We start from the raw sequence: 114074 nt of genomic DNA, 5'->3' as shown, positions 1-114074 counted from the left end.
AAAAAAATCAATTAGGACCAAAGCGGTTAATTAAGAGCGAATTAGGCAGTGTGAAATTATTATTGGTAATGATTTAGTAATGGTGCTTACTGCATTCATTTATATTCAAATTCCTTGTAACTCAATTACAAAAGTACAAAAAATAAAGCAATGAATCACTGGAAAAGCAATTACTTGGTACAGCATGCTTCAGTGATAATTATCAGATAATTCAACGGGTTATGATTGGTCAAATAATTTATTAGCTGTCATAATCTATATCCAAATTATGTCTGTATAAAAGACCTACAAGGTTAAGTGCCGAAAACTTCGCTTTTTTCATCTTGTTAACGTCTGGGTCTATAGCAAAATTTACTGCTGTCCTGAAATCTGTTTTTTCTAGAATAGAATTAGAGAATATAGCAGAGGAAAGGTCACATCCTAAAAATTCAGAGGCCGTCAGATCAGCCTCACCAAATTCAACGTCTTTTAATGTACAGTTCTTGAAAGTAGTTTTTCGAAGCTTTGTTCCAAAAAAATTACTGTAGTCTAAATGACATTCCGTAAACGAAAACGAAAACGCAAACTTGCTACATCTTGCAAAGTCTACCCCCAGCATTTTGCACCCAATAAATACAGCATTCCTGAATCCGGTTCCGTCAACGTCCACCATTGAAAAGTTACATTGTTTAAAAGTGCAATCTTCAAAATTATTGTCCTTTAGATCACTCTTGTTAAAATCACAACTGACAAATTCACACTTTATGAATTCTCTGTTTCTCAGTTTCTTTTCAGAGTAATTTATACCGGAAAATATTTTGTCTTGATGAATTACGGTTTCTTCCATTTTATATATTTTATATCCAAACAAGTTTAATTTTAAATATCAACAGTTTTAAGTAAGCACTTGAGAATCATTTTATTTGTTTTGTGATTCAATATATTATCCATTAATTGGTGTTAATACCTAATAAAGAATCGGTTACTTTAATTGCTGTAAAAAATTTAAAACCTTGGGTTTATCTTTTTCAGTAAGGTGTATACTACCCATATTTTCTGAGTACCAGATAGCATCTGCCACCAGAAAAACAATAGTACTATGTATGCTCAACTCCTCTCCATCGGTTGGCAAAATGTGAAGATTGTACCAATCTTCCCATTGTAGGCGATACTTGGAGTTAATCATGATTGCTTGGAGAATGATTCGCATTGTTTTAGCGTATTTTTCATCATTTTTCTTTTCTAAGATAAATTTCAGATAAGCAAAAGCACCATCCTTATCGACATTTTGATCTCTGTATTTTTTTACTTTATCCGTAAGGTTAATCAGGCTTTGATTTACTAGCTCATCCAGTAATTCTTCCTTATTCCTAAAATGATGGATAATCCCTCCTTTACTCAAACCTGTCCAATCAGCAATAGATTGAAAAGTTACGTGGTGCCAGTCTGATTCTGATCCAATGTGAATAGCCGCGTCGATAATCAACTGCTTACTTAATTCCGGTTCCTTTTTTCGGGTATATGAGCTATTTTCCAAATTATATCTTTATAGTTTATAACAAGCAACATTTGCAAAGATACCGAACGTTTGGTTTGTTTTGACATCGAATCATTAATTATTTTAAATACTTTTTCATTAACAGTTATGTCCTTTAATAAGACATGTCCTCATGGTGTTTTTCTGATTAAAACATAAAAATATTGCTACTAGAAATGGATAAAAATTTCCCAAGTTGGTTAGTACTTGGGAAATTTTCTCGTTTATAATAACAAATTTTGTAAAATATGGAAGAGACTATCTAATTTCTAAATATGTCACTTATGAGAATATCCCTGCCAAATATTATTGCTGAAATAAACAGTAAAGAGAGTAGATTATCCTCAGAGTTATCTCTGATTGTAGAAGAAGCCTACCAAATGACGATTTTTTTGCAAGATTTACTTCTCTCTGTGAAAGATTATGTAATCTCAAACGGATTTAAAAACAACGAAGAAGAAATTGATTTCTTCCGAAACATCAAACCATATATTTTAGGAAAATTAATCTACTACAATAAGCTGTTTAGAATAGAAACCGTTTGTCCAGTCAATGAAGGTGAGATCTATCATAAGTACTTTTCTAAGCATCTTGAAAAATTGAAGATAGATTACAGTGAGCACATCTGTAATTCTGATTTTTATAGATACTATCGTTCAGGCAGGGTTGACAGAGATGATTTATACTTCAGGTTAGGTAATGTTAATTGTTATGATGGATTAAATAGTATTGCTTTTGAAATCGATTTACAATTCTCAACTTACTATGACTACAAAATTGCCAAAATCATTTCAAATGATTTGCTATATTCTTATTTAATAAATAAGATAGCCCCTGATGATAATACAGGTATAAAACTGGATCATATAGATTCTATAAAAGAATTAACATGGACAAACTCAAAAAATGCACTTATTGAACTAATTTATGCAATACATGCGTCAGGAACAATTTGTCATGGCAAAATTGGGATTAGAAAGCTCGGCTTGATCTGTCAGATACTTTTTAAAATTCCTCTTAACGATGTACATCATGCATTTCATAGAATGAAAACTAGGAGTGGTTCGCGAACTACATTTTTAGATCAGCTTAAAATATCTCTTGAAGAATATATGGATAAAGATCTATAGTTACTTCGATACACCAATCTTAAAAGCAGTACCCTAAACGTACTGCTTTTTTCTTTACCCATATTTGCCAATTGGCAAATGTTCACAAACCGTTATTGCTGATGCTTTCATGTATTCTTAATGCCTAACAACTAGGTGTTTATATGATTCAAGAAAATTTAAAAAAAACTCCAAACCAATTGGCAGAGCTTGGCAGACAATACCAGCCAGACAATCCAACTTTGTATCGTAATTAATAAATACGTGTACAATGAAAATTATAACAATCGAAGAAGAAGCGTGGAAACAGCTCAATGAGCGGTTAAAGGCAATTAATGATTTTATCCTGAAATCAGAAGATACCAGCTATGATAGCCTCTGGCTGAACAACCATGAAGTATGTCAGTATCTCCATATTAGTGAAAAAACACTTTGGCGAATACGTACAAAAGGAGAAATAGCTTATTCCAAAATGTATGGACAGTATTTCTATACCATTGGAGCTATAAAAGATATGCTTAATGCCAATGCCGTACAGACCAGCGATGAATATGTACAGGAGCTTATGGCTAAAGGCAAGAGTTACATTGAGAAAGGTAGAAAACTAAAGAATTCTTAAAGGACTACATTATGAATATAGATAGAATAGAATTTATATCGTGGATGGAACGCATTATGGATCGTTTCGATATGCTAAAAGATAGCTTAACAGATATTGAAAAAAAGAAAAACACCATAGATGGTGAAGTATTATTAGATAATCAGGATTTACTTCAGATGCTTAAAATCAGTAGTCGTTCTTTACAACGTTATCGTTCTTCTGGCAAGTTACCATACTATACAATCAGCGGTAAATTATATTACAAATTAACTGACGTACATCAGTTTGTAAGAGAAAGCTTCAATACTCCATTGCACCGTACTAAAGACAGCAAGTGACAAATAATGCCCCTAAAGGACGCTTTGGTCATACCTTTTTGTGTATAGGTTATTTTCGAAAAGATAACAGTTTTAAAACAATAAAATTATGAGTGAAGAAACAATAGATAGTCCGCAATTACCGGATCAATTATCGGAAACACTTTTGGTATTGGACAAAGAAAAAAACAGGATTCAGGTTGTCAAAGGAATTGATAAAGACGGCAATCTCAAAACTGTAGAGCCAAATGAGAAAAACCAAAATCAGTTTATGCGTGTGGATAAACACGGAGATATGTTTTCTAACTTCTTTTCCAATTTTTTCCGTCAACTGAAGAATCCTACCCATTTTAAATTTTTTAAAGTACCAGCTGATGAAGCAATTGATACGGCAAAAAAAATGCAGCAACAGATTGATACACCTACTAAAGAAGGGGAATCAGTAATGGCAAAGCATGAGGTAAAAGAACCAGAGTTAAAACAAGAAAATCATAAAAATATGGAAACAACACAAAAAACTCCGGAAACAGGCGAATACCGTTTCAAGCCGGAACAGATTGATTGGGAAATGATGAACAATCTTGGATTGAGCAAAGAATATCTGGAAAAGAGAAACTTGCTTGATCCTCTTTTAAAAGGATATAAAACCAATGAATTGGTAACAGTTACGCTAAACCTCGGAACTGCTGTTTCCCGTCCTGAAGGCAGGTTGTCTTTACAGCCCGGCGAAGATGGCAAAGCTGTTATGCTTATCCATAGCGTAAGAAAAGAACCTCAATTAAACTTCCCTTTCTTTGGGCATGAATTCAGCAAAGAGGATAAAGAGAATCTGATTAAAACAGGCAATATGGGGCGAACTGTTGATCTTAAAAACCCTAAAACAGGTGAAACAATACCTTCCATTATAAGTGTAGATAGACTAACCAATGAGCTTATTGCTCTGCGGACAGATAAGATTAAAGTACCTGATGAACTAAAAGGCGTACAATTGAATGAGCAGCAGAAACAAACTCTTATGGAGGGTAAGCCACTATTGATTGAGGGAATGATCTCAAAAAAAGGTACTTCATTCGATGCTACAGTTCAATTCAATGCCGACAAACGTTATGTAGAGTTTTTATTTGATAGAACCACCAACAATAAGCAGACACAAAATCAGCAGCAAACACAATTACAAGGTACTTCTCAGGAAGCTCCGCGAAATTTCCGAGGAAAAGAACTGGATGACAAACAGTACGAGAAATTCAAAGAAGGTCAAACTGTATATGTAGATGGATTACTGGATAAAAAAGGCCAGAAATATCAGGGTTATATAACTTTTGACAAGGAAACAGGCAAAACAGGCTTTTCGTTTAACAACCCTGATAGGTTGAAAGAAAAAATCCAACCTGTTGAAGCACATAAAACTCAGACAGCTGTTAATTCTCAGGGAAAAACTAATGAGGCTACAAAAAATTTAAAAGAGCCTTTAAAGACAGGGCAGAAAAACCCTGACAGTAAGACGCAACAAGAGCAACAGGAAAAGCCAAAAGCTCCCGCTAAATCCAAAGGCAAAAAAATGTAAATCTCCAAAATAGCAAAATATGAAAGTAGTAATAGCAGAAAAGCCAAGTGTTGCAAGAGAGATTGCCACAATATTGGGTGCAACAGAAAAGAAAGAAGGATTCTTGACAGGTAATGGGTTTTACGTTACCTGGGCATTTGGGCATTTGGTTGCTTTGGGAATGCCTGAAGATTATGGTATCTCAGGTTTTCAAAGAGAATCCTTACCAATGCTTCCTAATCCCTTTTTATTGACAGTAAGGAAAATCAAAAAAGGCAAATCGTACGTACCTGATAACGGAGCTTTAAAACAGTTAAAAATTATTGAGCAGGTTATCAGTAAAAGCGAAAGTATCATTGTAGCTACTGATGCCGGACGTGAAGGGGAATTGATATTTCGTTATATATACGATTACTTTAAATGCAATAAACCTTTTGAGCGTCTTTGGATAAGTTCTTTGACCGAAAAAGCCATTAAACACGGTTTAGAAAACCTAAAACCTGGTAGTGACTTTGATGGACTTTACCATGCCGGACAAGGCAGAAGTCGTGCCGACTGGTTAGTGGGCATCAATGCTTCACAAGCATTGAGTATTGCCGCTGGGCATGGTGTATATTCGCTTGGACGAGTGCAAACACCCACATTAGCCCTCATCTGTAAAAGGTATCTGGAAAATAGAAACTTCTCAATAAAAACTTATTGGCAGATAAATCTGGAACATCATAAGGAATCAATAGATTTCAAAAGTCTTTCAAAAACTAAATGGGACGATAAAAAGCTAGCTGAAGACATACTGAAATCGTTACAGCGTATTGGAATAGCTAGAGTGATTGAAGCAGAGAGTAAAAAGATAGCAGAGCAACCGCCTCTATTGTTCGATCTGACAGGATTACAAAAAGAAGCTAATAAAAAACTTGGACTCTCTGCGGATGAAACGCTTAACATTGCTCAAAGCCTTTACGAAAAGAAACTGATTACCTATCCGCGTACAGGTAGTAAATATATTCCTGAAGATCTATGGGCTGAAATCCCTGGTCTAGTAAGACTACTAGAAAACAGAGAATCGTGTAAGGAAGCCAGCAAAAAAGTGAAATGGGGACGTTTCAATAAACGTATGGTGAACGATGTCAAAGTAACGGATCATCATGGTTTACTCATTACTGAAAAAATACCCGCTGAATTACCTGCCAAAGAAAATGCAATTTATGATATGATAGCTTTCAGATTATTGGAAGCCATCTCACATCCATGCTCCAAAGAAATAACAGATATTACCTTACAAGTAATACATTATGATTTTATTTTGAAAGGTTGTAAAATTCTTGAACCGGGTTGGCGTGCTATTCGTGGAAATTTTAGTGAGGATGACAGTGAGCCTATACAAGATATCCCCGAACTGAAAGTTGGTGAAGAAGTTAATATCAAAAGTATGCAGGTAATAGAAAAGAAAACTAAACCTCCTGTATTGTACACCGAAGCCGGATTGTTATCAGCAATGGAAAGTGCTGGGAGGGAAATTGAGAGTGAAGAGGAACGTAAAATTTTACAGGGGATTGGTATTGGCACCCCAGCTACAAGAGCAGCTATAATAGAAACTCTTTTTAAGCGTGACTATATTCGTCGCGAAAAGAAATCACTCATCCCAACAGAAAAAGGTTTGCAGGTTTATGATTTAGTTAAAGACAAAAAGATTGCTGATGTTGCTATGACCGCAGAATGGGAGTTAACATTACAGCAAATTGAAAATGATCAAGAAGATGCCACCATATTTCTTAAAGAAATGGAGTTATATGCAGATTTTATTACAAAGGAACTATTAGAATCTACTATTGTAAAACAGAAACAACCTGAACTGGAATGTCCAAAATGTAAACAACAGCAACTCCTCATTTGGAATAAGGTGATAAAATGTCCCGATGAAGTTTGTAATTGGATACAGTTTCGTAATGTTTGCGGAGTATTATTGAGTACCAATGATATTGAAAGTCTTTTAAAAACACGAAGAACAAAACTCATAAAAGGAATGCAAAGTAAATCAGGCAAAAAATTCGATGCATACATTGTGTTGGATACAACCGGAAAAAGCTCTTTCGAATTTCCACCCAATAAACAAAAAAAGAAATGAGTAATATAATCCTGTCCAAAAAAGAAATAGAAAAACTGATTTTCACCATTCGAGATAAACACGTAATGCTGGATAGCGATCTGGCTTCCTTATATCAGGTAGAAACTAAGAACCTAAATAAAGCCGTGAAAAGGAACATCGAAAGATTTCCACAATCGTTTTGTTTTCAGTTAACCGAAGAGGAAGCTGAAAACTTGAGGTTCCAGATTGGAACCTCAAGTTTAAACTATGGTGGAAGACGTTATTTACCCTATGCTTTTACCGAGCAAGGTGTGGCAATGGCTTCCGCCATTCTTCGTTCGTCTACAGCGATTAAGGTCAGTGTTGAGATTATGGAAGCCTTTGTAGAAATGCGTAGAATACTCATCAGTAATGCTTCTTTGTTTCATCGTTTGGATAAAATGGAACTGAAACAGTTGGAAACCGATCAAAAATTTGAAGAGATATTCAAAGCTCTGGAAAGTGACAAGCTACACATTGAAAAAGGGATTTTCTATAGTGGACAGGTTTTCGATGCCTACGCCTTTGTATCAGATATTATTCGAAGTGCTAAAGAGTCCATTATCTTGCTTGACAATTATGTGGATGATACTGTACTTACGCTACTAGGTAAACGAGAACAATCTGTAACCGCAACAATCTATACCAAAAGCATCAGCAATCAGCTTCGGTTGGATTTACAAAGGTACAACAGTCAATATCCCCGTATTGAAGTTGAAGTTTTTGCCGATAGCCACGACCGCTTATTAATTATTGACAGTACGGAACTTTACCACATTGGGGCTTCGCTTAAAGACCTGGGCAAAAAATGGTTCGCATTTTCACGAATGAATATAGAAGTGAGCAAAATTCTTCAGGTACTTAACAAATAACAAACCCTCCGAATATGGAGGGTTTTGTCATTATTATGCCTTAGAAGCATCTAAAGATGCTTTTCTAAATTCTTTTAGCAGTTTTTCAAGTTCTAAAGAGGTTTTACGAGCTCTTGTTCCTGCTGCTTTGTTTCCTTTGTCTGCCTGTAATTCAGCATCTACTTTTAACGCTTCAAATGAAGCATTGATTTTTTCGATTAGTTCTTTCATTATGATAATGGATTAAATTGTGATGCAAAAATAAAAAAATATGCTTAAAGCATTTTCATAGAGATTTCCCTACTTTGTAATTTAGTAAATGTATTTTTTTAAGATTAAAGCTCCACAATGTCCCCCAAACCCAAAGCTGTTGCTCAAGGCATAATTCACCGTTTTTGAAAACGCCTTACTACCTAAGGACAGATTTAATTCTTTTGGTATATTTTCATCAATTTCGGTCGTATTTATAGTTGGTGGAATTAAATCGGTTTTTACGCTTAAACAAGTTGAAATGGCTTCAATAGCACCTGTACCTCCCAATAAATGCCCAGTCATAGATTTTGAAGCACTTACCTGAATTTTATCAAGGTTTGATGAAAATAATTTCTCAATCGCTTTAATTTCTGATAAATCACCAAGTCCAGTCGATGTCGCATGTGCATTAACATAATCAATATTATTTGGATTTAAGTTGGCTTCTTTTATACCTTCCCTCATGGCCAAAAATGCCCCAGTTCCTTCGGGATGCGTTCCCGTAATGTGATAGGCATCTGAACTTTCTCCACCACCTACAATTTCCGCGTAAATTTTAGCTCCTCTTTTTATTGCCGAGCCTAAGCTTTCGACAATCAAAGCCCCGGCTCCTTCACCGACCACAAATCCATCACGGCTTGTATCAAAAGGCCTTGAAGCAGTACCGAAATTTTCATTATTGGTCGACATGGCCTTCATCGCGTTGAACCCGCCAATGGAAGATGCTGTTATGGGAGCTTCAGAACCGCCCGTAATAACGATATCCGCTTTGCCTAAACGGATGTAATTAAATGCCTGAATAATGCTTTGTGTAGAAGAAGCACAAGCGGTAACAGGGCAATAATTAACTCCCCTTAATCCGTAATTGATAGAAATTATACCAGACAAGCCATTAGAAATGATCTTGGTAATAAAAAATGGATTAAACTTTGGTTGAAAATTACCTTTTGCATAATCGATGACTTCATGCTCGAACGTTTCAAAGCCACCAATTCCACTGGAAAAAATGACACCTATCCGGTTTACATTCAATTTCGAAAAATCTAATTCTGCATCTTTTACAGCTTCATCTACGCAAATAAGTCCGTACTGCGTAAATCTGTCCATTTTTCTTGCTTCTTTCCGATCGAAGTAATCTAAAGCCTCATAATTCTTGATTTCACATGCAAATTTTGTCTTGAAATTTGTTGTGTCAAAACGCGTTATTTTGTCGGCACCAGAGTCTCCGTTAAGCAAGTTGTTCCAATATTCCATTGTGTTTTTTCCAATAGGAGTAATTGCTCCTAATCCTGTGATAACTACTCTTTCCATTTTTTTAATATTTACGCATATACCTACCGGTATATGCTTGTTCAAATTTTTTTATTTAAATTTTCAGACTATTAATTTCAGACTGTAAAAAATCGATGCTTTCCATCAATATTTCTGGTTTTTCAAGTGTTTTTGCTAGCAAAATACTTCCTTCAATCAGAGCAATTAACCGATATGCAAAAACACTCGCATCCAAATTTTTTATTTCATTTTTATTGGCACCATCTTCCAGTATGGAGACAATGGTCTTGTGCCAACTTTGGATTGATTTAGTGACCTCCATTTTTAGCAAATCATTTCCATCATCTGCGTCAACGGATGTATTCAAGATGGCACAACCTCCGTTTTGGAATATTGGCTTAAATTCCGTTTTGTAATGACCTAAGAATGCAATCATTTTTTCGGCTGAATGCTCTATTTGATTTATTTTGCCGAGTATTTTTTCAGATTGGAATTTGTAATTGTATCTAAAAGCTTCTACAGCAACCTCATTTTTGTCTTTGAAGTTTCCATAAATACTACCTTTTGTCAAGCCTGTTGCATCAGTCAAATCGGATAAATACGTCCCTGTATATCCCTTTTTGTTGAAAATTGAAGCTGTTTTTTCAATAATGTATTGTCGTGTTTTTTCTGATCTTACCATATTGCAAATATACCGTACGGTATTTGATTGTGCAAATTCATTATAATTTTTTTAATAGACTATTTGTCTCTTAAAATCTGGAACCTCTCAGATGATTGAAATTCTCGTTGCATATTACGCCAAATCCTACCTCTCAAAGCCAAATCCTACCACTTCTATAAAAACTTTGCCTTACTGCTCTAATTTTAGGATTTACGCAAAAATTCTAAATAAAATTTACCATGAGTACACTGCAAAAAGACTTGTCGTATTTCAGACTACGACTGCAAGAACACCTTAACAGCAGCTTCCCCGAAAAAGCAAGCGACCAGAAATTTATTGACCAACGATCTTCATGGGCAGCAAATGCTTATGAAGGAGCATTTCTTTCGGGCAACGCTATAGAGCAATGTAGTGAAATTGCCAATTACATATTATTTGAAGGCTTACATTTCTCCCGTTTCGACACCATTTTTCAAGTGGTTTGCAATGAGTTTGATGCTTTAATGGCAGATGAAGAATTGAAACCATTTGCCCTAAAAATGTTTCCCGTCTGTGAATCTGTTTTCTTGAAATATGAATTAACCGATGATTTCGCATACTGTCATGAGTTTGATGAGCTCTACACAGAAATAACCGGTACCATTTCAATCTGGATAGAGGAAAATGGGCTTCAGTAAACGTCTTCATCTCCAACAGAATATTGAAGCCTTACGTACTGCTTTTAAATTGGAGAAGGAACAGCGGCAAGCTACCGCAGGCGAAAGACTGCTAATGATGCATTATAGCGGATTTGGTGGTCTAAAGTTCGTATTGAACCCTATCTCCAGTGAAGTAGATATCAATCATTGGCGAAAAAACGAACATGATCTTTTTCCAATTACACAGGAATTACACCAACTATTAATGGAGAATTCCGTTGATGATAAACAGTACAGAAAATATGTGGACAGTATGAAAAGCTCTGTCCTAACAGCATTTTACACACCACCACAGGTTATAGATGCTATCTCATTTGCTCTGAAAGATAGTGGACTTAAAATACAGAATTTTCTGGAACCATCAGCAGGTATTGGTGCATTCATACAATCTTTTGCAGATAACGAAGAGACTAGGGTTACTGCCTATGAAAAAGATGTATTAACCGGGAAGATACTAAAACACCTCTATCCAGAAAGTAATATCCGTGTAAGTGGCTTTGAGGAAATTTCCGAAAAAGAACAGAACAGCTATGATGTAATCGCAAGTAATATTCCGTTTGGAGATACTGCTGTATTTGATTTATCCTATTCCCGAAGTAAAGATTATGCAAAAGTACAAGCAGCCAGAAGTATTCATAACTATTTCTTTTTGAAAGGGAATGATATGCTTCGGGAAGGAGGTTTACAGTTTTTCATTACCTCGCAAGGAGTATTAAATAGTCCTAAGAATGAGCCGATACGTAGAGCATTAATGGAAAACAACAATTTGGTGTCAGCTATCCGATTGCCAAATAACTTATTTACAGAGTATGCAGGCACAGAAGTAGGCTCTGATTTGATAATCCTACAAAAGAATACAATTAAGCAAAGCTTATCTGAAGCAGAAGAACTGTTTTGCCAAAGTCAACAGACTGTATACAATACACCAGGGAATGCATTATTTTATAATAACAGCAGGATTGTACATACTGAAAGTAAATTAGATACTGACCCTTACGGACAGCCCGCTTTGATCTATAAACACAATGATGGTGTAAATGGAATTGCTAAAGACCTAACACAAATGCTTTCTAAAGACTTTGGTAGGAATTTAAACTTAGCTTTATACAAAGGTGAACGAAATGAGGAGCCGGCAATAGAAATTCCCGTTACACCAATTTTTACACCTCCTATAATTGAATCAGCAATTACCCAACAGGAACAACAAAGAATTTCACCGCCACAAGAACTAAAACAGCTGAGTATTTTTGACTTATTTGGCAATGATGATGAGTCTATAACAGTAATTGCACCACCAAAGAAAACAGCCCAAAGTCAAAAGAAAAAGTTTAACAGAAACCGTACTCCGATTGGAAAGCAAACCAATCTTTTCAGTGGTGGTATGCAACAACCCTATGTACAGCCTGTTAACAATGAATCTATAAGTAAACCTAAAAACAATGAGCCAAGAGAGCTAATCGGAGATTTATTTTCGCAGGTAAACGAAAAAGATACTGTTGATAAGCTAGTTCTAAAAAACACACTTCCAGAGCCTGCTTTGTATAGTCAGGAAATACAAGCATTTCACCGTAATGACTGCCTTGTGGTAAACAATGGCTGGGTTGGTCATTTACAAAATGTTGACAAAGTTGACAAAACAGGTATATTCCATCCTTTGCAATTGACTTCTTCACAGAAAGCAAGAGCTGAAGCCTATATTGCTATAAGGGATACCTACATAGATCTTTATCAAAAGGAAGCAGAGAAACAAACCGAACATAACTCAGAAAGAGAAACCCTTAACTATTTGTATGATGCTTTTGTAAGAAAGTATGGTAACCTGAATAGTGCTGATAATATTAAGCTTATTAAAACGGATAGTGCGGGGAAAGAAGTACCGTATCTGGAACGTACAATTGGTGGAGTGATACATAAAGCCGATGTATTTAGTCATCCTGTTAGTTTTTCCATCTCTACACTGGCAACGGACAATCCAGAAGAAGCATTAGCAGCTTCATTAAACAAATACGGAACTGTAGATCTGGAATACATGTCTGAAATCAGCAGTATGTCTGCCGATGCTCTTAAAGAAGCCTTGAATGACCGTATTTATTACAATCCGTTAGCTAATGAATACGAAATAGCGGAACGTTGGATTGCAGGAAATGTGGTTGAAAAGGCACACGAACTTAGAAGCCATGTTGAAAATAATCCTGAGGATAAAGAAGCTGCACGAAGCTTAACTATATTGGAAGAATCCCGACCAAGAAGAATAGAGTTTGAAGAACTTGATTTTAATTTAGGTGAGCGATGGATACCGTCCGGAATCTACGCACGCTTTGCCTCACATCTTTTCGACACAGAAGTAAGAATACACTATTCAGATAGTTCAGATGATTTTTCCGTAACCTCTAAACAGGGCAATCAACATATTTGGGAAAAATATGCCGTAAAATCGGAAAGCAGAACATTTGATGGAATTGCGTTACTGAAACACGCTTTAGTAAACACGACACCCGATATTACTAAAAAAGTTACGATTGGAGATCAAGAGGTTAAAGTAAGGGATATGGAAGCCATACAAATGGCAAACAGTAAAATTGATGAAATAAGAACAGCCTTTACTGAATGGCTCCATGCTCAAAACGATGAGTTCAAAACACGACTTACAGATCAATATAATGATAAGTTCAATTGTTTTGTCCGCCCCAATTATGATGGAAGCCATCAGGATTTTCCTGGTCTGGATCGCAAGGCTTTGGGCATAAATGATCTTTATGGAAGTCAAAAGGATACCGTTTGGATGATTAAGCTGAATAACGGAGCCATCTGCGACCATGAAGTCGGTGCAGGAAAAACTTTAGTAATGTGTACAGCGGCACAGGAAATGAAACGACTGGGTTTGGCTCATAAGCCAATGATCATTGGTTTGAAAAGCAATGTTCATGAGATTGCAGAAGCCTATCGTACTGCATATCCGCATGCTAAAATCCTGTTTCCAGGGAAAGATGATTTTACACCTCAAAAACGCTTGCGAATCTTTGGCGATATAAAAAACAATGATTGGGATTGCGTGATATTGACGCATGATCAGTTTGGAATGATACCGCAATCGCCCGAAGTACAAAAGGAAATTCTTGAAATTGAACTGGATAATGTAGAACGAAATCTTGATGCTATGCAATCGCAAGGTGCTGAAGTAACAAGAGGTATGCTTGCAGGAGCTATCAAAAGGAAAGAAAACCTCGAAGTAAAACTTAAAACGCTGCAACACGATATTGAGAATAGAAAAGATGATATTGTAGATTTTAAAATGATGGGTATAGATCATCTGTTTATCGACGAAAGCCACCAGTTTAAGAACTTGATGTTTAATACCCGACATAGTCGTGTAGCAGGATTGGGAAATGTAGATGGTAGTCAGAAAGCCCTGAACTTATTGTTTGCTATACGTACTATTCAGGATCGTACCAATGCCGACATGGGAGCTACCTTTCTTTCGGGAACCACCATCAGTAACTCTTTAACGGAGTTGTATCTGTTATTCAAATATCTTAGACCAAGGGCATTAGAAAAACAAGGTATAAACTGTTTTGATGCATGGGCGGCTATTTATGCAAGAAAAACTACGGATTATGAATTTTCTGTAGCCAATAATATTGTGGCAAAGGAACGATTTCGTTATTTTATTAAAGTACCGGAGCTAGCTCAGTTCTATTCTGAAATTACAGATTATCGCACAGCAAAGGATATAGGGATTGACCGACCGGAGAAAAAGGAAATACTGTACAATATTCCACCTACACCAGACCAGGCAAAATTTATACAAAACCTGATGCAGTTTGCAAAATCCGGGGATGCTACCTTGCTTGGAAGACCGCCATTATCTAAAACGGAAGAAAAAGCAAAAATGCTCATTGCAACAGACTACGCACGTAAAATGTCGCTGGATATGCGTATGGTGAGTGGTGCTTATTATGATCATCCTGATAACAAGGCTTCGCACTGTGCCGATAATATCGCCAAATATTACCAAAAGTTTAATGCACAAAAAGGAACACAATTCGTTTTTTCTGATTTGGGGACCTACAAGTCCGGAGAGTGGAACGTGTATTCTGAAATCAAGAAAAAACTGGTAGAAACACATGGTATTCCTGCTCACGAAGTCCGTTTCATACAGGAAGCTAAAACAGATAATCAACGTAAGGAGCTGATTAAGGGAATGAATGAAGGTAAAATTCGGGTACTATTTGGCTCTACAAGTATGCTTGGAACAGGAGTCAACGCACAGAAGAGAGCTGTAGCTATACATCATTTAGATACACCCTGGAGACCTAGTGATCTTGCCCAAAGAGATGGTCGGGCAATTCGTAAAGGCAATGAAATAGCCAAGCATTTTGCCGATAATAAAGTGGATGTGGTCATCTATGCCGTAGAAAAATCACTGGACAGTTATAAGTTTAATCTATTGTTCAACAAACAACTATTCATAGACCAGCTAAAATCAAATAATCTCGGTAAGAGAACTATTGATGAAGGAAGTATGGATGAAAAGTCAGGAATGAATTTTTCTGAATACGTAGCAATTCTATCAGGAAATACTGACCTTTTAGACAAGGCGAAAGTAGAAAAGCAAATTGCAGGCTTGGAAAGTGAGAAACAGGCATTTAATAGGTCAAAATATAGTGCTAAATATAAACTTGAAGATTTCACAGCAGAGCTTAACAAAGCTCAGTCGCGACATGATCGTATGAGTCTTGATTGGAGTAATCTGCAACAACGTATTCAAAAGAACCAGGATGGTACGATTGTAAACGCTATTCAGCTCACAGGTCTTCCTGCTACTGCTACCATCAAGCAAATAGGTACTAACCTTAATGAATTAACAGATAAATCCCGAACAGGTGGAGATTATGAAGAAATCGGAAGTTTATATGGTTTTCAATTATTGGTAAAAACCGAAATGTCAGAAAAAGATGGAGTCGATATTCGAGTGAACCGTTTTTTTGTACAAGGCGAAGGAAATATAAAATATACATTCAATAATGGAATAATGGCGAAAGAGCCGGAAACTGCCTCAATGAATTTTTTGCGGGCACTGGAAAAACTACCATCCTATATCGCTAAAGAGCAAGAAAATATAACTGATTTTCAAAAAGATATTCCAATACTTCAGGGAGTAGTGGATGGTATATGGACAAAAGAATGTCGACTGAGCGAGCTTAAAACCGAACTTGCCGCAATCGACCGTAAGATTCAACTATCCATTACACCCCAATCAAATAAACAGGAAGATACTCAAAATGAGGCTAAGCTACCAGAATTAACTGCTTCAATGACAAAAAATATAAGTACTAAAAATACATTTTAGCGTAAATATAAATAAACTCTCACTTATCGTCCTGTTCATCCATTTTTTTGCTTAAAACATCTCTAAGAGAGTCTAGAAACTTGGTTTTGTTGATTTTCCTATTACGTAGTTCTAAATAAGTATGATAAAAATCACCGATATCTACATTAAACATTCTTGAAAACACTCTTGAGATCTGTTTGATATCAGCATGACCATAATCCAATACCCCCTGAGCTTGCAAGGCATAAATAAGTTCAACTAATGCAGCTTTACTTCCTGTCCAGTTCAAAGAATAGTGTGGACTTTTTGCACTTGAAATGTTTGAAAGCCCAAAAATTCTGTCTTCAATATATAGTTGGATAAGATCATTTGCTAAAATTTTTGCAACTTTATAATCATGGCTAGTACAGAATCTATGATCTGTCTCAAAATAATAACTATCTAAGCTTAGTTTGATATCATATTTCCCTCGCAAAAAATATTTATCATCTAGGTAAGTACTATTTGTTCTGTAATATTTGTAAAACTCAAGATTATTATCAAAATATAGCTTCAATTTTGTAATCTCATTTTTTAGATACTTTTTCGTTACCTTATCTCCACCATAAGGGATTTTAGCCTCAATCTTATAAATACCGTTGTAATAAATCAACTTAGCAACAAACTGCGGTTTTATCTTCTTAAAAAAGCAGATTTCTTCATTAGCATCTTTAAAACCCTTTTCAATGATAAACTCCTTTACCTCGTTGAGTTTTTTTTGTGCAATTTCAATTGCGTCTTCTGCAAGCAACATTGTTTTATCACATGATAAATCATTTAGGTGGTCATTTAGCTGCTGTAATTTTTCATAACAGTATTTTTTCATCTATTAAATTGTTGCGATTTTTGAGTTATGAAACTTAATATGATATTTATCCAATAGGCAATAGTCTACTAATGTTTTATACTCAACAGTTATTATCCTGTCTTAAAGACAGCAAATCATCTTCAAATTTTTTAGCATGTTCATATCCTATTTGATATATTTCATCCATATGTTTTGTGTCGAAAGTTGAAAACTTTCGAAGTTCTCCCGGCTGTATAAAGACGTCGCAGTAATTTGCTCCTTCTTTATCTATTTTTGAAGTAATTATTCGGATAATGCGGTCCATGATTTCACCATATCCCATATGTCCCCTTGCAATCTCAATAGAATTTACATCCACTCCAACACTCTTTCCGCATGTTGCATTTATGTGTTCAACAGGAAAATTATTTAGTATACCTCCATCGCATAATATAGTATCATTATGATAATTGACGGGGACAAAGACCATAGGGAAACAACATGAAGATTTAATTGCCAAACTTAGGCAGCCCTGATTGAACACCAACGACCGAGCATTACTCAAATCAGTAACAGAAACATATAATGGGACTTTGAGCTGCTCAAAACTGTTATGAGGGATATATTTGGTAATAATCCTTTCAAATATATCTGGACTGAACATTCCTCCATTACCTCGAAATAAATCTGTGTAATTGAAAAACTTTTCTGTTTTTGCAAATTTGAAAATCTCTGCAGGACTGTAGCCTTCCGCAATAAAGGCACCAATAAGTGCACCTGCGCTTGCACCTGAAATAGCATCAAATGAGATTCCTAACTCTTCCATACATTGGAGAACACCAAGGTGAGCTATTCCTCTAAACCCACCTCCTGAAAGTGTAATCCCAATTTTATTATTTACTATCATTATTCAATTCCCCTTCCTACTTATAGATTATAATTATTCGACATTATTAGTGTCTCTAGTCCGTAATTTTTGAGACTTTATCTGACTTAGGAATTACATTATAAATACCTTATACTCCCTGCTAGGTGTCGGTGGAACTAACATTGTTTTAACCCACGAGGGATCTAGCGCTTTGCCTTCACTGTCTAGGAAAGAGTTCGTAATTATTCTTGCCAAGTCTTCAGGATTGCCACCGATTAACGGCTTACCCTCAAAATAGAGCTCGTTATGTAGCTGAAAAAAAATATCTACAACCTGCTCCACAGAACAGTTGATCTTTATTTTTTTAGAATTTACTTTATCCATAATCTTTTATTTTTTGTTACTAAGAGCTTTTACTGACGTTCCGTCATCTTTTTTGATTGCTCAAATTCGTTCGAAAACCTAAAGCGATATTGGTACCACCAAGCTTACTGTCAAAGACATGAGAACGCCGTAGAGCATTGAAATGCTGTAATTCGATATACAATGCAAATTTTTTATTAACACGATATGATGCAAAACCACCCAATCTATAAGTCTCGTAAGCTTTTGTTTCCGAGCGCGTATTGATACTGGCAACACTTCCCTGAACCTCGGTAAAAGGGCTTGTGAGCCATAATAAACCAAACCCAGTAAAACCCCCAATTTCAATTCTGTCACCAATAACTGTATTTGATCCGATATCTACGAACGCACCGATTAAAGAGCGATTCCCCTTGTTTATAACGGAAAATCCATCGACTGATCTACTATTTGTAAAACTGTAAAGTGATATCTCATATACGGCTCTGAAGAATATACTCTTGTTGTACCGATATTGGAAGCCAGTCATCGTTCTTATACCAATATTACTATGCTTCATAAAATCTGAACGCGGGATGCTGAGTCCAAATGAAGTAGTAATCTCTATTTTATCTCTATAGCTGTTACTTATGGTGTCTTGAGAAAATACGTAGTTGCTAAAAAAAAACAAAAAAGCAATTATTATACAACACCTATTATTAGATGGGATCATTTTCCCAATGATTTAAATTATTACATACAATCATTTGACATTTAAAATTTATATTACTAAGTCTATAATTTCGTCCAAATTTCACTATGCCAAATAAATCCCCATTTAAGCTTAAATGTCAAACTCTTTCCATCACCATCACTGATAATCCACATACTTTGATATTCTTTATCGTCGTTTAGGTCAATTGAAGTTCCTTTATATTCACCTTTTGATGTTTCAAGTATGTTCTTAGCCACTACTTTTCCATTATTTAACTTTTCTTTCTGTTTGGGAGCTTCTAATTGTTTGATATTAAAACCTTTTCCTACTTTGTAGACTTCGACTATCATTTTATCTTTTGAAAGCCACTTTCCTGTAAATTTATCTTCCTTATTCTGCCCATAAGCTGAGCAGATAAGAAATAGAAATGCTGTCAAAAATATTACTGTAAAATTTACGCTCTTTTGCATGTTTTCATTTTTATTGATTAGTGAACCATTTAAAATTTATTAATATACCTAGTTTTCTTTGGTGTTCTTACTGAATAAGTTCTTGAACCACTGCTTGATTTTACCCCAATATTCTTTTCCAAGAAGTGCAATAGCTGATACAAAAAATACCTCGCCGACAATAACCACCGTTGTTGTCACAATTGCCTTATTAGGGATATCAGTAAATGGTATTATGGGTGCACCAACCCAGCATATGAGCGTGATGCCAAAGAATATAAAACCAAGTGTCTTTTTAAAATTGCTTTTATCCATTGTTGTATAATTTATCTTCCGGTTTCTCTAAGATAGAGGTATCTAGCAACTAGAAATCCCGTGTATGCTTCTGTGTACTGATCTCTGCTCTGTTGTAATAGTGACTGGGCATCAATAAGATCGCTTAATATGCTTAGCCCATTCTGATATTGGTCTTTATTTATTCGCACATTTTCCTCAGCTGTCTCAATGGCCTGTTTGGCCAATAGTAACTTATTGTAATTTTCATTTAATTTGTTCCAATAACTTTGGAACATCACAAATAGCTTTTGATCAGTATCTTTTTTCTCGTATTCTGCCCTGTCTATCTGAGTTTGCTTTTTACGGAGATTGTAAGAACCGCCCCACCAGTCTGAAATGGGAAGGGTTAAAGTTGCATGAACCATAGTAGACGGATTTCTATTTTTAAAAATATCATTGTATTGGTAATATCCAGCTCCAACACCAAAGTATGGAAGCAATTTACCACGTTCTATTTTCTTTTCCAGTTGTTTAGCTTCAATGTTTTTACTTAGGAGCTTGTGCATATTCGTATTTGTTACGGCCTGGTTATGATCCACAAGGAGAGTAACGGGATTGGAAATATACTCTTGATCCTTGGTTTCTATTTCGAATTGACCACCATCTACATTCATTAACTGTGCAAGCTGAATTTTTAATAAACTGATACCGTTTTCTAGTTCTACACTAGCTGTCTTTATCTCGTTCTGTTTCAACTGTACCTGCAATAAATCGTTTCTATTTGTAACGCCTGCATCTACAGCAACTTTAACGTCGCTGAAAAGATTATCAGCTAGATTTTTCATTACATCAATAGTTTTGCGTTTCTCATATAGGGATACTAATGTCCAATAGTATTGTTCTACGTTTACTAGTAAATTCTTTTCAGCTTCCTGAGTCTGATATTTACTGACATCTTCGCCTAACTCTGCTAATTTATTTCCATAATAAATCTGTCCTCCTGTAAAAACGGGCTGTTCTAAAGATATACCTAGCATATAGCCATTTTTCCTGTCCCTTACATTGGGCATTCCCGGAAAACTTGAACCAAGCATGTTTATCATTTCTGCGGATTCTTTGCCAATCATTCCTTCTTTAAGATGATAACCTAATCCGAAGGCACTTACTTTTGGAAAATAATTGGTAAAAGCTTCCTTTTTAGTTAAAGATGCTTCCTCCATAGACAAACGATCAGCTTTTAGCGCATTGTTATTCTTTAACGTGAGTTCTTTGCACTGTTCCAGCGTATATGTAGTCTGTGCTGAAGCAGCACTTGTAGCCAAAAAAAGAAGGGCAAAAAATATATAGTGAAGAGATTTCATTATTTTACGATTTTAGTATCCTGTTTTCTGTAAACGAGCCAATAAGAAACAGGCAGGATTGTTAATATAAAGACCATGGAGAATAGTGCTCCGAAACAGATGATAGCTGCCATTGGTCCCCAGAGAGGGCTTCCAACAACCAACATCGTAATTACACCAACTGAAGCGGCTACCGAAGTCAATACAATTGGCCTCATCCTTCTTTTTCCAGCTTCCAATGCAGCTTCTTTTACTGTCATTTTCTCGTTTTTTCTAAGCTTATCAGCATAGTCAAAAAGGATAATACCATTCCTCATTACAATACCGATTAGACATACGAATCCCAGAACTGAAGTCATTCCGAATTCAAATCCGGTTACCCATATTCCAAATGCGGCACCGAAAAAACAGAGTACGGTTGATGCCAGCGTCAGGTTGGCCAGACTGATTTTCTTGTAGTGAAAAACAAGTACAAAATAGATGATGAATATGGCTATCAACAGAGCAATAAGCGTTTGCGGAACTGACTCTTCATTTGATTCTGAAACACCACCATATTTAACTTCAACATTCTTATAGTCATCTTTTTTAAGAAGGGAATCTACCAAGGTACTTACCTTAGGAAATATATCATTTGGATTTACATTTCGCTTAAGATCGGCAAGTACAGACATCGTATAAATGCCATTGCGTGTGTTTATCTGTCCATCTCTCCAAGCAGGCGAAACTTCGGCAACTTGATTCAACGGTACAGATACACCAGCCATGTTTGGCACATATATATCACCTAAACGATTAAGTTGCCTTAGGCTGTCTACTTCACCTCTCAACGTGATATTCATCTTGTAGTCATCCTCCCAAACATTTGTTATATCAAAGCCTTTATTAATCACACCAAGTTCCTGTGCCACAGAATTGTTAGAGATTCCCTGACGATTAGCAAGTTGTTGGTCTATATTTATCTGTACCGACGACGATGGATTTTCTGCATCGTTATGTACCCAAAGGAATTCATCCATTTTAGATAAATCACGGATCAGCTCTTTAGACATGGATTTCAATGTGGTTTCATCGGCACCTGTCAATCTTACTTCTATAGGATAGCGTACTACCTCATTATCTAGCTGCTTAAAGAAAACATAAGCTCTCGGGAAATGAAAGGCATATTTGTCTGCATATTCATTCAGTATTTCTTCTGTAGCTTTATTTGATTTGGTGTTAACAATAAATTGAGCGTAGTTTTTCGAAGGCATATTGGGTGAATAACCTGAATGGAAACGAGGGGAGCTTGCTCCGATAAAAGAAGTAATGGATAGTACCCTATCATCTTTTTTCAAGACTTTTTCCAGACTGTCAGCCACTTTTTCGGTTTGAACCAAAGAATTGCCCTGTGGAAGATAAATTTCTACTGCAAATAGATCACGTTCAGCAATAGGCATCATTCTCATCTTGGCATTTCCCAGCATTAACATAGCCAACACCACAGAAGTAATTAAGATAGATAGGGTTAATACCGGACGTTTAAAGAATACCGGAAGAAGCTTATCATAACCTGACTGAATTCGGTCAAGAAAACTTTTCTTGGTGTCTTCCTTATCTTTATGCAAACCTTTTTTTATCAGGATATACTGCATAAAAGGAATGATAAACAAGGCTACTGCAAGAGAAACAAAGAGTGTGATTGTAAGCGTCCACGGGTAAGAAAACATAAAGTCTTTATTCGGTCCTTTCAGTGTGATAAGAAAGGGGAAGAACGTAACGCTAATGATAAGTGTTGCAGAAACCAGAGATTTGAAATACTCTCCCGCACCTGCAATTGATGCATGCCAGCGGGACATGCCCTCATCAAGATGCTCAATGTAGCTATCTACTATAACGATACAGTCATCTACGATAAGACCGAGTACAACTATGAGTGCTGCAAACGTAACAACATTTAATTCGAAACCTGCTGCATACATAATTCCCAATGAGATAAAAATCGTAATGGGAATAGAAGTAGCTGCTACTGCTGCAACACGTACGGGCATAAAAAATACAGTAACAAGTACAACCGAGATTATGGCTATAAGCATCTCGATCAGAAACTCATCGACTGATTTTTGTACAACTTTTGATTGATCGACAATGGTACTGATTTTAACATCGGAAGGAAGTTTGGCTCCTTCCTCTAAAAGGATGGAGTTTAATTCCTTTCCGAAACGGGTAATATCATTCCCTGTCTGCATTTCGACAGACATCAACAAGCACTTTTTTCCGTTATTCTTGATAAAATTATCTGGTGTAGGATATTCTCTCACAATATTCGCTACATCCTTTAACCGAAGTATATCCGTTTGTCCATCACCCCTGATAATTTGATTGGCAATGTTCTGTTCGGTCTGATTCGCAGTATTTAGATAGATTGGGACTGACATATCTCCGTTATCTATATCACCTGCATACCCTTTCAGTCCTTGTGTATAGAGTACTTCTCCGATTTCCTGAACCTGAATGCCATTTTTTGCCATTTTTCCTTTATCTAGATAGATGGCTATCCTTTCTTTCTGCTCTCCTGATTTTGTCAACTTTGAAACTTCGGGTACCTGTCTTAGTCTCGATTCTATTTTCTCCAAATAGCCTTCAAGCTGTCGGTAAGTTTTACTTTCGGACTCGACTGAAAACAGTAAAGCTGAAGTTTCACCGAACTCTGAATCTACTACCAGCGCCAATACCTCGGGAGGCAGTTCCTGTTTAAGTTCATTTAAGCCGTGTCTTATTTTTGCCCATACCTCATCCTTGTTTTTTACATAATCATTCAAGGTAATGTAAACGTAAACAATACCGTCTTTAGACTGTGAATAGGTAGCCTTTCTTTTTACTTCTTTATATTTGAAAAGATGTTCTTCCAAAGGTTTGGTCAGTTGTTTTGCGACCTGTTCTGAATTAGCTCCGGGGTATATTCCCGCAATAATCCCCTGATTTATATTTACAGTTGGATATTCCTGTTTGGGCATATAGAGAAGCCCACCAATTCCCGCTAGTAGAAGTAACGCCGTTACTAAAAAGACAACTTTATGGTAACGCATAGCCCATGCTACTGCTTTAATATTATTTGCCATTTCTTATAGTTCAAGTTTTTAGTTAACGATAACTTTAGATCCTTCAAAGATTTTTTGAAAACCTTCGGTAACAATCCGGTCTCCTTCTCCAATACCTTCTAAGACAACCACGCCATCTGAAGTCAGTTCTCCTATTTTCACTGTTTGTTTTGACACAGTATTGTCTTTACTGACCTTCCACACATACCGTTCATTCCTTGCAGAAATTTGAATTACAGAAATTGGAAGTGAATAGCCTGTCAAGTTATCCGATTTAAATGTAATGTTACAGTCCATCCCCGGAAGCAGTTCGTCGCTGCCATTTAGAATATCTACCTTAACCGTATATGCTCTGGAATATGGATTGGCCACAACTCCCTTCTCGATAATTTTTCCGGTATAAGTCTTATCCAGTGTCTTTAAGTAGATATTTGCATCATCACCGATTTTCAACTCTTTTATATCATTCTCGGGAACAGAAACTTTAACCCGTATTTTTTCTACTTTAAGTACTGTAAAAACCGGCATACCAGCAGCTACATTTGCACCCAGATCAATACCCTTGGTCCCGATTACTCCACTGTAAGGGGCATAGAGGTTACAGTCTTCTACATCCTTTAGAGCAAGAGACTCTGCAGCTTCTGCCTGTTCAAGAATAGATTGAGCTTCAATAATCTTGATCTCAGGTAAACTCTTGTTATCATAAATAATCTTAAGTCTCTGATAGGCATCCTTAGCTTGCTTTTTCTGGGACTTTGCTACCTCATAAGCCTTTTGGTAACGGCCTTTATCCAAAGTTGCTAAGAGTTGACCTGCATTGACCTTACTTCCTTCGGAAACAAGTATCTGCTTTACATTTCCAGCAACCTGAAAACTTAGCTGGGTCTGCGCAGACTCTTCGACGGAACCGATATACTTTCTCTGTCCGTCAATATCATTCAGTGCAATCAATACTGCCTTTACTGGAATCTGCTGTTCATTTTGGATTTCCTTTTCTTTGTTCTTACAGCTTGTAATGAGAAAAAGGATAAAAGAGGCGATTGCTAAATAGTTTCTAATTTTCATACCGATTAATTCAATATTTTAACATTGCAAAGTTCCGTTCTACAGCATATATTAAAAAGGTCACACATTCCTAATTTATAGTCAGATGGTACTATTTTTGGAATAATAGACGGATAAATTGAAAAAAATGGTTTATTTGTCTTAAAAGATAATGTGATGATGAAACAAAAAACTATTTACACCTTGGAAGTTTCACACCTGAATTTGGCGGATGATAATCTGAGGAACGATTTTGCGATATCAGATACAAGTGAAGATATTATTGGAATAACGCTCGAACATCCGGTAAAGATTAATTCCTTACTTGTTGGTATATGTATAAAAGGGAACGGTAATATGAAAGTCAACTTAAAATCTGTTCCGCTATCTGAAAGAGACGTCATAGCACTCTCTCCCGGCACTATCATCCAATATGTGCCAGAAGAAATAAGCAGTGATTTTATGATGAAATATATGTCAATATCTCTTGAGTTCGTCGCTGCTTTCGATGCTTCATATCTCTATCCCGATGCAAGACAGACGTCTTATTTTAAAGCCGATATTGAAGAATATAATATATTATTAAAGCTTTATGATAATCTGCTTGAAAAATATAATCGGAAAGATAATTTGTTCAGAAGACAGATCATACAGCATTCATTATTGTCAGGCATGTACGAGTTTGCGCTGATTGAAAAAAACCATACATATTTAAATACCGAAGGCCTGACAAAAAAGGAAAAACTAGTTTGGGAGTTCTATCAGCTCTTATTTAAACACTACAAGAATGAAAAAGACACATTGTTCTATGCCGAAAAGCTATTATTATCGACCAAATACTTATCGACGATCATAAAACAACAGACAGGAAAGACGGTCAACGAATGGGTCTTTGAATATATTATAGCGGAAGCAAAGGCTCTTATTAAATCTTCAAAAATTACCATTAAAGAATTGGCAGAACATTTTAACTATGCTGATGCCACATCATTTGGTAAATTCTTCAAAAAACAAGTAGGTATGACACCAAATGAATACAGAAAAAATTAATAAGGCTAATAGAAGGATATTAATAAAATGATAGTTGCCCCCCCAAATTGTGTTTTTAGTGGTCTATTACTATAGATAACCTAATTAAAAGAAAATGGAAAAAAAATGTATGATTATCGTGACAATTTTGCTTTTAGTAGTAATGGCTACTCCAATAAAAGCAATTGGGCAAATTGTTGTTGAGGAACAGTCAACTACTTACCTCTATAATGCAATAAAATCTGAAACAGATCCAATTAGCATTGAAAAAATGCTTGTTCAAATGGAAAAGCAGTCTGCATCGGAACCAAGAGATGCCATGATATTAGATGCTGGCCGATACATAGCCGCTAAAGCTTATGCCCACGCAGGAGATGCTCAGAAGGCAAACTACTGGATGAATAAGATTAATAATAAAAGTTGGAAGACAAGCAGTTTATCTACAGTTACTCGAGCTCTTATCGAAGCTGGGATGCTGAATGATGCTGAAGAACTTGTAAAGCCTTTTTTGGGTCAAACTGGATCAAACAACTTTCACTACGGTTTGATTCTCTATAAACGTAAGGAGTTTAAAGCTGCATTGGAGTATCTAAAGCCTAATAATGAAGACAAGTCTGATTTTTTAAGTGCAGATGCTGAAATTTATCCTTTCGCACTGATCGAAGCTGATAAACAGCTGGATGCTTTCAATGAAGTTAATAGATTACTGAAAATTTCGGCAAATAGAAGTGATAGATTCAAAGATGCTTCAAGAAAGTTATTTCAAAATAAATATGGTGACGAGATACGCTATGAATTTCTGCTCGATTCTATGGAAACTGTGGACCATAATAGCACATTGACAAAAATAGCAAAAATGGAGACTAACCAATTGGCTCCAGATTTTGAACTTAAAGATTTAAACGGAAAAAGCGTTTCGTTAAAAAGTCTAAAGGGTAAAATCGTTATCTTAGACTTTTGGGCTACTTGGTGCCAGCCTTGCATAGCCTCTTTCCCGGGTATGCAGAAGGCCGTAGATTACTACAAAAACGATGATAGCGTTGTTTTTATGTTTATTCATACCCAAGAAAAAAGCCCAAATGCTGCTGATGATGCTAAAAAGATGCTAATTGCAAGGGGAAACCGATTTGATGTTTACATGGATTTAAAGGACGAGGTTCTTGGAAAAAGCCCTGTTTCAGCTGCCTATAAAATTTCTGGACTTCCTGCTAAATTCTTTATTGACAAGAATGGTTTTATACGTTACAAAAACGTTGGTTATATAGGTGTGGATGAAGCTATACCTGAAATCAAAACCATTGTGGATAAATTAAAAGCGGAATAAGCAACACACAATTCACGCTGATATAGCGAAGTTAATGGGATTGAAATCGACAAAGATGTTCAATTGTTATTAGCATGTACGTATGACACCAAATTAATGTAAGTATTTCTAGTGATCAAATGTGTATAGGGTCTTGTATGCAATGTCTTTAAGTCAGAATCATTTTTAATAGGTCCTATTTAATTTTCAATAATACCAATAGAATTTTCACTTAATTAATCACCACTATCTATAAACAGTATGAGAATTTTAATTATAGAAGATGAAGACTTAAATGCTCGTCGCCTAAAAAGATTGTTAGAAGAATTGGAACCTAACTGTGAAATTTTGCAAATAATTGATACAGTTAAGGATGCAGTTTCCTGGTTAAATTTAAACAATTCACCAGATTTAATTACAATGGATATATGTTTGGCTGATGGGGTTAGTTTTTCCATATTCGATCAGTCAATTATTAAATGCCCGATAATATTTACAACTGCCTATGATGAATATACTTTTAGAGCATTTAGTAATAATAGTGTAAGTATAGAATACTTAATGAAACCCATTCAGAAGGACGAACTTGCTGCTAGCTTAAATAAAATTAAACTATACCTCGGAAAGGAGGATTTATTCCCTGTTTTTAATTCGAGAAATCTAAGAGGGGATTATAAATAATCACTTTGTGTATCGTAATTTTTTGCCTGATTGAAGTTGTTAAATATTTTAAAATATACCTCTTTTGTGTTCAGTATAAAAAAGTTTCTATTTTTTACAGATTTTGTATTTCCATCAGTCATAAAAATGAGGAATCACAAAAGAAATAGATTCGTCTAATGTCAAACCGTTTTCTATTAAAAAGGGAAAGAACAAAGTCATATAATAAAAATTTAAAAGCTACAGTAAATACCTCTATTTACTGTAGCTTGTTCTAAACAGAATAGTGCATCAATGATTCTAATAATTATTTATTCAGTATTATTAAAAGGTTGAAAAAAAGCTTAGTGAGCATTAACACTACTAAGAGAAGTGTAGTTTATCTATAGGTCTTTAAGTAAGTGCGTTAAATTAGAATCATTCTTGATTCGATCTATTTCATTTGCAATAATACCTATAACATCTTTCTTTACCTGCTTGTAATTAGCTTCAATTTGTTCTTTCATATTATCAGCTCCATGTGAATCGTTAAAAGATAAAATCTCTGGTATTTTTTTAAAAGCTTTGGTTTCGGCAGCAACTTTGTCGTTATCTACTACAATTTCAGAATGAAAAATCTTCTGTTCAATACGTTCGTCAAAATTGTCGGAAACAGCTCCCACGAACATTCCTTGTGTAAGTGTAGAAATCTTAGATGCAGGTATTAAGCTATCTAACTGTGTGGATATTGAAGTAGATTTATCATTCCTGTTAATTGTCAAGCTTTGACGTTTTTGCAACACTTTCCCGAAACGTTCCGAAAGATTTTTAGCAGTTTCTCCCACTACCTGACCACTAAAAATGTTACCGACAGTGTTCTGAATTACTTTAGCTTCTTTATCTCCATAATCACGGATTAATTGAGAATAGTCTTGAAAGCCTAAACATACTGCCACTTTATTACTTCTGGCCGTTGCAATCAGGTTATCCAATCCTCGAAAATAAATTGTCGGTAACTCATCGATGATGACAGAACTCTTTAACTGTCCTTTTTTATTAATGAGTTTCACAATTCTTGAATTATATAAACCCAATGCCGCTGAGTAAATATTTTGACGGTCTGGATTATTACCTACACATAAAATCTTAGGCTCCTTCGGATTGTTGATATCCAGAGAAAAGTCGTCACCGGTCATTACCCAATATAATTGTGGAGAAATCATTCTTGATAATGGGATTTTAGCAGAAGCAATCTGTCCTTGCAGTTGGTCTTGTGCTCCGCCCTGCCAAGCATCCATAAAGGGCGATAAATAATTTTCCAAATCAGGATAAGACGTCAGAATAGTGAATACATCAGAGTATTTTTTATTCAGTAATTCAATAGCGTGTGGAAAAGTGCAGTATTTGCCGCTGTCATAGATTTTCAGAAACCAGATGATTGCTGCCAGCAAAATAATTGGTGATTCAACGAAAAAATCCCCTTGCTTCTGGATCCAGCTTCTATTAAGATTCAACATAATCGTGTAAGCAGCTTCATAAGCATCAGAGATATCCGTCATAAAAACCGGGTTAAGTGGATTGCAACGATGACTTTTACGAGGATCATCAAAATTAATAACATAAAATTGAGGCTGTACCTTGTATTTATCTCGGTGTTTTAGTAAATGGTTATATGCAATAGTAGAAAGGTCGTCAAATTTAAAATCATAGATATACATTGAAAACCCTTTTTCTATATGCTGTCTAATATAATTATTTACAACTGCGTATGATTTGCCTGAACCTGGCGTGCCTAATACAATTGTTGCCCTGAAAGGATTCACTACGTTAATCCAGCCTTCATTCCACTTTCCCTTGTAATAAAATTTAGTAGGTAAGTTTACAGAATATTCGTTTTTCATCAGTTTGGTTTCTTGCTGAAAACTCTCATTCTCATTATTAAATACATCATCCATTAAATTCGTGCGGAGCAATCTGGTAATCCAGACACCCGCCTTCATCAAAGAAATGTAACCTAATGCTGTAGTAAAAATGTAGAGAGATGTACCTATAAAGGGAGACAGTTTTAGTAAAGGTGTATTGAGAAAAAACAGAATAAAACCAATTACCAAGGCGGTGTTTATTTTTGTCCATGTTATTTTTTCGTTCTTTACACCTTTGGTTCCAAGACAGCTTAATGCCAGCAATACCAATGCGAAAATTTTGGTGTAAAGGTTGTGAGCAAAAAGCCCCGCCGTTCGGTTAAAGTTGGCTAATATTTTGCCTATTATTTCTAATGTCCAGCCACGCTCCAAAAAGAAACCAAAGCAGAACCAGTAAAAGTGCATCAGTACAATGATGATACTGACCGCACGCATGAAAGCCATAATCTTGGCTAAACCTCTTAAATCGTCTTCTCCTTGCATAATTTGTAATGATTAAAATGACAGAGAGTGAATTTAGAGTCTGTTCGGGTTGGTTTTGGATAAACGGTAACCGATGGCGTTCGGTGGCATTGTTTGGTTTGATGTTTCTATTTACCTCTTTTTCGTTTCCTTTTCTTCTTCATTCTATTGGCAAATTCTTGTTCCTCGTAATCTTCGTCCTGTACATCGGGAAGCAGACTGCCCAACCCCTCTATCAGATCAGGCTCATTATAGGCAGGTTGTTCCTTGTTCAGAAAATCAAAAAGCTCGTGTGGTGTTTCGGACTCTTCCTTAGTATTATTCTGGGATGAGCGGCTTGAATGTGTTGTATTGTCATTTGTGGTTTGCTTCCTATTTTCTATTGCCTGTTCATCCCACCATTTATTAAATACATTAGCAGATAGATTTTTACCCAATTGCGAGCCGTTCCATACGGTACGGCTTTCGTGGTCTATAAAAGTCATTCCATAAATACGACCTTCATCATTCCTGCGGACAACGGTATTAATGCCCTGCTCCAATAGCTGCTTCTTAAAATCTGTTTCATTATTGGATGTATGCATACCAGCTTCAATAGTATTTTTAAGCACCTCTTTTGCAGGGTTGGTTTTCATATTTTCCTTTGATTTTTCAAAGTGTTTTTCAAGCTGGGTCATTCCTGCTTCTTTGCCAAACAGTGAAGACTTGAACGGATTACTTGCCTTTTGTCCATACTCATTTAAAGCAAAATACACTAAACCCTGTTTTGGTTGACCGTGTAATTCACCTTTAACTTCTTCGGAAGTTATATTAAAAAGAGAAAGTAAAGCGTTGTAAGCTCCTAGACTTTGGTACTGATAATATTTGGGCAAGTGGCGGGTAACGGATGCTATTTGGCTTTTTATATCTCCTTTGGTATAATCCACGGATTTAAAAATTCGGTCACTATTTGACTGGTATTGCTCTGTAGCGGGCTTCAAATCATATTGCTGTTCCAATTTCCTGCATACAGCCATTGAACGTGGATGATCATAACTGTCCGGTATTTTTGCACCGTTGAGTTGCACGCAGGTGGTTACGATATGTATATGGGTGCGTTCAATATCGGTATGCTTGAATACCACATACGGCTGATTGCCATAACCCATTTCTTGCATGTATTGCTCCGCTATATTTCTGAACTGCTCATCACTAACCTTATCCGCAGGGTCAGGATTCAGCGAAATGTGACGAACAGGCTTTTCTGTTTTGTTATTTGCCAGCAAATAAGGCTCGAAATAGCGGTTGAGAAAAGCGGTAGTGTAGTTGTCGTTCAGCACTTCGGGTATCTTATTCGTGAGCAAAACATGTCCATTTTCCTCGTGCACTTTAAGCAGATTGTAAGAAATTGCTCCGATCATGTTCGCACCTTTTCCAATTTTTGCTATCATTTTTCTTCGCTTTTGTATAGGTATTTTGTTTCAAACTCCTGCGTTAATTGGATAACTTGTTGACATAATGTCGCCATTTCTGCGGTTTGCTTTTCCAATTTAAAGAGATAAGCAGCGGCTTTCTTCTCTGAAAAATTGCGATAAAGTATCTTCACTATCTGGTTATAATTTATACCAACTGCTCTAAACTGGCTGTATAATTTGGTCAGTTGTGCATGGTAATCCATAGCAGCTACATCAATTTTAACCGTCTTAATCTCCCGTTGTAGTAAAAGAGAAATAATAAATTTTGCTTTGTTGCTTATACCTGACGCTTCAAAAAGCGACAGGAGTTTCGCATTCTCTTCGTCATTCAGACGAAAAACATGGCGGTGCGTGCTTGGGTTTAGCTTTGGCTTACGTCCGCCTTTGTTCTGTTTGTTGTTACTGTTCTCATTCATCACAAATCCATTTTAAAATTTTATAAAACCCCGACTTTGGAGGGTGTTTTTCGGCTCCCGGCAGGGCAAGTTGTTTTGGGGCACGAAATACGTTTCGAGTGCCTCAAAACATAACTTGCTCTATTCTGGTGAATAGAAAATCCGCCCTGCGGGACGGATTCTATTTAGTGGAAAAAGCAGCTTCATGCTGCTTCTTATTTTACCTTTCTTGATGGAATAGCATTCTATCAAACCGTCAGAAAAACCCCCTTTGCAAAGTAAAGGTTGATTTTATAAACTATTGATATATAGAATACTGCCAAAGTATTCCGTTAAAAGCCAAAGTGTACAACGCTTTAAAAACCACCTCTATTAATCGCTTTCTTTGTTTCAAGGTTCTACAGAAAGCTTTGAAAAAAACAGTAAAGAAAAAAGTAAAAAAAGAGATATGTATCTGTGCAAATCCTGTAAAAAATAAAAGCATAAAGTTTTAAAAATATAAAAACGCTAAAACGTAAAAGCGGTAAATAAGAAAAGCAGAAAAGAAAGTTTAACTGAAGTAAAGCATATTTCTACCTGCAAAACTTCACGGATTGAAATTTTACAATCAGGTTTCATGTGAATGAAAAAGGGAAAAACGACAAGCAATTACGCAAAAGGTAAAAAAGAAATATTAGAACAAAGAAAGGTACAAATGAAGGTTTTTGTTTGCCTGTACCGATTTAAAGAAAAGCATCAATAAATTTTTAAATAATGGAAACGACAAAGAAAACTTTAAAAATCAGCTTCTACACACAAAAGGGAGGTGTAGGCAAATCAACGATCACTACGCTGTTGGCTAGTGTGCTGCACTACCGTTTAGGTTACAACGTACTAGTAATGGATTGCGACTTTCCGCAACACAGTTTAACCAATATGCGTGCGAGGGATTTAAAAACGGTCATGGAAAATGACTATCACAAGAAAGCTGCTATGAAGCAGTTTCAGACTATCAATAAGAAGGCCTACACCATCGTCAAGAGCAAAGCGGAAAACGCATTGGAAAACGCATTTGAGCAGACAGAAAAATCGAAGGTAGAGCCGGATATTATCTTTTTCGACCTTCCTGGAACTGCAAATACAAAGGGAGTATTATCGACTTTAAAAACGATGGATTTTGTGTTTTCACCGATTACGGCAGATCGACTGGTGGTAGAAAGTACATTGGGCTTTACCAAGGCCTTTCTTCACTTACCAGAAACAGAAACCGGAAACAAAGATCTGGCAATATGGTTGTTTTGGAATCAAGTAGATGGTAGGGAAAAAACAGGTTTGTACGACGCATATCAAAATGTCATAGAGGAGTTGGGATTGCCAATTATGGAAACTCGCATTATGGACAGCAAGCGTTTCCGAAAAGAAACAGACGATACAGGAAATTATGTATTCCGTTCCAGTCTGCTCCCTGCCGAACCGCAATTGCTGAAAACCACCCGCATGGATGCTTTTGTGCAGGAATTTTTAAAAATTATTCACCTGTAAAACCGATGATGTATGGCAACAGATAACAAACGAAAAGACTTTGAGAAACCGGATGTTGATGAGGAATACCTGATGAACATCATGAGCGGTGACCAGCCTGTCCCTGACAAACCAATTCCCAAATCACAAGAGGAAATAAAAGAAAGCAAACCACGTGAGCGATCTCGTTCGACTTCTACCAAAAAAGTAGATTATGAAGAAACCTTTTTAGTCAATCGCTTTCCGTCAGGGCGTAACGGTAAAGTAGTCTATATCCGTCCTGAATATCATGAAAGATTAATCCGCATTGTTCAACTCACACGGGAAGATAAAACTACTCTTTATTCATATATAGATAGTATTCTTGAACATCATTTCAAGGAATTTGGTGATGATATTACCGACTATTTCAATGAAAGATATAAACCTATTATATAATAGTTTCATTATGAAAAATACAAAACAAAAAAAGAAAGCAACATTAAGAATAGATCAGTACAAAACTGAATTTCTTCAGTCGAAAGGCGTTAAGGCAAGAGATAGCAAAACAGCCTATATCAGTACAGAGTTTCACGAAAAGTTATCGCTTATCGTCTTTATGATGGGTGGAGGTAAACTGACTATTACTGATTACCTACACAATGTGCTGAAATACCATTTTGAGGATTTCGGAGAGGAACTCACAGCCATTTATAACGCAATCGACAAACCTAAATTATAGCTATGGAAACAGCAATTCTTATATCCCTATTAATTGTCATTGTCCTGCTGTTGCAGGACAAGGTGGTTATCAAAAGAAATCCAAAACAGGAGAAGCAAATTCCTAGTCAAAAGCGAGAATTTTTAGATATTATGGGAAAACCCAAGCCGATTGAACGCCTTTCTCCGCCAAAGAATACCACTAAAGGACAACTTGAAGATAAAGAGGAAAAACCTGATAATTTTGAAGAAGAAAGATCCCTAAAAGGGTTTGCTAAAGAAATTCCGCAGGAAGAGCTAGATGAAGTTTTTAATACCGAACCTGATTTGGAGGAAGAGGAAGAAGAATGGAACGGGTATGGAACTTATGAGGAAGAAAACGGTTTTGCCACAGGGGTTACCTTTGAAGAACTAAGTACCGTGGGGATGTTGCTCCAAAAAGAGAAATTGGAAACAGCTCAGAAGGAAACAGCGGTGGGAATAGTTCAGAAAATACAGGGAACCGATCTTTTTAGTCTACTGGAAAACTCAATGGAGGGTGCTGCACAGAAAATTGCAGCGTTGTTGGACAGTGGTGTTCCCGGTAAAGAAATGGACTCTGGTTCTTCCAATTTGCGGAAAAATAATATTAATGATTTTGACATTGGGGAGTTTGTATAGACTCTCCTTTGTGTTTTAAAACGTTAAGGTATGGAAAAAGAACTGAAAGAATTTGATATCCACGGAACAGTGTTTCTTGTGGATGTGAATAAATTAGAACTGAGAGAAAAAGAAGATGAAACGAATATTATTCGGTTTGATGAAATGGAATATTTAGGAAATGGATATCGTTTTGATTACGACGTTGAAAAGAATAGACTTTCATCGGGATGGGGAAATCACGAAGTAACCGTCACTATTCCCGAATTCTCCGTATTAGATCCTATTGGGATGGGGAATAAATATAAGCTATCATTAGATGTCATAAAGAAAAGGAACGACTATGATATCATGGTTGACCCCGTTGCTTATGACCTGCGTGTGAACAAAGGAATGCTGCCCACCATTGATATTGAAGGACACACTTTCTATGTAGATATAAGAATGGATAAACTTAGACCAAAAGATGACTTCCTCTCTAATGGAATTGCTTTTTCACACATAGAAGACTATTTTAATGATAGCTCTGGAACATATCTTATTCCCTACAATCCTAAGACAAGAGAAATGGGCGAAATTGACTATGAAAATATTACAGAAATTCCAAAAAATCTTGTTGTAATAGAATTTCCAAACGAGTTAAAACTGGATCCTATCGGATGGAATAGGCAACACGGATTTGATCTGAAAGATGGGTTAATGGAAGTAGGATTGCAAATGAGTTTTACAGCAAAAAAAGGAAAATGGGAAGACATTTATGTGCCTCAAAAAATCAAAGAGAATTTAGATAAAATTAAAAAAGAAAATAAGAACTCGAATACTCCTTATAATTCAGAAAGGAAAAAGGGTAGAAAAATGTGAGAATATTGTAAAAAGAACGAAACGTCAGCCATCAAAAGGCTGGCGTTTTTTTATACTCAATTTTCATACGAAAAGCCTTTGAAAGCCAAGTTATTCCACTGAACGACACTTTTTAAGAGTGCTTTGTTTTACGTCGCACATTTGTTCCGAAAGCCTGCAAGGTGCAGGAAATCGTAACAAATTAATTCGTTTTAAAGATGAAAAAACAAAGAAAAAAAGTGCTGCTGACAGGTGCGGCTTTGCTGTCAGCATTTGGGGTATTTGCACAGGGAAACGGTTCTGCGGGAATCAACGAAGCCACGCAAATGGTAACCTCTTATTTCGATCCCGCCACACAACTTATTTACGCCATTGGTGCCGTGGTCGGGTTAATCGGAGGTGTTAAAGTGTACAATAAATTCAGTAGTGGTGATCCTGATACAAGCAAGACTGCGGCATCATGGTTTGGAGCTTGTATCTTTTTGATCGTTGCTGCAACTATTCTTCGTTCATTCTTCCTTTAATCCTTTGCCTTATGAGTAAATACAATATTAATAAAGGCATTGGACGTACAGTCGAGTTCAAAGGATTGAAAGCACAGTATCTGTTCATTTTTGCAGGTGGCTTACTGGGTATGCTTGTTCTGGTGATGATACTGTATATGGCAGGCGTAAGTTCTTATGTGTGTCTATTTATTGGAGTTGGAGGAGGCTCTCTTATTGTCTGGCAGACATTCTCTCTGAACCAGAAGTATGGTGAATACGGATTAATGAAAGTGGGTGCCAATAAGAGGCATCCACGTTATATCATCTGCCGGAAACCCGTACATCGCTATTTAAAATTCACCTCTAAATCTGTCGGCTTATGAGAAATGTAGCAAAAGCCACTACGTTGGAAAGCAAGTTCCCATTATTGGCTGTGGAAAACAACTGCATCATCTCTAAAGATGCAGACATTACGGCTTGCTTTCGGGTACATTTGCCCGAACTGTTTACGGTTGCTTCCGTAGAATACGAAGCTATACATTCCGCATGGCACAAGGCGATCAAAACTTTACCGGATTTTACAGTCGTTCACAAACAAGATTGGTATATCAAAGAAAATTACGCTCCTGATATTGCAAAAGAAGATCAAAGCTTTTTAGCAAAATCGTATCAACAGCATTTTAACGAGCGTCCTTTTCTGAATCATTATTGTTACTTGTTTCTTACCAAGACCACTAAAGAACGTATGCGTATGCAAAGCAACTTTAGTTCACTTTGCAAGGGTGTGCTTATCCCTAAAGAAATAAGGGATAAGGAAATCATTCATCGCTTTATGGAAGCTGTGGCACAGTTTGAAAGGATAGTGAATGATAGCGATTTTGTAAAACTGGAACGTCTGAGCGAAGAGGATATCGTCGGAACGAGTGGCAAGCAAGGATTGCTGGAACAGTACCTCACCTTGTCAAGAGATGAGGGAAGGCCTTTACAGGACATTGCTTTGGGGTCTGAAGAAGTTCGTATAGGGAACAAAAGATTATGTTTACATACCTTATCTGATACGGATGATCTACCGGGAACAGTATCTGCTGATACGCGTTACGAAAAATTATCTACAGACCGAAGTGACTGTTTGTTGTCGTTCGCTTCTCCCGTTGGACTACTGTTAAGTTGTAATCACATCTATAATCAATACCTTTTCTTAGATAACAGCGAAGCAAACCTCCAAAAGTTCGAAAAGTCTGCAAGGAATATGCATTCACTGGCAAGGTATAGCCGTGCCAACCAGATTAACAAAGAATGGATAGAACGCTATCTCAATGAGGCTCATTCACATGGTCTGTCTTCCATTCGTGCACATTTCAATGTACTGGCATGGTCTGAGGATCCGATCGAACTAAAACAGATTAAGAATGATACCGGTAGTGCTCTGGCTTTGATGGAATGCAAACCAAGACACAATACTACTGATGTAGCAACTTTGTACTGGGCAGGAATGCCGGGCAATGCCGGGGATTTTCCTTCTGAAGAAAGTTTCTACACCTTCATAGAACCCGCGTTGTGTTTCTTCACAGAAGAAACAAATTACCAAAGTTCACCATCACCGTTCGGTATCAAGATGGCAGACAGGTTAACGGGAAAGCCAATCCATTTGGATATATCGGACTTGCCTATGAAAAAAGGTATCGTCACGAACAGAAACAAATTCATTTTGGGACCTTCAGGTTCGGGAAAATCTTTTTTTACAAACCACATGGTTCGTCAATACTATGAACAGGGGGCACATGTGCTGTTGGTTGACACAGGTAATTCCTATCAGGGATTATGTGAGCTGATCTATGGAAAAACCAAAGGTGAAGACGGTGTTTATTTCACTTATACCGAAGATAATCCTATTTCATTCAATCCATTCTTTACAGACGATGGCATATTCGATATTGAGAAGAGAGAAAGTATCAAAACCCTGATACTAACCTTATGGAAACGAGATGATGAGCCACCGACAAGAGCAGAAGAAGTAGCCTTGTCTAATGCGGTAAGCGGTTATATAGAGCGTATTAAGATCAATGATGAATATCCATCCTTTAATGGTTTTTACGAATATGTACAGAGAGACTACCGCAAAGTATTAGAAGAAAAGCAGGTTCGGGAAAAAGACTTTGACATAGCCAATTTCCTAAATGTTCTGGAACCTTACTACAAGGGAGGTGAATATGATTATCTGCTTAACTCAGACAAACAACTTGACTTGCTGACTAAACGCTTTATCGTATTTGAGATTGATGCTATAAAGGATCACAAAATTCTCTTTCCTATTGTCACGATTATCATCATGGAGGTTTTCATCAATAAGATGAGAAGGTTGAAAGGTATCCGTAAGCTCATCTTAATTGAAGAAGCTTGGAAGGCAATTGCAAAGGAAGGTATGGCTGAGTACATAAAGTATTTGTTTAAAACAGTCAGAAAGTTCTTTGGAGAGGCAATTGTAGTAACGCAGGAAGTGGACGACATCATCCAATCACCTATTGTGAAAGAATCCATTATCAATAATAGTGATTGTAAAATACTGCTCGATCAGCGAAAGTATATGAATAAATTTCATGACATCCAGGCGATGCTCGGGCTCACTGAAAAAGAAAAATCTCAGATCCTTTCTATCAATATGAACAACGACCCCAAACGCTTGTACAAAGAAGTCTGGATTGGATTGGGCGGAACGCACTCCGCCGTTTATGCTACAGAAGTAAGCATGCAGGAATATCTCGCATACACTACGGAAGAAACCGAAAAAATGGAGGTTATGCAGCTTGCTAAGGAACTCGACGGTAATGTAGAACTCGCTATAAAACGAATTGCTGAAGAGCGAAAATAGAAATCAGGTAATTATTAATCAATTAAAAATCAATAAAATGAAAAAAATCATGTTAATGGTGTTCACGGTAATTATACTGGCTGTTACACCTTCTGCCAAGGCACAATTTGTTGTCACTGACCCAGCTAACCTGGCTTCCGGCATTCTTAACAGTGCTAATGAAATCATACAAACATCTTCCACAGTTTCCAATGTGGTCAAAAATTTTAAGGAAGTAGAAAAGGTGTATAAACAAGGTAAGGAATATTACGACAAGTTGAAAGCGGTCAGTAATCTGGTAAAAGATGCGAGAAAGGTACAGCAAACTGTCTTACTTGTTGGAGACGTATCTGAAATGTATGTACAGAATTTCGGCAAGATGATGAACGATCCGAATTTCTCACAACAAGAATTGGCTGCTATCGCCAATGGTTATTCTGCACTATTGAATGAAAGCACGGAGCTACTGAAAGAATTGAAGCAGATTGTTTCCTCATCCAGTCTTTCATTAAACGATAAAGAACGTATGGATATCATCGACCGTGTTTATAAAGAAGTTAAAGAGTACCACAGCCTTGTACGGTACTATACCAGTAAAAATATTTCGGTCAGTTTTCTAAGAGCTAAAAAGAAAAATAATAGCAAAAGAGTACTTGAACTTTACGGAAATCCTGAACAAAAATACTGGTAAACTATGGAATTTAATAATCTTCATGAAGTTCTACGCTCATTGTATGATGAGATGGTACCTCTGTCCGCCGATATGGCGGCTGTAGCAAAAGGACTCGCCGGATTGGGGGCTCTGTTTTATGTAGCTCTCAAAGTATGGCAGGCACTCAGCCGTGCAGAGCCTATAGATGTATTCCCCTTACTACGTCCGTTTGCTTTGGGATTGTGCATTATGTTTTTTCCAACTATGGTTTTGGGAACTATCAATGCGGTACTCAGTCCCATAGTAAAGGGCACTCATGCTATACTGGAAAACCAGGTGCTTGACCTTAATGAGTTGCAAGCTCAGAAAGACCAATTGGAATACGAAGCTATGGTACGAAATCCCGAAACCGCCTATTTAGTTTCCAATGAGGAATTTGACAGGAAGCTTGAAGAATTGGGATGGTCACCCTCTGACATTGCTACGATGTCGGGAATGTATATGGAACGTGGTATGTATCAAATGAAAAAATGGATAAGGGATGCTTTTCGGGAATTTCTGGAAGTACTCTTTCAGGCAGCCGCTCTGGTCATAGATACCATACGGACGTTCTTTCTGATTGTCTTGTCCATTCTGGGACCAATAGCCTTTGCTATTTCTGTGTGGGATGGGTTTCAGAGTACGCTCACACAATGGCTCACACGGTATATCAGTGTGTATTTATGGTTACCTGTGGCTGATTTGTTCAGTTCTATGCTTGCCAAAATACAATCATTGATTCTTGAAAGAGATATAGAGATGCTTGCCGACCCAACCTATATCCCTGACACTTCAAATACGGTTTATATCATTTTTATGATTATCGGTATCGTAGGATACTTTACCGTTCCTACAGCCGCAGGCTGGATCATTCAGGCAGGAGGTGCCGGAAACTTTATGCGTAACGTGAACCAGACTGCTATGAAAACTGGAAATATTGCCGGTGCCGGTGCTGGTTCTACCGCAGGTAATATCGGAGGAAAATTAATGGGTAAATAATAAAATTTAAATCATTTGAAATGGAATTTAAAACATTAAGAAATATCGAAAACAGCTTTAAGCAGATAAGGCTGTATGCTATTGTCTTTGCGGTACTCTGCATTGGAGTTGTAGGATATGCCGTTTGGCAGTCCTACCGCTTTGCGGAGGAGCAACGACAAAAAGTCTATGTGTTGGATAACGGCAAATCACTCATGTTGGCACTCTCTCAGGACGCTTCTATAAACCGTCCGGTTGAAGCTCGTGAGCATATCCGTCGTTTTCACGAATTGTTCTTCACGCTCGCACCTGAAAAGAATGCTATTGAAAGCAATATGAAAAGAGCATTTAATCTTGCCGACAAATCGGCATTTGATTATTACAAGGATTTGTCCGAAAAAGGATATTACAACCGTATCATATCCGGTAACGTACAACAACGTACTGAAGTGGACAGCGTAATCTGCAACTTTGATACCTATCCGTATGCTGTTAAAACTTATGCAAAACAGTTCATTATCAGGTCAAGCAATGTGACAAGGCGTAACCTGGTTACATCCTGCTACTTGGTTAACTCCGTTCGCTCTGACAATAACCCACAAGGCTTTACAATAGAAAAATTTGCGGTGTTAGAAAACAAGGATATTGAAGTTATAGAACGCTGAAGATTAAGCACATGAAACACTTACTTGATTTAGACACGTTCGTGAAAACCCTTATTGATAAAGGATACTCTGGTTTTTTTCATACTGAAAGTTCTTATGCAGGCAAATTAAAGGATAGCATCAGTGAATTTTTGGAGGCTTGGGGCAAAGGCAAAGAAGCACCATTAGTAGCAAGCCATTTGCATCTATCTACATATCTCGAATGGAATGGTGAAAACAAGCCAAAGATTGAATGTGATATGTGGGTAAAATACGAGAATGGGAAATTTGATTTACAGGAAACGGAAATGTATGTAAGAAGAATAGATCCTTATGGACAACTATTGAAGCAATCTAAGCTAACCAACTTTACAACAAGCTCGTTTCCCATGATAAAAGAAGCCATTTCCCAGGTGACTGAAAAACCTAAAGAACATATCTCTTCCTGCAAAAGAGGGTTCAGAATGTAATAACCTCAAATAATTAAAGTATGAAAAAACTAAGGGAAAGATTGGATAATTGGTTTAACAAACTTGATGAACGTTGGCGGTCGTTGCCTGTAAAGAGACAACATAAATATACGCTGCTTTTTTTTATGGGCTATCTGCTTTTAACGGTTATCGTCATCGCAAAAGTTTGGTTCGACACCTCTAAGCCTAATCCCACTATAGAGATCAGACATATCGAAAATCCAGTTATACAGAAAAAGAAATCCGAGACGGGAGGATTGGATTCATTGTCAAACATTTTAAAAGAAAAGTTTTATGAAAGAAAATGGAAATAAAAAATTGGGAGTTCGGGTTACGGAAGGTACCCCGAATGAAAACCCTGATGTATTGCAGGACAATGCACAGAATAAGACTGAAAAGTTGAAGAAACCAATCATATTTGGTTTGATGGGAATCGTGTTTGTTGGCTGTATGTGGCTCATATTTAAACCATCAGAAGATAAAAACAAGATAGAGGATATTGGTTTAAACGATGCTGTACCACAGGCTACGGATGCAGGTTTACAGTCGGACAAACAGAAAGCTTATGAGCTGGAAATGTTGGAGCAGAAAAATCAGGAAAAGCGTAATGGGTTGACCACATTAGCTGATTATTGGAATACAGATTCAGCAAACTCCATGGAACCAGATCTTTCTGAAGAGGCACAGGGAAATACGGGTTTATTCAGTGGTAATCAACGTAGAGGAAGTAATCCTGCACTAAATAGTTATCAAAATGCTCAAAGCGTTCTCGGTTCGTTCTATAATGAACCCAACTATGAAACACAGGAACTTCGCAAACAATTAGACGAACTGAAACAGCAATTAGCAGAAAAAGACGTGGTGGCACCCGATCCGGTCGAAACCCAATTGGCACTTATGGAAAAGTCCTACCAGATGGCTGCGAAGTATCTACCGACCAATACTCCCTCTCAGCCTACAACTGTCGTTCCCGGTTCTGAACTTCCGACAACAATACCTGCATCATCATCTACTACTCAAAAAGAACATTTTGTAGCATTTACACCTGTCAAAAAAAGTGCTGTGTCAGCATTGTACAGAGAGCCAACAGATAGTGCATTTCTGGCAAATTGGAGTGAAACCCGAAATCGAGGATTTTACACCGCAGGTGTTTCAGAGCAGGTAATACAGCCAAAAAACAGTATTCGTGCTGTAGTACAGGAAACACAGGTAGTAACCGGAGAAACTGGTGTTCGTGTTCGCATATTAGAAGATGCGAAAACTCCGAACCGTACCATTCCAAAAGGAACGGTGTTAACGGCTACTGCAAAATTCCTAAATGGAAGATTGCAATTAAAGGTGACTTCAGTAGAACTGGAAGGAAACATTATCCCTGTAGATATCACCATATACGATATTGATGGTCAACAGGGACTATATGTACCTTATTCTCCTGAAATGAATGCCCTGACGGAAATAGCAGCTAACATGAGCCAGACTTCAGGTACGAGTATTATGATGACACGTTCGGCAGGTCAGCAGGTAGCAGGCGATTTGAGTCGTGGTGTGGTACAAGGAGTTTCCGGTTATTTCTCTAAGAAAGTCAGGACGCCTAAAGTAACGTTGAAGGCTGGACATCAGGTGTTTCTTGTGTCTAAAAGCTAATAAATCAAAAAATATAAAGATTAAAATATGAAAACGATAATTAAAAGTATGCTGATGTTAACCTGTTTGGTTGGACTGATCGGCAAAAGCCAGGCACAAAATGCCAATAACACATCCAAATTAGCAATGGGTAAAGTAGAACCTTATCAAATGGAAGTAACCTATACTAAAACCTCGCATTTGATATTTCCAGCGGCTATTCGTTACGTGGATTTGGGAAGCGAGTATCTGATAGCGGGTAAAGCAGAAGATGCCGAAAATGTATTGCGTATAAAGGCTACCGTACGTGATTTTGAAGAAGAAACGAATTTTTCGGTGATTACCGAAGACGGCCGTTTCTACAACTTCAATGTCTTTTATAGTTCATACCCATCGTCATTAAATTATGACTTGTTGACCATGCAGAAACAACTTAGCCGGGAAAATGAAAATGATGTATTATTTGAAGAGTTGGGTAAGAACTCTCCATCATTGGCGGGGTTGCTGTTGGAAACTATTTACAATAAGGACAAGAGGATCATCAAACATATCGGGTCAAAAAGCTACGGCATACAGTTTTTGTTGAAAGGGGTTTATATCCATAATGGTAAGTTTTATTTCCATACTGAACTACGAAATAAGAGTAATGTTCCGTTTCAGATTGATTTTGTGAATTTCAAAATTGTGGATAAGAAGATTGCAAAACGTACCGTAATACAAGAAAAACCAATGAAGCCACTACGCATATACAAGCCTCTTGACGAAATTATTGGTAATACTACGGAGCAAAACGTATTCCTATTGGATCAGTTTACAATTACGGATGATAAAGTGCTATTGATTGAGATTTTCGAGAAAAACGGAGGCAGACATCAGGTTTTGCAAATAGAAAATTCCGATCTGGTAAATGCAAGACTTATCAATACGATGCATCTCAAAATTAACTAATCAAAAAAATAAGGCAATGAAATATTATATATATACAGTGATATTGATACTTATCGGTATCACATCGGCAAACGCACAGCGGATGGTACCCAAACAAAAAGCACTTGAAGTAAGTGCTGGAATATTATCAGATGATAAAATTGGAAATGACTACTATATAAATCTGGCAATGACAGTAAACGGTAAAAACGGAAATTACTGGCTATGGGCACTGGAATATAACCATGAATATTCTAATTACAAAGAGCTTGAAATACCTGTTGAGACCTATATGGCCGAAGGAGGATACAGTCTTCGGCTGTTGGGAAACTTCCGAAAAAGTATCAACCTAAACGCAACACTCAACGGAGTTATTGGCTACGAAACATTTAACCGTGGAAAGGAAATGCTTTTTGATGGAGCCGAAATACTGAACGAAGAAAGTTTTGTCTATGGAGCCGGAGGACGTTTGTCTTTGGAAACCTATTTGTCCGATCGCTTTGTATTACTGATACAAGGTCGTACTAAAGTGCTTTGGAATACATCAAGGGACCAGTTCCGACCATCAGCGGGAATTGGATTAAGGTTTAACTTTTAAAACATAAAACTATGATAGTAATTTTCAATAAATTCAGAATAGGATTGTTTCCACTTCATATTTTGCTGGCAATCCTGATAGGATCAATAACTTTGAGCTCCTGCGATAAAGAAGAGCTGGAAATACAACAAGATTATCCATTTGACGTAAATGTAATGCCAGTTCCTTCTGAAGTAGCGAATGGTCAAACTGTGGAAATCCGTGTTACAATACAGCGTACAGGAAATTACAGAAATAACGCTTACTACATTCGGTATTTTCAGTTTGACGGACAGGGGGCACTTCGTTACTACAATGAACCGCCTTATATGCCTAATGATTTGTACCAATTACCACAAACGCAGTTTCGGTTGTATTATACTTCAGCCTCGACGGTATCCCAATCTTTCGATATATGGATATCTGACAGCTTTGGAAACGAAAAACAGATAAGTTTTCAGTTTAATAGTAGTGATTAAAGGGTTTGTTAACTATTCAATTTACAACGACTTACCTTTCGGTAGGTCGTTTTTTATTTACTGTTAATTTGTATATGGTTTCATCAATATTTGCTAAATTTATCTTCATGATATTGAAATAGATTGATTATGGAAACATTGGTTTTAGGTATAATAGCATTGGTCTTTGGGCTTGGTCTTCGTTACTGGATCAATCGTCGCAAATTTTATAGAAGAAGCTCTACAGGAGCAGAGGGATTCTCAAGTTATGAAAAGTCTGTTGTAATTTCTTTTATTGAACGTATAGGAAAACTAGCAAGCATCGTACTTATCATATTCGGCATTTTATTTCTGTTTACATACTACGGGTCAAAAAAAGATAAAGATAAATCTGAAAGATTAAAATCTAATACTTCTATACAACAGCGATAAGCCAAAATCTACCTCTCATAGCCAAACAAACCTTCCAAAAGTATAAGAGTAATTATCCTTATTAAATTCACTGTTCACAGCAAAATGAAGAACAGTTATGGAAGTAATCGCGATACAAAAATCGGCTTTTAAAAGTCTAACTCAAGAGTTAGATGATATGCTTGAACTTACTCAGACGGTAAGTCAGGCATATGCATCCATTTTCAAAGAAGAAAAGTGGCTGGATAATCAGGAAGTATGTTTGATGCTAAATATCACTAAAAGGTCATTGCAAACTTATAAGGATAAAGGTTTATTACCTTATTCCAAACTCAACAGAAAGAACTATTTCAAGCTGTCAGATGTAAAGGCTTTGCTGGAATTTAATAAAAGCATTAAAGAGGAAAGACATGGAACTACTGACTGATGATGCTATGGAACTGGCATCCCACAGAAAAAAACTGGAAGAGCTTAGGGAAAATATAGAGTTGATACTGCAAAATTTCCGGCCAGTAATGAACGGTGAAATATACCTGTCAGGACAGGACGTGTGTAAGTTACTGCATATAAGTAAACGCACTTTACAACAGTACCGGGACGATAAAATTTTGCCCTTCGTTCAGATTGGGGGCAAAATCATTTTTAAGCAATCGGATATTGCGAACGTATTGGAACAAAACTATGTGATGAATAAATAATAATCTGTAAGCTGAATAAGCATTTTGATAGTTGTATAACATTGTGAACATTATTATCTTTGCTTAGTAAAATATAAAAATCTTAAAGTGTTTTTGCTTTAAGTCTTGGTACTGAAAACTGGTAATTTTTAAGACGACAAGACAATAAGTAGGAACGCTCACGCTATAGGTGTGGGCGCTCGCTTATTCGTTGTCGGGTATACCAGTGCCTCAGTATCGATAAGTTGTAGTGGCCTGCACTTTCTTTTTTTTGCAGTACTCTACTTAATCGAATAAATAATTTGATATGGATACTGACACAAAACAAGACAAAGTTTCGATTGCATTTATCAATGACAAAAGTCCGATAATAGATAAAATATGTACTGATTTATTAAGTGCAAAATTTGAAATTTTATTCCAAACTGAAAACATTGAAAACGCAATATCTGAATTAGAAGTGATCAAAAAATTACCAGAGATCTGTATTATTGATCTTGATTTTTATGATAAGAGTATATTAAAGCAACTTCAAAAATTAAGAAACCTTTATCCAACTATTCAACTGATCGCACATAGTGATATTGATGATGAAAAAATCGCAAAAGATATAATTGATATTGGTTTTTTAAGCTATTTCTTACTTGGTACTGATATAGATGATTTAAAAAAGGCTCTTATTGATTCTGTGTAGACGGTAAAAATGTTTTCAATTCCTTTAAATTAATCGAAAATCTTGGGAACTATCATAATAAAACATCTCAATTTCAGTAGGTTGCACATTAATAGATTGGTAACCGTCCTGATCTAATCTACATGCTTTTGGATTACATAGTGCATGGAATGTAGATACAGCTATTTTGCCCCATGGATATTCATAGAATGTATTTATCTTATTTGGGTTTAGTGTGCATTTAAGAATCATGGGAATTCCTAAATTATTTATTTTAGCAGAAATAGAATCCATCTCGAAAATTGGCATATAAATTTGTTCTCCTCCAAAATTCACCAGCAATGGTTCTGCACCGCCATTGTAAAGAGCAGAAGTTGTGAAATTAAAGAATAAATAATTATCTCTTGACTCTTTTTGTCTATAATCAAAGTGCTTGTTCCAAGCTTGTAGTACAGTTTCCAGTTCATTACTTGAAAGTAAGTTGCCGTGATTATTGATAAAGCATTGTCTTATCTCCTCGCCGGTTCTACACCTAAGCCCCTGTTCAATAATATGCTCTGGAATTGCTCTCGTGTAATGAAAACCATAAATACTCGCTTTAAGGCAAACTTCATTGATTTCCTTTACCAGCTGATTGATCTCTTTACCTTCTAAGATATGCTCCAAGAACTCGTTGTCTAAAAAGGTTTTTTTATGTTTTTCAAGCTTATCTATATAAATCTTAGGAATGCCTATTAGATTATTGAGATTTATATTTTTTTTCATAAACGGAACTTATTATTAAAACGTCAACCAGTTCAATTTCCATAAAAAAGAAAATAATTCTACCTGCAAATAGTCTTTAGTTTCTCGATAGTTTTCAACATCATATTGGTAGATGAAATCATCAAGTAATTCATTTTCATATGCAAATTGTGTTGCGAGAAAACTACCAGATTGAATTTCGGCCACATTCCTAACAGCACGTGACAATTTACTCAGATTAGACAAAGCTCCTTCAGAAACAAATTGTCCCTTCTGTATTCTCATATCTTCAATTTGTGATAAAAGATCCTCCTGATCAAAGCTTTCATACTCAGGATTTGCTACACCTTTTATACCACCTCTGTCAAAGTACCATTTTTTATGACCTCTAAGTAAGGATACTTTTGGAAATGTAGAATTTGCTACAATAGTCTGCCCAGAAGTATGATTGTAAAGATCTTGCTGTTTGTGGAATACTGGAGCTGCATATATAACTAAGGCATCCGTACCAAGTTCCTTCTCTAACAATTCTAGAGCAGTCTGTTGGTGAGGTGTAATTTCAAAATACCAGTGTGCTCCTTTAATGTGCGGTTTAAGACCTTTTTTTGATCTCGATGAATAATCGGAACGCTTTGCTTGTATGAAGAGATTTAGATTGAAATCAGGTAATATTTTTTTAGGTTTTGATGTATTCCAAATATATCTAAACTTTCTTCTGTGAAGTGATAAACCACCTAGGGGAGAGCTAAATCCATGTAAGTTCCATAAATAATCGTTAATACATAGCGAGGCTCTATCAATGCCTACTATTTTTTCAAAGACCTGTCCTGGTTCCCATAATAGATTACTACCTTTTTCAAGCTGGTTGAATAATGGGCCTCTAAATTCGCCCTCTTCAAATTCTGTCATATATTGTATGTAGATTATAACTGATTTAACTCTTCTTCTTTTATTATCCTGATTTCGTTGCCGAACTTCTGTTTGAGTTCATTATCTGTTACTGAATGTGGGAAAGCCATTGCTAATAGATGTCTTGGTCGAGATAATGCCACATATATTAATCTTTTGGTTTCATCAGGAAAGCCATTGTCAATATTTGATATGTTATCAAATGTGATATTATCTTTATGTTTCCTTTCGTTGAAAAAAACAAGAATAGAATCCAAAGTTTGTCCCTTTACTTGGTGTATCGTAGTGATGGGGATATTGAACGTAGAAAAAGATTTTTTAAAATGTTGGCTTACAGTTTCAGCAAGCGTAGATTTTTCTAAATATTTCGATTTTCGACTCCGTAGATTAAAATCTACTTCATGGCTAAGGCCTAATTTACTTTTTAAAAACTGCTGAGTAGCAGCTGTCCAATCTTGAATTGTTTTACTAAAAGCTGGTAATTCATCTAAAATAGTAATCATCAATGAATTAAAGTAAGGATCTATACTTTTTTCTTTCTCAATCTCTTTCAATAAATGATAATCAGCCTCATCAGAATGCATTAGGGGTATACAAATGGTTCTGATTTCTTTTATTGCATTTTTAATATCACCACTTGTGTAAAGATTTTTAGCATATATAATTTGTTTTGGCAAGTCTATACCCCAAGGTCTCTGTTCTGTTTTTGCTCCTAACAATGCGTCTTTCAACGAATTTCCTCGAACAACAATACAGCTACTGATGTATTTTTTCATTGAACAAGAGTCATCATAATGTTTAATAATTAATTGATGATTCACGTTTGAATATTTATAAATTACAATCGAATCCGTTATATTTTCACAATCTACGCTATTGATTTTTAAATCATCTGATCGACGAACTTTTGAAAATATATCAATTATACTTTGAGGTGATCGTCGGTTATCAGTTAAGTCGTAAGAGTTCCATGTTGCGTCATTTTCGTACTTTCTTAAAAATTCAGAAGGCTTTGCATCTCGCCACTCATATAAGCTTTGGTAAGGATCTCCTATCAGTTCAATATTGTTAAGGCCTTGCTTCACTAATTCTTCAAATATGGCATGCTGCATTAGTGAATTGTCCTGAGCCTCGTCTATAATAATAAAAGGAAATCTTAAACTAAGCCATCTGCAAATTTTAGGATTATTTTTCAGTAGGTGAAGGGCTATAAATGCTGAATCTCCAGTTGAAATTAATCCTTTTCGAAATTGAGCATTCTTGATGAGTTTACAGTAGTTGTCAAAATTAACTTTTTCAACTTTATCAGATGATGGTTGATTTCCATTAATAGAAAAAGATCCATTTGGCTCAATTCTAATTTCACTGGGAGGATATAGATGATAAATACTTCGATTATTCTTTGCCTTGTATTCTGGATTATTAAGTGGTCTTAGTAAGCCTTCAAGTGTTTTGCCATTTTTAACATAAGTGGTCTTCCACATATCATCTAAGATCGTTGTGTGGTCGAGTATTTTTGGTCTATTAAAGTCTCGATTAAGTAGGTTATAAAATGGAAGAGTAATATACTTATTTATAAAACTATCAATAGTTGATACATGATTAGGGAATTGAAGTGATTTACCCGCCAGTTTCCTATAGGCTTCATTGATTTCATCTTTAGCAGAGTTAGTAAATGATAAACAAGCTACTCCCGAATGCCCTCCAACTTCTTTTAAATTCTCTAAATTTAATATCTTCTTTGCGATAGTAGTTGTTTTTCCGCTTCCAGGACAGGCATTTAAAATAACTTTTCCTCTAGCTTGTAAGTAAGCCAGTCTTTCTTCATTTTCATAATACATTACAATCCATTTTTTAAATGAGTTAACGCGTTCAATATATATACCGGAACTATAAATGAGGCTTTTGCCTCTTCCAAATTATCAATTAAATGAATTGAGAAATCCTGTGCAAATTCAGCTTTGTCAGGGAACGTTTTCCATAAGAGAATCGCAACTTTTCTTTTTTCCTGTTCAGACATCAAATCTGCTGGAAACGTTGACATGTATGTGACTATATTGCTGATTTTATCACTTACTATCATGTCAAGATACTTCACTAAAAAGTTGTCCTTAAAAGCACTTCTGTCATTGTTTACGTTATGCGATGCTATTTCATATTCCAAAGTTTTAAATGACTCAAAAATCTTTATATTTTCAGCCTTGTTTTTAACAGAGTTTAAATTCCTAATTCTTGATACAGCGTTACCTTTTTGGATACAATCATCTAAAAGATCTAGCACGGTGGTATCATTTATCAAATTCTTAAAGCTATAATCAGATTTTTTTGAGTCAGTAAACCTGTCATCGTCTGTAATGATGGAAATAGGCTTGTTTATTCGTTTCAGTACATCTGAGTGATTAAAAAGGTAAAGGAAGGGATAAAATGAAGTTCCTTTTACGTTTACAATTTCCGTCCGGTAATCTTCAAGTTTATAGTCCTCTAAAAGAGTAAATGCTGATATCAAAAGTTCCTCTGATATTCCCTCAATGAATAAAATGGATTTTGCGAATAGAAGCTGAGATTTGGTTACGTCAATGTACCTCTGAAGTTTCTTCATTCTATTCTCAAAATCTGTATCCAACAATTCTTTGCTTTTAGTAGTATCTTCAATTATTTTTTCAGATTCTCTATTTTGAAATTGTTTATCCAGTTTTGTTGCTTTACCACAATCTAATAAAATAAGATTTTTAAGGGGTACTTTTGAAGTCAACGTTGGTGAATGGGTAGTTATAAATAGCTGGCTGTTTTCAGTCGCATTTGCATTATTTAAAAAGTTATAAAGGCTTAGCTGTAATTGTGGGTGAAGGTGAGATTCGGGTTCTTCGATTAGAAGTGCAAAATGAGGTAGGCCATTATCCTTAATCTGTTCTTTTATATCACCTAGAACAACTGCTATATAGATTAGATTGTTCAATCCTAAACTATTTTGCCATAAATGAAACCCCTCATCCATCAAAGTAGCTCTATTATGTGGAAGATAAGGTTTGATTGCATTAACTATATATTCTGTTTTTGCTTCCTCAATTCTGACGCCGATTTTATTGTCAATAACTCTCTTAAAAATACTTTCGAGATTCGTGTTAACACCATCTCGCGTATTTTTAACTTCATCACGTTCTAACAGCTGAGAATTTGCATCTTTTATTATCTGTTCTATTTGCAATTCCGACTTTTCTCTCTTTACAAATCGTCTTATAACTTTGCCCAAAATATTATTTCTAGTACTCAACAGATCCTTGGTACTATCCCTTAAAGCTCCTAAATAATAATGCTGAAAAAGTTCGAAGGTTTTATAGTCTGCTTTTTGACCATCAATATTTCCGGTATTATAAGTGAAATATGGATATTTTCCGTCTTTTTCTTCATAAGAGATGGATATTTTAGCATAATCTTCCTCAATATTATTGGGATCAATTACCATATATTCATAAAACCCTCCTTTTTGAGCGGTAGATAATCCTTTAAAAATATAAGTAATGGTTATTAGGGTAGATTTATTAAGTGTTTTATGACCATCATTGTCGATTGCTTTTTGATGGAAATCATCGGATGAAACTGATAACTCCCTTATAGGTTCTCCAATATTGTATAGTAAACGTATGGCATCAATAACAGCTGATTTACCGCATCCATTTTCACCAATAATAATATTTAGTTTTGGATCAAATTCGGTTTCAATTACCTCAATTCCTTTGTAGTTTTCAATCTTTATATAAGCTAAATGCATTTTTTACGTTAATTTGGTTTAATCTAATAAAAGATCGACAAGCTATTAACGCATCAATTTAACTGAAACATAGATAGCATTTTAATGCCTTAGGCTAATTTAAAAAAAAACAATAAGGAATAATGCATTAAGTAGAAAAATTGAACAAGATTTTAAATTCCCACAGTAGATTACTGAATTTACTTCTTTCCACATCTGGACTAGCACCGATGTATTCTTGGGATATGCTCTTATTATCTCTGTAATATATTCTTAATAATTAGTTGGATGAGAAAAATGTTGAAGTGTTAATGTTTCTGTACTATTACATATCTCACAATTATTTTTAATGAATTCAATTCTTCTTTCTCTCCAATCTTTAGAATGCCACAATCGCTGTCCACCTTTGAAATCAATCCAGTATTGTGATTTTGCAATTTCTAATGTGATTTCATTATTTTCCAACTTGTCTTTTAATTGGATAATTTCGTTATATGTCAGCATGATATTTTGGATTTATTACTCGACGAATATAACTAATACTAAAGCCCGTACTGTGAGAATTGGTGGTTAAAAAAGCACTGTTATCTGTATTACTTACGCAAAATTAAATAACACTAACTCAACCAATATTTTCTTATTTGGATCATCCGGATTTTTAAACGAGAAAGTGAAATTTGTTTGTGCTCTTTGATTAACCAAACCTTCACACAGTTCATGTGCTAATATTGCGTTTCTCGATTTTTCTATTACATCGGTAAAATTCTTAGTATCACGATTGAAAATTACCAAAGCAACTTTTTCATCTCTCCAATTCACATAATTTGATAGTAACTGATTTAACCCATCAATTAGGTACTTTTCACCTTTCCATAATTTACACTCTGCAATAAAAAGATTATTCCCATTATTGTCGAACATTAAAATATCTGTTTTTCCGTTTCTATTAAAAACTTCACCTTTAGCAGAATGATTCTTTGAAATAGAGTTTAAGAAAGGAATAAAGTAATCTCTGTATCTTTCTTCATCAAAACGAACATTAAGAGATTTGAAACCTTCTAAATTTTTACCGAGAATATTCATATAATCAATAACTTGGTAAAATGCTTTTTCACTGACGCCAGTAACGGTTTGGTCAACGAATTGCGGATCAACAGGAGAACCATTAAAATAGTTTTCAAGTGTTAGAGCGACTTCATCTTGTGTTTCTTCTATTTCGTATAATTTTGATGGATATATTGTTAAGTCAATATTACCACTTTTTTGCTTCGTAACATTTGACTTATGTACTGAGGCTAATTGTTGTAAATGATTAGCAATATTTTCAGGATCAATTCCATCTTTTAGAAATACTTTTAAATATTTCTTTCCAAAAGTTTCTCTAATTTCAAATGTATAATTTTTGGGCATATCGTTAAAAATAGTATTGAAGGGAACTAGCCATAGCCTTGCAAAAGAGTGAACTTTATAAGATCGAACGTTCAATTTTGCACTTGCGTTAGCAGAACCATTTTTCGTTTTTGCTAAAATACAAAAAAGAGGAACCGAAAATGGTTTTTACGGATAAAAATCATGAATCATGATTCATGAATCTTGAATTAAAAAAAGAAAAACAAAAAGCAAGTGGTTTTTTCGAAATAGGGAGCCGAATCGTTTAAATTGCTCTTAACTTTGCTCTTTTGCCAAATTGCATGTTAGTAGCTGGAATGCTTATAATCTTCGTCTACGCTTTCTATATCCAATAATTGGAATTCCTCTCCATGAATATATTCCTCTATTTGATGAGTACAATGTTTGTCGATTTTCTCTTTCTTTTATTTGGTCTTGCTTTCTAAATTCATTTATGAATTCCTGAACTCTCAAAGTCCATTCACCATTTGTGGTTGTATTCAAAAAAGCTTTACGTGAGATTTCTGCAACTTTTGCATGTCTACCAACCTGTGGAAATAAACAGTAAAGATTATTTCGTAAATCTTCTGTATCATCTATTGAACTGTTTCCTCGAAAATCAAAGATTACAGGTACAGAACTTTTAAGCCAAGCTTCTGGAAAACAAAACTCTGGAAAACAAACCTCAAAAATCCCCGACTTTTCAGTTTGATGCACTTCACTAATTCCGTCTCTTTTCCATTCCTTTAAAAAACGAGGATAATCTCTTTTTAGTCGCGTGCCATCCACTATCCAAACCATGTTTTTATAAAACTGTTCTCGTGCAGTTCGCTCTTGAGGATTAATGTTCGAATGTTGAAACTCTATTACGAGGCTATGAGCGGTACGAACATCAGCAATATGTTTTTCTTTTGTTCCATTATCAAACAAAGATATTTCTTGCCAATCGGATGGATAATTGTTTTTCCAAGTTCGGTGCCACTCTGTTTCTGGTTCCCACCAATTGTCACAATCCGTTTTGCTTTTATGTGCCCAATGCCATATTTTTCGTGTACCACATTTTGCAATAACTGGCTTCGAACAACAACAACACAATCCGTTAAGTTTCGGTTGAGCTTCTGTCCGATTATTATCTATTAAAGCAAAGCGCATTTTTTATAGTCAGCTATCAATACATTGTTTTCACTTGCAAATTTACTCAAATAAAAATATCCTTAGGAATCGTTAAGGTAAAAACCAATAATAGCCAAGCGACTTTCTTTTGCTTCTTTTCTTTGGTCGCAGATGTGGAAAGAAAAAAAGTATTTACAAGGCAAAAGAAAATTTGATTTGCATCTTTATCAAACAAAATATAGTAATTATAATTTATTTAATACTTGCAGTCGGTGTATTAAATGCTCAAATAATTCTTTTGTAATGTCAAACTTTGACACATGTGGCAAATATTTATTTCTTATTAAGACTTCTGTAAATCCATCATTATTAGATTTAGTATCATCATTAATATTTCTAATACAGGCGTCTAAACAGTCAACAGCTTTAGCAAATTCAGCTTCTCGTGTGGCTCTTTTTTCATATTCACTGACAATTTTTTCAAATCTTAATTTATTAGGAATAAGTGTTTTGATTTTTTCTAATGCTTGTTCTTCTTTTTGATGTTTGAGTTTCATTTCCTCTGGATTATTGAATTTGGCATCTCCTGCATAAACTTCAACAATATCATGGTAAATTAAATACTCAATAACTTTTAATCTGTTTAATGGTTCTTCAACATAATCGATTAGAATATCCGCAATCAGCAAACAACTCCAAGAGTGTTCTGCTGTACTTTCTTTTCTTCCCTTTACATTGGTACCACGTTCAACATATTTTAACTTTTCTAATTCGGTTAATGCTATAATCAATTTTTCCATTCAATGTAAATTATCTATTAAATATCCTTTTATTACAAAAATATAAATTAAAGTTGCCTAACAGACACTGCTTAAACTAAACTGTAAAAATAACAAAAGGGATATTGTCGTCCATTTTTCTAACGGTTCAGATTGGTACGGTCACTGTTAAGATTATGCTTAACTCTAAAGCGAACGCAATGAGCATTCTTTATAGCCAGTTATTCATACATTGTATTTACTAGCAAATTTACTCAAATAAAAATATCACTAGGAATCGTTAAGGTAAAAACCAATAATAACCAAGCGGCGTTCTTTTGCTTCTTTTCTTTGGTCGCAGATGTGGAAAGAAAAGAAGTTCGCTAAAACAACGAAAGGGATACTGGAATATCCCTTCAAAAACAGATCGCAACCTGTTTGATAAAATGTGAAGTGAGGACGGTGCGTAGCCTTACATTTTGGCAAAGGGGTTGTACCGCTTAAATGCAAAAAGACTGCCCCGACCATCGGAGGGAGTGTCTTTTTGCGGCCCGATTTTGGCTATCGGGCGACTGGAATAGGCTGTGACCTAAAATCTTTCAGATTGAGAAAAAAACCTCTGTATTCGGTCAATCCATTACGAAATAAACCCCATAACAAAGAACTACCCATTTGAGCCAATGACGAATTGATATATAAATCCTGTTTTTCCAATGCTTCAGCTAAACTGCAACTTGGTGTATCGTCTTGCTGTTCGGACTGCTTTAACAAAGCACCAAATTCATCTGTAACCATTGGCAGATTAGCTACCGTTTCATATATATCGGAATTGGGTTGTTTTATATCTCCAATAGTTGATAACAATACTTGTCCTGTATATTGGCTGTTACCATAATCCAACCAGTATTTTGGTTTATGATGATAATATTTTCCGTTATCCAGTGCTTTTAATATTTCAGCAATACCAAATCTTGCCTTTACACTATCTACACAGGTAATAAAGATAGTAGCCTGTGCGTTTTCGGGAAGTTTGCCCAAACTGTCCTTTTCAAACTTCTGCGTTTCGGCTTTCCAATTTGTACCTGAAAAGCGGTTGGCTCGGTTGATTAGAGCAGCAGATTTATACAATCCTACTTCGCATTCTGCAAAACGCTGTCTGCCCAAATTAGCTTCCGTAATAACATCATCATCCCAAAGGCGAACGGACAATCCTGCGTGACCTAACGCAATCAAACTATGGTTCATTTCCATTAAGGCGGTCAAAACCTTTGAGCCTGTACCACCTGCACCGATAAGGTTTACCGATATAGGATTGGTTGCATTTATTAAACTATTGTCCGTAAAATGGACTTTTATTTTTTCGGTATTCATCGCAATATGTCTTTTAAGGTTAGATTACTTTTTGTCAATACTTCCATTGGAAAAGCTTCGCCTGTGGCAATTAAATTTTCCCAAAGGCTTACGCAATTTCCTTTTATCGGGTTATGACCGTGCATTAAATGACTGAAATAACTGTTAAAGAAAAAGCCTTCCCATTTGTTTGTAAATTCTTCCAATGAAGCGGTTTTCTTTATGCGTACATCTACTGTACCCATACATACATTGCCGTCCTCGTACACATTAAAAAAAGGAGCGTTGTAAAGCTTTGTTTTTATCGTAGGTCTTCTGCCATTTATTAAAGCGAAAACGGCTAAACCGCTTCGGTTCGCTACCCACAGCATAGGCGGTACATTGGCTTTGCCTTTGGGTATTCCCAGACTTTCAATAAAATACATTTCCCTTTGTGTGGCTTTGGTAAACCAAACCACTTTGTTTCCTGTCGGCTCAAAGTATAAAACCTGATTGCTCAATACTCCCTGCGGTTTCAATAGCGGTTCTTTTTCCTCTTTGGCGGTCTTCAAAGCCTTTGCCAATTGGTTCGCTTCTTTTACGGTCAAAGGGTGTGCATTAATGGGCATACCGTTTTTATCCATATCAAAATGCTCTACATAAGTATCGTTACCCTTTCCAGTAGTCTGATAAAATACCAATGCTGATTTTGGATAGTACAGCATTCCGAAATCCTGTGTTATATCGTTCATAGTTTTGTTTTTAAAAATTATTTAAAATGTAGGTCAGTTCGTTTATCATCGGTAACAAACGGTTTTCAAACTCCAATGTATTGGCGGTTATATCGCTTCCGTCAAACCGTTTGATAATAATCGGTTCTTCCATCTGTCCGTATTCCTGTAATTCGTTATTTACAGATTCTACTACATTATCCATTAGCCACCCTGTACCATCTGCACAGAAGGAAACATATTTCTCCATAGATATAATGTTTTCCATATCTTCTTCGTTGGCTTCGCCATTTGGTCGGGCATTGCGGAAGACGGTTGCATTGGGGTACTGCTCATAAATTGCATAGGCTTCCTGTGCTACTTTATAGCAATCAGCATCAATCTTATCTTTTGGTTTAAAGCGGTTTAAACGGTCTTTAAAGAGCCTTAAATTGGCTTCGTTATATATCTTCTGTTCCATACGGTCGCCAATCCATTCCGCTTGTGCAAATTCACTAAGATAGGTTTCTGTGTCTTCTCCATAATCGTCCTCTGTTACCCAATCTTTATGCATCTCATACATCCAGTACAGATAACTGCTTTCCTGTCTGTAATAGGGAATGTCGGCAATGTGGTACAGATAACTACAAACCGATATAAGCAGTTGAGCGGTATGTTTTCGCTTTGGGTCTTTCAACCAACGAAATAAGGGTACTACAGGAATATAATACAGCGTTGCACCTGTATTATATCTTTCCTCACTTGTAAAAAACACTTTCTTACTATCCTGTATCAGTTTGATTTCTTCCCAATCGCTTACTTTAAGTTTTAACTGTTCTTCTATATCTTTTAAAGCCAATGCGATATTGTACGGATATCCTAAAGCCTGCGTTGGTTTCGGAATGATACCGTAATGCTCTGCTAATTGAGAAAGGGAACGATAAAAATCCCTTTCCATTTTGATATTATCCCTGCAAGCCTGTACAGTTTCCGTTTCTTCCAGTCTTGGGAGAAACGAAGTTCTTAGAAAACCATTGGCAACATAGTTACTGGTACAGACTTTTGTTTGTCCTTTTGGATTTCGTTTGCGTCTTTCGGTCGTTGCATCCAGTTTGCGAACTCGCTCAACTGACGATGTAATTGCTTTTGCTTGGGTTCTTGGGGCATTTGGAATGTTCCCGATACGGTATGTCGTTGCATAAGTCATTGTTTTACTGTTTTGGTTTAACCTTTTGTTCCCATAGCACTTTCAAAGCGGTACTGTACGGTATCGTCTTTGATTTGTGGTGCTGATACTTTTGCGGTGGTCAGAATGGGGTATGTATTGGAATAAAAATTCATTACTGCCTGTACACTCCATTGCGGTTCGGGGTCGTTCAGTTTAATTTCCTGCCCCTTGTTATTTAATATGAAAACTCGTTGTAATTGCGTTGCTAATAACATAACATTTAATTTTTTGGTTAACACTTTTATTCTTCTTCACCTGCTTCATCAATGGGGTAATCCTCTGTAACTACAGTCGATTGTATCGGTTCGGGTGTTGTTTCTTCTGTTGCACCGAAAAGGCTCGGTGTGGCAAATTTGTCCGATAGTGAAGTTTTGCGTTTGCGTATGGCATCGGCATAGTCGGGAAAATCGGCAGGGTTCGGCACTTTCATCCACGCTTCACGGAATTTGCCCTCTTTTTCCAATTCGTCAGCCTTTGCCATAGCTTCTTTATACTTCTTGTCCCTGGCTTCTTTTTCTTTCTTCTCCTTATCGGCTTTTTCCTTTTCCATTGCCGATTGCTTTTTGACTTCCTCCATTTGTTTTAGAAACTTTTCCATATCTACCATCATGCCCGAAACGGTTTGTACTGGTGCGGTTATCTGCTCAAAAAATCCCTCGTCAAACTCCTGTGCGGTAGCATTGAATGTAAGGGGTGGAATAAGGTTTTTGGCGTTATCTCCGCACTCATCATTGTTAAGCATAACCGATACTATTAGCTTGGTTTCTGTTCCCTTTGAAATGTTCAGTTGCAATACTCCTGTAAAGTCCAACTGCTGTATCTGATTGAAAAAATTTGTATTCATCGTTCTAATTTTTTTGTTTGTCCTCTAATCGTTTTTTCTTTGCTGTCAGTTTATTGTACATATCTGTCCAATAAGCGTTCTGTCTTTTGTCGAACTCGGAGAAACTTTCGTCCTCGTGTCTGTAACCAGTGTACCGTTTGCTAATCTTTATGGCTTCATCAAGGTCAGTGACTTCGATAGAGCATCCGTTCAAATCCGTTACTTTCATGTTTAATAATATAAGGCTACCACCGTTTGCAAGGCGGTAGCCTGTGGTGTAATTAATTAAGTTGAAAAACCTCTTCACCGACTTTCTGAAAAGAGGTACACAGTTCAAATGCTTTCTGTGATTTGAGTTGAGCAGTACCGCCCATTACAATACTCTGTAACTTGGCTTCGTTGTCTTTGTAGCTTCTTACGTTCTGATAGTAGCCTGTTACTGCATTATATGCCCCGAACAATGTGCCTTTGGTGGTGTCCATTTGTTGGGTATCGCTTACCATTGCATAAGCAAAAGCATCTTCAACCACGTTTTTGAATACGGTGGAAACTTCATCTTCCGCACCTTTTTTCAGTAATTCCAATGTTTCCTTATTCGGACAAAGTGCCAGTTGGATTAGCTTTTTAACCTCTTGGTCTGATACTTTGACTTTCGTCCACTCATTGAAAATACCCTCTAACTGGTCGCTAAACTGGTTAGCCAATCCCATAACTTTATGAGCATTGTCCAAACGTTGTTTTGCTCCTGCGGTGTGCTTGATGCGTACCACATTGCTCATATTACGCAAAGAAGCGTTTAAGGTATTTTGGCAAACGATACGGATAGGTGTAAAAGCGGCTGTAATACTTCCGCTACCGTCGTGCGAAGTTGTTAGGAAGATGTATTTTTCTGTCACATCATCGCCATTGCCCACACGGATATAACTCGGCAATTTGGCTGTAATAAAAATGCGTTCCCCATTACCTAAAGCTCCTGCGGTTTCGTATAAAATACCGTCTGTACCGCCTACAATACTGTCAAAGAATGAAAAAGCATCCCTGTTTTGTACGATATGGTAGTCTTTACCCACCACACCCAATACGGCATTGTTATCGGTGCGTATGTTGGCGAAATAGTTATGTACTTCCAGTTCGCTACTGCCTATCTCTATGCCGTTAGTGGTTTCGATAATACCCGAACCTTTGGTAAAGAGTGGAGATTTTACCACTTCATAATCTAACCCTGCGTGTCTGATAGCCTGCTCGCTTGTCGGATAATCCTGTACGATTTGCCCCAAACCGTGCCACGCTTTTTCCTTTACACTAAAGAATGAGTAACGTCCTGTCTTGCTGTTGAAATTGATATTATGTGCCATGATATTGAAATTTTAAAAGTTTGAAAAATGAATATTTGATTGTTGTTAAAATGGTAGGTCGTCTTTGGTCTGCTCCGCTGTAACCTTACCTTTGTTATTATTAGTAGCCTGTACGGTTTCTGTTTTCCTGCTACCTCCGTGCAGTTTGATTTGTGAGGTATGAAAATTCAGTCCTGCTTTTGGCTCTCCGTCATTTCCTGTCCACGCTCTTGTACTTACTCTGCCTGTTAGTTCTACCAGTGTGCCTTTTGTGAGTAGTCTGGCTACGTTGGGAGTTATCCAGTACGAGCAGTCGAAATAGGTGGTTTGCTCTATGCGTTCGCCCTGCTTGTTTTTGTAGCTGTCGTTTGTTGCTACTGAAAAGTTTACTACTTGTTTGTCCTGTGACGTTGTGCGTACTTCCGCATCCCTTGTCAATCTTCCTGTGATGTTCATGATTTTCGATTTTTACGTTGTTAAATTCCTGTTTGATTTTTTTTGATTTGATTTATTCGGCAATGAGAGGAGGTGCTTGTTTTCGTTTCACTTTTTCCATTTCCAATGCTGATATTTTTCATTTCTGACATTTTTTTTATTCGTGTAAAGAGCCGGAGTATGCTTTGTTTCGTTTCACGAGCATAAAAGGTTAGTGTTTAGCAGCAGCAAGGTTTTGTCAAAAAAATACGACCCGTATGGGTGGAGATTATTTTGCAAACCCGGAGGGCATGATCTTGCTGTTGCGTTAAGAACACTGAAATACCTTTGCTCTTGAAATGGGACAAAAACAGCATACCGGTTCTTGGATAAAAAATAATGTGGAAGCCATTGGAAAAGGCATTGAGCAAATGGCTGATTAGATTAGAATACAGGCATCACCTGCACGAATTTTAAACTGTTTTCTTAAAACTCGTGGCTCCTAAGAGTCACTTAAAAGAGAGATGGAAAAACAATGTTTTGGAAGTAGACAGGCATTTTGGAATTTGTCTTTTTCAAGAATATCCAGTGAAGCTCTTTTATGGTAGGATATGGGGAGGGTAAATGTGCTTTACGGATTTGTAGAGGAAAAAAAACCGAGGTTTATCGACCTCGGCTCAGTTATAATAGGTAATGTTTACACAAACTTGAAAATGTGTTCATGAATAAGATTTGTTTGCCCTACACTATGTAAATTTTGGTACGCATAAATAATAGCAGCAAGATGGTCTTTATTACAGCAGACGACATACTTTTTTGCCTGATGAAACATTGCTAAATCTTTATTTACATAAAAAGCTATACTGTTGACCTTCTTGTTACCCGAGTCACTGCAAATGAAAGTTTCTTTATTACCTAGAGGTAAAATGAAGTTCCCAAAATCTTCTATATCGGAACGTTTGCTTTCAATAATTGGTGAATCTCCTAGGATAGATGTAATTATCTCATTTGAATCAATATAGCTGTTCTGATGTAATTTTGATAATTTATCTTCTGCTATTTCATAATTATTATAGAATGGTAAGAACGGAAAGATTAGTCGTTTTGTACGGTTGAAAATTTCAGAATTGAGTAGATGCTCGATAGCCTCCGTATTTTGAGAGCCATCATCATTTATGGCCTTTATCGAGATCGGTAATTTATCGTATGTATACTGTCTATCTTTATCATAGAACAGTTCATCATTAACGGGTAATCGCCATTTTAATGAAGAAACCATTACAAGTAAAGAAGTAAGCCCTTCTTCAGTGATATTTTTAGTCGCAATTATTTCTGTCAGATCACGGGAAAATTTTTCGTCAAGTTCAGCATACAACTTTTCAAGATTATCGTTTGCTGTTCCGCCAAAATCAAGGATATTCCTATTCATCTCAAAGAATATAGATTTGGGGCTTCTCTTTTCCTTTGCAAAGGTTTTTTTTTCTTTATCATACAGATAAAGCATATTGTCCGAATCAGCAAATTTCTTGATAAGGAACTGCGGAATATAATGATGACGTCTTGAAATACCCATATCTAACTATTCTTTTGTTTAAGGTCATCCAACTCTTTAAGATATGGGCCATATAGGTTCAATTCGTTAAGAGCAAGCCTGAATACTATACCGTTAATAGGGGGTGGAGTAAATTTTTCAAGATTGTCGCACTCAGGATCGCCGTCAGGGAAGCTATATTTTGCTTTCTGGTGTGCAGGTCTTGATGCGATTCGGTTTGTCCTTATACTTTCAAAAATTTCATAGGTAGCCAATATCAATACGGTAGCTTCACCGAAAGTGGTCAATTTATCAATATAAAAAAACTGCTTGTCTTTTAGTATAACAGGAGGTGTAAAAAGGTTTATTATTCTTGAAAGTTCAAGAAGAAACTTTTGTTTGTAACTAATAGTATCCTTACCGTTGGCAAAGAAGGGTCTAACAAAATAAAAGAAGTCATTTTCTTTTAGTTTTTGTGCCATATAAAATTTATCGTAATAATATTTCAATGCCTGTGAGATATGTATACGTCCTTGTTCGTATGTTAGATCGGCAAAGTCCTTAATGTTTTTAAGAACATCATTGTACTGAGGTACTTCTAAAAAATTAGTAAGCAAATATATTTCGGGATTCTCCTGAAATTGTTCATAGCCACCATCTTTTAATTTTTCAAGTATATCAATTAAAATCACTGGCGGGTTTGATGAGTTCAAGGCAAAGTATGCAATAAGAATTTTCTCAAATGCCGGGGCCCTTTTAATCCCGTAAAACGAAAGCAATTCATCAAAGAAACCATAAGGATAAAAGGGTCTTCGACTAAGCATACTTGGGTTAATATCCGATAAATTGTTCTCATACATATACTCGTCAATTGTAGAACTCAGAAACTCATCAATAGCACCAAATGTTAAGTAAAAGCTATTAATATTAATAAGTTCTGTTGTATATATCTTAATCAGAATCCTCGCTCCACTATACTTAACACCATTTACAACGACTTCCATTGGTTTTTCGGTTCGTTCTATCGATGCTATACCAAATTTTTTACTAGGCGTTTTATCAGTTTCTTCGACCACATTATAGTCAATATCATCCTCATTCAATATGGCTGTTATCTCGTTCCAATAATCTACCATATTCTTACAGCTTTCAAAGGTGTTACTGTTTATTGGATAAGCGTTAAGCCCTTCTTTTGACGTCAAGATGGTTGATGCTCGGAACCTATCACAAAAATTAAGGTTAAATTGACGTATTCCAGAGAATGTAGCAATGTTGGTAAGGTAGTGGTAGTATTCATGAATGAATATAGATTGCTCTTGACCGATTTGTAGGTCAGTTATAAAAGTGGTTAAGTTATCAATATCAAATCCATCTAGGCAGATATAAAATCTGTCAGGGTAGTATTTTATTTTAGTCAAGTCAATTTCTGCCATTTTATAAGGATTTTTTAACGACACTATAGGTCAAGTTTGTTTTGTAAATATAAAAAATAACAGGTGGCTTTAATTTGCATAAAGAGGTAAATAAAAAAGCAGAATTATAAAATCCTGCTTTTCAATAAATATTACACCATTAAGTGACCAGTTCTAATTCATCTTCAACTATTATGAAATCGGGCTGTGAAGGCGTATCTGGTTCCATTGAAATGAATGCTGTTTCCAGAGAAGCAAATTTCGGAGAAACCAAATCCATATCCTTGCTGATCTTCTGACTTGTAATCTTAGCATAAATCTGAGTGGTAGAAATATTCTTATGTCCCATCATCTTACTAAGGCTTTCAAGAGGTACTCCCTCTGTTAAAAACATTGTTGCAAAAGTATGTCGTGCCGTATGGAACGTCACTTTTTGTTCAGTGACAATTTCAGCTTCTTCAATCAGTTTAGCTACATGATTATTACATGTTGCATTGGATGGAACTGGAAATATGAAATCATTTCTTGTAATACCTCTGTATTTTTCAATGATCCGTTTGGGAATTTCCATCAAACGAACATTTGATGCAACATCCGATTTCTTTCTTCGGCTGATAATCCATTGATGACCGTCAAAGAAGGATTGAATGTTGCTCCACTTTAGCTTTTTAACGTCAATGTAAGACAACCCTGTAAAGCAACTAAAAATGAAAATGTCTTTAACCAGTTCATATTTCGGCTTAGAGGGTTTTAAGAATAACAATTTTTCCACAGCCTCCTTCAAAAGATAGCTACGATCAGTTTCCTGCATGCTTATTTCGTAATCCTCAAATGGATTTTGACGTATCAATCCTTTTTTAATAGCTAGGTCAGCTAAAGCTATAACAGGCATTGTATAAACCCATACCGTATTGTGTGTACATTCTTTATCAATGCGAAGGAAAAAATCGAACTCCCTGATAAAATCAGATGTAAGCTCACGAAAAGCCATATCATCCCGATGATACCTAGCTTTTATAAATTCCGTCAGATGATTGAAAACAACTTTGTACTTATAATAAGTGTTTGACGAGCGCTTACCTTTTGCCACCATTTTTTCAAAATCCTCATTTTGTTCTTTGAAAACTTTGAGTACTGCATCATCCATCACACCGACACCTAAAAAAGAGAGCTTAACTTTCTGTGAAGTAGCAAAACCTTCATCTTTAAGCATATCATCATAAATCTTATTGATACGTACACGAATTTTATCCAATTTTTGATTGGTAGTTAGTGCTGTTGTGCTTTTTCCCTGTACGCGTCCGTGTTTTAAATCCCAAGTATTGGGATCAATTTCCAGTTTGGTTCCAAAAGTTTTTGGTGTACCATCAATAGTAATACGTCCCATTACAGGTACATTACCATTTTTTTTGGGTTCATTTTTCTTCAAGTAAAACAATAGCTTGAAAGTGGATCTTTTAACTGTCTCCATAACTCAAAATTTTAATGTTTAAAATTAAATTTTAGCGAGTTACAAGGAAAGATAAAAAAGAGTGCAAAATGCTGAAATATAGCTAATTATACTATCTTGTACAATCCAAAACAGGTAATGATTTAGTAACCTATCTCTGTCTTTTTAAGCCCAAAACCTGATGTACACTACCTTCCAAATTCAGACCGTCAATTTATAAACTACTGCATAGTAACGGTTTTAACCGTTTTTCTTAATTTTACTTTTGTTCAATCTTTTTTTAAAAAAAAAGAAGAGCCTCTCCGGCTTGAGGAGTAATAAGATGCCCTACCGGCATAGAGGCATAGAAGCTTATTGCTTCAAAAGAAAAAAATTCGTGATGGACGGAACTTGCGTACCGCAGGTAGTCTTGTAGCTCGTGTTCAAGTGCTAATCGAAAAGTTCCTACTTATTATTTTGAGATACGAGCCGAAGGCTCGCACCAGCGAAGGTGTTTTAGAAACTGCGCTGTTTACCTTACTACTTCTGCCTATCCTTAACCGGCTTATGTCGCCTGAGGAATATTTGCAATCTGTACAAACTTGCCTTCTGTACAGCCCATCCCATGCAAAAATTCCTAGCGACAAGGTTATCAACAAGTTGATGAGCTCACTACGTTCGGTTTTGCTTCCTTTTGGCTTCAAAAGGAAGATGCCCTGCCGGCATAGAGGCATAGAAGCTTATTGATTCAAAAGGAAGATTTTCATGATGGCCGGAACTTGCGTACCGTAAATAGTCTTCTAGCTCGTGCCCAAGTGTTAAACGAAATGTTCTCTTATTATTTTGGGATACGAGCCGAAGGCTCGCACCAGCGAGGGGTTTTAGAAACTGTGCTGTTCACCTTACTGCTTCTAGCTTTGCTTAACCGACTTATGTCGCCTGAGGAATATTTGCAATCTGTACAAACTTGCCTTCTGCACAGCCCATCCCGTGCAAAAATTCCTAGCGACGAATTTTTTGCTTCTTTTTTAAGGAAAAAAAGAAGAGCCTCTCCGGCTTGAGGAGTAATAAGATGTCCTGCCGGCATAGAGGCATATCTCTTTAACATTACAACATCAACTTCACGCCGCCATAGAAATTGCGTGTAGGGGATGGGTTGAAAAACCGATTACCGAACGCATTGATATCATTGCCTAAGCTGTATTTCTCATTCAAAAGATTGTCTGCTCCAACAAACAATTGAATTCCTAACTTCCCTTGAAGCGGTAAAGTAACACCTGCTTTTACCTGCAACAGGTCATATTTCTTTGCTTCCACCGTATTGGCATCATTCAGTGGCATGCTCGATACATGGTTATGCAAAAGATGTATAAAAACACCTTGTGCAAAGGAAGCACTCAGTGTATTGGCCACCGTCCAATCGGGCACAGCTGTCACTTTATTTCCACTATAGTCCTTTCCGGCGAGCTCATAACGTTCAAATTTGTAAAACTGTCGTGCTACAGCCCCTTGATATGTTAGATCCCGCATCCATCCGTGCGTCTGCGGCTTTAAAATATGCACATTAACAGAAGCTTCTATCCCCTTTTGATCCATTTTCCCTGCATTGACATAGAAGTCAGCCCCATTTGCATCCAGCTGTCGAATAATACCATTATCCATCTGGTAGCTGTAGAATGCCAAGTCCGCCATAAAGCGGCGGTTACGACTCTCCCACCGTATCCCCGTTTCATAGTTCGTCCCTGTCTCTGCGTCCAGCGCCGTATTTACTTGCTTATCGGACGAACGCACTTCCGCAATAGTCGGTGTCGAATAGCCTTTCGATATGGAAGCACGTAACGCCAAGTTATTCGTCAGCAGGAAGGAAGACGCCAGACGTGGCATCCATATGGCATCAAATTCTATATCTCCCGTTCCATTAGCCACGGTAGGAAAAAGCTGTTCATAGGCAATACTTGCCTTATTCAACCCCAACGATCCCTCTACTGTCCAGCGGTTGTAAAACTTAGCCATCGCACGGTAGAAAAAGCTGTATTGATTATTATCCAGCTTATCCTTCGCCTGCTCTGCGCCCTGCACCCCTTTATTGTTATCGTAGTTATTGATCTTGTTCCATCCCTTCTGCCCCTCAAACCCCAGCTGCATCTCCCATTGCACGGAGCCCTGATCACGGCCGACATACGATACGAACGTACGCATCCCTAGATTCCGCTCATCCCGCACCTCGTAGTTGGTCATAAACGGATTTTCAAAGTCCGTTGTAGAACCAAATACACTCACATGATGTGTCAACTTATCGGAAAGCTGCCACTGGTGTGCAACTCCTCCATAGAAAGTTTTATTATAAATCCCAGCCTGCTGCTCGCGTGCCCCAGGCGTCGCACCTGCCGCCGGTCGTGCTTGCCGTGGATTTTCCGCCATCTGTGCTGCAGTTAATCCACCTGGTGTGCGGTACCCCAGATCACTGTATAATGCAAAGACACGCAACTCCGCTTGCGGACTATAGCGCCATTGATGCGCTGTTTGGAATGCTTTTTTATTAAGGGACGAATTTTCGCGGTACCCATCCGAGCGTACAAATGCCTGATCAAATGAAAAATTATAGCGTTCATTCGCTTTATGCTGTATGGATAACTGCTCTTGAAAAAGACCATACGCTCCCCCCGTTACGTTCAATTGCATTTGATTTTCTTGCACATCAAACCCTTTGGGTTGTAAGCGTACCACGCCGCCTGAATTAGCACCGTACAACGATCCATCCGGACCTTTTAAGATATGAATAGAAGCAACGCCTAATGGATCAATCAGATTGAGGTAGGTATTTCCCCCCGCATCGGTTAGTGGGAATTCGTCCATATAGATCTTCACATTGCGCACCCCAAAAGGAGAACGTATCATACTTCCACGGAGTGCCAAACGATAGCTTCCCGGCGACCGTTCTTCCATGCGCAAACCCGCTACTGTATTTAAAGCCGGAAGCAATGTTATTGTTTGCTGTCGCTCGACCTGCTCACCCGAGATTGCACTGGCCGACGAAGTCAAACCCAACAACGGTTGTTTGCTGAAGTAAGCCTGAACTTCCACACTTTTAATCCGGGTGGTATCCGCTTGCGCTTGTGCACAAACAAAAGGTATAGAAGAAACGGCTGTTAGAAGAAGCGCGAAGCGTAAGGTACGATGCATAATATATGGTAATGGATATGCTTCGAAGATAGTAAAATATCTTAAAAAGCCTCGTTCAGGCCTAAGAAAAGTCCACGTTGACCAAACTTTCCGAAAGCATAGTCGATACAAAGATTTGTTCGCGTAGCTTTATTGAACAACAAGCGTAACCCTGTCCCTCCAGCTGGCTGCCAATACCGAAAAAGTTTGGTTCCCATCTGGTCGTCTGCCGTCTGTACATTCGCGAAGACCACACCACTTAAAAACTGGTTGCGTAAAATCGGAAAGCGATACTCGACTTCGGAATAGAAAAATGAATTTCCCTTAAAGTATCCATTGGTATATCCCCGACCGCTCCGTGCGTACACATCTTTACCGGTTCCCGGCAGGTCGAGGTAAGCTAGATTGCCATGTATATTATATGAACCCCAATGCCAGAAAGCTAGGACATGGTTGGGTCGTGTATCTGACAGCGACCAATATTTACGAAAATCTGTTTGTAGTTGATACGTGTTACGTGGGCTCCCCATCCACGACTGGCCCATGCGTAGAACCACATCGGTGTAAATCCCTTTGTACGCACTGTTGGGATTGTCGCGCGTCATGTATTGCAGGTTAAACATCAGTCCGTTATTGTTGTAATTCCCGGCGCTGTATTTATTCCAATTGCTGTAGATCTCCAATGGCGTCATCTCGTGATCACCTAAGGTCTTTATGTTTCGCTTTAGCTCGACGAATACACCTGCTCCCACAAACATCCCGGGAAGCAACTGTTTATATATACGTTCATTTAATCCATATATAGTATATTCATTCACATAACGCATGCGGTCGGCGTTGTTAAGAACCTGCTCCTCCGCATTGGGATCGTGCAGCACATTACCAATACCGAGACCGTAATCCAGTCCCACCATTTTTGCCACATGGATCCCCCCTTTGAGGTTCCATTTATTTTCTCGCGTATAGATATCATGCGCAAGGTATCCGACCAGAATTCCCCGTGTAGTATAGTTAAATGCTGTCGCAAAGATAGACATTGTGGTATTTTCTCGGGGGCCAAGCTGAATACCGCCTACCACTTTTGCACCGATCTGAAAACCAATACTTGGATTATAGTTGATGTTGGGAAGAATGGAAATACCGGAACGTTTTTTACTTATTTTCCGGGATGTATCGCGACGAATGAAGCGACCGATATCCTTAAAGCCGTCTCCAATATCATAGAGGTGATCAAACGTATACACCGTGTCTTTATGATGAGCTGTAACCGTATCTTTCAATAGCACATTTTGTCCCTTAATGGTACATAATGGAAGACAGCATAAAAGAGCGATTACATATTTTATCATACTAGGCTTCGTTCGTATTATTTTTTAGCTATACGTTATTTTTATTTCATCGCTAAGATAGGGGTTTGTTAGTTAACATGGTGAGCTGTGCCATAAAAAAATCCCCAACTGTTGATTGGGGATTTTTCTATATTGTTACAGGGAAAAACTATCCTTCCTTCGGTGCCATACCGAACATGGCTACCAATTTATTGTCTTTATACAGGTTGAATGTTTGTTCTGCAATATCGTAGCGCAAACCTGGCGTATTCAATATAGCATGCAATTCACTCTCCATATTCAAGTCTGGACAAGCCATCTCTGTACTGGCAATCTGAGAAAAAGTAACTTTATCTGCCGACATCTTATAAGCACCTCCAAATCCGTTGCACCCTCCATTGCCGTGTACTCGATTCATTTTCGTATCAAATTCGATATAGGCACGACTATTATTTACGGTCTTACCATTAAGCTGAATCAGCTTCCAGCGGTGTTTACCCAAAAATGTTTGTGCACTGTTTACCGGTACTTTTTCTTTCTTCAAAATTTTGATGAGCTGATACTCATATTTTGAAGCATCGGCCGGTACATGGGTGCGTTCAATACGTTTAACTTTCAGGGTGTAACGATAGCCTTCCTCGTGTTTAAAATTCGTGATACCACTATAGAAGTATTGCCAGTCGTCGCTTTCCTTGTATTTTACTTGCAAACATTTCATCGGCCCCACACCGGTACAGTCGACTTTATCTTCCTTCACCACCATAGTTATCACCTCTACATTTCCTTTCCCCTTTCTGTCCGCAATGCGGTTCATAGGTTTTTGGTTTAGTATACGTACAACCTCGTACTTATAACTCGGTGCATCGGCAGGTACATTTTCCAGTTTGGTCCGTTTCACCAATACACGGTAACGTGTCCCTTCCTGATAGTCGAAATTTGCAATCGGGGCATAAAAAAACTCCCAATCTTTACTATTGTGATACTTGACCAAATAGCAAGACATCTTTCCGACACCCGTGCATTCCCCCTTATTCTCTTTGATCTGCATCTTAAACACATTACTCTGCGCAGATAGTGAAGCTGTTAGCAGCACCATGCAAAAAACCATAATGGTTTGAATAGTCTTTTTCATATATATTATTTTATGAATAGACAATTAACGCAGAAATAAGTTTAATAAATGCATAAAAAAATTAGCCTTTATGCGGCTTTTTTGCAGCCTCGATCAACTCTTTCATCTCTAACTTAATGTAATCGACGTTAGATGAGGATCCTGTAAGGGCGTAGCGAATTTGTCCGTCTTTATCGATAATGAACTTAGCCGGGATACCTTTTACACCAAATTTAGCCGCCAATACCTCGCCCGTAACCGCATCTTTTTGATCATCGTATAACACTTCAAAAGGGTAGTTATTTTTAGCGATAAAAGCTGTTACATTGTTTTTATAGTCTTTATCGCGTTCCCATGTATTGATAAATAAGAACTGTACATCATCATCGTTTTCATAGAGTGTTTGAGCGGCCTGCATTCCGGGGAAGGAACGTACACAAGGCTGACACCACGTAGCCCAGAAATCAAGAACAACGACCTTTCCTTTTAGACTAGCTAACGATACCTTCTCTCCTTTGAGATTTAATAATTCAAAAGCTGGTGCCGCTTTATAAGTTTCCATCTCCTTGATATGATCGCGCACCGTTTTAACCAACTCTTCTTTAAGGCCCGCATTAAAGCGTTCATAACCGGCCATTGTACCGTTCAAATCCTGGTATAATTTCTTAAGATCACCTTCGACATTAAATTGACCTTTAGCATACAGTTTCGTCAAGATATTGTAGGCTTCCAATTTACGCCCCGTTCCCATCAAAGATTTGTAGTATACCGAAGAAAGAGCATCGGCTTGTTCCGGAGCAACGGCTAAAGCTTTCTCGATATAATCCAATGCTTCGGTATATTTACCGCGGTTCACTAATATCCCTACATAGCTGGACATAGACGAGGCATACCCCATTGCTGCAAAGCGGGCCTTATTGTCTTTTTGTTCTTCCGGTAACGAAATATAGTAATAGGCATCATCCATCGCTGTCTTTAGCAAGGGAGCTGCGGCGGTGGTATCACCTGCGGCCAATAGCGCTTGTGCGGTGGGCAGGTATCCATTGCCACGCCAAAAGCGCTCCTGCATCTGACCCAGGTAATCTGTTGCTTTTTTTGCATCGCCGGCTTTTGCAAAGCTCTGTGCCAAGGTACCTAAAGCGTAATCGTAAGTCAGCTCTTCTCCTTTAAATTTTTCGACAGGCCATCTTTTAACCAATTCTTTATAGCTTTTCTCTTTATCGGCAGCTGTCTCCGCTTTGTAATACACCTCCGTTATAAAGGCATCCCGCGTTAAGCTTCCTTTTGGAAATTTTTTCTTTGCGATCGTCTCTAAGACTGCTTTTTTATCTTCATGCCCTAAGGCATACATCAGATTAATCGTCGTTCTATATTCAGGCTCTGTTTGGTATGTTTTAGCCTCCGACATCAACACCGCTGCTAGGGAATCTTTCTGTGCCAAAGTTCCCTTTTCCCATATCGGGCGATACTGTTGGAATTTATCCACGCCATTACGCTGTGCATAACCGAAAGTTGCCAGACATAACAAGCCTACTGTTAGTTTTAATCTCATCGTTTAATATTTAAATGCTAAATCTATAATTTTACCAAATCCATCATATACTTTATCCAAGCTATCTACTGTTCCCGTTTGGGTAATCTTGAAATAATACACTTTACCTTGTGTACCGTCCCAAGTGGTCACAATTAGGCGAGGTTGCGCTGCGCCGTATCCATGCTTTTGAAACTTAATTTTCGTAACGGTTTCATTGGCTCCGAAAGCATACTCTTCAGAGTACGTGTTGGAGGTCACCTCATACCGGTACAGTTTTCCATTTGCGCCATAAAACAAGTGCGGCGACAATGTGGAACAAGTGACATCTGCCGCCTGTGCGATGCCTGGCGAGTTAATTTCTTGCTTTCCAACAGTTATAGTCGGTTGTTCACCTGTGCGATGCATTCTAAATTGAAGTAAACATGCTTTACCCTGACTGTCCTTCATAACGGCATTCCGAATCTCCACTCTATTGGAAGAATCCAGTTTAATAAGATCTAAACCGACATTGTTCATATCAAAGATCGCTGTGTTTTGTGCCGCATTATCAAAGCGACGAAGACCATCATTGACCACATCATAAAAGCGCTTATTGATTACATCGTACATAATAATGCTGTATGTATCACCGTAGGCATTGCCGGAGATAAACTGCGGTGCCAACCGATAGTTGTACGCATTATTTGGCGATGGCAATTGGGATCCATATTTCTTTGCACCCGGAAATCCACCCACAAAGTTGGTATGCAAGTTCCCGTTGTTGATCAATAATCCCAATGTGGTACCACTCGTACCTCCCCAATCGATCAGCGTCGGCTTTTTCGTTGCTGGCGCGGAGAAAAAGAGATAATCGTACTCAAACCTCTTCTTCATGGTGGTTCCGTCTAACTCAATCGCATCGTTTTCGCCAACGAGATAATACTTCTTCCCATCGGGACCGACTGCATCTGAAATAGACCAAGCTGATATCTTAAATGCTTTTGGATTCTTAATAGGATGGTCGCTGTTTCGGAAGCTGTAGATATCACGGTATACTGTCCCGTCTTTTAAGATCATTGCGAGATCAGCATTGCCACTTTTATCTTCCAAAAAGAGCCAACCTGTGGTAAACACATCAGAAACCGTGAGCTGATAAAAATAGAAATAGGACAAGCCCGTCTTGTTGTTTGTTACTTTATAGGTCAGCTTGTAATCTTCGCCTAGGTCAAAAACATCTGGCGAAACAGTGTAATCGAGGTTTCTCGTCGTACTGATCAGCGTGCTATCCTGCACGTACTCCGCACTAAAAGAATTAAGATATACAAACCATTGAAAGCTGAGGTCATCATCATTCCCATTTAAGCTAATCTCAGGCGCTAGCTTCAAGGCTTCACCTTGGCGGACGAAGATCTTACCGACATTACTCGGGTCTTTAAATGTTATTTTGTTGATCGTGTTGTAATCGTAGTTTCCCGTATCCTTTGCACAGGACACGAAAAAGATACCGATTACGACAAGATATATAATGGAAGTTATATTACGTTTCATATCAAATCAATTGTTAAGGAATAATAACACGGTTGCCATTTTCGTCCAGCATCGGACCATGTTCCTGTTCATAATTATACAGTCCAAAGCGCGCCTCTTGGATCATCTGATTGGATACCTGTGGAAACAATCCACCGACATTCCAGCTGGTAAAGTTCAACAGTTGCGTCAAAAACAAGATCTTTCTCGCCGAATAATCGCCAAAGCGGCTCTGCCAGTACGTATCCCAGATGCTCGGCTTGGTGAGCTTATCCGTCAAGGTAAATTTGTAGGTCAACCGGTCGTATTTTGCGCCCCAATTATCATTATAACCGGGTTTAAAAAACTCATTTTCGACCATATGAAAAACAGCGCTTACTATACTGTCTTTAAGTCCCGCCCGTCGATAAAAGATCAACTTAGCTTCGCCATCGGAACTGTTTGCTGGAATTAGTAAGCTCTCCCATTTGTAGTGATATCCTTCCTTCGCAGTCGTTCCTTCCTCTTGCTTCATGGTGATGCGTCGATCCACATTGGATGGGAAGCCCATAATCCGGAAAGGTATGGTGACCGTATCTGTACGAACGGCTTGCTCCGCAAAAGCGAAACTATAGTTTACGCTATCCGTGCCATTCGAAGCGCCATATTTATAAATGTATACCCGGGGATCCTCTTCGTACATCAGTTTCTCATCTTCCTTGCAACTTTGAAAGGCAAGCAAAACAGCGAACAGGATATTTATATATTTTAATAATTTCATAATTCTCTTAGTTTAGGCCAAACTCAATTTCATTGTTAGGCTTCGGTAATACATACTTGGCGTTATTCATCGTTCCCCCTACCGTATTTTGCAGGGTTGTAAAATTCTTGCGCTTATAGTAGTACCACAATTGACCTTCCGCATAAAACTCTTTGCGATATTCCTTAAACAGCTCATTGTTGAGCAGCGTTGTTGTGTTAATTGCTGTTGCTGTAAGTGCCGGAATAAGACGTGCTGTACGCACCTGATTCAGGTATCCCAACGCCTCCGCTATAGTCTCACTGGATTCGGCAGCGATGTAATACATTTCCGCCAGTTTGATCATAGGCACGAGCTTTTGGTTGACATTGGTGATATTCGCACCCACATAATATTTGGTGCTATACACTGTCGATGCATTAAATTGGCTCCATCGGGTGGCCGAAGCTTGAGGACCACGAATATCAATCGCATGATTCGCTACAGTGACCTCATAGTAACTGTTTAAGTTGGCAAGTGTCGTAAATAAATCCTGTGCCTCAGCGGTGCTGCTTTCTGTTTTGAAATAATTATCAGAAACAATTTTTAGATCGGATTTATAAAGCGAGAACACATGTTCGGTACTAAAGATTGTATTGGACTCCTTTATTGTCGGGTTCGTGATATTGGTATTGCCATTAATAAAAAAGAACCCCTTGCTATCGATGACTTCTTTCGCGTATCGCAATGCTTCCGGCTTATTGTTAACATACTGATAAACTTTAGCCAAAAGTGCTTTCACCGCCCAATAATTCAAACGATTCTGACGGAACATCGTAAAGAGCTCCAAGGATTTATTATCGGCATTATCTCTGATTTGATCAATGACAGGATACACGGCTAACAGCTCCTCTGCCGCCTTTAAATCTGCGATAATGGCATCGGTCACTTCGGTGGTCGACAAAGACTTTCCGGGATTTACCGTAAAATCGGTCATATATGGAATCGTGGCTGTACTCGCATCGGCTCCGCTCGCTGGCGCGGGTCCAAAGAGGCGTAAGAGATCAAAATGGACCATGGCACGGATCGCCAAGGCTTCGCCTTTCACCAGGTTAAAATTCGACCCTGAGAATAGGTTCTTTTTGCCATCGATTCCCTGAAGTATATAATTTGTTTGGGCAATTACGCTATACTGTGTAGACCAGATATTTGCAATCACTTTAATGACCTCAGCATCCAAATAATTATAGCGCGCCAACTGTCCGTACGAATCGGTCGTTTGATTGGCTTTATTTTGATAGAGCTGCGCAAGGACATCCAATGTTCCATAACTCACATCCTTGCCGTAGCTTTTTGAATCGGCCATCTTTTGATAGGTACCGACCAAGGCATCGATATACCCCTGCTCTGTTGAAAACTGTTTCTCCTCGGTGGTCTGTGTGCTTGGCTGTACATCTAACCATTTGCTACAACCGGTCGCGAGTAAGCAAAATGACAGCAATAAACAGCCCATGTATTTTTGAGTGTATCGTATATGTTGTTTCATCATTTCTCTTCTTTTAAAAACTTGTGGATAGTTGTAATGTAAATGACCTAGCAAATGGATAATCTAAACCGCGTTCTCTACGAATGCTGGACAATCGGAAAACATCATTCGAGTAGGCAGTGATTTTCGTATTCGATAAGCCCCATTTGCGGATCGTCGTATCTTTAAATCGATAAAAGACCGATAAACTTTCCAGGCTTAGCAAATTATCATTTTGAACAAATCGGGATGTCGCATAGGTAGGTGTTGTAATAGCGAAACCATCGGCATCGATTAAGCCTTTATAGAAACTATGATCGCCCTGCTGTAACCAACGTTCATCTGCCACACGCTGATCGACATTATACAAACGAACATTTACATTTTCAACGCGATCCACTAAGGTCTGATTGTACGCTTGTCCGCCTACACGGAAACGGAAGAATGCGTTCATTCCAATGCCATTGACTTCAAAACTTGTTCCGAAGGTTCCCTCCAGGTCGCTTCTGCTATCGCCGATAATAATTTGATCGAGTGGATTGTATGTATTGGAACGTTTTCCCTCTCGCGTGAGGAATATCTCATAACCCGAGGCAGGATCGATCCCTAAGGAAGGAACGGCCCATATCGCTGTCGTGGATTGTCCTTCGGCATAACGCGTAATAGGCAAAGATGACAGCTGCTCGTTAGCTGATTTATTAAGCGCAGCTATGGTATTCGATACTTTTGTAATCTTATTCTTTACCGAAAAGAGATTCAAAAAGATCGACCAGTTATTCCGGTTTGTACGGCTAGCAATAATATTGTAGCGTGAATAGAGCTCCCATCCTTTCGTTTCGAGGTCACCCATATTTTCTTTATAATCTGCAAAACCGGTAGACGGCGCCGTCGAGATACTGGCAATGGAACCCTCCGTTTTCTCGATGTAGTAGTTGGCCGATAGGTCTAATCTATTGAACAAGGTGATATCGACTCCAAAGTTATTTTTTTGCGTCTTTTGCCACGCCAATGCGTCGTTCCCAAAGCCCAACAAATACGTACCGATAAGCCCGCGATATTCTGTTGCGTTGAAATACCGCGAGGTGGTCAATCCGTAAAAAGAGTCAAAGTTTTGCGACCCGGTATAGCCGAATGAGTATCTTAGTTTAAGGCGATTAAGGTATTCTATATTTTTGAAGAGTTCCTCTTTGTGCACATTCCACCCCGCTCCTGCCGACCAAAATGGTGCGAATCTGTTCTTACTACCAAACTGCGAAGAGCCATCTAAACGGAATGAAAAATCAAGGAGGTAGCGGTTATCATAGGCATAACTGGCATTCGAAAACAAACCGGCCAGGCGTTTGATATTTTCTGTCCCCTCCGGGCGTGTTCCCTCCTGAAACTTCAACCCTTGCGTAAGGTTATCCATGGTCGCATTAGGGAATCCCACAACCCTAAAGCCTTCGGTATAGTTATCTTCTTGGCTAAAGTTTGTTCCTAACGTCGCAAAAACCAAGCTCTTACCAAACGTTTTGTTCAGATTTGCAGAGAATATCCCCTCGTAGCGTTGACTTTTTCCATAGGTTTTATCATACGATCCCTTTTCGAAGGTTGTCGTATTGGTAAACGAGGAGTGCTGCGCAGGCAGGAACCGATCGGCCTCATCGGCCTGATACATATACGCAAAGGTTCCTTTGACACGTAACCACGAAGCCGCTTGCCACTCCAATGCAAAATTATTAATGATGTTATTGTATTTGGTTTTATCTACAATATTCAACGAAGCATCGTATAGCGGGTTCGTTGCCCGGCCTTTATAACCGGTTAAATTGTCGTAGGTATCAAAATTCGTTAATCTCGCTCCCGTATCTTCGTTAAAGATTTCCTCGAGGTAAATTTTGTAGGATCCATCCGCATTAAAAGGTGTCCAATACGGATTTAATTGCGTGTATTGACGAAACGAACCGTAAGGTGAATTATTTCCCTTATTGGTCGTTAATGTAAGATCATTTTTAAAGATCAAATTCTTGTAACGGTACGACAGGAACGTATTTCCGGTCATTGTTTGTCTATTTGATCCCTTCATTGCGCCGGCATTATTGTAATAATTTACACTAATACCATATTGCATTTCCTCTTGTCCACCTTCCAGGTACACATTATGCTTTTGTCCGATACCGGTGCGCACAGGTTGCGCGAGCCAATCCGTATTTACACCCGACAAGATCTGCCCTCGGCGTGCGTTGTATATCGTTTTTAACTGCTGATCGACGGCGTTCCATGTATTATCATATACACCGATCTTGCGCTCGATTTCCAATTTATCAGCCGCATTCAACACATTATATCCCGAAAGATCAGCCGCTTCGATGGACATATTTCCGGTATAGGTAACATTGAGTTTTCCGGCCTTGGGGCGTATTGTCTCGATAACCACAACGCCATTTGCCGCTCTGGAACCATAGATGGATGTTGCTGTTGCATCTTTCAGCAGGTCAATGCTCTTGATTCGCGTAAGATCCAGATCATTGATACGCGTCAGGGATACCTCAAACCCATCGAGAATAAACAGGGGCGTATTCGGATTATTAGCGTAATTGAAAGGTCCCGAGGTGCTCGTATTCGGGTCAATCAAACTGTTTCCACCACGCAATGTAACATCCGGCAGTGCATTGGGATTGGAACCTAAATTTAGATTTTCAGGCATTTGAAACGAAGGATCCAATGATTTTAGTGCGGTCAACACATTATCACTGGACACATTCTGGAGTTCCGCTTGCGTAAAAGAGCGCGCTGCTCCGGTATACATCTCTTTTGGTCGTTCAAATAAACCCGTGACAACCACATCTTCGATTTGTTGTGCCTGGTCTGGTTTCAGGGTCACCAAAAGACGGGTTCGTTTCCCAATTACGATTTCCTGCTTTTGATAGCCAATAAAGGAAAATACAAACACCGTGGTATCGCTCGGCACCGCCAATGACCAATGTCCATTTTCGTCGGTAGCCGTACTCGAGTTTGCCCGGCTATCCTGCGGCAGACGTTCCCAATGTCTGATCACTACCGAAACACCGGCGATTGGTTTCCCCGATTGATCGACAACCTGACCACTGACCCGTTGCTGCTGTTGTGCGGCAGGAAGAACGACGGTAAGGGGTTCACGTGGGGATCCTTCTTTCTGGAAAAGCACAATGTTTCGACCACGTTGTTGGTACCCAAGTGAAGTATCCTCCAGTAATAAGGTTAGGGTTTCACCGATCGTTCGCTTTTCTGTACGTAGAGCGGATACGGTATATTTATCAACGACCTCTGATGGGTAGAAGACCCGCATACCTGTTTCACGCTCCAGCTGCTTCAAGGCATTGCGTAAGGAAGAAACTCGAGTTCCCATTTCCACGGTGGTGGTGTTAATATTCTGACCGACGGTTGTATTGGAAGCTAAGAGATTGATTGTCAAGGTCAGTAGCAGCCCACATATTAAATTGACCCGCATAAGAAAAAGTAGATTTGATCGCTTAAGCAAAGACGGAAAACGACATAGTCCTCCACTTGCAAAAAACAAGAATTTTTGCATTATTTGTATTAGGTTAAAATGTTTGTCAAAAAATGTTTTAAATCTTAAACTCCCTTCATGCTTCCGACGGCGGTGGGGAGTTTTCTTTTTTATCGCACCTTAAGGATCTTGGTTTCTTTTGTTCTTCATTCGTTGTTCATATTAATAGATTAGTATTAGGTTAATTACAGCCTTGCCCATTTATTTCGATGATCTTTCCTTCTTTTCGATACGTCGCATTTCGCGTCGTACATAAGATAGGGAGTAATTCGTCGAGGGTTTCTATCCCACTAAAAGCACCACTTACGGGACAGTTGGCTAATTTTTCGTTTTTAAACTTGATGACCACACCATAGCGCCGCTCCAACTTAGCTGTCAATTCTCCAAAGGGCTGCCAATCAAAGCTTACATCTTGCGCAGCCCATCGCATCGCCGTTTCTGCCACATCATGAACTTCTTTAGGCGCTGTTTTATCGGCTTCTTCATGTACGTCCACTTGCTGGTTCGCTGTTAACTCGGCGACGGTTTTATTATCGCGCTCTACCCGAACCTTACCACGCTGAACGGTAACCTGCACATCGCTATCGTTTGGATTTGCACGGATAGTAAATGCAGTCCCCAAGACAACCGTTTTTACGGCTCCAGTATGGATAATAAAAGGTTGACCCGCGCGGTGACTGATATCAAAATACGCTTCACCTATCAATTCTACCTCCCGGCTATCGCCCGAAAAATCAGTGCGATATACCAAACGACTTCCCGGCCGTAACACGACGCGTGAACTATCCGGCAGCAAGACAAACCTATTTTCTACTTGTGTAGTAGGCGTCTCGGCAATCAAATTTGTTGCCGATGGGCTTTCCATTTTCCAGAACGCAAAACCAAGAACGGCCAAAAGAACGGCAGCCACAGCACCCAGATACCAAGTCCGACTAATCGCCTTACTCGCTCTTTGCGTGGGGTCCTCCAGGCGTTGCCATACATTCGCCTTTATGCGTTTCCGTACTTGCTCCTCGTCCTCTCCTGCCTCAAGTTTCCATACCAGATCATCCGCAGGCTGTTGGCGATACCACGTCAAAAGACGCGATCGCTCCTCCCTGCTGGCCGTACCCAGCATGTACTTATCCATCAAATCATGTAATTCCTTATGATCCATAAATTCGGTCGTTATTAGTAAGTACCCTAGGGAATGGGGTACCCCTATATGGGTTATTAAAAAAAATAGGTTATTTAACTGGTTTAGAAAAATAGAAAGGCCAAGAATGTAAAACCGACTTTACGCAGGCTAACACGCAATACTTTTAAGGCCCTTGTGATATTGGCCTCCACGGCTTTTTCTGAAATATCTAAGGTATCCGCGATTTCCCGATGTGTCATTTGTTCACTTCGGCTGAGTTGAAAAACCAATCTGCAGCGGTCGGGCAATGTTTCCACCACGCCATTTACATATTCTTGCAAAAAGCGGGCATCGATTGCTTCTTCATCGAGCTGCATCTGGTCATGTGGCAATACCTCTTCTCGAATTAATTCCTGGCGGCGTCGACGCTGCAGGAACTTAAACGTAGAAAATTTAACAGCCGTTGCCAGATAACGATCCAGATTATCAATCTTTACATCCTGGCGACGCTGCCACACCGATACAAAGACGTCCTGCACAATTTCTTCGGCTAGTTCTTTGTCTTTGGTATGTTGAAAGGAGATTGCTAACAACCTCTTCCAATAGTGGTCATAAATTTCACCAAAGATTTCTTTGTCTCCTATCCGTATGGAAGCAATCCACTTTTTTTCAAATTCTTCTCTCTGAGTTCTCATTCTCTTGCCTCCTTTTTGCGACACACCGGTCTTCGAATAGACGCATACCAAGTGTGTGATGTTTACCTACCGCAACATAAATCATTACCTTGTTGATTGCCGGCAGACAAATATAAAAATAGTTCGCATTAAAGTCTACTAGTTTTGTAGTTTAATTAGTTAGTTCAACCGGTAGCACCGGTGCCCTACAAATTTTAAAACAGCATTTAAAAACTACAATAGCCGTGGCTAAATTCAAAAAAAATAAATAAAACTAAGCACAAAACCGTAAAAATTTCAGAAACCACCTAGTTTCCGAACAACTTATCCAAATCTTTAGCTAATAAATTTTCCTTCAACTCTTCTTCGAGGCGACCAAAATCAGCCTGATCCATGTGTTTTAAGAAGGTTCCATCTTGTAATAAGAACATTTCATCACAGGTTTCGGTGAGTGTTGAAAAGATATGCGATGAAATGAGAATGGTTTTTCCCATCGCTTTTAAACGTGTAATAATTTCAGTAAGCATCATACTGCTCTGCAGATCTAACCCATTATAAGGTTCATCCAGAATAAAATAGTTATTGTCCTGTAAGAGAATCCCCAGAATGGCAAGCTTTTTCTTCATCCCAGTGGAATAGGTGCTGACGTATGCATGTAACGGCAGGTCGAAAATATTTCGATCCAAAAGATCTGTTATCCTTTTTTCTCTCGCTTCGGCCAGCAGTGTTAGATATTCCTGGCCCGTGATGCGTGGGAGGAAGTATTGTTCTGCTAACAAATAGCCTAAATGATCTTTAAGCGGCGTATGTGCACTGCTGATCTCTCCCTGATGGGACTCTAACCCAGCGATGCAACGAAACAACGTACTTTTACCCGCTCCGTTCGCCCCCACAATGCCATAGGCTCTCCCGCCCAAAAAGCGTGCAGAAATATGCCGAAGAATAGATGTATCACCAAATGTTTTGCTAAGCTGTTGTATTTCGATCATAAACGATTTGAATATTTTTTTTTGCTTTGGAATAATAGTACGGAAAAAGGGCAAAAACGAGTATCGGAATAAAAATGCAAATGACAAAAGAAAACCCTTCTATCAAGCCTATGGGTTTCGGGTATGACTTATATTTTAAAACAACCATAAGCGCTAACAGCAGGCAACCAATTATCCAGCATAATGCAATCCATGGCGTCTGTTCGCGGAAGAAAAAACTCATCAGGGTTAGCAAGGGTAAAATCAATCCCGAAAGTTGAATAGCTCCTCGACCAATTTTATATCCGAGAAATCGATCTGGTGAACGACTGTTGCTCCATAAGATCTCCTCGGGTTCAATTACACTATATGCATCCCCTACCGCAACGAGGATTATTACTGCCGCTGCGAAGATGGAAAGATTGAAGTTATCGACATAGATACCGATGGCTCCCAAACCATACAGCGCAACAAACAACCAGAAGAACTTCCGAAAAAGGATGATAAATTCAAAGGGATATTTTCGGAAGGGCGTGGGAAAACTCCTCCGCGTTTGAAAGGTTAGGGTATTCATCGCAAACAGATAAGCAGCGATGGGTAAAATCCCCAAAGCAAACCAAGCCCCAACCAATCCAGCCAAGATAACGAGCGGAAGAATATATAACAGACTTTCGCAGAGGCGTACTTTCCTAAACTTTTTTTCTGGAAACGTTGTTTTTAGGAAGTCTATCCGCTGGCTCCCGGTCTGTGTCAATAAAAAGGATGTTCCGGTGTATAGAAGTAGTAGGTCCGCATAGTCCGGAAAACGCTGACATATAAAGTACCCTGCGATCAAGAGCCCGATCAATACGAGCATACCGACCCAAAAAGGGACACCTACTTCTTCAATAGATCGTTTCGCTATTCTGTATTGTAAGGCGAAGTAATAGTTCATGGCTAAATTTCTTGCGGATCAATTTAGCAAAAAAAAGAAAATTTTGTATCTGCTGGGTGTTTATAATAAGCTACAACGGCAGGATGCATAACGCTATTCCTTTCGACAAGAGGCCTGCAGGAGCTTGGCATTGTCACATTCGTGTTGCAAGGAGCCAGATTTGACCCGAAAACGTTAATATTTTGTTAAAAAAAGCTGTAAATACAATAAAGGAACAGGATTTGCAGTTATTCTAGTAATTCATAATTTAGGTTAATAATTGGTTAGTAGAAAAACCTGAAGCTCCCAACTTCAGGTTTTTTTATGCTTTTTACCGTTGTATACGGTAACTGACCCCGCCGATCACTACGCGTCCCGGTTGCCCCGGCATCAGCAGATGTTTAAAGTCTAAAATATTATCAACCGTAAAACTTAGGGTTACGCGATCTTTCAGGAAACGTTTTTCTATATAAGCATTTAGCAGAAGGTGATGCGGCACAAATGTGTCGTACCGATCAATAAACTGGTTGTTATTATAATCTGCAAAAGGATATTTACCGCGGTAATTTATACGCAGAGAAGCGCTGGCATTCCACGGTTGATACCGGTAGAAGAAGCGTGCATTCAACATATGTCGGGAACGATTCACAATTCCCCAATAATCGTTCACTGTAGGTGCAACAGATACGCCGGTCTTCGGGTTATGGAGATTCTGGTTGTATGGCCAGTTCCCGACACGGATGCTATCTTGGACACTGCGGTCCTTCGCGATAAGATACTGATAGCCTACATGGATCTGCAGCGCATTCCACGGCTGCCATTGCAAATTCATTTCCACCCCTTTATTCGTTGATTTTGGCAGGTTTTGATAGGTATATATCTGTCCAATATGGGTACCCGTAGCAACAGGTATTGGATCAATCTGATGGCGTAGATCATGATAAAAAACACCCGCTTCAATCGTAAGATTTGCCTGTGGTTTCCATTGTGTACCAATGTTGTAAGAGGTACTTTTTTCAGGTTTCAAGCTTAAGCTTTTGTTTATCTGGTCAACAATAGGAAATACCTCACTTAGCTCTCCTGCCGCCTGCATTTGGTCTAATGTTTCCTGCAGACGTTCATTACCAACAACCAGATAATTGGCTGCTGGATTATAAAACACCAAATAACGCATCCGATAGTCTGGTGCCTTTAAGCCGGCCCCCACCCCTGCTTTCCATGACAGTTTATCATGGAGGTAATACTGTAGGCCAAAACTCGGATTTATACGCCCTCCATAGGAACTGGTACGATCGTAGCGGATACCACCGCGCACGTCCAACTTCTCTAGAAAACGCTTATCGCCCTGCACATAACCAAATAATGTAGTCAGATTCGGTATAGCACCTATGGCTTGATCACGCATTGTTTCTAAACTTCCGCCGAAGCCTCCCGTTACATTCAAGCCACTGCGATACGCCTTGGAGAATTGCTGTTCATACCGGTGTACTTGCTGCGTAAATTTTAAGGTGGCATTGTTAGCCGTCTGTCCCTCCCAGCGATTTACCTGATCTACGTTATAGTGAGATAAATAGTAGCGACTGACACTTTGAATGCCCGATCTAAACTGGTGGTTTAACGTAAGGGAGAAGTTAAGATCTCTTTCCTCTTGAATATCCCGATTTTGCCAGGTATTGTCCCAGTTTTTCGACATATCGGAGCTTCGTATACCGTATCTAAAAATAGCCCCTATAGTCGTGTTTTTCTTCACTTGATAGCGTACCCTCGACTGTAGATCCAAGTTACTGTACGGCGGACTTGATTGGCCGGACTGCAGGTATGGCGTCGTACTAAAACCGTCGGTACGGTAATAGTTGGCACTCACGTTGACCGCCCCCCGCTGATGCATAAAAGGAGCTTCCGCATCCACGGTTGCATCGACCATGCTCAGGCTTCCATACCGAAAAGACAACTGCGATTGCGGGACAACTGCGCCGTAGCGCGTAATGATATTAATGGCTCCGCCTAGGGCATCACTTCCAAATAAACAGGAAGACGCTCCTTTGATAATCTCTATTCGTTCAATGTTGCTAACCGAAATACGCGATAGATCAAAATTACCATTATTACGACCAACCATCGGCTGCCCATCAATCAAGACCATCACATATTCACTACCGAAGCCTTGCAGCTGCACCCCTACGGAGCGACTGCCCCCAGAAACATTGCTTACGATCGCAATCCCTGTTTGTTCTTTGAGTATTTCATCCAGCCGCCGGCTGCCCATCTGTTCGATGGTCTGCCGCGTTATAACATGCATGGGCATGGCAGACCGGGAGAGACGAAGCAATTGATCGGGAGACTCTCGCTCTATCACCGTTTGGGTCACCTGAATCTCCGCAATATCGCGGGCTCGCTCCGACAGCACAACCTCTTTGAACGTCTGTTTCCCCAAATGAACGGCCACCGTATCAGAGGCATCTAAGAAACCCGCCTGCGTCACTAACATATAGTAAGTACCGGCATACAAGTTCGGGAACACAAACAAGCCATTCGCATCCGTTTCAATACGGTGGTTATCCGGCGCCAGGGTCACTGTGGCTCCCGGCACTGCATGTCCAGTACGTGTTGCCACCTTCCCTTTCAAACTTCCCGTTTGTCCTGAAACGGGGAACCATAGAGCGAATAAACAAACCGTTGCGAGCAATCGTACCATCATCGTAAAGCTTATTTATCGCTGTACAATTGATACGTTAGTCCCATAAAGTAAACTCTCCCTGGCTGAAAAGGCATTTTGGCGTCCACAAAATTCAACATATTCTCTGTCGTCGCACGAACGGCCAAACGTTGCTTCGGAAATTTTTTCTCCACGCCTGCATTCAAAAGATAATGCCCCCGCACAAAGGTGTCGTACCGATCCAAGTAGCCATTATTATTTCGATCACTAAACGGATATTTACCGCGATAATTCATTCGTATATTAAAGGTCATATGTGCGGGTTCATAGGTATAAAAAACACGCGCATTAAACATGTGGTTCGATCGATTTTCTATACCCCAATAATCTTTCGAAGTAGGGAAATAATTTACAGAACCACCCTGCGGATCAAACAATGGGGTGTTATATTTTCCACCTTCACCAATCTCTTTGGCAATACTTCTGTCTTTCGCGATAAGGAATTGGTACCCTCCACTAAGGTGCAGATTGTTCCATAGTTTATAGGAAAACGAAAAGTCTGCGCCCTGGTAGTAGGCTTCAGGATTATTCCGATAGGAATAAATCAAGCCACCCGTTATGTCCATCCCAATCAACACACGATTGATTTGGTTTTTAATATCATGATAGAAAACACTGGCTTCCGCTCGGAACTTTCGGTTAGTATTTTCCCATATCAGACTCAAGTTATAAGACTTACTCATCTCCGCATTTAGCGCCAGCCCCTTGATCTCATCGTAAATTGGCTCCAGCTCGTACTGGCTCACCTGCCCGCTTTCACGCAGTTGGTTGATGACATCACGCATGCTGGCGGTGCCAAGAAGCATGCTGTTTATTCCGGGATCGTAGGACACTTGATACAGCTTTTTCATATCCGGTGCTTTAAAAGCCGTGCTATAGGCCATCTTAGCAGATAAGTTAGGGAGAATACGGTATTGCAGTGCCGCACTGGGATCCAGGCGCCAACCATACTTCGCAATGTTATCGTAACGAAGACCAAAAGTAATATCCAGCCGTGGCAAGGCCTTCCAGTTGGCTTGCGAGTAGGCAAAGTAAGATTTAATTTCATTATTGGTCGTCAGAATATTCTGATCGATACGCTCGATTGTTCCCCCGACTCCAGTAATAACATCCAATTTATTAGGAATGGAATAGGCTATTTGTTGCTCCAACCGATGTAAATCCTGCCCGAAATTAGTTTGATTCAAACTATCTCCTTGTGATAAAGCAACAAACATATCCACATCAAAACGCGTGTAATAATAGCGTGTCATGCTACGCCAACGTGCATTGAACCGATGGTCAAAATTAGCCATCAGGTTGAGATCTTTCTCATCCAAGACATCTTCTGTTTGATAGTTGGTTCCCATAAATGCCTTATTCATAAAACTCCGTCGCATGCCGTAGCGTGCACTAACGGAAAAAGCGTTATTATCATTGAACTTATAACGGAAACGTCCATGTGCGGCGTAATTGTCATACGGTGGCAATGTGCTGCCTGTAATCAGACCCTGCGAAGTATTAAAACCTCCTGTGTGGTAATAATTCGCTCCCATGGATAACGTTGCTTTCTTCTTTAGCAGTGGTGTTTCGCCATCAAAGGAAACATCTACGGTTTCATTGCTACCATACATCGCAGAGGCTACTGCTTGCGGCTGTAGCACCGTTTGTCGTGTAATGATATTGATGGTCCCTCCCAGCGCATCCCCGCCATAAATATTGGACGCCGCACCTTTGGTGATCTCGATACGCTCAATATTGCTGACACTAATCCGGGACAGGTCAAAATTTCCATTGTTACGCCCCACGATAGGCTGTCCATCGATAAGAATCATGACATACTCACTGCCAAATCCCTGCATCTGGACCCCGACCGCACGCGCTCCTGCTCCGATGTCGTTTACAATCGCAATCCCCGTCTGTTCCTTCACAATCTCATCCAAGCGACGGCTTCCCATCAGTTCAATCGTACGGCGATCAATTACCGTAACCGGCATAATGGAATTTTCGATCTTGACTAATGTCTCTGTGTTTGCATTGATATGTCTTCCTTGCACCGTTACCTGATCGATATGCTGTTGATCTTTTTCCAGCATTATCGTACGGTTTCCCATCCCTTCTGTTAGCTTTATAGTGGATCGTTTGTAGCCCACCGCTGAAATTTCGGCCTGTATGGCCGACTTATTTATTACCAGAGAAAAGTGACCCAGGCTATCCGTTTTAGTACTTTTTCCATTTTCTAAAATCCGGATAGTAGCAGCGGGAATTTTCGCACCATCGGTATCTGTCACTTTACCGCGAACCGTAAACGTTTGCGCATGCCCAGTGTAGCTAAAAGAAAATAGACAAACTATAAGTATTATATATATTTTCATGTTATCGTCGTAGTGATGTAATGTATGTCCTTAAGTATGTGATGCGAAACAGCCTATTTTTTTGTCTTTAGGTTTCTGCTGCCATCCTTCTGGATAAAAAAACGAAAGGTCATAAAAGGACTGGGCCAATTTGCATCTGTTAATACTTCTGGTGCTCCTTTGTACATACTGATCAGCTGCAGTTTCCCGTAGAGATAACTGCCATCCGGTTGCTCCAAACGCAAGTAATACGCCTTGTAGGGGAAAGGTTTAGCAATAAAGGTACTGCCGTACTCATACCAGGAGTTTACGCCAGGTCCATATTGTGAGGCATAGCTAATCAACAAGTTATCAGCCGGTCTACTATCGAAAAACTCATCCTCTGGTGCCTCGTCCATAAAATCATACCCATACTCGTACATGATCAAGGAAGACTTTGTTATAGGACTACCCGTGCTGGGACCGATCTTGTTTCGACCATTATTGAGAAAGATCGTACTGTTCATCTCTCCGGTAAAAGCAAGGTCCCAGTCTGCTGTTTTGAGGTAGCGTATTGAATCGGCAGCATCCCGGATAAAATGTTGCCAACCGTCCTTAAAACGATATAGAAACATACTATACTTCCCCGCTTCTTTACCGCTTTTACTGTATTGTACCTGAACAAAATCTTTGTTTTCATTGTAGTTGGCATTGCTGGTCATGAGCTCCCACGCCGTACCATTATACAGGTAGACCCTGAAATTTTCATTATCACGATAAGCCCACCCTTTGCTTGGGTTGTTGGGGGGTGTACTCAAGAATCCCCGCCAGTTGATCGTTATATTTTCGGCGTTATCCGCACTGCTTTTGGGTATAATATCCATTTGGTACCAACTGTTATTCCGTCGGATATAGCGGCGCTTATTTGAGGTATTCAAATAAGCCTCGTTATCGGAAACTGTTGCGGGATGTGAAATGGCTTCTTTCAACCAACGGATAGCGCGTTCGCGCACCAATACTTCGGCTTTCCATTCATCCGGCGTTTTGCCAACAGGATTTACATCCGCCCCTTCAGCGGCGTTGATCACCTCATTGGTCTGGGAGACAAAGCGGATGGAATCCGTCCATCGCGCGTTATAATAACGTTGTCGAAGGTAAAGGTCGCCCGTTTCAAAACGTTCTTCCCACCCATCCGTTGCTAGGGTATCTCCAGGGAGGTCATAGACAACGGTACTGCTGGCATCTTCAAAATTAGGCGTTAGATCTTCCAACTTATAGCAAGAGACAAGCACCAGCAACGTTATGACAGCCCCAAGAAGCTTGGGGGTTATATATACTATTTTACGTTTAATTTTCATGGATCTTTACCTAAGGCACAATACGTTAATTCACATCCGCTCTGGTAATGTAGGTACCTATCGGCATTGCAAACACCTTTTTAGCAACGGCATAGCCTGTTGTTACGCGTTGATCTTTGTAGGCATACACAAAAGAAATTGTCTTCAATTGAACCCCTTGAGCCTGCAGTAACGCCGCAATAACCTTATGCTTCACTTGGTTCTCAGTAATCGTTAAGTCTTTGGCTTGTATATTAAGATAAGATGTCGCCGTGGACCCTGTACGGTGGAAGACATACTCTACAGAAGTAATATTTTTGAGTTGGTAAAGCGCTACGATCTTGCCATCATAATTATCATGTATATTCGTAAAGTTTAGTGTGATCTCGTCGCCTACATTTAGTTTTTGTCCCATTTGATCAAACTTAAAATCACCTTTAAGGTATCCTGGAGGCGGCGGACCAATATCAATTTTATCCCCCTCATATGTCCTTCCACTTACCTTCATGATCAACTGGTGTGCACCGCTTTGTTGTTCGGATGTATATTTCGGGAAGGCAGCTATGATTTTATTTTCAGTAATCGATTCAATATCACACTCTACCTCAAAGCCATCACTCAGACGTTTTATAAACACCCGGAAATCACTCGGGTCGCGTTGTGCAGACAGGAAGTACTCACCAATAATATTGATCATGTGTCTTGGTACAAACGTCTCTAACGGCCATGACACAACTTTTTCGCTGGTGAGGTGCTGCATCTCAATCGTTTCCGTTGTTTGATCCGTTCCTCTGAAAAAATGATGCCCGGTCACATTCGGGGCACGTAAACTTTGATACGAATTCAGTAAGGCATGCCCCCAGGCCACAGTCCTGTTCACGGTCTTAATTTCCGAAACTGTCGGCACAGGTAGATTGTACACCGGTTTTAAACGGAAAGCTTTGACAGAGCCGTCCTCTGCCGTTACGTTGTATATAGTTTTATCGGAAAAAGGTACAGCTACCCCCGATGCCGGCTGTACGGTCGCACCATTCGCTACATGAATGGTCGGCGTGATTGTTGCAGGCAGGGGTACTGAAGGATCCCAATAGATGCTGATACTGTCTCCGGAGATAACGGCATTCAGCGAATCTGTTCCATGTGATACGGTCGCAATTTTAAAACTTAAGATCTCCTTATATGGCTTTTGCTCATAATCATAATTCGTTTTATTACAAGAGGCTAAGAAGAGGCTTGAAAATAGAAGCCCCGCTGCTAGTACCGAAAATAGGTGATTATATATATTCTTCATGTTATGCTTTTAATTAGTCGTTATTTTTTTGGCTTGATCTCAAAGGATTTGTCTACCACCCCGGTACGAATTCCTTTTCCAAATCCAGTGTGGTCGGCGTAGTCAAAATAGAATACCATGCCATAGGCGGTGCTTCCGTACATTCCGGTAGGTATTTCCGGAACAATAACTTTCACCTCACGTCGTGTTTGCTTGACCACCGGAAATGCAATCTGTTGATCATACAAGGCAGCAGGAAAACCAGCAGGAACAGTTGCATCTTGCTTTTGGATTACTAAATACACCCGGTCTAGCTCCAAATACACCCCTTGACTCCCTACCATACCGAATGACGATGGTGTAAACGTTATGGTATCCCCGATTGCATAGCTCGCGGTGCTGCTGAAGAATGTAGGAAAAGGCTGTGAATAGGTTACTTTCATATCCGGTAGTGGTGCGCGACGGCCTTGGTGCTCCACCTCTACTTTATAATCGCCGGCCAATGCTTCGGGCAAAAGCTGCGCTGTCAGCGTATAATAAGCCTCACTAGGCAAAACTGAAACCATACTCACGAAATCATGATGTACTTTACCGGAAGTTTTATCCGTAAAATAGAACTTAGCGTGCGTACTTGTCGACGCAAAATTACCGTACACATTGAATTGGGCCGTAGCAATTTTACTGACTGGATTCGTATCCACCATGGTTGTGGTGTAGCCCGCTTGCAATGGAACGTTAAACGGCAAAAATGTCGGAGCGACATTGTAGGTGCGTACCGTACCATCGGTTCCTTTCACCCGGTATACGGCCGTTTCTCCGGTACGGATTGGATCGACACCACCATCTAAATTGATTTCCTCTCCCTTTTCGTCGATTAAGATTGCCCCTTCTTCCAATTTCAATGCAGGAACTAGGTAGTCAATACCGAGATAATAGGGAATATAAATCGTGATGCTATTTCGGGTGTGATCAATAGCACCTAGCAGTGGCTGTGGACTATTTGTGATCTTAAACTCGAGGATCTTGTTTAGCGATTCTTTTTCATAGGCTACGACCTCAGTTTTACTACAAGAGTGCAGTAAAAGGCTTCCGAAAAGGCCAAGCAAGGGTATTGCAAATAACTTTATAATTTGTTTCATGATATTTAATTAATAAAATCGTTTAGGGTGTTAATCTTTATTTTCCTACGGAGGTTGTATTTGTTGACATGTTTACGTGTAATGCAGGCTTGCGTAGCACAAAACCAAATCGAGCTTCTTCGGCACGAATAACGGTATAGCGAAAGGTATACATCGGTGATGCATAACCACGGCGCATTTGCAAGGGATCGGTTACGCCTTTGTAAATGGATATAGTCTCTAACTTCACATAATTCCCTCGAGCTGTTTTAATAATCATCGTCCGCGGACGAAGTGGCTTCCCTTGGAGATTCTTAGCTTTTGGAAACTTGTTTACCAAATCTTCCGATAGGCAATATATCATATGTCGGTACAGATTAGCCTCTTTGCTGGCTGCGGGATCATTTTCGTCGTAACCACTCACTTTATCGGGTCGCACAAAATTTCCACCAAACGTATAAACAGCGTGCCCCATTTCATAGCTCAACGTACCTTGTGCATCCAAACCGACATTTCCAGGCGCGGTGAACAACAGATTTTCGGGTACATGCGTAACCTTACTGTACGGCGTATCCAGCACCACGATTCCTCCAACAGCGGAGCTCCCATATCCGATACCGCGGGATTTACCATTATTGATACCAATGCTGCTACGAAAGATGCTAGAGAACGATAAATCCCATCGTTCGGTTGTTTTATAGTTCAGATTGATAGATGAAAAGCGCTCCAGACTGAAGAGCATCGGATCCATATCATCCAATGGACTATGCCCACTCGGGAGGTTGTCCCCATAGTTGTAAATTATGATTTCCCGGTTAAACACAGAATCGCTCAACGGGGTATCCGCCTCCCAATCAAAACCATTCAAATCGTAGACATCGCCACAGGAAAAGAAAGTCGGTATAAGTCCAAATAGAATTATAATCAGTTTTATTCTTGTATGTATACATTGCTTTATCATTCGTCTTGTAATTTCATGTTTTTCAGGTTGCCCAAATCATACGCCTGCAGGAGGCGTACCATTGGGCGATACATAGGTTGTTTGATCGCGAACCTACTTTGTTTTGAGATTTTTACTTCCGTCGGCTTGTACAAAGTACTTGAAGGTAAAGTATGGTGCCGGCCAGAAAAGATCGGTAACAGCTGGTGGATTGCCTTTGTATGCGCTGAGTATCTGCAATTTCGCGTACTTACCACTTGGCAAACGAAGGACATAGGTACGGTTGGGATACGGGTTCATGACATGCGTAGCCAAATTATAACTATACCAACCGGCATCCTGGCTTTCTTTCGCCCACCCAATAGTGCTTATTTTGCTGTTGTCAAATTGGCTGTCACTCGGTGCTTCCGATACCGAATCATAAGCTCTTTCCAGCATTATAATGGCGGTGTTTTTCACCGGACCATCCTGACCCGGTGTTCCAACATGCTGACTGTTGTTAATCTGTATGTCGCCATTGTAATTACCTGTAAAAGCTATATCCCATAAATTTGTCTTCATCCATTGCGTTGAATCCGCTTTGGTATGGAGCCAGATTTGCTTTCTCTGTTCCAGATTGTATAGAAACGTATAGAAAGGACGCTTCTCCTTACCGTCAATACCTTCAGCAATCGATGCTTTGGTATCCCCCGCTAAGTCATAAACGATAGTACTCTTACCATCTTCTAAAGCAGGCGATGTCCCATCGTCTTTGCTGCAACCTGCGACTAAAACGACCGCCGCAATCAAACTAATTTTATTTAAACCAATTATAAATAACATACCGCAAATGTGCTCAATCTTCTTTTAAAACCTTATATGCAATCCGTATTATTTTATATTCCATCTGTATTTTAAGCTTTGGTGATCTACTTTCACCATCGCATTCAACGGCGTTCGTTTTAACGGCGTTAGATCATATGGATATTCCTGCAACGGATCAGGACACAAAAATGAGTAAGACTTCTGGTACACGCTATATGGCATCCGTATTACTTTATATGCAATCCGTATTATTTTTATTTAGTCTATATTAACTCTTGCTTTTCCCTCCCATTAACCATTTCTTTGCAAGCGTATGAAGTTATATATCGTATTGACGTACCTTTTTATTGCGCTATTTTCTGCACAAATAGCTGCTGCACAGCAGCGTATTATTACGCTCAGCAGCGCTATAAGTGAAACCGTTCACGCCTTAGGTCGCGAACAATCTATTGTTGCAGTGGATGTTACAAGTGAATATCCGGCCGTCATAAAATCTAAGCCTCGGGCTAGTCGAGACCGGACCTTTTCATTAGAAGGACTTTTGGCTTTCAAACCCGATCTAATCCTCACCCCTTCGAATCAAATTAGCTATCCTACGGAGGTAAAATTGAAGCAACTCGGCATCCGGGTGGTCACTATTGATCAGGAATATAGCGTTAAGGGTGCCGAGAAATTTATAAAAACTATTGCGCAGACCATCCATGCCAACAAAGAAGGAACGGCACTGGTGACACAATTCCAAACGAATTTAAAAATGGTCATGGCGGCATTAAAGCAGAACAAGAGTAAGAAAAAGGTACTTTTTATCTATGCGCGGGGTGTCGGACTTATGAGCGTTGCGGGAAAGGGCAGTCCTATTGATGCGCTTATTGATTTAGCCGGTGGACGTAATGCCGTGCAGGAATTCAGTGATTTCAGAACCTATACAACGGAAGCTTTGATAAAGAGCAATCCGGATGTATTGTTGCTGTTTGACTTTGGTGCAACCAGTCTGGGGGGGAAAGAGGCCGTTTTAAACATGCCCGGCGTATCGCTGACCAACGCCGGCAAAATGCGGCAGATTATAACCATGGAAGGCCCTTTGCTGGTAAATTTTGCAACACGCCTCCCCCAAGCGATACGTGAGCTGAATCGTCTATTATATGCTGTTAAATAATCTTCTTTTGAAAAATAAACTCATTTTCGTCGGGTTGGCCCTGGTGCTGTGTGTGGTATCCCTCCTCTCCCTAAGCTTTGGCGCCTTAAATATTCCGCTAAAGCAAGTTGCATTAAACCTGGCACATCATCTCGGTGTTAGCACAACGGAACCGGTAGACGAACTGTATAGCGGCGTGATGGATCTGGTTCGCTGGCCGCGCACCTTACTAGGTATCTTGGTAGGCGCTGCGTTAGGCATGAGCGGTGCTGCTATTCAAGCGATTTTCCGAAACCCACTTGCGGAGCCCGGACTTATTGGTATTTCAGCGGGGGCTTCTCTGATGGCCGCCACGATTATAGCTTTTGAATTTGTCTTTTTTAGTACACTGGGTTCTCTCTTCGGTCATTATTTACTTGCAGCTGGAGCTTTCTTGGGTGCTGGAATAGCGACCTTGCTGGTATACCGCATCTCTTTACATCATGGGAAACCACATATCGGAACCATGATTCTTGCTGGGGTAGCCATAAATGCCCTAGCCGGTTCACTCACGGGATTGATATCTTTTGCTTCGGATGAGCAGCAATTGCGTAGCATCACGTTTTGGATGTTGGGTAGTTTGGGCAATGCGAGTTGGTATACCATTTGGACCATCTTGCCTTTTGTTGCCCTTGCATTGGTCGGGTTGCCTCTTTTGGCTAAAGCGTTAAACAGCTTCTCCCTCGGCGAACAGGAGGCCCAACAGCTGGGTCAAAATCCACAACAGAATAAACTGCGTGTTATTGTTCTAGCGACCTTAGCTGTAGGCGCAACGGTCTCTGTCGCTGGGATTATCGGCTTCGTAGGACTCCTTGTGCCGCATGCGGTCCGGATGGTAGGCGGCTCCGACAACCGGTATGTATTGCCCGCTTCGGCCTTATTGGGGAGTATTATCCTGACGGTAGCCGATCTGATCGCACGGACTATTGTGGCACCTTCTGAAATCCCCATTGGGGTGGTAACAGCCCTACTAGGAACGCCTCTCTTTCTTTTTATCTTAATACGAGATAAAAAGAAATTTGCAGCCTAACAGAAAAAAAGCTTTATATCTATTACATTATTCTTATTTCGAAAGATGCTTATCGCTGAAAATCTTACGTACACGGTAAAAAAACACACGATATTAAAAGGAATCAACTTCGTTATCCATCCGGGGGAAGTGGTTGCTTTGCTAGGCGCTAATGGGGCTGGGAAATCAAGTTTATTGAAATTGCTGAGTGCCGAACAGGTTCCCTCCGAGGGTCAGATCAGTTTATTTGGTACACACTTAAAATCGTATACAGCCATCTCACTCGCTAAAATGCGAGCAACCATGGCGCAGCACCATCAGGTTTCAACCGATTTTACCGTGGCAGAAGTGGTTATGATGGGACGTTATCCACACTACAATAACCAGCCGCAACCGAACGATATCGCAACCGTACAAGAAACCATGCTACTCTGTGGCATTGACCACCTGGCAGAACGATCCATCCTGAGCCTCTCGGGCGGCGAAAGCCAACGCGTACACTTAGCGCGTGTACTCGCGCAGCTCTGGGGGCAACCACGCGCCATCCTCCTACTCGATGAACCGATATCGGCTATGGATATTAAGTTTCAACACCATACCTTGGCCATTGCGCGAACCTTAGCGGAGAAGGGCTGGATCATTGTGGCGGTGTTACATGATATCAATCTTGCCGCACAATATGCAGACCGATTGCTCCTCATGAAAAATGGTCGTAAGCTTATGGATGGAACACCATCGGAGGTGCTCAATTCCCGGAATATCTATACAATTTTTGGGATTGACGCAGAAATTGTCGTCAACCCCAAAACGCTACATACCTATATCGTACCGAAGGCTTTATCGTCTGTTGCCCTACCCGGAACCTTATAACAAAGTTTACAATAGGGGAACAATTCAATATTATTTAGAATCATTATAAATAGATTTAAAATAGTATATTTGTCCCTATTCAACGTCATACTCATGTTAATCAAATCACGTATTGAAGGGCTCGCCGGTTGGCTATTTGAGGAAAATGTCCCCGATGCTTATGTGCCAAACTATAGTTTATCGGAAAAGACATTTGCCATCCGAGAAGGAGCTATATCGATGGAAAATAAGCAACTGACATCGGGTGGCTTGTTTTTCATGCATACGGAAATGCGATTTGACGCACCGACCTCGGTGTATACAGAGGTCTGCGGGGAAACAGTATCGAGTCAATTTATCTTTTACAAAAAAGCGGCGGAACAGTTAAAGGGGAAATCAAATGCCCTGTATGGTCGAAGTCGACATAATATTCGTTATATCCCAACCACCTGCAACGAACATGAAGTAAAAGAAGGAATCGATTACATGTATTTTCTGATTGTCTTAAGCAAGGACTATTACTTTAACTTGATTGATCGGCACTCGATCTTACATGAGGATTTTGTTCGGGAAATAGAGCAGGGTAATTATACTTCTTTTACATCGGAGGATTTTTTTGTGACGCTGGAGATGCGTCGGGTAATAGACGATATGATCCATTGTAGACAAACGGGTGAATTGAAACGTATGCATACCGAAGCACGCATCCTGGAGCTTCTTATGTACCAGTTGGAGCAGCTGGGCGGAAACGGACAGGAGCAGGAATTAATAAAGGGGGATGATATCCTCAAACTGGAGGAAGCCCGGGATTACCTCAAGACACGATTTGCGGCTCCCCCAACACAGAAAGATCTTTCGCGTCAGATTGGTCTGAATGAGTTTAAATTGCGCCGTGGCTTTAAAGAATATTTTGGAATTACCGTCTATGACTATATTACGCGTCTACGGATGGAAAATGCACGCAAACTTCTTCTGGAAGAGGGATTATCAATCAGTGAGGTGAGCGCAACAGTCGGTTTTTCACACCAAAACAACTTCAGCATTGCTTTTAAAAAATATTTCGGTCTTCCACCCAGTGAATTTAAAGGGTAGATAAAAAAATCCCCCGAGAGACAAATTGTCTTTCGGGGGATTTCGTATCTACATCGCTAACAAAGTGACTTACTTCATCACTTTGTTTTGCTTCGGATTATCGTAAATCAGGATTGTCTTTCCATCCTTCAACCATAGTCCACGACTCAGCCCCTTTTCCCGATTGTTTTTGTTATTTACGTTTACAGCATACACACGGCTTCCGTAAAAACTCGTTACTTCCGGAAAAATGGTATGCCCGACAAAAAGCTTCTTCGCGTCGTAATAACCTAACAACAAATTCGCATCAGCTTCGGAAAGCGGTTGGTACTTTTCATCCTGACTCACCATGCCGCGGTACCAAAGCGGTCCTGTACTTCCAAAAAGGAAAGTTGCTGCAGGTGATTGCGAACGCAGCTCTTTCGTCTGGAAGATATATGTTCTTACCGAATCATTGACCGCAGGGATGGTCCACTTATTGTCAAACATTTCGCGGCTCAAGCCGGCATGTACAAAAAGGTTATCACCAATTTTTTCCATGGTATTGCGCTGCAACAACCAATGTCCCAATACAGTTTCTGTGCCCCATAATTCCTGATAGTCCTTACCCAGCTCATCCGCAAGTGCTTTATACTTACTTTTGCTATACTTAAGATTACCACGTAAAGTCATCTCTTCGTGGTTTCCAAACAGAAAATGTACCTTCCCTCCTGCTTTGTTCGCCTCCTCTTCCAGTTTATAAATCAACCAGAAAATAGGTACCACATCAGAACCACGATCAAAAACATCACCGATAATCACCACGTGCTTTTTACCAAATATCCATTGATAATCAGAACCGATGACTTTCTGCTCTTTTAAGATCGCGTGAAAAGATTCAAAATCACCATGCGGATCCGATAACACCATAATATCGTTCCCTCCAGGATATTTCCAATCAGGCACCTTGACATCATGTTGAACCACCTGAAAACGATGTTTGCCATCATCGGTAGTCACCCAAAAAGGAGCTTCTACGTGATCCGTAATTTGAATCTTATGATCGCGGACCTCCATGTTCTTCCACCCATTTTCGCTCCGGTAAATATAGGGACCATCAAACTTGGATAGTCCCCCATTCTCTTGGGCCTTGCTTTCCGGTGTAAAAAGCAAGGCAGCACTTAGTACACTGCAAAAGGCAATGCCTGTACGCATACACAAACGGGAAATAATACGCATATTAGTAACCGTCGTTTTGTAAGATATTTTTATTTACATCAATCTCTGCACGCGGTATAGCCATTAACGTCTTAAAGAACGTACGATCGAACGATTTCGTTTCTGGACGTAGGGATGGCGACACATGGAAAGCTCCTTTACGTTCTACACGTAGGTTATTACGTGTCACGTCGAACAAACGGTGCCCTTCACCAACCAGCTCGCGGCGACGTTCTTGCATCACACGATCCAAGGTTACTGTTCCTGTTACTGATTTCGCTGGATTTGCACGCGTCACAATAGCGTTCAGGTATTTAAGCGCATTGGTATTATTGGATAACTTAACAGCCGCTTCGGCCGCAATCAGGTAAGCTTCTGAAAGACGCAACACAGGGATATCCGCTTGCTCTGCTGTTTCTCCATTTGCTGTGTTTCCAGGATATTTATTCAAATAATAAAAATCAACTTTTTTACTGTTCGTGTACTTCGTGATTATTTTTAAGCGAATATCACTTGGGTCAGCATTTAAAAGACTCATATAATCATCCGACAGCACAATATCATCATACCCTTGACGCCACATCAAATAACCAATTCCATCCTTCCCTGGTCCGCTCTCGGTTTTCACAATAGACAACTGAAAAAGAATTTCATTGGTGAAATCCTTGGACCAAACACTGCTATACTCATCGTTTTTCCATAGAATATACTGCCCTTTGGTTGTCGTTTTCGCTGTTGCGGCTTCATCGATCATTTTGCTAGCCGTATCAAAAGCTTTTAGATCTTGTCCTGTATACAGATAAGCTCTCGCCAACAATTGTTGCGCAGCAAATTTGTTTAATTTACCATCGTTTTTTGCGGCGCTCAACAGTGTACTTGCATTCTCAAGATCTAAGATCACCTGATTGTACACCTCTTTTACTGTATTTCGAGCTGGTTTACTGGCAGAATTATGTTTCTCAAGTTCGATTGGAACACCTAAAGAAGCACCGTTATCCTTGGTGTAAGGTGCACCGTAAACTTTAACCAAATCAAAATGTGCCATCGCTCTGAGTGTTAAGGCTTGTCCTTTGATATCCTTTAACTCTGGCGTCAAGGCGTCTGTTGCCAGACCATCGACAAACGCGATAATACCATTTGCCGCACGTAAAGCACGATAAGGTTGATACCACAAAGATGAGGGTGCATTGTCTTTGTTATATTCGAACAAGTAAAACTTTGCGGCACGCTTCGTATCGCCGTTCGCCAACATGTCCTCGCCTGTCACATCACCATAATACGTCATACGTGCACCATAATACTCACTTCCACGTAATATATCGTAAATCCCATTTAACGCATACTGTGCATCCCGAGCCGACTTAATCGCCTGTGAACTTTCCGTGGATGTACTCGGCTGTGCTTTTTCTAACCATTCGTCGCCACATCCGGTCAATAATAATCCGGCTGCAACTGCTATTGAATATATATACTTCATCGTTATTTTCATATTTAGAACTTGATATCTAATCCAAAAGTTACTGTTTTCAGTTTCGGTGATTCAAAATAAACACTACCATCAACCGGTATTTCAGGATCATAATTTTTATACGCTGCAAAAGTCAACATATTTATCCCTGCGCAATATGCACGAATATTATTCACGCCTAAGCGACGCGAGATATGCTGAGGAACAGCAATACCAAATGTGATATTCTTCAAACGAATATGATCGGTAGAGTGCACGCGACGCGTATTCGCCACGCTACTCATATCATATGAGTTACCCACCATAAATTTCTCGATATCAGTCTCATCACCCGGCTTCTGCCATCTTCTTTCATAATATTGCGGAATATTATCGTATCCTGTCTTGCCTGCTAACTCTGTTTTACTCGCACCATAATCATACGAATAACCGCCCAATGAATAAGTCCACGTAAAGTTCAGGTCCATAAATTTGTACTTAAATGCATTGGTAAAGCCACCTAGTAATTTAGCATCTACACTTTTGTATAAAATACGGTTCGCTTTGGTGTAATCTTCCGTAATTGCGCGCGAATCCATATCATTTGGATCATTGATGAAATACTGCGGAACACCAGATTCTTTATTTATACCGGCAAATTCCACCAGATAGTAACTGTACCAAGGTTGTCCCACACGGTGAATCAAGGTACCGTCGCGCAACTCGTTGCTACCATCAGCCAATGAAATTGTTTTATTTCTGTTCATACCGAAATTAAGTCCGGCCGTCCAAGTGAAGTCCTTATTGCGCAAGATATCCGCATTCAAATCTAACTCGATACCGCGGTTACGAATAGCACCGATATTGGATAGATACGAAGAGAATCCTGTACTATATGACGTTGGCATATCATTCAACAAGTCAGAAGATTTCCTGTTGTACCATTCGAAGGTAACATCCAAGCGTTTCAACAATCTGAAATCAACCCCAACATTGGTGTTGTTCTGTTTCTCCCATTTCAAATTAGGATTTCCAATCTGCGTTTCCCGAATCCCTGGATTTCCACCGTACGGATAACCAAAGCCCGTCAAATCCATGTAGGTATAAAAACTACTTGGCAATGTACCGTTCGTACCGTATGACACGCGGATTTTGGCATCAGAAACGATGCCATCGATCGATTTCATGAATGCTTCGTTCGATAGTTTCCAAGCCCCTGAAAGTGACCAGAAATTACCCCAACGACTATCGCTATGTAGCCTAGAACTACCATCTCTACGAATACTCGCCCCAACAAAATACTTATTATCGTAATTGTAGTTTGCACGTGATAAGTACGACAGTAAACGCCATTCCGAGACCGATCCAGACAGATCTGTTAACACCGATCCATTAGACATCACGATCTTATCATCGGAAGGGAAGTTATCTTTAGCGCCCGATAGGTCATCACGCACATATTTATTCACCTCATACCCCGCGAGTACATCGAAGTGGTGTAAATCCTTGAAAGTCTTGTTGTATGTCAAGCTATTTTTCCACACAATTTGGTTATACTGCTTGTAGCTAGACGTCAACGAACCGTTTTGTTTCTCGCCATCCGAAGAACGACGATCTGCCCATGAATTGTATTTGGATGTGGTATTGTCTACGCTAAAAGTCGTATTGAACACCAAACCATCGATAAACTTATAGTTTGCAAAAATGGTATTAAAAGAGCGGTTCGCTTTCTCCTTACGGTAATTGTACATAGAGGCCGCTTTCGGGTTTCTCGCACCGTTGGAGAAGAAACCTGTAAAGAATGAGCCATCCTCATTATAAACCGGTTCCGAAGCGGTTACTTTATGGCGTGTAGCATAAATTGGTGACGTATAGGTTCCTCCTTCAGCATTCACATCCTGCTCTACAGTAGAGTATAAGATATTCGCACCGACCTCCACTTTGTCACTCATCTTGTACTTGATGTTCAAACGACCCGATAGGCGCTCGAAATCGGACTGATACGATAAACCGGTCTGATTCATATACGACAACGAGTTGTAGTATGATAACTTACTATCTCCACCCGATACCGAGAAATCAACATTTTTGAATGGTGAGCTCGAACGAAACAGTTCTTTTTTCCAATCTGCCCAGCCGCTCCAAGGCTCTGGTGCATATTTATCAATATTATCTGCCGCAAATTTTTCAATCTTTGCTTCGTCCGTTTCCTTATCAATATAGCGTGCTTTGTTGCGCAAGCCTTCTAGGAGCATTTCGCGTCGCTGTGGACCGCTCATCACTTCTCTAAAATCGGTTGCTTGGCTCGATAACCCGTAATCTCCCTTAATAGAAAACACAGGTTTTCCAGCTTTACCACTTTTTGTGGTAATCAAGATCACCCCGTTAGCTGCACGCGATCCATATAACGAAGCGGCTGCAGCATCTTTGATAACTGTAATTGTCTCGATATCAGACGTGTTCAGGGTAGACATAACATCAAAACCTGCATTATTAGACGAGCTAGATGCAATGTTCCCAGACATCACCGGCACCCCGTCGATCACATAGAGCGGTTGGTTGGAAGCATTGATAGACCCCATACCGCGAATACGGATATCCGTCGACCCACCTGGCTGTCCAGAAAGTGAATTTACCTGCACACCTGGCGCATTACCTTGCAACATGGTCGAAAAATCTACCGCAGGCAGATCTGTCATGCGCTCCGCTTTAATCGTAGAAGCAGAACCTGTATATTCAGATTTCTTAAAGGTTCCGTAACCTGTTACGATTACTTCTTCCAAATCGTATTCTACTGCTTTCAAGCTAACATTAACCGTATTCGTATTTGCTGCAACTTCTTTCTTCTCATAACCTACCAAGCTAAATACCAACACATCATCCCGATCGGCAAGAATTGTAAACTGTCCTTGCTCATTCGTTGCTGCAGACGTTTTTTTTCCTTGCACCGTAACCGTAACGCCGGCCAATGCCTTACCTTGTCCGTCGGTAACCTGCCCATGCACACCACGCTGCTCCACAACAACTTCTGTGGTGGCATTTTTTTGTTCCTTTGGACTTTCGATTTTCTTTCCACCCGCCTTCACAACGATAGACTTTCCATCGACCATATAGACAAGGCCATGTGGTTGAAGCAACGTGGCAAGGGCTTTATCTAAGCCCGTATTATCAAAGTTCACCGTCACGTTGGGTGTATTTTTGATAATATCTGATTTGCACAGGACAGTGTATCCCGTTTGTTTTTTTATTTCGCGAAAGACATCGACTAAGGGGCTGTTTTTTTTCTTCATGCTCACCGTTTGTGCAAAAGTCCCCGCTTGGAGCTGACTGGCCGTTATAATAACCAGCGCAACAATCATTTTTAACATAATGAGGTATTTACAAATTTTCATTATTTTTGATTGGTTTAGTATAATTAATAAACAATAACACACGTTTTTTTGATTCCGAACCGACCGCCGGGAAAGCACCACCTTTCTCGGCATTTTTAAGCCTTACGAATCAGTAGAAAGTATATCTCTATTTCATAAGCCTTACTCGCCTCCCGTCGAGCTTAATTTTAATATTGTCATCTGTCATTTTTATTACTTTCAACACTTTATCAAAGGTTTCCATCCGAGAGACGGTTCCCCATAGGTTGATCTGTGCGAGTTGCGGGTCTACCTGGATATCGACGTCATACCACCGCTCTACTTGTCGCAAGGCAGTTCCCAAATTTTCATTATTAAACATAAACTCACCATTCTTCCACGCCATGCTCTCCTCAACATTAAACTCCTGCACCCGGATCCGCTGCCCGCTCACCACACTCTGATGTCCGGGATCTAGCAATGTTTCTCGCATACCATCAACTGAGACTTTCACACGTCCCTCTATCAACGAAACCTTAGACTCTTTCTCCTCGGTGTATGAATTCACATTAAAATGTGTCCCCAACACCTCCACTTTCTCCTTATCGGTCTGCACCACAAATGGTTTCTGTTTATTTTTTGCCACCTCAAAATAGGCCTCTCCTTCCACAAACACCATCCGTTGCTGCGTTCCAAATACTTTAGGATAGCGTAAACTGCTGGCCGCATTTAACCAGACCTTCGTTCCATCAGAAAGTACAACTTGATATTGCCCTCCTTTAGGCGTAGATAGCGTTAGGAAAGTAGCCTTGCTCTCCGTGTCAGCCAGTAGCACAGAGCCATCATCATATTTGATATCTCCCCCCATAACGATACCTATGTGCTCTTCATTCAGATCTAAGCGCGTACCGTCTGAAGTGGTCAATGTGGCTCGATTTCCTCCCGGAATAAAATCCTGCGCTTTTTCCAATACTTGCGCTTCGGTATACGTCGGTTTATACGTGAATTTCCAGAGGCCTACCCCCAGGACAAAAACGACGGACGCCGCTGCGGCATAGCGAACAAAAAGGCGCTTCCGTTTTTTATAGCGGACAACCTGCTCCTCATTTATTTGTGTAAAAATGCGATCGAGCACACGTTGCTCTTGCTTCCGATAGGCTGGTGTATATAGCTGTTTGTAGTCCAACAACACCGCCTCTAAGTGCGTGGGATCGGTGAGTCGATCAACCTGTACGAAAAGTTCCGGATGCTGTTCAAAAAGCTGACAAAGTTCTATATGCGTATCCGGATGAATCCTTCCCTCCACATAGGCTTTTAACAGCTGAACTGTATATTCTATTGTTAACATGTAAGAATTGGCGTAGTTAATTTTGATAATAGAAACACCAATCTTTCCCAAATCTTACAAGAAAAAATACAATTAAATATAAAACACTAATAAACAGTTAAATAAAATTAAAAAGAGAAGAAAATCAACGAGGAAACTATCTTTGGAGGAGGTATAAAAAGGCCGTAAATAGCAGGGCATTCTTAGCTTTCAGGAGGTGACGTAAAGTACTTACAGCTCTGGAACGATTGGTATACACCGCATCTGGGCTGATCGCCAAAGCTTCCGCTATCTCATCGACCGTTTTATCTTCCTGATACGTCATTTTAAATACCTCTTTCTGTCGTTCCGGGAGCCGCTCTGCTTCCATAAAGATCGCTTGGATGAGTTCGACATGTACCATCTTCGTGAATACATCACTGTCTTCGCTCAAAAGTTCTTGGATTTCTGTAACAGGAATAGACAAAAAATCTTTCTTTTGGTCACGAATAGCATTTAAACTGGCGTGCTTGGCCGCTATATATAAAAAGGCACGAAGGCTTTCCGCTGATTCAAAATCTGTACGTCGTGTCCACACTTTCATAAACACATCCGCTAATATTTCCTCTGCTTGTTCTGCATTTTTTAAATAACGTAAAACAAAGAAATTCAATGGCTTATAAAAATAATGATAGACCGCCACAAACCCTTCTTGGCTACCTTTCCTTAAATTTTCTACAAGTATTGATTCGGACATACAGCTTCATAACTCGGTCAATTCACACCGCAAGCGTAGAACCAGCTTATGAATTGTTTTCGATTTTGAAGACCTAAATTAGAAAAGAGTTTCTACTTTACCAAGATGACCTGAAAAACTTCACATTAATTTAATGCGTAAGCCCACGCATTCAGCTTATTTCATCGAGTGACAATCGTCGTACCTTTGATCGGTCCGCTAGGCGGGTGACACCAAATTATCCTTTAGTTTTTTGTACATGTTCTTGATGGACGGTGAAAATAGGATAAGCACCAAAAGACAGATACTGATGATGGACATCAGTTCATAATAATCCATCGCATAGCGCACGAAAGATTCATTTCTGACGCGTAACGCGACGAGTTTCATCGCTGCAGCTTTTTCCTTAAACTGCAATCCTTTATCTACTAAAGTAGTTGCGCTCTGCTGCAGGTATTCTTTAAAAATAGGGTTACTGCGCTGCAGCTGTTCTCCAAATGCTTCTTGATGTCGAGCCGATTCAAATAGCTTGAAAAAATTTTGTGTTCCGATACTCGTTGTAAAGCCTAAATATCGAATTGCCAAACAAACGGCCGCTGCTGCCCCACCCAGATGTGGAGGTACGCTGGAGATCACAAATAATATCGTCGGCACCATAATTAATCCGACACCAAGTCCATGTATCACTAAAGGCAAAAAGAAGTAATAATCATTACCGTCACTTTCGAAAGAAAAAAACATAATCTGATGAAAGGTGAGCAAACAACAGAACCCCATAATCCACATCCATTTCACGGCTTTTTTTGCTAAGATCCAGTACATAGAAAAGACAACGCCGAGTACGATTCCGAAGATATTAAACCACTGTATATAGGAAAGATGAATAGGATCAAGTTGCAGCAGTTGCTGAAAATATTGATTGGCTATGGTGAGGGAAAAACGTTCGATGTACATCACATATAAAACCAATAAACCCAACAGAAACTTTCGGCTTTTGAAAATGTGTAAATGGATATAGGTTCGTTTTAATCCTGTTTGTCGGACGATAAAAACAACAAGCAGCGTGATGCAGCAAAGCAGTGCAACAAGCATGTGATTATCCGCAAACCAATAGACCTCCTGCCCATAAACCATCATGTACCCGAAGCTCACAATAAGGAGGCTGTACAGCACAAAGCTCGGCCAGTCCAGGGCATACAAGGGATAGGGTTTGATGTGCCGTAAAGATTTCATAGTAACCAGGATCAACAGCAGTCCAGGAACAAAAGAAATCGCGGCGTAGAGATATATCTCATCAAAATTGAAGGAATCGATAAAGTCGGCGGTCACAAAGGTATTGAACGGCGAACTACAGAGAAGAAGACCAAAAAAGACCGCATAACTTCCCTCCTTTGCCTGTTCTGTTTTCAGGCGTGAAAATATCATCGAAATAGACAGGTTAACCGCGGATGCAAATAACATACCCTGAAAAAAGCGCAAGCCATATATCCATTCTATATCTCGAATATGATACATAAACAAGCAATTCAGGATTTGTAGCACATTGAAAATAATGTAGTACTGCTTCACAGGAAAATATTGGAAGAACCGTCTTTCCAAGACGTAAAAGCCAACAAAACCGGCATAAAAGAGGACAATCAAAAACTGTACATCAGAAGGTTGGCATCCATAAAAGCCAGCGGTAACCGGGATATTGGCACCCGGCAGGAAAAACAAGACCATACTGGGCATGAGTCCGCTGAAGAGAATCAGTTTAATGAGCCATTCGGGCACCCAACTTTTAAATATGCCTTTCACGAACTTACTGTTTAGGAACCGAAACATTCACATTCATACCGGAGCGCAACTTATGTACGGCTACGGTATGCGCTAACTCGATCCGTACGGGTACCCGCTGCACAATCTTCACAAAGTTACCCGTTGAGTTGTCGGGTGGAAGCAACGAAAAAGAAGCGCCCGTAGCCGGAGAAATCGAGATAATCTTTCCCTGAAATATTTCATCGGGGTATGCATCAGCAACGACTTCGACGGTATCGCCTACTGCGAGATAGCGTAATTGTGTTTCTTTAAAGTTGGCCGTTACCCAAACGGGCGTTTCCGTATTCACGATGAAACCCAAAACTTCGCCAGCATTAACCATCTGTCCGGCCTCGATAGTTCGCTTGCCCATAAACCCATCGTAGGGTGCCCGAATAATCGTATACCCCACATCGAGATGCTTCCGTCCTGCGGCGGCTGTCAGCCGATTTCTTTCGGCGCCAATAACACGCTTTTGAACATCCACATCCTGCACCCGCTCAGCCGATGCTTCCAGCTTATGATTCAATGTGGCCAACTCACTTTTATACACTTCAAGCTTCGCTTCCACCTCTTCGAGCTGTTGTGCGGTAGCCGATTTCTCATTGTACAGGTATTTGTAACGATCATATTCGAGTTGCTGCTTCTTGACATTGGCTTCACTGGCCGATATTGATTTTAACAAGGATTCATGTTCTTCTTGCAGGATCTGCTTTTGACTGGATAAGACATTTATTTCAGCTTCTTCTTTTCGAATCGAGGCGGATGCTTGCGCTGCTTCATACTTATACTCTTTATTATCGATAATCAGCAAGGTATCCCCCCGTTTTACCGCTTCGTGGTCTTTATAGTGAACATCCACAACATACCCCCCGACGCGCGCAATTACCGGATTGATGTACTGACTTACCTGCGCATCATTGGTATAGGTATACTTCAGCCGCAACCATAATATTTTTCCGCCCCATACCAATAAGGCCAACAAGATGATTGCCGCCAAGATGGTCGTGACCAAAGTTACCCGTTGGTCTGTTGTGCTCTTTTCAGATTTAGATTTCATTAAATGGTACCTTTTAGAAATTCAATAAAATAGTAGTGTTTTTGTACGGCTATACGCGAAGACTCGACCTCAAACAAGGTTTGCAGATATTGCATGTCGGCATCCAACAGGTCGGTCACGAGAGCAGCGGATTTGAAATACCGATTTTTTATGATGCGTGCATTCTCTTTGGCGAGATCTACGTTTTTTAAGCGTACCGTTTGTTCTTCTTTGGCCAACTTATAGTCCAGGTAGGCCTGCAAAAGTTTATTTTCCAGTATTTCGGCTTCATGGTGGTGCTTTACCTCCTCTTTGTCGTAGATGACCTGCGCCGCCCTTACCACATTTCTATTTAAGTAGATGGCGGATACAGGGATATTGAGTTTTAAACCAACGATGCCCAGGTTATACCAGCTGTCATTATACGGGTATAAGAATACTTGGGGATTTGCAAAGGTGAAGGTACCGGTGAGACCCACTTTGGGGAGGTAGTTTGCTTTGGCCTGTTTTACTGCGAGCTTTTTTAGTTGTACTTCTTGCTCTGACTTTTGCATGATGAAAGCCTGTTCTTTGGCTGCTTTTATCGTTTCATCATAATCGACCCGTATTTTATCCAGGGGTCGAGCGATGGGAACAATCTCTTCTTCTATGCCCGTGATCAACTGTAGTTGCCGATTGGCGGCTTGGATATCGTTTCCAATCTGTATGAGGAGCAGCTCCCGTTTAGAGAGCTCCAACTCAATCCGCAGGACGTCGCTGTGGAGTACCACGCCTGCAGTGTAGCGGTCTTTCACTTCTTTGAGCTGTTCTTTTTGATCGTGGATATCGGTTACAATAAGCTGCCGATGCAGATAGCATCGCAATAGATCGAGGTAGAGATTACATACGTCCATCTTAATTTTTGCCTGCGAAGCTTTCCAATCTATCGTGGCCATTTCTTGTTCCAATTTAGCGGATTGGATATTCATACGATCGCGATGGCCGTTGTAGAGATTAAGGTAAAAATCAGCACCGCTATCATACAGGTAATGGATTACCTCGTGTTGCGATGGTTTATTAAAAAGCCCGTGATCATAGACCGGCATATTGGTCGCATAACTAGCTGATGCGCGGACGGATACTTCGGGAAGTAGTTCCATCTTTCTTTGGGCGACCTGTATTTTCTTTTCTTTGAGCTGTAGGTGTGCTTCCTCGACGTATGTACTGTTTATCAAGGATTTTGCAAGAATATCATCGAGGGAAATGCGAAGGGAATCGATCGCAAGAGTGGTGGTAGCCGTACATAAAAACGCACTTGCTATGGCTATTCGCTTGACCCAATAGGGTGTATAAAAACTCACTGTTTATGTTTTTAATTTTTTGCGCTGCAAAGCTAGAGAGTTGGAAAGAGAAAAGTTTTTTCAGAATGGCCAATTTATAATTATTTACCGCCATTTTATTAGAATTGGCCACAAGGCAGAAAAGGAAGGAAGGGGGAAGTCTATTTACCGAGAAAAAAATAGAAAATTCCGAACATGGCGCCAAACTGGACGACCCAGAAAATAAACATCCATTTAATAATTTCAGCTTTGGTATTTGCCAGGTCTACTTTCGAAGCTAAATTTTCGATTTTGCGTTCTACTGTCTTTAAGGTTTCTACTTCGATAGTATCTTGTATATAAGTAACCACTAAGCGTGCATCTTCATCATTCATAGTTTTGCATAGTATATTGAAAATTGATAAATCATTGTATCTCATTTCATAAGATAACAAAACTAGACGAAAAACTCAAATCACATGTATGTAGAAAACAGCGAAACCTATCCTTACAAGAGGCTATCAGCAGCTAGCTTTTCAAACACGGCTATAACGCCGACCACTTGCGCTTCTTCCAGCTGATAAGTAGCGAGATCAAAGAATTTCACCGCTTCGATTTCATTGCTGGGTTGAATATCCTCGGTCATCTCATACATAAAGCAATCTTGCTCCATAATAATATGGGACGCTTCGCCATAGGCGGGCGCTGTAATATGACAGTAGAACGTTATCCGATCAATGTCCAACTGAATATTTAGTTCTTCTTGTATCTCTCGCTGTAAGGATGTTACCGAATCCTCCCCCGCATCAATCTTTCCACCAGGCAGATACCAAGCTTTTTTATTCTTACTGTATGCCAAAAGTAGCTTATGATCCTGCACAACAATTAATCCCGCAGTAAGAAGTAGTCTCTTCTCCATCGAAAACCTATTTTTTAATTGAAAATCTATTTCTTATTTCTACCGCTAAAACACAAAAGTAACCAGTAATGCTTTATGATCCGTTGGCCACACATTCTCAGGTACTAAAAATTTATCGCGGCTATCCCGGTCTTGTAATTGGCCGTTCTTCACTGTTTCCACCGGCCCTACGATCCGAACCTCAGCGACTTTCATAGGTTTTTTACTTTTAAAATACACATAATCAATCCGGTCGCGCTCATCAGCGGTCGGCGCCCACGTCAATTTATTTAACGGAACATCCTTATTGAAGGAAGGAAAAGTAAAGCCCGGATGACTCACAGGATTGGGATACTTTACGCGGAAGCTATCCGAAAAGCCGGCTTCCTGTAAAAGTACGGAGCAATCCCACGGCACAACTGCACCACCATGATCGAAAAGATGTTTGGTCTTATCTGTCCAATCCAAATGTGAAGGTTCATTAAAATCGCCTCCCACAATAAAAGACTGCGATTGATCTTCTTTATTGATATCTGTAATAACGTCACGGATCGCCTCATCGCGCTTCCCTTTTCTGTTGGCCGTACTGATCGCAAAAGCATCCGTTATGGGCTGTTCCATCTTTTTCCAGGTCACGCCATCGTATCCTCGCGGAAGGTAACAGGCATAATTGGTGTAATCAAGGTGCAACGAATAAAAAGCAAAGGTGCGTCCACCGACCTCAATCTTACTCTTTAATACATTGCCCACTTTATTTTCCTTTGTATAAAGCGATTCCTGTTGGATAATGGGATAAATCGAAATAAAGCCGACATCCAAGGCCGCCTCACTTGATTCACTATAATAGCTTACCCCACGAGATTTCAGTTCTGCCCGGATTCGTTGGATAAAATCAGTTCCTTCATAATTGCGCACCTCACTGAATAAAACAGCGTCTGGCTTTTTCGCGATAATTTCATCCACTATCGCGGAGAATCCACCGGGAACAACTGTTCCTTCTTGCCATATATTGATCTGTAGAACTTTTAGTGTTGTTCTAGCCTGGGCGGTACTCACCAAGCCGCCAAGAAACACTAAAAATAGACCTATAATTCGTATCATTGTTCAAGTATAAAAATAGAAGGAGTAAATTAAAGAAAAATACGAGTAATCCCTGTATTAAATATTTACTTCGCATCCTAACATATGCAGTCATACAAGATGAACAAAGTATATCGCTCAAAAAGCACCATGATAGCAGCCTTCCTTTTAGTTGGGGGCTCGCTTTATGCGCAGCAATCCAAGTCGTTCAAAGAAATCTCAACACGTGACCTGACAACGATTATGGAGAAGAATCGAAGCTACTACGAAAGCGGTAAGGTCGCAGATTATATTCCAGAATTGGGAAAGATGGATCCAAAAGCTTTGGCTTTGGCGGTGGTCGATGAGAAAGGCAAGATCCATAGCGTCGGGGACATCAACAAAAAATTCACCATGCAGAGCATCTCTAAAACGATCGCTTTGATGTTAGCCGTCATGGAAAACGGTGAAAAAACGGTATTCGAAAAGATGGGGTACTATGGTACCGACAAACCGTTCAATCATTTCGCTAACCTGGAAACGATGGGTAAACCATTGAATCCGATGATGAATGCTGGCGCTATCCTGACGACATCACTCATCTCAGGTAGCGGACAACTTCCTTTTGACAAGATATTAGACATGGTTCGATACATCACGAACAACCCGACCTTAGATTATAGCAGGATTGTGTACGAGTCTGAAAAAGAAACCGGACACCGCAACCGTGGGATGTTCCATATCATGAAGAATGTCGGATTGATATCGGGAGGCGAAGAGCAATTGGATAATTACTTTCGTCAATGCTCCATCGAGCTAACTGCCGA

The 114074-nt window shown here is 39.2% G+C and carries 104 protein-coding genes (1 of these 104 only partly in view); 37 read left to right on the top strand and 67 right to left on the bottom strand.

Annotated elements, in window-relative coordinates; genetic code table 11:
- Window positions 1–241: 241 nt before the first annotated feature.
- Together B9Y69_RS00745 and B9Y69_RS00740 are read right to left on the bottom strand one after the other, a co-directional pair.
- Window positions 242–826 carry a pentapeptide repeat-containing protein gene (locus tag B9Y69_RS00745; protein WP_058699790.1) on the bottom strand — a complete coding sequence of 195 codons (585 nt, stop codon included), beginning with the start codon at window positions 824–826 and terminating at the stop codon, window positions 242–244.
- A gap of 135 nt (window positions 827–961) precedes the next feature.
- Window positions 962–1516, bottom strand: coding sequence for a TetR/AcrR family transcriptional regulator (locus tag B9Y69_RS00740; protein WP_058699789.1), 555 nt, complete (start codon window positions 1514–1516; stop codon window positions 962–964).
- A 284-nt stretch (window positions 1517–1800) separates the two neighbouring features.
- On the opposite strand from B9Y69_RS00740, the gene B9Y69_RS00735 reads away from it, so the two are divergent.
- The 6 genes from B9Y69_RS00735 (at window position 1801) to B9Y69_RS00710 (ending at window position 8083) form a co-directional block, all read left to right on the top strand.
- On the top strand, window positions 1801–2646 hold the full coding sequence (locus tag B9Y69_RS00735; RefSeq protein ID WP_058700049.1) for an RteC domain-containing protein: 846 nt from the start codon (window positions 1801–1803) through the stop codon (window positions 2644–2646).
- A 250-nt stretch (window positions 2647–2896) separates the two neighbouring features.
- Window positions 2897–3244, top strand: a complete 348-nt coding sequence (locus B9Y69_RS00730) for a helix-turn-helix domain-containing protein (RefSeq protein ID WP_058699788.1) — start codon at window positions 2897–2899, stop codon at window positions 3242–3244.
- An 11-nt stretch (window positions 3245–3255) separates the two neighbouring features.
- Window positions 3256–3564 carry a helix-turn-helix domain-containing protein gene (locus tag B9Y69_RS00725; protein ID WP_058699787.1) on the top strand — a complete coding sequence of 103 codons (309 nt, stop codon included), beginning with the start codon at window positions 3256–3258 and terminating at the stop codon, window positions 3562–3564.
- 88 nt (window positions 3565–3652) lie between these two features.
- Window positions 3653–5107, top strand: a complete 1455-nt coding sequence (locus B9Y69_RS00720) for a DUF3945 domain-containing protein (protein ID WP_058699786.1) — start codon at window positions 3653–3655, stop codon at window positions 5105–5107.
- A 19-nt stretch (window positions 5108–5126) separates the two neighbouring features.
- Entirely contained in the window at window positions 5127–7211 is a 2085-nt protein-coding gene (topB, locus tag B9Y69_RS00715) for a type IA DNA topoisomerase (protein ID WP_058699785.1), read from the top strand.
- Entirely contained in the window at window positions 7208–8083 is an 876-nt protein-coding gene (locus B9Y69_RS00710) for an ORF6N domain-containing protein (RefSeq protein ID WP_058699784.1), read from the top strand. The genes topB and B9Y69_RS00710 overlap by 4 nt, the downstream gene beginning before the upstream one ends.
- A 33-nt stretch (window positions 8084–8116) precedes the next feature.
- Here the strand turns inward: B9Y69_RS00710 and B9Y69_RS00705 are convergent, their stop codons facing one another.
- The 3 genes from B9Y69_RS00705 to B9Y69_RS00695 form a co-directional block, all read right to left on the bottom strand.
- Window positions 8117–8293 (bottom strand): histone H1, encoded by a 177-nt coding sequence (locus B9Y69_RS00705; RefSeq protein ID WP_058699783.1) that lies wholly within the window; start codon window positions 8291–8293, stop codon window positions 8117–8119.
- A gap of 81 nt (window positions 8294–8374) precedes the next feature.
- Window positions 8375–9625 carry a beta-ketoacyl-ACP synthase II gene (gene fabF / locus B9Y69_RS00700; protein ID WP_058699782.1) on the bottom strand — a complete coding sequence of 417 codons (1251 nt, stop codon included), beginning with the start codon at window positions 9623–9625 and terminating at the stop codon, window positions 8375–8377.
- A gap of 55 nt (window positions 9626–9680) precedes the next feature.
- Window positions 9681–10268, bottom strand: a complete 588-nt coding sequence (locus tag B9Y69_RS00695; protein WP_058699781.1) for a TetR/AcrR family transcriptional regulator — start codon at window positions 10266–10268, stop codon at window positions 9681–9683.
- A gap of 221 nt (window positions 10269–10489) precedes the next feature.
- Here B9Y69_RS00695 and B9Y69_RS00690 point away from each other — a divergent pair, with 221 nt between their 5' ends.
- Both B9Y69_RS00690 and B9Y69_RS00685 read left to right on the top strand, forming a co-directional pair.
- Complete coding sequence (locus tag B9Y69_RS00690; protein ID WP_058699780.1) at window positions 10490–10927, top strand: DUF1896 domain-containing protein; 438 nt, start codon at window positions 10490–10492, stop codon at window positions 10925–10927.
- Window positions 10914–16298, top strand: coding sequence for an N-6 DNA methylase (locus tag B9Y69_RS00685; RefSeq protein ID WP_058699779.1), 5385 nt, complete (start codon window positions 10914–10916; stop codon window positions 16296–16298). The genes B9Y69_RS00690 and B9Y69_RS00685 overlap by 14 nt, the downstream gene beginning before the upstream one ends.
- A gap of 19 nt (window positions 16299–16317) precedes the next feature.
- On the opposite strand, the gene B9Y69_RS00680 is transcribed toward B9Y69_RS00685, so the two are convergent.
- The 9 genes from B9Y69_RS00680 to B9Y69_RS00640 all read right to left on the bottom strand — a co-directional run bounded on the left by B9Y69_RS00680 (window position 16318) and on the right by B9Y69_RS00640 (window position 25241).
- Window positions 16318–17145, bottom strand: a complete 828-nt coding sequence (locus B9Y69_RS00680) for an RteC domain-containing protein (protein ID WP_058699778.1) — start codon at window positions 17143–17145, stop codon at window positions 16318–16320.
- 82 nt (window positions 17146–17227) lie between these two features.
- Window positions 17228–18013 carry a patatin-like phospholipase family protein gene (locus tag B9Y69_RS00675; RefSeq protein ID WP_058699777.1) on the bottom strand — a complete coding sequence of 262 codons (786 nt, stop codon included), beginning with the start codon at window positions 18011–18013 and terminating at the stop codon, window positions 17228–17230.
- Window positions 18014–18106: 93 nt separating this feature from the next.
- Complete coding sequence (locus B9Y69_RS00670) at window positions 18107–18358, bottom strand: hypothetical protein (RefSeq protein ID WP_058699776.1); 252 nt, start codon at window positions 18356–18358, stop codon at window positions 18107–18109.
- Between the two features lie 43 nt (window positions 18359–18401).
- A complete protein-coding gene (locus tag B9Y69_RS00665) occupies window positions 18402–18896 on the bottom strand; it encodes a hypothetical protein (protein ID WP_058699775.1) in 495 nt (164 codons plus the stop codon).
- A gap of 215 nt (window positions 18897–19111) precedes the next feature.
- Window positions 19112–19501 carry a DUF2147 domain-containing protein gene (locus tag B9Y69_RS00660; RefSeq protein WP_058699774.1) on the bottom strand — a complete coding sequence of 130 codons (390 nt, stop codon included), beginning with the start codon at window positions 19499–19501 and terminating at the stop codon, window positions 19112–19114.
- A 48-nt stretch (window positions 19502–19549) separates the two neighbouring features.
- Complete coding sequence (locus tag B9Y69_RS00655; RefSeq protein ID WP_058699773.1) at window positions 19550–19795, bottom strand: transporter suffix domain-containing protein; 246 nt, start codon at window positions 19793–19795, stop codon at window positions 19550–19552.
- A gap of 11 nt (window positions 19796–19806) precedes the next feature.
- Window positions 19807–21117, bottom strand: a complete 1311-nt coding sequence (locus B9Y69_RS00650; RefSeq protein WP_058699772.1) for a TolC family protein — start codon at window positions 21115–21117, stop codon at window positions 19807–19809.
- On the bottom strand, window positions 21117–24197 hold the full coding sequence (locus B9Y69_RS00645; RefSeq protein ID WP_058699771.1) for an efflux RND transporter permease subunit: 3081 nt from the start codon (window positions 24195–24197) through the stop codon (window positions 21117–21119). The genes B9Y69_RS00650 and B9Y69_RS00645 overlap by 1 nt, the downstream gene beginning before the upstream one ends.
- A gap of 18 nt (window positions 24198–24215) precedes the next feature.
- The gene (locus tag B9Y69_RS00640; RefSeq protein WP_058699770.1) at window positions 24216–25241 is read right to left on the bottom strand and encodes an efflux RND transporter periplasmic adaptor subunit; all 1026 of its coding nucleotides are present in this window, start codon (window positions 25239–25241) and stop codon (window positions 24216–24218) included.
- Between the two features lie 156 nt (window positions 25242–25397).
- On the opposite strand from B9Y69_RS00640, the gene B9Y69_RS00635 reads away from it, so the two are divergent.
- The 3 genes from B9Y69_RS00635 to B9Y69_RS00625 all read left to right on the top strand — a co-directional run bounded on the left by B9Y69_RS00635 (window position 25398) and on the right by B9Y69_RS00625 (window position 28233).
- Window positions 25398–26270, top strand: coding sequence for a helix-turn-helix domain-containing protein (locus tag B9Y69_RS00635; protein WP_058699769.1), 873 nt, complete (start codon window positions 25398–25400; stop codon window positions 26268–26270).
- Window positions 26271–26364: 94 nt separating this feature from the next.
- Window positions 26365–27573: a TlpA family protein disulfide reductase gene (locus tag B9Y69_RS00630; RefSeq protein ID WP_058699768.1), complete on the top strand. Its 1209-nt coding sequence runs from the start codon at window positions 26365–26367 to the stop codon at window positions 27571–27573.
- A gap of 240 nt (window positions 27574–27813) precedes the next feature.
- Entirely contained in the window at window positions 27814–28233 is a 420-nt protein-coding gene (locus B9Y69_RS00625) for a LytR/AlgR family response regulator transcription factor (RefSeq protein WP_058699767.1), read from the top strand.
- A gap of 362 nt (window positions 28234–28595) precedes the next feature.
- On the opposite strand, the gene mobC is transcribed toward B9Y69_RS00625, so the two are convergent.
- The 3 genes from mobC to mobA all read right to left on the bottom strand — a co-directional run bounded on the left by mobC (window position 28596) and on the right by mobA (window position 32445).
- Complete coding sequence (gene mobC, locus B9Y69_RS00620) at window positions 28596–30596, bottom strand: conjugal transfer protein MobC (protein ID WP_058699766.1); 2001 nt, start codon at window positions 30594–30596, stop codon at window positions 28596–28598.
- 107 nt (window positions 30597–30703) lie between these two features.
- The gene (gene mobB, locus B9Y69_RS00615; RefSeq protein ID WP_058699765.1) at window positions 30704–32005 is read right to left on the bottom strand and encodes a conjugal transfer protein MobB; all 1302 of its coding nucleotides are present in this window, start codon (window positions 32003–32005) and stop codon (window positions 30704–30706) included.
- Window positions 32002–32445: a conjugal transfer protein MobA gene (gene mobA, locus B9Y69_RS00610; RefSeq protein ID WP_058699764.1), complete on the bottom strand. Its 444-nt coding sequence runs from the start codon at window positions 32443–32445 to the stop codon at window positions 32002–32004. Before mobA ends, mobB begins: the two co-directional genes overlap by 4 nt.
- Before the next feature lie 732 nt (window positions 32446–33177).
- Here mobA and B9Y69_RS00605 point away from each other — a divergent pair.
- The 21 genes from B9Y69_RS00605 (at window position 33178) to B9Y69_RS00505 (ending at window position 47585) form a co-directional block, all read left to right on the top strand.
- On the top strand, window positions 33178–33945 hold the full coding sequence (locus B9Y69_RS00605) for a ParA family protein (RefSeq protein WP_058699763.1): 768 nt from the start codon (window positions 33178–33180) through the stop codon (window positions 33943–33945).
- 12 nt (window positions 33946–33957) lie between these two features.
- Window positions 33958–34362, top strand: a complete 405-nt coding sequence (locus tag B9Y69_RS00600) for a DUF3408 domain-containing protein (protein WP_058699762.1) — start codon at window positions 33958–33960, stop codon at window positions 34360–34362.
- A 10-nt stretch (window positions 34363–34372) separates the two neighbouring features.
- Window positions 34373–34645: a DUF3408 domain-containing protein gene (locus B9Y69_RS00595; RefSeq protein WP_176221477.1), complete on the top strand. Its 273-nt coding sequence runs from the start codon at window positions 34373–34375 to the stop codon at window positions 34643–34645.
- Between the two features lie 2 nt (window positions 34646–34647).
- Entirely contained in the window at window positions 34648–35283 is a 636-nt protein-coding gene (locus tag B9Y69_RS00590; RefSeq protein ID WP_058699761.1) for a hypothetical protein, read from the top strand.
- A gap of 30 nt (window positions 35284–35313) precedes the next feature.
- Window positions 35314–36123 carry a hypothetical protein gene (locus B9Y69_RS00585; protein WP_058699760.1) on the top strand — a complete coding sequence of 270 codons (810 nt, stop codon included), beginning with the start codon at window positions 35314–35316 and terminating at the stop codon, window positions 36121–36123.
- A gap of 197 nt (window positions 36124–36320) precedes the next feature.
- Window positions 36321–36626, top strand: coding sequence for a DUF4134 domain-containing protein (locus tag B9Y69_RS00580; protein WP_058699759.1), 306 nt, complete (start codon window positions 36321–36323; stop codon window positions 36624–36626).
- Between the two features lie 11 nt (window positions 36627–36637).
- Window positions 36638–36970, top strand: coding sequence for a DUF4133 domain-containing protein (locus B9Y69_RS00575; protein WP_058699758.1), 333 nt, complete (start codon window positions 36638–36640; stop codon window positions 36968–36970).
- Window positions 36967–39456 (top strand): TraG family conjugative transposon ATPase, encoded by a 2490-nt coding sequence (locus B9Y69_RS00570; RefSeq protein WP_058699757.1) that lies wholly within the window; start codon window positions 36967–36969, stop codon window positions 39454–39456. The genes B9Y69_RS00575 and B9Y69_RS00570 overlap by 4 nt, the downstream gene beginning before the upstream one ends.
- Before the next feature lie 37 nt (window positions 39457–39493).
- Window positions 39494–40126 carry a DUF4141 domain-containing protein gene (locus B9Y69_RS00565; RefSeq protein WP_058699756.1) on the top strand — a complete coding sequence of 211 codons (633 nt, stop codon included), beginning with the start codon at window positions 39494–39496 and terminating at the stop codon, window positions 40124–40126.
- A gap of 3 nt (window positions 40127–40129) precedes the next feature.
- Window positions 40130–41125, top strand: a complete 996-nt coding sequence (gene traJ / locus B9Y69_RS00560; protein ID WP_058699755.1) for a conjugative transposon protein TraJ — start codon at window positions 40130–40132, stop codon at window positions 41123–41125.
- A 20-nt stretch (window positions 41126–41145) separates the two neighbouring features.
- Window positions 41146–41769 (top strand): conjugative transposon protein TraK, encoded by a 624-nt coding sequence (traK, locus tag B9Y69_RS00555; RefSeq protein ID WP_058699754.1) that lies wholly within the window; start codon window positions 41146–41148, stop codon window positions 41767–41769.
- Window positions 41770–41780: 11 nt separating this feature from the next.
- A complete protein-coding gene (locus B9Y69_RS00550; protein WP_058699753.1) occupies window positions 41781–42218 on the top strand; it encodes a hypothetical protein in 438 nt (145 codons plus the stop codon).
- A gap of 20 nt (window positions 42219–42238) precedes the next feature.
- Window positions 42239–42532, top strand: a complete 294-nt coding sequence (locus B9Y69_RS00545; RefSeq protein ID WP_058699752.1) for a hypothetical protein — start codon at window positions 42239–42241, stop codon at window positions 42530–42532.
- Window positions 42513–43862, top strand: coding sequence for a conjugative transposon protein TraM (traM, locus tag B9Y69_RS00540; RefSeq protein WP_058699751.1), 1350 nt, complete (start codon window positions 42513–42515; stop codon window positions 43860–43862). Before B9Y69_RS00545 ends, traM begins: the two co-directional genes overlap by 20 nt.
- Before the next feature lie 27 nt (window positions 43863–43889).
- Window positions 43890–44789: a conjugative transposon protein TraN gene (gene traN / locus B9Y69_RS00535; RefSeq protein WP_058699750.1), complete on the top strand. Its 900-nt coding sequence runs from the start codon at window positions 43890–43892 to the stop codon at window positions 44787–44789.
- Between the two features lie 16 nt (window positions 44790–44805).
- On the top strand, window positions 44806–45366 hold the full coding sequence (locus tag B9Y69_RS00530; protein ID WP_058700047.1) for a conjugal transfer protein TraO: 561 nt from the start codon (window positions 44806–44808) through the stop codon (window positions 45364–45366).
- Between the two features lie 11 nt (window positions 45367–45377).
- Window positions 45378–45824, top strand: a complete 447-nt coding sequence (locus B9Y69_RS00525) for a DUF3872 domain-containing protein (RefSeq protein WP_058699749.1) — start codon at window positions 45378–45380, stop codon at window positions 45822–45824.
- 129 nt (window positions 45825–45953) lie between these two features.
- On the top strand, window positions 45954–46235 hold the full coding sequence (locus tag B9Y69_RS00520; RefSeq protein ID WP_221630283.1) for a molybdenum ABC transporter permease: 282 nt from the start codon (window positions 45954–45956) through the stop codon (window positions 46233–46235).
- Between the two features lie 97 nt (window positions 46236–46332).
- Window positions 46333–46641 (top strand): helix-turn-helix domain-containing protein, encoded by a 309-nt coding sequence (locus tag B9Y69_RS00515; RefSeq protein WP_058699748.1) that lies wholly within the window; start codon window positions 46333–46335, stop codon window positions 46639–46641.
- Complete coding sequence (locus B9Y69_RS00510) at window positions 46625–46912, top strand: helix-turn-helix domain-containing protein (protein ID WP_058699747.1); 288 nt, start codon at window positions 46625–46627, stop codon at window positions 46910–46912. Before B9Y69_RS00515 ends, B9Y69_RS00510 begins: the two co-directional genes overlap by 17 nt.
- A 286-nt stretch (window positions 46913–47198) precedes the next feature.
- A complete protein-coding gene (locus tag B9Y69_RS00505) occupies window positions 47199–47585 on the top strand; it encodes a response regulator transcription factor (protein ID WP_058699746.1) in 387 nt (128 codons plus the stop codon).
- A 24-nt stretch (window positions 47586–47609) separates the two neighbouring features.
- Here B9Y69_RS00505 and B9Y69_RS00500 read toward each other — a convergent pair whose 3' ends face one another.
- The 39 genes from B9Y69_RS00500 to B9Y69_RS19135 form a co-directional block, all read right to left on the bottom strand.
- Entirely contained in the window at window positions 47610–48329 is a 720-nt protein-coding gene (locus B9Y69_RS00500) for a hypothetical protein (RefSeq protein WP_058699745.1), read from the bottom strand.
- A gap of 15 nt (window positions 48330–48344) precedes the next feature.
- Window positions 48345–49217: a hypothetical protein gene (locus tag B9Y69_RS00495; RefSeq protein WP_058699744.1), complete on the bottom strand. Its 873-nt coding sequence runs from the start codon at window positions 49215–49217 to the stop codon at window positions 48345–48347.
- A gap of 14 nt (window positions 49218–49231) precedes the next feature.
- Window positions 49232–51058 carry an ATP-dependent helicase gene (locus B9Y69_RS00490; protein ID WP_068791507.1) on the bottom strand — a complete coding sequence of 609 codons (1827 nt, stop codon included), beginning with the start codon at window positions 51056–51058 and terminating at the stop codon, window positions 49232–49234.
- The gene (locus B9Y69_RS00485; RefSeq protein ID WP_058699743.1) at window positions 51058–52986 is read right to left on the bottom strand and encodes an AAA family ATPase; all 1929 of its coding nucleotides are present in this window, start codon (window positions 52984–52986) and stop codon (window positions 51058–51060) included. The genes B9Y69_RS00490 and B9Y69_RS00485 overlap by 1 nt, the downstream gene beginning before the upstream one ends.
- Window positions 52987–53238: 252 nt before the next feature.
- The gene (locus tag B9Y69_RS00480; protein ID WP_058699742.1) at window positions 53239–53469 is read right to left on the bottom strand and encodes a hypothetical protein; all 231 of its coding nucleotides are present in this window, start codon (window positions 53467–53469) and stop codon (window positions 53239–53241) included.
- Between the two features lie 93 nt (window positions 53470–53562).
- Entirely contained in the window at window positions 53563–54375 is an 813-nt protein-coding gene (locus tag B9Y69_RS00475) for a hypothetical protein (RefSeq protein WP_058699741.1), read from the bottom strand.
- A gap of 300 nt (window positions 54376–54675) precedes the next feature.
- The gene (locus tag B9Y69_RS00470; RefSeq protein ID WP_058699740.1) at window positions 54676–55506 is read right to left on the bottom strand and encodes a competence protein CoiA; all 831 of its coding nucleotides are present in this window, start codon (window positions 55504–55506) and stop codon (window positions 54676–54678) included.
- A 206-nt stretch (window positions 55507–55712) separates the two neighbouring features.
- The gene (locus tag B9Y69_RS00465) at window positions 55713–56267 is read right to left on the bottom strand and encodes an HD domain-containing protein (RefSeq protein ID WP_058699739.1); all 555 of its coding nucleotides are present in this window, start codon (window positions 56265–56267) and stop codon (window positions 55713–55715) included.
- 519 nt (window positions 56268–56786) lie between these two features.
- Window positions 56787–57596: a PRTRC system ThiF family protein gene (locus tag B9Y69_RS00460; protein WP_058699738.1), complete on the bottom strand. Its 810-nt coding sequence runs from the start codon at window positions 57594–57596 to the stop codon at window positions 56787–56789.
- Window positions 57593–58306, bottom strand: a complete 714-nt coding sequence (locus B9Y69_RS00455; protein ID WP_058699737.1) for a PRTRC system protein B — start codon at window positions 58304–58306, stop codon at window positions 57593–57595. Before B9Y69_RS00455 ends, B9Y69_RS00460 begins: the two co-directional genes overlap by 4 nt.
- A gap of 10 nt (window positions 58307–58316) precedes the next feature.
- Window positions 58317–59471: a hypothetical protein gene (locus B9Y69_RS00450; protein ID WP_058699736.1), complete on the bottom strand. Its 1155-nt coding sequence runs from the start codon at window positions 59469–59471 to the stop codon at window positions 58317–58319.
- A 17-nt stretch (window positions 59472–59488) separates the two neighbouring features.
- Complete coding sequence (locus B9Y69_RS00445) at window positions 59489–59707, bottom strand: PRTRC system protein C (RefSeq protein ID WP_058700045.1); 219 nt, start codon at window positions 59705–59707, stop codon at window positions 59489–59491.
- Between the two features lie 26 nt (window positions 59708–59733).
- Window positions 59734–60336: a PRTRC system protein E gene (locus tag B9Y69_RS00440; RefSeq protein ID WP_058699735.1), complete on the bottom strand. Its 603-nt coding sequence runs from the start codon at window positions 60334–60336 to the stop codon at window positions 59734–59736.
- A 4-nt stretch (window positions 60337–60340) separates the two neighbouring features.
- A complete protein-coding gene (locus B9Y69_RS00435; RefSeq protein ID WP_058699734.1) occupies window positions 60341–60544 on the bottom strand; it encodes a hypothetical protein in 204 nt (67 codons plus the stop codon).
- A gap of 52 nt (window positions 60545–60596) precedes the next feature.
- Window positions 60597–61670 carry a DUF932 domain-containing protein gene (locus B9Y69_RS00430; RefSeq protein WP_058699733.1) on the bottom strand — a complete coding sequence of 358 codons (1074 nt, stop codon included), beginning with the start codon at window positions 61668–61670 and terminating at the stop codon, window positions 60597–60599.
- A gap of 45 nt (window positions 61671–61715) precedes the next feature.
- A complete protein-coding gene (locus B9Y69_RS00425; protein ID WP_058699732.1) occupies window positions 61716–62105 on the bottom strand; it encodes a single-stranded DNA-binding protein in 390 nt (129 codons plus the stop codon).
- A 655-nt stretch (window positions 62106–62760) separates the two neighbouring features.
- Window positions 62761–63636, bottom strand: a complete 876-nt coding sequence (locus B9Y69_RS00420) for a DUF4238 domain-containing protein (RefSeq protein ID WP_058699731.1) — start codon at window positions 63634–63636, stop codon at window positions 62761–62763.
- Between the two features lie 2 nt (window positions 63637–63638).
- On the bottom strand, window positions 63639–65027 hold the full coding sequence (locus B9Y69_RS00415; RefSeq protein ID WP_058699730.1) for a hypothetical protein: 1389 nt from the start codon (window positions 65025–65027) through the stop codon (window positions 63639–63641).
- A 139-nt stretch (window positions 65028–65166) separates the two neighbouring features.
- Window positions 65167–66477 (bottom strand): site-specific integrase, encoded by a 1311-nt coding sequence (locus B9Y69_RS00410; RefSeq protein WP_058699729.1) that lies wholly within the window; start codon window positions 66475–66477, stop codon window positions 65167–65169.
- 1065 nt (window positions 66478–67542) lie between these two features.
- The gene (locus tag B9Y69_RS00405; protein ID WP_085471116.1) at window positions 67543–69618 is read right to left on the bottom strand and encodes a TonB-dependent receptor; all 2076 of its coding nucleotides are present in this window, start codon (window positions 69616–69618) and stop codon (window positions 67543–67545) included.
- 41 nt (window positions 69619–69659) lie between these two features.
- Window positions 69660–70946: a BamA/TamA family outer membrane protein gene (locus B9Y69_RS00400; protein WP_085471115.1), complete on the bottom strand. Its 1287-nt coding sequence runs from the start codon at window positions 70944–70946 to the stop codon at window positions 69660–69662.
- A gap of 148 nt (window positions 70947–71094) precedes the next feature.
- Entirely contained in the window at window positions 71095–72057 is a 963-nt protein-coding gene (locus tag B9Y69_RS00395) for a DUF4377 domain-containing protein (protein ID WP_085471114.1), read from the bottom strand.
- A 61-nt stretch (window positions 72058–72118) separates the two neighbouring features.
- The gene (locus B9Y69_RS00390) at window positions 72119–73588 is read right to left on the bottom strand and encodes a TlpA disulfide reductase family protein (RefSeq protein WP_085471113.1); all 1470 of its coding nucleotides are present in this window, start codon (window positions 73586–73588) and stop codon (window positions 72119–72121) included.
- A 3-nt stretch (window positions 73589–73591) separates the two neighbouring features.
- The gene (locus B9Y69_RS00385) at window positions 73592–75097 is read right to left on the bottom strand and encodes a PKD-like family lipoprotein (protein ID WP_085471112.1); all 1506 of its coding nucleotides are present in this window, start codon (window positions 75095–75097) and stop codon (window positions 73592–73594) included.
- 13 nt (window positions 75098–75110) lie between these two features.
- Entirely contained in the window at window positions 75111–75836 is a 726-nt protein-coding gene (locus tag B9Y69_RS00380; protein WP_085471111.1) for a DUF4843 domain-containing protein, read from the bottom strand.
- 7 nt (window positions 75837–75843) lie between these two features.
- On the bottom strand, window positions 75844–77343 hold the full coding sequence (locus B9Y69_RS00375; RefSeq protein WP_085471110.1) for a RagB/SusD family nutrient uptake outer membrane protein: 1500 nt from the start codon (window positions 77341–77343) through the stop codon (window positions 75844–75846).
- 10 nt (window positions 77344–77353) lie between these two features.
- Entirely contained in the window at window positions 77354–80788 is a 3435-nt protein-coding gene (locus tag B9Y69_RS00370) for a SusC/RagA family TonB-linked outer membrane protein (protein WP_159451783.1), read from the bottom strand.
- Between the two features lie 241 nt (window positions 80789–81029).
- Window positions 81030–82004: a FecR family protein gene (locus B9Y69_RS00365; RefSeq protein WP_085471108.1), complete on the bottom strand. Its 975-nt coding sequence runs from the start codon at window positions 82002–82004 to the stop codon at window positions 81030–81032.
- A gap of 83 nt (window positions 82005–82087) precedes the next feature.
- Window positions 82088–82660, bottom strand: a complete 573-nt coding sequence (locus B9Y69_RS00360; RefSeq protein WP_085471107.1) for an RNA polymerase sigma-70 factor — start codon at window positions 82658–82660, stop codon at window positions 82088–82090.
- 287 nt (window positions 82661–82947) lie between these two features.
- A complete protein-coding gene (locus tag B9Y69_RS00355; RefSeq protein ID WP_085471106.1) occupies window positions 82948–83628 on the bottom strand; it encodes an ABC transporter ATP-binding protein in 681 nt (226 codons plus the stop codon).
- Window positions 83606–84541, bottom strand: a complete 936-nt coding sequence (locus B9Y69_RS00350; RefSeq protein WP_085471105.1) for a hypothetical protein — start codon at window positions 84539–84541, stop codon at window positions 83606–83608. The genes B9Y69_RS00355 and B9Y69_RS00350 overlap by 23 nt, the downstream gene beginning before the upstream one ends.
- Window positions 84542–84851: 310 nt before the next feature.
- Window positions 84852–87218, bottom strand: coding sequence for a TonB-dependent receptor (locus B9Y69_RS00345; RefSeq protein ID WP_144036471.1), 2367 nt, complete (start codon window positions 87216–87218; stop codon window positions 84852–84854).
- Window positions 87219–87226: 8 nt separating this feature from the next.
- Complete coding sequence (locus B9Y69_RS00340) at window positions 87227–89590, bottom strand: TonB-dependent receptor (RefSeq protein ID WP_085471103.1); 2364 nt, start codon at window positions 89588–89590, stop codon at window positions 87227–87229.
- A 53-nt stretch (window positions 89591–89643) separates the two neighbouring features.
- Window positions 89644–90906: a hypothetical protein gene (locus tag B9Y69_RS00335; protein WP_085471102.1), complete on the bottom strand. Its 1263-nt coding sequence runs from the start codon at window positions 90904–90906 to the stop codon at window positions 89644–89646.
- A gap of 25 nt (window positions 90907–90931) precedes the next feature.
- A complete protein-coding gene (locus tag B9Y69_RS00330) occupies window positions 90932–92176 on the bottom strand; it encodes a hypothetical protein (RefSeq protein WP_085471101.1) in 1245 nt (414 codons plus the stop codon).
- Window positions 92177–92196: 20 nt separating this feature from the next.
- Window positions 92197–93294: a hypothetical protein gene (locus B9Y69_RS00325; protein WP_085471100.1), complete on the bottom strand. Its 1098-nt coding sequence runs from the start codon at window positions 93292–93294 to the stop codon at window positions 92197–92199.
- A 37-nt stretch (window positions 93295–93331) separates the two neighbouring features.
- On the bottom strand, window positions 93332–94234 hold the full coding sequence (locus B9Y69_RS00320) for a hypothetical protein (protein ID WP_085471099.1): 903 nt from the start codon (window positions 94232–94234) through the stop codon (window positions 93332–93334).
- A gap of 93 nt (window positions 94235–94327) precedes the next feature.
- Window positions 94328–95035, bottom strand: coding sequence for an HmuY family protein (locus tag B9Y69_RS00315; RefSeq protein WP_144036470.1), 708 nt, complete (start codon window positions 95033–95035; stop codon window positions 94328–94330).
- A 48-nt stretch (window positions 95036–95083) separates the two neighbouring features.
- Entirely contained in the window at window positions 95084–95239 is a 156-nt protein-coding gene (locus tag B9Y69_RS19135; protein ID WP_159451782.1) for a hypothetical protein, read from the bottom strand.
- Window positions 95240–95330: 91 nt separating this feature from the next.
- On the opposite strand from B9Y69_RS19135, the gene B9Y69_RS00310 reads away from it, so the two are divergent.
- The 4 genes from B9Y69_RS00310 (at window position 95331) to B9Y69_RS00295 (ending at window position 99141) form a co-directional block, all read left to right on the top strand.
- The gene (locus B9Y69_RS00310) at window positions 95331–96173 is read left to right on the top strand and encodes a heme/hemin ABC transporter substrate-binding protein (protein WP_085471098.1); all 843 of its coding nucleotides are present in this window, start codon (window positions 95331–95333) and stop codon (window positions 96171–96173) included.
- A 7-nt stretch (window positions 96174–96180) separates the two neighbouring features.
- A complete protein-coding gene (locus tag B9Y69_RS00305; RefSeq protein ID WP_085471943.1) occupies window positions 96181–97221 on the top strand; it encodes a FecCD family ABC transporter permease in 1041 nt (346 codons plus the stop codon).
- Window positions 97222–97266: 45 nt separating this feature from the next.
- Window positions 97267–98070, top strand: coding sequence for a heme ABC transporter ATP-binding protein (locus tag B9Y69_RS00300; protein ID WP_085471097.1), 804 nt, complete (start codon window positions 97267–97269; stop codon window positions 98068–98070).
- 93 nt (window positions 98071–98163) lie between these two features.
- Window positions 98164–99141 carry a helix-turn-helix transcriptional regulator gene (locus B9Y69_RS00295; protein WP_085471096.1) on the top strand — a complete coding sequence of 326 codons (978 nt, stop codon included), beginning with the start codon at window positions 98164–98166 and terminating at the stop codon, window positions 99139–99141.
- Window positions 99142–99210: 69 nt separating this feature from the next.
- On the opposite strand, the gene B9Y69_RS00290 is transcribed toward B9Y69_RS00295, so the two are convergent.
- From B9Y69_RS00290 to B9Y69_RS00240, 11 genes are all read right to left on the bottom strand, one after another.
- Window positions 99211–100338, bottom strand: coding sequence for a metallophosphoesterase (locus B9Y69_RS00290; RefSeq protein ID WP_085471095.1), 1128 nt, complete (start codon window positions 100336–100338; stop codon window positions 99211–99213).
- 1 nt (window position 100339) lies between these two features.
- Window positions 100340–101794, bottom strand: coding sequence for a RagB/SusD family nutrient uptake outer membrane protein (locus tag B9Y69_RS00285; protein ID WP_159451781.1), 1455 nt, complete (start codon window positions 101792–101794; stop codon window positions 100340–100342).
- Window positions 101795–101808: 14 nt separating this feature from the next.
- Window positions 101809–105156, bottom strand: a complete 3348-nt coding sequence (locus B9Y69_RS00280; protein ID WP_159451780.1) for a TonB-dependent receptor — start codon at window positions 105154–105156, stop codon at window positions 101809–101811.
- Window positions 105157–105283: 127 nt separating this feature from the next.
- A complete protein-coding gene (locus B9Y69_RS00275) occupies window positions 105284–106462 on the bottom strand; it encodes a FecR family protein (protein WP_144036469.1) in 1179 nt (392 codons plus the stop codon).
- Between the two features lie 136 nt (window positions 106463–106598).
- Window positions 106599–107177, bottom strand: coding sequence for an RNA polymerase sigma factor (locus B9Y69_RS00270; RefSeq protein ID WP_085471091.1), 579 nt, complete (start codon window positions 107175–107177; stop codon window positions 106599–106601).
- Window positions 107178–107375: 198 nt separating this feature from the next.
- Window positions 107376–108953, bottom strand: coding sequence for an efflux MFS transporter permease (locus tag B9Y69_RS00265; protein ID WP_134433512.1), 1578 nt, complete (start codon window positions 108951–108953; stop codon window positions 107376–107378).
- Window positions 108954–108957: 4 nt separating this feature from the next.
- Window positions 108958–110013, bottom strand: a complete 1056-nt coding sequence (locus B9Y69_RS00260) for an HlyD family secretion protein (RefSeq protein WP_085471089.1) — start codon at window positions 110011–110013, stop codon at window positions 108958–108960.
- On the bottom strand, window positions 110013–111332 hold the full coding sequence (locus B9Y69_RS00255) for a TolC family protein (RefSeq protein ID WP_085471088.1): 1320 nt from the start codon (window positions 111330–111332) through the stop codon (window positions 110013–110015). The genes B9Y69_RS00260 and B9Y69_RS00255 overlap by 1 nt, the downstream gene beginning before the upstream one ends.
- A gap of 140 nt (window positions 111333–111472) precedes the next feature.
- The gene (locus B9Y69_RS00250) at window positions 111473–111685 is read right to left on the bottom strand and encodes a hypothetical protein (RefSeq protein WP_085471087.1); all 213 of its coding nucleotides are present in this window, start codon (window positions 111683–111685) and stop codon (window positions 111473–111475) included.
- 113 nt (window positions 111686–111798) lie between these two features.
- A complete protein-coding gene (locus B9Y69_RS00245) occupies window positions 111799–112209 on the bottom strand; it encodes an NUDIX hydrolase (RefSeq protein ID WP_085471086.1) in 411 nt (136 codons plus the stop codon).
- 45 nt (window positions 112210–112254) lie between these two features.
- Window positions 112255–113289 carry an endonuclease/exonuclease/phosphatase family protein gene (locus B9Y69_RS00240; protein WP_085471085.1) on the bottom strand — a complete coding sequence of 345 codons (1035 nt, stop codon included), beginning with the start codon at window positions 113287–113289 and terminating at the stop codon, window positions 112255–112257.
- 99 nt (window positions 113290–113388) lie between these two features.
- Between B9Y69_RS00240 and glsA the strand changes: the two genes are divergently transcribed.
- On the top strand, window positions 113389–114074 hold the 5' portion of the coding sequence (glsA, locus tag B9Y69_RS00235) for a glutaminase A (protein WP_085471084.1). It continues 319 nt past the right edge of the window; the window shows 686 of its 1005 coding nt (coding positions 1–686); its start codon is at window positions 113389–113391; the stop codon falls past the right edge of the window.

Origin of the sequence: Sphingobacterium psychroaquaticum (assembly GCF_900177625.1) — a bacterium.
Taxonomy (GTDB): Bacteria; Bacteroidota; Bacteroidia; order Sphingobacteriales; family Sphingobacteriaceae; genus Sphingobacterium; species Sphingobacterium psychroaquaticum.
Note: the sequence above shows the minus strand (reverse complement) of the source record. Positions and strands in the feature narration are given on the sequence as shown.

Excerpts from the sequence above, each read along its gene's own strand:
- B9Y69_RS00710 (WP_058699784.1), top strand. The coding sequence starts at position 7,208 with ATGAGTAATATAATCCTGTCCAAAAAAGAAATAGAAAAACTGATTTTC.
- B9Y69_RS00330 (WP_085471101.1), bottom strand. The coding sequence starts at position 92,176 with ATGAAGAATATATATAATCACCTATTTTCGGTACTAGCAGCGGGGCTT.
- B9Y69_RS00725 (WP_058699787.1), top strand. The coding sequence starts at position 3,256 with ATGAATATAGATAGAATAGAATTTATATCGTGGATGGAACGCATTATG.
- B9Y69_RS00490 (WP_068791507.1), bottom strand. The coding sequence starts at position 51,058 with ATGTATTATGAAAATGAAGAAAGACTGGCTTACTTACAAGCTAGAGGA.
- B9Y69_RS00395 (WP_085471114.1), bottom strand. The coding sequence starts at position 72,057 with ATGAAAAAGACTATTCAAACCATTATGGTTTTTTGCATGGTGCTGCTA.
- B9Y69_RS00680 (WP_058699778.1), bottom strand. The coding sequence starts at position 17,145 with ATGAAAAAATACTGTTATGAAAAATTACAGCAGCTAAATGACCACCTA.
- B9Y69_RS00605 (WP_058699763.1), top strand. The coding sequence starts at position 33,178 with ATGGAAACGACAAAGAAAACTTTAAAAATCAGCTTCTACACACAAAAG.
- B9Y69_RS00455 (WP_058699737.1), bottom strand. The coding sequence starts at position 58,306 with ATGAACGATATAACACAGGATTTCGGAATGCTGTACTATCCAAAATCA.
- B9Y69_RS00250 (WP_085471087.1), bottom strand. The coding sequence starts at position 111,685 with ATGAATGATGAAGATGCACGCTTAGTGGTTACTTATATACAAGATACT.
- B9Y69_RS00570 (WP_058699757.1), top strand. The coding sequence starts at position 36,967 with ATGAGAAATGTAGCAAAAGCCACTACGTTGGAAAGCAAGTTCCCATTA.
- B9Y69_RS00335 (WP_085471102.1), bottom strand. The coding sequence starts at position 90,906 with ATGAAAATTAAACGTAAAATAGTATATATAACCCCCAAGCTTCTTGGG.
- B9Y69_RS00440 (WP_058699735.1), bottom strand. The coding sequence starts at position 60,336 with ATGAATACAAATTTTTTCAATCAGATACAGCAGTTGGACTTTACAGGA.
- B9Y69_RS00705 (WP_058699783.1), bottom strand. The coding sequence starts at position 8,293 with ATGAAAGAACTAATCGAAAAAATCAATGCTTCATTTGAAGCGTTAAAA.
- B9Y69_RS00625 (WP_058699767.1), top strand. The coding sequence starts at position 27,814 with ATGAGAATTTTAATTATAGAAGATGAAGACTTAAATGCTCGTCGCCTA.
- B9Y69_RS00385 (WP_085471112.1), bottom strand. The coding sequence starts at position 75,097 with ATGAAACGTAATATAACTTCCATTATATATCTTGTCGTAATCGGTATC.
- B9Y69_RS00275 (WP_144036469.1), bottom strand. The coding sequence starts at position 106,462 with ATGTTAACAATAGAATATACAGTTCAGCTGTTAAAAGCCTATGTGGAG.
- fabF (WP_058699782.1), bottom strand. The coding sequence starts at position 9,625 with ATGGAAAGAGTAGTTATCACAGGATTAGGAGCAATTACTCCTATTGGA.
- B9Y69_RS00425 (WP_058699732.1), bottom strand. The coding sequence starts at position 62,105 with ATGAACATCACAGGAAGATTGACAAGGGATGCGGAAGTACGCACAACG.
- B9Y69_RS00370 (WP_159451783.1), bottom strand. The coding sequence starts at position 80,788 with ATGCGGGTCAATTTAATATGTGGGCTGCTACTGACCTTGACAATCAAT.
- B9Y69_RS00655 (WP_058699773.1), bottom strand. The coding sequence starts at position 19,795 with ATGGATAAAAGCAATTTTAAAAAGACACTTGGTTTTATATTCTTTGGC.
- B9Y69_RS00460 (WP_058699738.1), bottom strand. The coding sequence starts at position 57,596 with ATGAATACCGAAAAAATAAAAGTCCATTTTACGGACAATAGTTTAATA.
- B9Y69_RS00465 (WP_058699739.1), bottom strand. The coding sequence starts at position 56,267 with ATGGAAAAATTGATTATAGCATTAACCGAATTAGAAAAGTTAAAATAT.
- B9Y69_RS00630 (WP_058699768.1), top strand. The coding sequence starts at position 26,365 with ATGGAAAAAAAATGTATGATTATCGTGACAATTTTGCTTTTAGTAGTA.
- B9Y69_RS00720 (WP_058699786.1), top strand. The coding sequence starts at position 3,653 with ATGAGTGAAGAAACAATAGATAGTCCGCAATTACCGGATCAATTATCG.
- B9Y69_RS00400 (WP_085471115.1), bottom strand. The coding sequence starts at position 70,946 with ATGATAAAATATGTAATCGCTCTTTTATGCTGTCTTCCATTATGTACC.
- B9Y69_RS00345 (WP_144036471.1), bottom strand. The coding sequence starts at position 87,218 with ATGATGGTACGATTGCTCGCAACGGTTTGTTTATTCGCTCTATGGTTC.
- B9Y69_RS00745 (WP_058699790.1), bottom strand. The coding sequence starts at position 826 with ATGGAAGAAACCGTAATTCATCAAGACAAAATATTTTCCGGTATAAAT.
- B9Y69_RS00445 (WP_058700045.1), bottom strand. The coding sequence starts at position 59,707 with ATGTTATTAGCAACGCAATTACAACGAGTTTTCATATTAAATAACAAG.
- B9Y69_RS00270 (WP_085471091.1), bottom strand. The coding sequence starts at position 107,177 with ATGTCCGAATCAATACTTGTAGAAAATTTAAGGAAAGGTAGCCAAGAA.
- mobB (WP_058699765.1), bottom strand. The coding sequence starts at position 32,005 with ATGATAGCAAAAATTGGAAAAGGTGCGAACATGATCGGAGCAATTTCT.
- B9Y69_RS00285 (WP_159451781.1), bottom strand. The coding sequence starts at position 101,794 with ATGAAGTATATATATTCAATAGCAGTTGCAGCCGGATTATTATTGACC.
- B9Y69_RS00485 (WP_058699743.1), bottom strand. The coding sequence starts at position 52,986 with ATGCATTTAGCTTATATAAAGATTGAAAACTACAAAGGAATTGAGGTA.
- B9Y69_RS00645 (WP_058699771.1), bottom strand. The coding sequence starts at position 24,197 with ATGGCAAATAATATTAAAGCAGTAGCATGGGCTATGCGTTACCATAAA.
- traN (WP_058699750.1), top strand. The coding sequence starts at position 43,890 with ATGAAAACGATAATTAAAAGTATGCTGATGTTAACCTGTTTGGTTGGA.
- B9Y69_RS00580 (WP_058699759.1), top strand. The coding sequence starts at position 36,321 with ATGAAAAAACAAAGAAAAAAAGTGCTGCTGACAGGTGCGGCTTTGCTG.
- B9Y69_RS00635 (WP_058699769.1), top strand. The coding sequence starts at position 25,398 with ATGATGAAACAAAAAACTATTTACACCTTGGAAGTTTCACACCTGAAT.
- B9Y69_RS00320 (WP_085471099.1), bottom strand. The coding sequence starts at position 94,234 with ATGATAAAGCAATGTATACATACAAGAATAAAACTGATTATAATTCTA.
- B9Y69_RS00565 (WP_058699756.1), top strand. The coding sequence starts at position 39,494 with ATGAAAAAAATCATGTTAATGGTGTTCACGGTAATTATACTGGCTGTT.
- B9Y69_RS00670 (WP_058699776.1), bottom strand. The coding sequence starts at position 18,358 with ATGGATAAAGTAAATTCTAAAAAAATAAAGATCAACTGTTCTGTGGAG.
- B9Y69_RS19135 (WP_159451782.1), bottom strand. The coding sequence starts at position 95,239 with ATGCCATATAGCGTGTACCAGAAGTCTTACTCATTTTTGTGTCCTGAT.
- B9Y69_RS00510 (WP_058699747.1), top strand. The coding sequence starts at position 46,625 with ATGGAACTACTGACTGATGATGCTATGGAACTGGCATCCCACAGAAAA.
- B9Y69_RS00495 (WP_058699744.1), bottom strand. The coding sequence starts at position 49,217 with ATGACAGAATTTGAAGAGGGCGAATTTAGAGGCCCATTATTCAACCAG.
- B9Y69_RS00685 (WP_058699779.1), top strand. The coding sequence starts at position 10,914 with ATGGGCTTCAGTAAACGTCTTCATCTCCAACAGAATATTGAAGCCTTA.
- B9Y69_RS00690 (WP_058699780.1), top strand. The coding sequence starts at position 10,490 with ATGAGTACACTGCAAAAAGACTTGTCGTATTTCAGACTACGACTGCAA.
- B9Y69_RS00325 (WP_085471100.1), bottom strand. The coding sequence starts at position 93,294 with ATGAAACAAATTATAAAGTTATTTGCAATACCCTTGCTTGGCCTTTTC.
- B9Y69_RS00415 (WP_058699730.1), bottom strand. The coding sequence starts at position 65,027 with ATGGCAGAAATTGACTTGACTAAAATAAAATACTACCCTGACAGATTT.
- B9Y69_RS00375 (WP_085471110.1), bottom strand. The coding sequence starts at position 77,343 with ATGATGAAACAACATATACGATACACTCAAAAATACATGGGCTGTTTA.
- B9Y69_RS00480 (WP_058699742.1), bottom strand. The coding sequence starts at position 53,469 with ATGCTGACATATAACGAAATTATCCAATTAAAAGACAAGTTGGAAAAT.
- B9Y69_RS00365 (WP_085471108.1), bottom strand. The coding sequence starts at position 82,004 with ATGGATCATAAGGAATTACATGATTTGATGGATAAGTACATGCTGGGT.
- B9Y69_RS00420 (WP_058699731.1), bottom strand. The coding sequence starts at position 63,636 with ATGGGTATTTCAAGACGTCATCATTATATTCCGCAGTTCCTTATCAAG.
- traM (WP_058699751.1), top strand. The coding sequence starts at position 42,513 with ATGAAAGAAAATGGAAATAAAAAATTGGGAGTTCGGGTTACGGAAGGT.
- B9Y69_RS00430 (WP_058699733.1), bottom strand. The coding sequence starts at position 61,670 with ATGGCACATAATATCAATTTCAACAGCAAGACAGGACGTTACTCATTC.
- B9Y69_RS00660 (WP_058699774.1), bottom strand. The coding sequence starts at position 19,501 with ATGCAAAAGAGCGTAAATTTTACAGTAATATTTTTGACAGCATTTCTA.
- B9Y69_RS00245 (WP_085471086.1), bottom strand. The coding sequence starts at position 112,209 with ATGGAGAAGAGACTACTTCTTACTGCGGGATTAATTGTTGTGCAGGAT.
- B9Y69_RS00665 (WP_058699775.1), bottom strand. The coding sequence starts at position 18,896 with ATGAAGCATAGTAATATTGGTATAAGAACGATGACTGGCTTCCAATAT.
- B9Y69_RS00470 (WP_058699740.1), bottom strand. The coding sequence starts at position 55,506 with ATGCGCTTTGCTTTAATAGATAATAATCGGACAGAAGCTCAACCGAAA.
- B9Y69_RS00435 (WP_058699734.1), bottom strand. The coding sequence starts at position 60,544 with ATGAAAGTAACGGATTTGAACGGATGCTCTATCGAAGTCACTGACCTT.
- traJ (WP_058699755.1), top strand. The coding sequence starts at position 40,130 with ATGGAATTTAATAATCTTCATGAAGTTCTACGCTCATTGTATGATGAG.
- B9Y69_RS00595 (WP_176221477.1), top strand. The coding sequence starts at position 34,373 with ATGAAAAATACAAAACAAAAAAAGAAAGCAACATTAAGAATAGATCAG.
- B9Y69_RS00380 (WP_085471111.1), bottom strand. The coding sequence starts at position 75,836 with ATGAAATTATTAAAATATATAAATATCCTGTTCGCTGTTTTGCTTGCC.
- B9Y69_RS00735 (WP_058700049.1), top strand. The coding sequence starts at position 1,801 with ATGAGAATATCCCTGCCAAATATTATTGCTGAAATAAACAGTAAAGAG.
- B9Y69_RS00360 (WP_085471107.1), bottom strand. The coding sequence starts at position 82,660 with ATGAGAACTCAGAGAGAAGAATTTGAAAAAAAGTGGATTGCTTCCATA.
- B9Y69_RS00550 (WP_058699753.1), top strand. The coding sequence starts at position 41,781 with ATGAAACACTTACTTGATTTAGACACGTTCGTGAAAACCCTTATTGAT.
- B9Y69_RS00675 (WP_058699777.1), bottom strand. The coding sequence starts at position 18,013 with ATGATAGTAAATAATAAAATTGGGATTACACTTTCAGGAGGTGGGTTT.
- B9Y69_RS00515 (WP_058699748.1), top strand. The coding sequence starts at position 46,333 with ATGGAAGTAATCGCGATACAAAAATCGGCTTTTAAAAGTCTAACTCAA.
- mobC (WP_058699766.1), bottom strand. The coding sequence starts at position 30,596 with ATGCAAGGAGAAGACGATTTAAGAGGTTTAGCCAAGATTATGGCTTTC.
- B9Y69_RS00590 (WP_058699761.1), top strand. The coding sequence starts at position 34,648 with ATGGAAACAGCAATTCTTATATCCCTATTAATTGTCATTGTCCTGCTG.
- B9Y69_RS00520 (WP_221630283.1), top strand. The coding sequence starts at position 45,954 with ATGGAAACATTGGTTTTAGGTATAATAGCATTGGTCTTTGGGCTTGGT.
- traK (WP_058699754.1), top strand. The coding sequence starts at position 41,146 with ATGGAATTTAAAACATTAAGAAATATCGAAAACAGCTTTAAGCAGATA.
- B9Y69_RS00575 (WP_058699758.1), top strand. The coding sequence starts at position 36,638 with ATGAGTAAATACAATATTAATAAAGGCATTGGACGTACAGTCGAGTTC.
- B9Y69_RS00300 (WP_085471097.1), top strand. The coding sequence starts at position 97,267 with ATGCTTATCGCTGAAAATCTTACGTACACGGTAAAAAAACACACGATA.
- B9Y69_RS00295 (WP_085471096.1), top strand. The coding sequence starts at position 98,164 with ATGTTAATCAAATCACGTATTGAAGGGCTCGCCGGTTGGCTATTTGAG.
- B9Y69_RS00340 (WP_085471103.1), bottom strand. The coding sequence starts at position 89,590 with ATGAAAATATATATAATACTTATAGTTTGTCTATTTTCTTTTAGCTAC.
- B9Y69_RS00525 (WP_058699749.1), top strand. The coding sequence starts at position 45,378 with ATGATAGTAATTTTCAATAAATTCAGAATAGGATTGTTTCCACTTCAT.
- B9Y69_RS00280 (WP_159451780.1), bottom strand. The coding sequence starts at position 105,156 with ATGAAAATTTGTAAATACCTCATTATGTTAAAAATGATTGTTGCGCTG.
- B9Y69_RS00640 (WP_058699770.1), bottom strand. The coding sequence starts at position 25,241 with ATGAAAATTAGAAACTATTTAGCAATCGCCTCTTTTATCCTTTTTCTC.
- B9Y69_RS00405 (WP_085471116.1), bottom strand. The coding sequence starts at position 69,618 with ATGCATCGTACCTTACGCTTCGCGCTTCTTCTAACAGCCGTTTCTTCT.
- B9Y69_RS00315 (WP_144036470.1), bottom strand. The coding sequence starts at position 95,035 with ATGTTATTTATAATTGGTTTAAATAAAATTAGTTTGATTGCGGCGGTC.
- B9Y69_RS00600 (WP_058699762.1), top strand. The coding sequence starts at position 33,958 with ATGGCAACAGATAACAAACGAAAAGACTTTGAGAAACCGGATGTTGAT.
- B9Y69_RS00475 (WP_058699741.1), bottom strand. The coding sequence starts at position 54,375 with ATGCCCAAAAATTATACATTTGAAATTAGAGAAACTTTTGGAAAGAAA.
- B9Y69_RS00505 (WP_058699746.1), top strand. The coding sequence starts at position 47,199 with ATGGATACTGACACAAAACAAGACAAAGTTTCGATTGCATTTATCAAT.
- B9Y69_RS00410 (WP_058699729.1), bottom strand. The coding sequence starts at position 66,477 with ATGGAGACAGTTAAAAGATCCACTTTCAAGCTATTGTTTTACTTGAAG.
- B9Y69_RS00695 (WP_058699781.1), bottom strand. The coding sequence starts at position 10,268 with ATGGTAAGATCAGAAAAAACACGACAATACATTATTGAAAAAACAGCT.
- mobA (WP_058699764.1), bottom strand. The coding sequence starts at position 32,445 with ATGAATGAGAACAGTAACAACAAACAGAACAAAGGCGGACGTAAGCCA.
- B9Y69_RS00650 (WP_058699772.1), bottom strand. The coding sequence starts at position 21,117 with ATGAAATCTCTTCACTATATATTTTTTGCCCTTCTTTTTTTGGCTACA.
- B9Y69_RS00290 (WP_085471095.1), bottom strand. The coding sequence starts at position 100,338 with ATGCGTATTATTTCCCGTTTGTGTATGCGTACAGGCATTGCCTTTTGC.
- B9Y69_RS00530 (WP_058700047.1), top strand. The coding sequence starts at position 44,806 with ATGAAATATTATATATATACAGTGATATTGATACTTATCGGTATCACA.
- B9Y69_RS00545 (WP_058699752.1), top strand. The coding sequence starts at position 42,239 with ATGAAAAAACTAAGGGAAAGATTGGATAATTGGTTTAACAAACTTGAT.
- B9Y69_RS00260 (WP_085471089.1), bottom strand. The coding sequence starts at position 110,013 with ATGAAATCTAAATCTGAAAAGAGCACAACAGACCAACGGGTAACTTTG.
- B9Y69_RS00585 (WP_058699760.1), top strand. The coding sequence starts at position 35,314 with ATGGAAAAAGAACTGAAAGAATTTGATATCCACGGAACAGTGTTTCTT.
- B9Y69_RS00450 (WP_058699736.1), bottom strand. The coding sequence starts at position 59,471 with ATGACTTATGCAACGACATACCGTATCGGGAACATTCCAAATGCCCCA.
- B9Y69_RS00350 (WP_085471105.1), bottom strand. The coding sequence starts at position 84,541 with ATGAACTATTACTTCGCCTTACAATACAGAATAGCGAAACGATCTATT.
- B9Y69_RS00240 (WP_085471085.1), bottom strand. The coding sequence starts at position 113,289 with ATGATACGAATTATAGGTCTATTTTTAGTGTTTCTTGGCGGCTTGGTG.
- B9Y69_RS00355 (WP_085471106.1), bottom strand. The coding sequence starts at position 83,628 with ATGATCGAAATACAACAGCTTAGCAAAACATTTGGTGATACATCTATT.
- topB (WP_058699785.1), top strand. The coding sequence starts at position 5,127 with ATGAAAGTAGTAATAGCAGAAAAGCCAAGTGTTGCAAGAGAGATTGCC.
- B9Y69_RS00390 (WP_085471113.1), bottom strand. The coding sequence starts at position 73,588 with ATGAGATTAAAACTAACAGTAGGCTTGTTATGTCTGGCAACTTTCGGT.
- B9Y69_RS00500 (WP_058699745.1), bottom strand. The coding sequence starts at position 48,329 with ATGAAAAAAAATATAAATCTCAATAATCTAATAGGCATTCCTAAGATT.
- B9Y69_RS00310 (WP_085471098.1), top strand. The coding sequence starts at position 95,331 with ATGAAGTTATATATCGTATTGACGTACCTTTTTATTGCGCTATTTTCT.
- B9Y69_RS00730 (WP_058699788.1), top strand. The coding sequence starts at position 2,897 with ATGAAAATTATAACAATCGAAGAAGAAGCGTGGAAACAGCTCAATGAG.